The 111,125-nt window shown below is 63.0% G+C and carries 108 protein-coding genes, 1 tRNA gene and 4 pseudogenes (1 of these 113 only partly in view); 54 read left to right on the top strand and 59 right to left on the bottom strand.

Features of this window, described 5'->3' with window-relative positions:
* Positions 1–56: 56 nt before the first annotated feature.
* Positions 57–132 (bottom strand) — tRNA-Ile (locus LHFGNBLO_RS17195).
* 133 nt (positions 133–265) lie between these two features.
* Between LHFGNBLO_RS17195 and LHFGNBLO_RS17190 the strand changes: the two genes are divergently transcribed.
* Complete coding sequence (locus LHFGNBLO_RS17190; RefSeq protein ID WP_258609267.1) at positions 266–976, top strand: SIMPL domain-containing protein; 711 nt, start codon at positions 266–268, stop codon at positions 974–976.
* Positions 977–1,133: 157 nt separating this feature from the next.
* Here LHFGNBLO_RS17190 and LHFGNBLO_RS17185 read toward each other — a convergent pair whose 3' ends face one another.
* Entirely contained in the window at positions 1,134–1,493 is a 360-nt protein-coding gene (locus LHFGNBLO_RS17185) for a hypothetical protein (RefSeq protein WP_258609265.1), read from the bottom strand.
* A gap of 241 nt (positions 1,494–1,734) precedes the next feature.
* On the bottom strand, positions 1,735–2,181 hold the full coding sequence (locus LHFGNBLO_RS17180) for a YcgN family cysteine cluster protein (protein ID WP_258609771.1): 447 nt from the start codon (positions 2,179–2,181) through the stop codon (positions 1,735–1,737).
* Positions 2,182–2,386: 205 nt separating this feature from the next.
* On the opposite strand from LHFGNBLO_RS17180, the gene LHFGNBLO_RS17175 reads away from it, so the two are divergent.
* Both LHFGNBLO_RS17175 and LHFGNBLO_RS17170 read left to right on the top strand, forming a co-directional pair.
* The gene (locus LHFGNBLO_RS17175; protein ID WP_258609263.1) at positions 2,387–4,468 is read left to right on the top strand and encodes an OmpA family protein; all 2,082 of its coding nucleotides are present in this window, start codon (positions 2,387–2,389) and stop codon (positions 4,466–4,468) included.
* A gap of 427 nt (positions 4,469–4,895) precedes the next feature.
* Positions 4,896–5,414 (top strand): TIGR00645 family protein, encoded by a 519-nt coding sequence (locus LHFGNBLO_RS17170; protein WP_258609261.1) that lies wholly within the window; start codon positions 4,896–4,898, stop codon positions 5,412–5,414.
* A 20-nt stretch (positions 5,415–5,434) separates the two neighbouring features.
* On the opposite strand, the gene LHFGNBLO_RS17165 is transcribed toward LHFGNBLO_RS17170, so the two are convergent.
* The 3 genes from LHFGNBLO_RS17165 to LHFGNBLO_RS17155 form a co-directional block, all read right to left on the bottom strand.
* Positions 5,435–6,301, bottom strand: a complete 867-nt coding sequence (locus LHFGNBLO_RS17165; protein ID WP_258609259.1) for an SDR family oxidoreductase — start codon at positions 6,299–6,301, stop codon at positions 5,435–5,437.
* A 119-nt stretch (positions 6,302–6,420) separates the two neighbouring features.
* Positions 6,421–7,086 carry a helix-turn-helix transcriptional regulator gene (locus LHFGNBLO_RS17160; RefSeq protein ID WP_258609258.1) on the bottom strand — a complete coding sequence of 222 codons (666 nt, stop codon included), beginning with the start codon at positions 7,084–7,086 and terminating at the stop codon, positions 6,421–6,423.
* A gap of 8 nt (positions 7,087–7,094) precedes the next feature.
* Entirely contained in the window at positions 7,095–7,967 is an 873-nt protein-coding gene (locus tag LHFGNBLO_RS17155; protein WP_258609256.1) for a S1C family serine protease, read from the bottom strand.
* A 170-nt stretch (positions 7,968–8,137) separates the two neighbouring features.
* Between LHFGNBLO_RS17155 and LHFGNBLO_RS17150 the strand changes: the two genes are divergently transcribed.
* A complete protein-coding gene (locus LHFGNBLO_RS17150) occupies positions 8,138–9,088 on the top strand; it encodes a S1C family serine protease (protein WP_258609254.1) in 951 nt (316 codons plus the stop codon).
* 9 nt (positions 9,089–9,097) lie between these two features.
* On the opposite strand, the gene LHFGNBLO_RS17145 is transcribed toward LHFGNBLO_RS17150, so the two are convergent.
* Positions 9,098–9,520, bottom strand: a complete 423-nt coding sequence (locus LHFGNBLO_RS17145) for a VOC family protein (RefSeq protein ID WP_258609252.1) — start codon at positions 9,518–9,520, stop codon at positions 9,098–9,100.
* Positions 9,521–9,586: 66 nt separating this feature from the next.
* Between LHFGNBLO_RS17145 and LHFGNBLO_RS17140 the strand changes: the two genes are divergently transcribed.
* Complete coding sequence (locus LHFGNBLO_RS17140; RefSeq protein ID WP_258609250.1) at positions 9,587–10,219, top strand: TetR/AcrR family transcriptional regulator; 633 nt, start codon at positions 9,587–9,589, stop codon at positions 10,217–10,219.
* Here the strand turns inward: LHFGNBLO_RS17140 and LHFGNBLO_RS17135 are convergent.
* Positions 10,155–11,108: a LysR family transcriptional regulator gene (locus tag LHFGNBLO_RS17135; RefSeq protein ID WP_258609248.1), complete on the bottom strand. Its 954-nt coding sequence runs from the start codon at positions 11,106–11,108 to the stop codon at positions 10,155–10,157. The two genes, LHFGNBLO_RS17140 and LHFGNBLO_RS17135, sit on opposite strands and share 65 nt — an antisense overlap.
* Positions 11,109–11,218: 110 nt before the next feature.
* On the opposite strand from LHFGNBLO_RS17135, the gene LHFGNBLO_RS17130 reads away from it, so the two are divergent.
* The gene (locus tag LHFGNBLO_RS17130) at positions 11,219–11,860 is read left to right on the top strand and encodes an FMN-dependent NADH-azoreductase (RefSeq protein ID WP_258609247.1); all 642 of its coding nucleotides are present in this window, start codon (positions 11,219–11,221) and stop codon (positions 11,858–11,860) included.
* A gap of 126 nt (positions 11,861–11,986) precedes the next feature.
* Here the strand turns inward: LHFGNBLO_RS17130 and LHFGNBLO_RS17125 are convergent, their stop codons facing one another.
* Both LHFGNBLO_RS17125 and LHFGNBLO_RS17120 read right to left on the bottom strand, forming a co-directional pair.
* The gene (locus LHFGNBLO_RS17125; RefSeq protein WP_258609245.1) at positions 11,987–12,280 is read right to left on the bottom strand and encodes an HlyU family transcriptional regulator; all 294 of its coding nucleotides are present in this window, start codon (positions 12,278–12,280) and stop codon (positions 11,987–11,989) included.
* 165 nt (positions 12,281–12,445) lie between these two features.
* A complete protein-coding gene (locus tag LHFGNBLO_RS17120) occupies positions 12,446–13,117 on the bottom strand; it encodes a PadR family transcriptional regulator (RefSeq protein WP_258609243.1) in 672 nt (223 codons plus the stop codon).
* Between the two features lie 274 nt (positions 13,118–13,391).
* Here LHFGNBLO_RS17120 and LHFGNBLO_RS17115 point away from each other — a divergent pair, with 274 nt between their 5' ends.
* Positions 13,392–13,649, top strand: a complete 258-nt coding sequence (locus LHFGNBLO_RS17115) for a DUF2798 domain-containing protein (protein ID WP_258609241.1) — start codon at positions 13,392–13,394, stop codon at positions 13,647–13,649.
* Between the two features lie 63 nt (positions 13,650–13,712).
* Here the strand turns inward: LHFGNBLO_RS17115 and LHFGNBLO_RS17110 are convergent, their stop codons facing one another.
* From LHFGNBLO_RS17110 to LHFGNBLO_RS17090, 5 genes are all read right to left on the bottom strand, one after another.
* On the bottom strand, positions 13,713–14,093 hold the full coding sequence (locus LHFGNBLO_RS17110) for a thiol-disulfide oxidoreductase DCC family protein (protein ID WP_258609239.1): 381 nt from the start codon (positions 14,091–14,093) through the stop codon (positions 13,713–13,715).
* Between the two features lie 74 nt (positions 14,094–14,167).
* Entirely contained in the window at positions 14,168–14,461 is a 294-nt protein-coding gene (locus LHFGNBLO_RS17105) for a GYD domain-containing protein (RefSeq protein ID WP_258609237.1), read from the bottom strand.
* 196 nt (positions 14,462–14,657) lie between these two features.
* Positions 14,658–16,679 carry an RNA polymerase sigma factor RpoD gene (gene rpoD, locus LHFGNBLO_RS17100; RefSeq protein WP_258609235.1) on the bottom strand — a complete coding sequence of 674 codons (2,022 nt, stop codon included), beginning with the start codon at positions 16,677–16,679 and terminating at the stop codon, positions 14,658–14,660.
* Between the two features lie 377 nt (positions 16,680–17,056).
* Positions 17,057–19,006 (bottom strand): DNA primase, encoded by a 1,950-nt coding sequence (gene dnaG, locus LHFGNBLO_RS17095; protein WP_258609234.1) that lies wholly within the window; start codon positions 19,004–19,006, stop codon positions 17,057–17,059.
* A 143-nt stretch (positions 19,007–19,149) separates the two neighbouring features.
* Positions 19,150–19,518: an RcnB family protein gene (locus LHFGNBLO_RS17090; RefSeq protein WP_258609233.1), complete on the bottom strand. Its 369-nt coding sequence runs from the start codon at positions 19,516–19,518 to the stop codon at positions 19,150–19,152.
* Between the two features lie 384 nt (positions 19,519–19,902).
* Between LHFGNBLO_RS17090 and LHFGNBLO_RS17085 the strand changes: the two genes are divergently transcribed.
* Together LHFGNBLO_RS17085 and LHFGNBLO_RS17080 are read left to right on the top strand one after the other, a co-directional pair.
* Entirely contained in the window at positions 19,903–21,567 is a 1,665-nt protein-coding gene (locus tag LHFGNBLO_RS17085) for a Na/Pi cotransporter family protein (protein ID WP_258609231.1), read from the top strand.
* A 106-nt stretch (positions 21,568–21,673) separates the two neighbouring features.
* A complete protein-coding gene (locus LHFGNBLO_RS17080; protein ID WP_258609228.1) occupies positions 21,674–22,855 on the top strand; it encodes an MFS transporter in 1,182 nt (393 codons plus the stop codon).
* 87 nt (positions 22,856–22,942) lie between these two features.
* Here LHFGNBLO_RS17080 and LHFGNBLO_RS17075 read toward each other — a convergent pair whose 3' ends face one another.
* Both LHFGNBLO_RS17075 and LHFGNBLO_RS17070 read right to left on the bottom strand, forming a co-directional pair.
* Positions 22,943–23,695, bottom strand: a complete 753-nt coding sequence (locus LHFGNBLO_RS17075; RefSeq protein WP_258609226.1) for a DNA helicase — start codon at positions 23,693–23,695, stop codon at positions 22,943–22,945.
* Between the two features lie 198 nt (positions 23,696–23,893).
* The gene (locus LHFGNBLO_RS17070; RefSeq protein ID WP_258609223.1) at positions 23,894–24,343 is read right to left on the bottom strand and encodes a GatB/YqeY domain-containing protein; all 450 of its coding nucleotides are present in this window, start codon (positions 24,341–24,343) and stop codon (positions 23,894–23,896) included.
* Between the two features lie 262 nt (positions 24,344–24,605).
* On the opposite strand from LHFGNBLO_RS17070, the gene carA reads away from it, so the two are divergent.
* Positions 24,606–25,823, top strand: a complete 1,218-nt coding sequence (carA, locus tag LHFGNBLO_RS17065) for a glutamine-hydrolyzing carbamoyl-phosphate synthase small subunit (protein ID WP_258609221.1) — start codon at positions 24,606–24,608, stop codon at positions 25,821–25,823.
* A gap of 2 nt (positions 25,824–25,825) precedes the next feature.
* Here the strand turns inward: carA and LHFGNBLO_RS17060 are convergent, their stop codons facing one another.
* The 3 genes from LHFGNBLO_RS17060 to LHFGNBLO_RS17050 all read right to left on the bottom strand — a co-directional run bounded on the left by LHFGNBLO_RS17060 (position 25,826) and on the right by LHFGNBLO_RS17050 (position 29,073).
* The gene (locus LHFGNBLO_RS17060; protein ID WP_258609219.1) at positions 25,826–26,746 is read right to left on the bottom strand and encodes an aldo/keto reductase; all 921 of its coding nucleotides are present in this window, start codon (positions 26,744–26,746) and stop codon (positions 25,826–25,828) included.
* Entirely contained in the window at positions 26,743–28,038 is a 1,296-nt protein-coding gene (locus tag LHFGNBLO_RS17055; protein WP_258609769.1) for a TCR/Tet family MFS transporter, read from the bottom strand. The genes LHFGNBLO_RS17060 and LHFGNBLO_RS17055 overlap by 4 nt, the downstream gene beginning before the upstream one ends.
* 114 nt (positions 28,039–28,152) lie before the next feature.
* A complete protein-coding gene (locus LHFGNBLO_RS17050; protein WP_258609218.1) occupies positions 28,153–29,073 on the bottom strand; it encodes a neutral zinc metallopeptidase in 921 nt (306 codons plus the stop codon).
* Positions 29,074–29,275: 202 nt separating this feature from the next.
* On the opposite strand from LHFGNBLO_RS17050, the gene LHFGNBLO_RS17045 reads away from it, so the two are divergent.
* Positions 29,276–31,345, top strand: a complete 2,070-nt coding sequence (locus LHFGNBLO_RS17045) for a hypothetical protein (protein ID WP_258609217.1) — start codon at positions 29,276–29,278, stop codon at positions 31,343–31,345.
* Positions 31,346–31,366: 21 nt separating this feature from the next.
* On the opposite strand, the gene LHFGNBLO_RS17040 is transcribed toward LHFGNBLO_RS17045, so the two are convergent.
* Both LHFGNBLO_RS17040 and mntR read right to left on the bottom strand, forming a co-directional pair.
* Positions 31,367–31,555 (bottom strand): hypothetical protein, encoded by a 189-nt coding sequence (locus LHFGNBLO_RS17040; RefSeq protein WP_258609216.1) that lies wholly within the window; start codon positions 31,553–31,555, stop codon positions 31,367–31,369.
* A 104-nt stretch (positions 31,556–31,659) separates the two neighbouring features.
* A complete protein-coding gene (mntR, locus tag LHFGNBLO_RS17035) occupies positions 31,660–32,115 on the bottom strand; it encodes a manganese-binding transcriptional regulator MntR (RefSeq protein ID WP_258609214.1) in 456 nt (151 codons plus the stop codon).
* A gap of 244 nt (positions 32,116–32,359) precedes the next feature.
* Here mntR and LHFGNBLO_RS17030 point away from each other — a divergent pair, with 244 nt between their 5' ends.
* From LHFGNBLO_RS17030 to LHFGNBLO_RS17020, 3 genes are all read left to right on the top strand, one after another.
* Complete coding sequence (locus LHFGNBLO_RS17030; RefSeq protein WP_258609213.1) at positions 32,360–33,727, top strand: Nramp family divalent metal transporter; 1,368 nt, start codon at positions 32,360–32,362, stop codon at positions 33,725–33,727.
* 58 nt (positions 33,728–33,785) lie between these two features.
* Positions 33,786–34,625, top strand: a complete 840-nt coding sequence (locus LHFGNBLO_RS17025; protein ID WP_258609212.1) for a protein-L-isoaspartate O-methyltransferase family protein — start codon at positions 33,786–33,788, stop codon at positions 34,623–34,625.
* 143 nt (positions 34,626–34,768) lie between these two features.
* Positions 34,769–35,419, top strand: coding sequence for a dihydrofolate reductase family protein (locus LHFGNBLO_RS17020; RefSeq protein ID WP_258609211.1), 651 nt, complete (start codon positions 34,769–34,771; stop codon positions 35,417–35,419).
* Between the two features lie 179 nt (positions 35,420–35,598).
* On the opposite strand, the gene LHFGNBLO_RS17015 is transcribed toward LHFGNBLO_RS17020, so the two are convergent.
* A complete protein-coding gene (locus tag LHFGNBLO_RS17015; RefSeq protein WP_258609767.1) occupies positions 35,599–36,468 on the bottom strand; it encodes a LysR substrate-binding domain-containing protein in 870 nt (289 codons plus the stop codon).
* 96 nt (positions 36,469–36,564) lie between these two features.
* Here LHFGNBLO_RS17015 and LHFGNBLO_RS17010 point away from each other — a divergent pair, with 96 nt between their 5' ends.
* Positions 36,565–37,164 carry a LysE family translocator gene (locus LHFGNBLO_RS17010; protein WP_258609210.1) on the top strand — a complete coding sequence of 200 codons (600 nt, stop codon included), beginning with the start codon at positions 36,565–36,567 and terminating at the stop codon, positions 37,162–37,164.
* Positions 37,165–37,179: 15 nt separating this feature from the next.
* On the opposite strand, the gene LHFGNBLO_RS17005 is transcribed toward LHFGNBLO_RS17010, so the two are convergent.
* Positions 37,180–37,974: an SDR family NAD(P)-dependent oxidoreductase gene (locus LHFGNBLO_RS17005; RefSeq protein ID WP_258609209.1), complete on the bottom strand. Its 795-nt coding sequence runs from the start codon at positions 37,972–37,974 to the stop codon at positions 37,180–37,182.
* A gap of 217 nt (positions 37,975–38,191) precedes the next feature.
* Between LHFGNBLO_RS17005 and LHFGNBLO_RS17000 the strand changes: the two genes are divergently transcribed.
* Entirely contained in the window at positions 38,192–38,647 is a 456-nt protein-coding gene (locus LHFGNBLO_RS17000; RefSeq protein ID WP_258609208.1) for a MarR family winged helix-turn-helix transcriptional regulator, read from the top strand.
* 26 nt (positions 38,648–38,673) lie between these two features.
* On the opposite strand, the gene LHFGNBLO_RS16995 is transcribed toward LHFGNBLO_RS17000, so the two are convergent.
* Positions 38,674–39,852 carry an MFS transporter gene (locus tag LHFGNBLO_RS16995; protein ID WP_258609207.1) on the bottom strand — a complete coding sequence of 393 codons (1,179 nt, stop codon included), beginning with the start codon at positions 39,850–39,852 and terminating at the stop codon, positions 38,674–38,676.
* Positions 39,853–40,045: 193 nt separating this feature from the next.
* Here LHFGNBLO_RS16995 and LHFGNBLO_RS16990 point away from each other — a divergent pair, with 193 nt between their 5' ends.
* The 4 genes from LHFGNBLO_RS16990 to carB all read left to right on the top strand — a co-directional run bounded on the left by LHFGNBLO_RS16990 (position 40,046) and on the right by carB (position 46,036).
* Complete coding sequence (locus LHFGNBLO_RS16990; protein ID WP_258609206.1) at positions 40,046–40,402, top strand: ArsR/SmtB family transcription factor; 357 nt, start codon at positions 40,046–40,048, stop codon at positions 40,400–40,402.
* Positions 40,403–40,483: 81 nt separating this feature from the next.
* A complete protein-coding gene (locus LHFGNBLO_RS16985; RefSeq protein ID WP_258609205.1) occupies positions 40,484–41,242 on the top strand; it encodes a metallophosphoesterase family protein in 759 nt (252 codons plus the stop codon).
* Between the two features lie 159 nt (positions 41,243–41,401).
* Complete coding sequence (locus LHFGNBLO_RS16980; RefSeq protein WP_319944228.1) at positions 41,402–42,241, top strand: SH3 domain-containing protein; 840 nt, start codon at positions 41,402–41,404, stop codon at positions 42,239–42,241.
* A 291-nt stretch (positions 42,242–42,532) separates the two neighbouring features.
* Positions 42,533–46,036 (top strand): carbamoyl-phosphate synthase large subunit, encoded by a 3,504-nt coding sequence (gene carB, locus LHFGNBLO_RS16975; RefSeq protein ID WP_258609204.1) that lies wholly within the window; start codon positions 42,533–42,535, stop codon positions 46,034–46,036.
* Positions 46,037–46,121: 85 nt separating this feature from the next.
* Here carB and LHFGNBLO_RS16970 read toward each other — a convergent pair whose 3' ends face one another.
* Positions 46,122–46,385 carry a hypothetical protein gene (locus LHFGNBLO_RS16970; protein WP_258609201.1) on the bottom strand — a complete coding sequence of 88 codons (264 nt, stop codon included), beginning with the start codon at positions 46,383–46,385 and terminating at the stop codon, positions 46,122–46,124.
* Positions 46,386–46,545: 160 nt separating this feature from the next.
* Between LHFGNBLO_RS16970 and LHFGNBLO_RS16965 the strand changes: the two genes are divergently transcribed.
* Entirely contained in the window at positions 46,546–47,328 is a 783-nt protein-coding gene (locus LHFGNBLO_RS16965; RefSeq protein ID WP_258609200.1) for a hypothetical protein, read from the top strand.
* A gap of 18 nt (positions 47,329–47,346) precedes the next feature.
* Here the strand turns inward: LHFGNBLO_RS16965 and LHFGNBLO_RS16960 are convergent, their stop codons facing one another.
* From LHFGNBLO_RS16960 to LHFGNBLO_RS16950, 3 genes are all read right to left on the bottom strand, one after another.
* Positions 47,347–47,739, bottom strand: a complete 393-nt coding sequence (locus tag LHFGNBLO_RS16960; RefSeq protein WP_258609198.1) for a RidA family protein — start codon at positions 47,737–47,739, stop codon at positions 47,347–47,349.
* A gap of 242 nt (positions 47,740–47,981) precedes the next feature.
* Positions 47,982–48,449: a DUF6644 family protein gene (locus tag LHFGNBLO_RS16955; RefSeq protein WP_258609196.1), complete on the bottom strand. Its 468-nt coding sequence runs from the start codon at positions 48,447–48,449 to the stop codon at positions 47,982–47,984.
* Positions 48,450–48,839, bottom strand: a complete 390-nt coding sequence (locus LHFGNBLO_RS16950; RefSeq protein WP_258609194.1) for a DUF6152 family protein — start codon at positions 48,837–48,839, stop codon at positions 48,450–48,452.
* 205 nt (positions 48,840–49,044) lie between these two features.
* Between LHFGNBLO_RS16950 and LHFGNBLO_RS16945 the strand changes: the two genes are divergently transcribed.
* The gene (locus LHFGNBLO_RS16945) at positions 49,045–49,365 is read left to right on the top strand and encodes a DUF1476 domain-containing protein (RefSeq protein ID WP_258609192.1); all 321 of its coding nucleotides are present in this window, start codon (positions 49,045–49,047) and stop codon (positions 49,363–49,365) included.
* Positions 49,366–49,372: 7 nt separating this feature from the next.
* Here the strand turns inward: LHFGNBLO_RS16945 and LHFGNBLO_RS16940 are convergent, their stop codons facing one another.
* Positions 49,373–49,837 (bottom strand): cupin domain-containing protein, encoded by a 465-nt coding sequence (locus LHFGNBLO_RS16940; protein WP_258609190.1) that lies wholly within the window; start codon positions 49,835–49,837, stop codon positions 49,373–49,375.
* Between the two features lie 164 nt (positions 49,838–50,001).
* Between LHFGNBLO_RS16940 and LHFGNBLO_RS16935 the strand changes: the two genes are divergently transcribed.
* Positions 50,002–50,346, top strand: coding sequence for a hypothetical protein (locus LHFGNBLO_RS16935; protein ID WP_258609188.1), 345 nt, complete (start codon positions 50,002–50,004; stop codon positions 50,344–50,346).
* A gap of 275 nt (positions 50,347–50,621) precedes the next feature.
* Here the strand turns inward: LHFGNBLO_RS16935 and LHFGNBLO_RS16930 are convergent, their stop codons facing one another.
* The gene (locus tag LHFGNBLO_RS16930) at positions 50,622–51,110 is read right to left on the bottom strand and encodes a GNAT family N-acetyltransferase (protein ID WP_258609764.1); all 489 of its coding nucleotides are present in this window, start codon (positions 51,108–51,110) and stop codon (positions 50,622–50,624) included.
* A complete protein-coding gene (locus tag LHFGNBLO_RS16925) occupies positions 51,103–51,990 on the bottom strand; it encodes a transglycosylase SLT domain-containing protein (protein ID WP_413774692.1) in 888 nt (295 codons plus the stop codon). Before LHFGNBLO_RS16925 ends, LHFGNBLO_RS16930 begins: the two co-directional genes overlap by 8 nt.
* 183 nt (positions 51,991–52,173) lie before the next feature.
* Here LHFGNBLO_RS16925 and LHFGNBLO_RS16920 point away from each other — a divergent pair, with 183 nt between their 5' ends.
* Positions 52,174–52,743: a methylated-DNA--[protein]-cysteine S-methyltransferase gene (locus LHFGNBLO_RS16920; RefSeq protein WP_258609185.1), complete on the top strand. Its 570-nt coding sequence runs from the start codon at positions 52,174–52,176 to the stop codon at positions 52,741–52,743.
* Between the two features lie 10 nt (positions 52,744–52,753).
* Here the strand turns inward: LHFGNBLO_RS16920 and LHFGNBLO_RS16915 are convergent, their stop codons facing one another.
* Together LHFGNBLO_RS16915 and LHFGNBLO_RS16910 are read right to left on the bottom strand one after the other, a co-directional pair.
* The gene (locus tag LHFGNBLO_RS16915; RefSeq protein ID WP_258609183.1) at positions 52,754–53,080 is read right to left on the bottom strand and encodes a hypothetical protein; all 327 of its coding nucleotides are present in this window, start codon (positions 53,078–53,080) and stop codon (positions 52,754–52,756) included.
* Positions 53,081–53,163: 83 nt separating this feature from the next.
* Complete coding sequence (locus LHFGNBLO_RS16910; RefSeq protein WP_258609181.1) at positions 53,164–53,403, bottom strand: hypothetical protein; 240 nt, start codon at positions 53,401–53,403, stop codon at positions 53,164–53,166.
* A gap of 52 nt (positions 53,404–53,455) precedes the next feature.
* On the opposite strand from LHFGNBLO_RS16910, the gene LHFGNBLO_RS16905 reads away from it, so the two are divergent.
* From LHFGNBLO_RS16905 to LHFGNBLO_RS16895, 3 genes are all read left to right on the top strand, one after another.
* Positions 53,456–53,668, top strand: coding sequence for a cold-shock protein (locus LHFGNBLO_RS16905; protein WP_112396569.1), 213 nt, complete (start codon positions 53,456–53,458; stop codon positions 53,666–53,668).
* Between the two features lie 275 nt (positions 53,669–53,943).
* Positions 53,944–54,144, top strand: coding sequence for a hypothetical protein (locus LHFGNBLO_RS16900; RefSeq protein WP_258609178.1), 201 nt, complete (start codon positions 53,944–53,946; stop codon positions 54,142–54,144).
* Complete coding sequence (locus tag LHFGNBLO_RS16895) at positions 54,141–54,395, top strand: type II toxin-antitoxin system RelE family toxin (RefSeq protein ID WP_258609176.1); 255 nt, start codon at positions 54,141–54,143, stop codon at positions 54,393–54,395. The genes LHFGNBLO_RS16900 and LHFGNBLO_RS16895 overlap by 4 nt, the downstream gene beginning before the upstream one ends.
* 127 nt (positions 54,396–54,522) lie before the next feature.
* On the opposite strand, the gene LHFGNBLO_RS16890 is transcribed toward LHFGNBLO_RS16895, so the two are convergent.
* From LHFGNBLO_RS16890 to LHFGNBLO_RS16880, 3 genes are all read right to left on the bottom strand, one after another.
* Complete coding sequence (locus LHFGNBLO_RS16890) at positions 54,523–55,134, bottom strand: glutathione S-transferase family protein (protein ID WP_258609174.1); 612 nt, start codon at positions 55,132–55,134, stop codon at positions 54,523–54,525.
* A gap of 106 nt (positions 55,135–55,240) precedes the next feature.
* Positions 55,241–56,101 (bottom strand): EAL domain-containing protein, encoded by an 861-nt coding sequence (locus LHFGNBLO_RS16885; protein ID WP_258609172.1) that lies wholly within the window; start codon positions 56,099–56,101, stop codon positions 55,241–55,243.
* The gene (locus LHFGNBLO_RS16880) at positions 56,098–57,003 is read right to left on the bottom strand and encodes an EAL domain-containing protein (RefSeq protein WP_258609170.1); all 906 of its coding nucleotides are present in this window, start codon (positions 57,001–57,003) and stop codon (positions 56,098–56,100) included. The genes LHFGNBLO_RS16885 and LHFGNBLO_RS16880 overlap by 4 nt, the downstream gene beginning before the upstream one ends.
* A 196-nt stretch (positions 57,004–57,199) precedes the next feature.
* On the opposite strand from LHFGNBLO_RS16880, the gene LHFGNBLO_RS16875 reads away from it, so the two are divergent.
* On the top strand, positions 57,200–58,402 hold the full coding sequence (locus tag LHFGNBLO_RS16875) for a pyridoxal phosphate-dependent aminotransferase (RefSeq protein WP_258609762.1): 1,203 nt from the start codon (positions 57,200–57,202) through the stop codon (positions 58,400–58,402).
* Between the two features lie 76 nt (positions 58,403–58,478).
* Here the strand turns inward: LHFGNBLO_RS16875 and LHFGNBLO_RS16870 are convergent, their stop codons facing one another.
* Both LHFGNBLO_RS16870 and LHFGNBLO_RS16865 read right to left on the bottom strand, forming a co-directional pair.
* The gene (locus LHFGNBLO_RS16870) at positions 58,479–58,874 is read right to left on the bottom strand and encodes a cupin domain-containing protein (protein ID WP_258609164.1); all 396 of its coding nucleotides are present in this window, start codon (positions 58,872–58,874) and stop codon (positions 58,479–58,481) included.
* A 110-nt stretch (positions 58,875–58,984) separates the two neighbouring features.
* Complete coding sequence (locus LHFGNBLO_RS16865) at positions 58,985–59,536, bottom strand: methyltransferase family protein (protein ID WP_258609163.1); 552 nt, start codon at positions 59,534–59,536, stop codon at positions 58,985–58,987.
* A 138-nt stretch (positions 59,537–59,674) separates the two neighbouring features.
* Here LHFGNBLO_RS16865 and LHFGNBLO_RS16860 point away from each other — a divergent pair, with 138 nt between their 5' ends.
* From LHFGNBLO_RS16860 to LHFGNBLO_RS16850, 3 genes are all read left to right on the top strand, one after another.
* Positions 59,675–60,532, top strand: coding sequence for an alpha/beta fold hydrolase (locus tag LHFGNBLO_RS16860; RefSeq protein ID WP_258609162.1), 858 nt, complete (start codon positions 59,675–59,677; stop codon positions 60,530–60,532).
* Between the two features lie 164 nt (positions 60,533–60,696).
* On the top strand, positions 60,697–62,748 hold the full coding sequence (locus LHFGNBLO_RS16855) for an elongation factor G (protein WP_258609161.1): 2,052 nt from the start codon (positions 60,697–60,699) through the stop codon (positions 62,746–62,748).
* Positions 62,749–63,568: 820 nt separating this feature from the next.
* Positions 63,569–64,066, top strand: coding sequence for a methyltransferase family protein (locus LHFGNBLO_RS16850; protein WP_258609160.1), 498 nt, complete (start codon positions 63,569–63,571; stop codon positions 64,064–64,066).
* A 103-nt stretch (positions 64,067–64,169) separates the two neighbouring features.
* Here LHFGNBLO_RS16850 and LHFGNBLO_RS16845 read toward each other — a convergent pair whose 3' ends face one another.
* Positions 64,170–65,066, bottom strand: a complete 897-nt coding sequence (locus LHFGNBLO_RS16845; RefSeq protein ID WP_258609158.1) for a LysR family transcriptional regulator — start codon at positions 65,064–65,066, stop codon at positions 64,170–64,172.
* A gap of 77 nt (positions 65,067–65,143) precedes the next feature.
* Entirely contained in the window at positions 65,144–66,118 is a 975-nt protein-coding gene (gene trxB, locus LHFGNBLO_RS16840) for a thioredoxin-disulfide reductase (RefSeq protein ID WP_258609155.1), read from the bottom strand.
* 252 nt (positions 66,119–66,370) lie between these two features.
* Here trxB and LHFGNBLO_RS16835 point away from each other — a divergent pair, with 252 nt between their 5' ends.
* Positions 66,371–66,847 carry an Lrp/AsnC family transcriptional regulator gene (locus tag LHFGNBLO_RS16835; RefSeq protein WP_258609153.1) on the top strand — a complete coding sequence of 159 codons (477 nt, stop codon included), beginning with the start codon at positions 66,371–66,373 and terminating at the stop codon, positions 66,845–66,847.
* Between the two features lie 177 nt (positions 66,848–67,024).
* On the opposite strand, the gene LHFGNBLO_RS16830 is transcribed toward LHFGNBLO_RS16835, so the two are convergent.
* Complete coding sequence (locus LHFGNBLO_RS16830; protein ID WP_258609151.1) at positions 67,025–67,765, bottom strand: SDR family oxidoreductase; 741 nt, start codon at positions 67,763–67,765, stop codon at positions 67,025–67,027.
* A gap of 98 nt (positions 67,766–67,863) precedes the next feature.
* On the opposite strand from LHFGNBLO_RS16830, the pseudogene LHFGNBLO_RS33660 reads away from it, so the two are divergent.
* Positions 67,864–68,767: pseudogene (locus LHFGNBLO_RS33660) on the top strand (AraC family transcriptional regulator).
* A gap of 50 nt (positions 68,768–68,817) precedes the next feature.
* Here the strand turns inward: LHFGNBLO_RS33660 and LHFGNBLO_RS16820 are convergent.
* The 4 genes from LHFGNBLO_RS16820 to LHFGNBLO_RS16805 all read right to left on the bottom strand — a co-directional run bounded on the left by LHFGNBLO_RS16820 (position 68,818) and on the right by LHFGNBLO_RS16805 (position 72,304).
* On the bottom strand, positions 68,818–69,480 hold the full coding sequence (locus LHFGNBLO_RS16820) for a D-glycero-alpha-D-manno-heptose-1,7-bisphosphate 7-phosphatase (protein ID WP_258609149.1): 663 nt from the start codon (positions 69,478–69,480) through the stop codon (positions 68,818–68,820).
* A complete protein-coding gene (locus tag LHFGNBLO_RS16815) occupies positions 69,473–70,045 on the bottom strand; it encodes an SIS domain-containing protein (RefSeq protein ID WP_258609146.1) in 573 nt (190 codons plus the stop codon). Before LHFGNBLO_RS16815 ends, LHFGNBLO_RS16820 begins: the two co-directional genes overlap by 8 nt.
* Before the next feature lie 7 nt (positions 70,046–70,052).
* Positions 70,053–71,546: a D-glycero-beta-D-manno-heptose-7-phosphate kinase gene (rfaE1, locus tag LHFGNBLO_RS16810; RefSeq protein ID WP_258609144.1), complete on the bottom strand. Its 1,494-nt coding sequence runs from the start codon at positions 71,544–71,546 to the stop codon at positions 70,053–70,055.
* 125 nt (positions 71,547–71,671) lie between these two features.
* Positions 71,672–72,304 carry a LysE family translocator gene (locus LHFGNBLO_RS16805; RefSeq protein ID WP_258609143.1) on the bottom strand — a complete coding sequence of 211 codons (633 nt, stop codon included), beginning with the start codon at positions 72,302–72,304 and terminating at the stop codon, positions 71,672–71,674.
* 160 nt (positions 72,305–72,464) lie between these two features.
* Here LHFGNBLO_RS16805 and rfaD point away from each other — a divergent pair, with 160 nt between their 5' ends.
* The 3 genes from rfaD to waaC are packed head-to-tail and all read left to right on the top strand — an operon-like array spanning position 72,465 to position 75,375.
* The gene (gene rfaD, locus LHFGNBLO_RS16800) at positions 72,465–73,415 is read left to right on the top strand and encodes an ADP-glyceromanno-heptose 6-epimerase (protein WP_258609141.1); all 951 of its coding nucleotides are present in this window, start codon (positions 72,465–72,467) and stop codon (positions 73,413–73,415) included.
* Positions 73,388–74,395, top strand: coding sequence for a lipopolysaccharide heptosyltransferase II (gene waaF / locus LHFGNBLO_RS16795; protein ID WP_258609139.1), 1,008 nt, complete (start codon positions 73,388–73,390; stop codon positions 74,393–74,395). The genes rfaD and waaF overlap by 28 nt, the downstream gene beginning before the upstream one ends.
* A complete protein-coding gene (waaC, locus tag LHFGNBLO_RS16790; protein ID WP_258609137.1) occupies positions 74,392–75,375 on the top strand; it encodes a lipopolysaccharide heptosyltransferase I in 984 nt (327 codons plus the stop codon). Before waaF ends, waaC begins: the two co-directional genes overlap by 4 nt.
* A gap of 256 nt (positions 75,376–75,631) precedes the next feature.
* Here waaC and greA read toward each other — a convergent pair whose 3' ends face one another.
* Both greA and LHFGNBLO_RS16780 read right to left on the bottom strand, forming a co-directional pair.
* A complete protein-coding gene (gene greA, locus LHFGNBLO_RS16785; protein WP_258609130.1) occupies positions 75,632–76,105 on the bottom strand; it encodes a transcription elongation factor GreA in 474 nt (157 codons plus the stop codon).
* Positions 76,106–76,389: 284 nt separating this feature from the next.
* On the bottom strand, positions 76,390–76,923 hold the full coding sequence (locus LHFGNBLO_RS16780; RefSeq protein WP_258609129.1) for a tetratricopeptide repeat protein: 534 nt from the start codon (positions 76,921–76,923) through the stop codon (positions 76,390–76,392).
* Between the two features lie 271 nt (positions 76,924–77,194).
* Here LHFGNBLO_RS16780 and LHFGNBLO_RS16775 point away from each other — a divergent pair, with 271 nt between their 5' ends.
* From LHFGNBLO_RS16775 to LHFGNBLO_RS16755, 5 genes are all read left to right on the top strand, one after another.
* A complete protein-coding gene (locus LHFGNBLO_RS16775; protein ID WP_258609128.1) occupies positions 77,195–77,620 on the top strand; it encodes a DUF3775 domain-containing protein in 426 nt (141 codons plus the stop codon).
* Positions 77,621–77,695: 75 nt separating this feature from the next.
* Positions 77,696–78,673 (top strand): extensin family protein, encoded by a 978-nt coding sequence (locus LHFGNBLO_RS16770; RefSeq protein ID WP_258609127.1) that lies wholly within the window; start codon positions 77,696–77,698, stop codon positions 78,671–78,673.
* A gap of 145 nt (positions 78,674–78,818) precedes the next feature.
* The gene (locus tag LHFGNBLO_RS16765; protein ID WP_258609126.1) at positions 78,819–79,619 is read left to right on the top strand and encodes an extensin family protein; all 801 of its coding nucleotides are present in this window, start codon (positions 78,819–78,821) and stop codon (positions 79,617–79,619) included.
* A 68-nt stretch (positions 79,620–79,687) separates the two neighbouring features.
* Positions 79,688–80,395 carry an LssY C-terminal domain-containing protein gene (locus LHFGNBLO_RS16760; protein WP_258609125.1) on the top strand — a complete coding sequence of 236 codons (708 nt, stop codon included), beginning with the start codon at positions 79,688–79,690 and terminating at the stop codon, positions 80,393–80,395.
* 67 nt (positions 80,396–80,462) lie between these two features.
* Complete coding sequence (locus LHFGNBLO_RS16755) at positions 80,463–81,773, top strand: hemolysin family protein (RefSeq protein WP_258609123.1); 1,311 nt, start codon at positions 80,463–80,465, stop codon at positions 81,771–81,773.
* A gap of 159 nt (positions 81,774–81,932) precedes the next feature.
* Here LHFGNBLO_RS16755 and LHFGNBLO_RS16750 read toward each other — a convergent pair whose 3' ends face one another.
* The 4 genes from LHFGNBLO_RS16750 to LHFGNBLO_RS16735 form a co-directional block, all read right to left on the bottom strand.
* Positions 81,933–82,604 carry a VOC family protein gene (locus tag LHFGNBLO_RS16750; RefSeq protein ID WP_258609121.1) on the bottom strand — a complete coding sequence of 224 codons (672 nt, stop codon included), beginning with the start codon at positions 82,602–82,604 and terminating at the stop codon, positions 81,933–81,935.
* A 107-nt stretch (positions 82,605–82,711) separates the two neighbouring features.
* Positions 82,712–83,998 (bottom strand): epoxide hydrolase family protein, encoded by a 1,287-nt coding sequence (locus LHFGNBLO_RS16745; protein ID WP_258609120.1) that lies wholly within the window; start codon positions 83,996–83,998, stop codon positions 82,712–82,714.
* 126 nt (positions 83,999–84,124) lie between these two features.
* Positions 84,125–87,004 (bottom strand): ATP-binding protein, encoded by a 2,880-nt coding sequence (locus tag LHFGNBLO_RS16740; protein ID WP_258609117.1) that lies wholly within the window; start codon positions 87,002–87,004, stop codon positions 84,125–84,127.
* 370 nt (positions 87,005–87,374) lie between these two features.
* Positions 87,375–88,355 carry a quinone oxidoreductase family protein gene (locus LHFGNBLO_RS16735; protein ID WP_258609115.1) on the bottom strand — a complete coding sequence of 327 codons (981 nt, stop codon included), beginning with the start codon at positions 88,353–88,355 and terminating at the stop codon, positions 87,375–87,377.
* Between the two features lie 92 nt (positions 88,356–88,447).
* On the opposite strand from LHFGNBLO_RS16735, the gene LHFGNBLO_RS16730 reads away from it, so the two are divergent.
* Complete coding sequence (locus LHFGNBLO_RS16730) at positions 88,448–88,846, top strand: winged helix-turn-helix transcriptional regulator (protein ID WP_258609114.1); 399 nt, start codon at positions 88,448–88,450, stop codon at positions 88,844–88,846.
* 56 nt (positions 88,847–88,902) lie between these two features.
* Here the strand turns inward: LHFGNBLO_RS16730 and LHFGNBLO_RS16725 are convergent.
* A pseudogene (locus tag LHFGNBLO_RS16725) lies at positions 88,903–89,509 on the bottom strand (NADPH-dependent FMN reductase).
* A gap of 90 nt (positions 89,510–89,599) precedes the next feature.
* Here LHFGNBLO_RS16725 and LHFGNBLO_RS16720 point away from each other — a divergent pair.
* The gene (locus LHFGNBLO_RS16720; RefSeq protein ID WP_258609113.1) at positions 89,600–89,968 is read left to right on the top strand and encodes a winged helix-turn-helix transcriptional regulator; all 369 of its coding nucleotides are present in this window, start codon (positions 89,600–89,602) and stop codon (positions 89,966–89,968) included.
* 67 nt (positions 89,969–90,035) lie between these two features.
* Here LHFGNBLO_RS16720 and LHFGNBLO_RS16715 read toward each other — a convergent pair whose 3' ends face one another.
* Positions 90,036–90,332 carry a hypothetical protein gene (locus LHFGNBLO_RS16715; RefSeq protein ID WP_258609112.1) on the bottom strand — a complete coding sequence of 99 codons (297 nt, stop codon included), beginning with the start codon at positions 90,330–90,332 and terminating at the stop codon, positions 90,036–90,038.
* 141 nt (positions 90,333–90,473) lie between these two features.
* A complete protein-coding gene (locus tag LHFGNBLO_RS16710) occupies positions 90,474–90,869 on the bottom strand; it encodes an acyl-CoA thioesterase (RefSeq protein ID WP_258609111.1) in 396 nt (131 codons plus the stop codon).
* A 211-nt stretch (positions 90,870–91,080) separates the two neighbouring features.
* Here LHFGNBLO_RS16710 and LHFGNBLO_RS16705 point away from each other — a divergent pair.
* The 3 genes and pseudogenes from LHFGNBLO_RS16705 (at position 91,081) to LHFGNBLO_RS16695 (ending at position 94,826) form a co-directional block, all read left to right on the top strand.
* Positions 91,081–92,698 (top strand): annotated as a pseudogene (locus tag LHFGNBLO_RS16705) (GMC family oxidoreductase).
* Complete coding sequence (locus tag LHFGNBLO_RS16700) at positions 92,695–93,906, top strand: mandelate racemase/muconate lactonizing enzyme family protein (RefSeq protein WP_258609110.1); 1,212 nt, start codon at positions 92,695–92,697, stop codon at positions 93,904–93,906. The pseudogene LHFGNBLO_RS16705 and the gene LHFGNBLO_RS16700 overlap by 4 nt, the downstream one beginning before the upstream one ends.
* The gene (locus tag LHFGNBLO_RS16695; protein WP_258609109.1) at positions 93,903–94,826 is read left to right on the top strand and encodes an NAD(P)-dependent oxidoreductase; all 924 of its coding nucleotides are present in this window, start codon (positions 93,903–93,905) and stop codon (positions 94,824–94,826) included. The genes LHFGNBLO_RS16700 and LHFGNBLO_RS16695 overlap by 4 nt, the downstream gene beginning before the upstream one ends.
* A gap of 92 nt (positions 94,827–94,918) precedes the next feature.
* Here the strand turns inward: LHFGNBLO_RS16695 and LHFGNBLO_RS16690 are convergent, their stop codons facing one another.
* Positions 94,919–95,857, bottom strand: coding sequence for a diacylglycerol/lipid kinase family protein (locus LHFGNBLO_RS16690; RefSeq protein WP_258609107.1), 939 nt, complete (start codon positions 95,855–95,857; stop codon positions 94,919–94,921).
* 763 nt (positions 95,858–96,620) lie between these two features.
* On the opposite strand from LHFGNBLO_RS16690, the gene LHFGNBLO_RS16685 reads away from it, so the two are divergent.
* A complete protein-coding gene (locus LHFGNBLO_RS16685) occupies positions 96,621–97,751 on the top strand; it encodes a hypothetical protein (RefSeq protein WP_258609105.1) in 1,131 nt (376 codons plus the stop codon).
* 127 nt (positions 97,752–97,878) lie between these two features.
* Positions 97,879–98,391, top strand: a complete 513-nt coding sequence (locus LHFGNBLO_RS16680; protein WP_258609103.1) for a hypothetical protein — start codon at positions 97,879–97,881, stop codon at positions 98,389–98,391.
* A 116-nt stretch (positions 98,392–98,507) separates the two neighbouring features.
* On the opposite strand, the gene LHFGNBLO_RS16675 is transcribed toward LHFGNBLO_RS16680, so the two are convergent.
* A complete protein-coding gene (locus tag LHFGNBLO_RS16675) occupies positions 98,508–98,750 on the bottom strand; it encodes a DUF1344 domain-containing protein (RefSeq protein WP_258609101.1) in 243 nt (80 codons plus the stop codon).
* Between the two features lie 482 nt (positions 98,751–99,232).
* Between LHFGNBLO_RS16675 and LHFGNBLO_RS16670 the strand changes: the two genes are divergently transcribed.
* A complete protein-coding gene (locus LHFGNBLO_RS16670; protein ID WP_258609099.1) occupies positions 99,233–99,727 on the top strand; it encodes a YegJ family protein in 495 nt (164 codons plus the stop codon).
* Between the two features lie 11 nt (positions 99,728–99,738).
* Here the strand turns inward: LHFGNBLO_RS16670 and LHFGNBLO_RS16665 are convergent, their stop codons facing one another.
* Both LHFGNBLO_RS16665 and LHFGNBLO_RS16660 read right to left on the bottom strand, forming a co-directional pair.
* A complete protein-coding gene (locus LHFGNBLO_RS16665) occupies positions 99,739–100,710 on the bottom strand; it encodes a hypothetical protein (protein WP_258609760.1) in 972 nt (323 codons plus the stop codon).
* Positions 100,711–100,785: 75 nt separating this feature from the next.
* Positions 100,786–101,841, bottom strand: a complete 1,056-nt coding sequence (locus LHFGNBLO_RS16660; protein ID WP_258609097.1) for a CapA family protein — start codon at positions 101,839–101,841, stop codon at positions 100,786–100,788.
* A 184-nt stretch (positions 101,842–102,025) separates the two neighbouring features.
* Between LHFGNBLO_RS16660 and LHFGNBLO_RS16655 the strand changes: the two genes are divergently transcribed.
* The 5 genes and pseudogenes from LHFGNBLO_RS16655 to LHFGNBLO_RS16635 all read left to right on the top strand — a co-directional run.
* Positions 102,026–104,605, top strand: coding sequence for a caspase family protein (locus LHFGNBLO_RS16655; protein ID WP_258609095.1), 2,580 nt, complete (start codon positions 102,026–102,028; stop codon positions 104,603–104,605).
* An 87-nt stretch (positions 104,606–104,692) separates the two neighbouring features.
* A complete protein-coding gene (locus LHFGNBLO_RS16650; protein ID WP_258609094.1) occupies positions 104,693–105,946 on the top strand; it encodes a hypothetical protein in 1,254 nt (417 codons plus the stop codon).
* 118 nt (positions 105,947–106,064) lie between these two features.
* Entirely contained in the window at positions 106,065–109,157 is a 3,093-nt protein-coding gene (gene uvrB, locus LHFGNBLO_RS16645; protein WP_258609093.1) for an excinuclease ABC subunit UvrB, read from the top strand.
* Positions 109,158–109,450: 293 nt separating this feature from the next.
* A complete protein-coding gene (locus LHFGNBLO_RS16640) occupies positions 109,451–110,980 on the top strand; it encodes an ABC-F family ATP-binding cassette domain-containing protein (protein ID WP_258609092.1) in 1,530 nt (509 codons plus the stop codon).
* Between the two features lie 143 nt (positions 110,981–111,123).
* Positions 111,124–111,125: pseudogene (locus tag LHFGNBLO_RS16635) on the top strand (type II toxin-antitoxin system RelE/ParE family toxin); it runs 279 nt beyond the window's last position.

Below are 111,125 nucleotides of genomic sequence, written 5' to 3'. Positions count from 1 at the left end.
ATGGGCCCAAAACGTTTTGGGCCAAGGTCACTTTTTAGTAATAAAATCAATGGTCATGGTGGGCCCGGAGGGACTCGAACCCCCAACCAAGCGGTTATGAGCCGCCGGCTCTAACCATTGAGCTACAGGCCCCACGCGGCTGGATTAGTGTTTTTCCCCGAGCGGCACAAGGCTTTCCCGAAGGGCTGGAAAGCGATCGCCCAAATCAGCCCATATTCGCGCCCTAGTTGGCAGGTGCGACCGGATCGCAGCCAAGGAGATTTTCATGACCAGACATCTTTTGCCCCTCGCACTTGCCGCCGCAATCGCTTTTCCAGCGATGGCCGGTGCTGCCGATTCGCCGCCCTCGCCTCGCATCGTCGTTTCCGGCGAAGGCGAAGCGACAATGGCGCCGGATCTGGCGCTGCTGTCGCTCAGCGTCATGCGCGAGGCCAAGACCGCGCGCGCCGCGCTCGATGCCAACAACGACGCCATGGCCGCCGTGATCGCGGCGATGAAATCGGCCGGCATCAAGGAACGCGATCTGCAGACCGCCGGCATCCAGATCAACCCGCGCTACGTCTACACCAACAAGCCGGACGGCAGCCAGGAGGCCGAGCTCGTTGCCTATCAGGTGACCAACACGCTTTCGGTGCGCATCCGTGACATCGACAAGACCGGCGACATCCTCGACAAGGCGGTGTCGCTTGGCGTCAACCAGGGCGGCGGCATCTCCTTCACCAATGAGGATCCGGCGGCCGCCGTCACCGAAGCCCGCAAGAAGGCGGTCGCAAACGCCGTCGCCAAGGCCAAGACGCTGGCCGAAGCGGCCGGTGTCAGCATCGGGCGCGTGCTCGAAATCACCGACCAGAACATCGCTCCGCCACCAATGCCGATCAACGCCAAGGCCTTCGACGCGGCCGGTGCGGCGGTTCCGGTGCAGGCTGGCGAGAATTCCTATGCGGTGCAGGTCACCGTCACCTTCGAGCTGAAGTGACCGCTGCCTGAAACATCATTTGTGAGACAAATGAAAAACCCCGGAGGATCGATCCTCCGGGGTTTTGTTTGAGCCGCGCATTCCATCAGTGTGGAGGAGCTCATACTACTCCAGACTGACCTTCGGAGAAGGTCATGTCTCCAAGCTGATCTTCGCTTTAGCGGGAGAGGGTCGGGCAACCGCGCTGATTGGCAAACACGACAATCACACGGTCGCCGTACTGGCGGCCCGCGACCTTCACGGTACGGCGGTTGACGTCGACGATGCGGACGCGGTGCAGGCCCATGCGCTCGGCCTTGCCGAGGGCACGCTCGGGCGAGCACCGGCGCCAGCCGCGGTCGTCACGGCGATGGTCGCGACGGTAGCCGTCATCGTCTCCGCTATAGACGCCGACGCGGGGTTCGTTGTTGTTGCCAAAGCCGAGATAGATGCTGTCGGCATGGGCGGCGGGGATGGCGGCAAACGTGCCGAGGGCGATAAGACCCGAAAGGGCTGCCGTCTTGATGGTGTTGAACATTGCTTCTCTCCTTGTTGGGGGCTCTCACCCGGTGGAAACGATGGGGCGAGAATGCACTTCCGTATCTGAACTCATTACGAACTGGTCGTTCATTTGCGGTTCATGTGGCAACAAGAGGGAGATTTCGGCAGTTTCTCCTTCTGCGACCGTTCCGAACCCCTCAATGTCGAAACGCACGGTCGCGCAGTCGGTTCCGGACCTTGTAGCTCTCAAGGCTCGTCGTCGAGCATGTGCTCCAATCTCAAGGCTCGTCGTCGAGCATGTGCTCCAAATAGTCGTCCGGTGCGGCAAGGTCGGTCTCGTTGGCGCTAACCCGACCCCGAATCGAGATGCCGGCCTCGTGGACGGTCTCGGCACTTCCCGAAACCAGCCTGTGCCACCAGTAGAGATCGCGGCCTTCGGCAACCAGCCGATAGGCGCAGGTCTGGGGCAACCAGCTGATGGTGCGCACATTCTGCGGCGTCAGCCCGACGCAGTCCGGAACGCGCGCCAGCCGGTTGGCATAGTCGGAGCAGCGGCAGCTTTCGGCGTCGAACAGCTGGCAGCCGACACTTGTCCAGTAGATCTCGCCGGTGTCCTCGTCCTCGAGTTTCGACAGACAGCATTTACCGCAGCCGTCGCAGAGCGATTCCCACTCGGCTGGGGTCATCGCCTCGAGCGTCTTGGTTTTCCAGAAAGGCGTGTCCATCGTGCCGATGATGTGGCCCCCGCCCGCGCCAAGGTCAAGCATGGCGATGGCCGCAAATGCGGGCGCGCACCATACGAAAAACATGAAGTCGCCTTCAAAACGCCGGTCAATCGCCCTTCGTTGCCGGTAATGTCTGCAAACCGGAACCAATCCGGATGATGGAAGTTTGGGCAGGGATGGGACCCCACAAGGAGAACTTTTTGAGATGAAACGCCAACCACGGATTCTGGCAGGCACAGCACTTGGCCTGTTGATGGCATCCGCGCCGTTGGGCGCGTACCCGCTGCAGGGCAGTGCCGCATTCGGCCCCTTGCAACACACCACAGCGCCGCTGATCCCAGCGCAAGCAGCCTGCGCCGAAGGCGAATCGGCTGAGGCCTGCGCACAAAAACAGCAGCTGGAGCCGGCGCAGAAGCCCGAACCGGAACAGCAGGCCGCGCCGGCGCAGGGCGAGCAGGAACAGCAGCCGCGCAAGAAGAAGCGCGATCAACAGCAGCAGACCGAACAGGCTCCTGCCGAACAGGCCGCGCCTGCCGCCGAACAGCCTGCCGAGCAGGCCGCACCGGCAAACGAGGAGCAGCCGATCAAGCCGCGCAAGAAGAAGCGCGACCAGCAACAGCAGATCGAGGCTGCGCCTGCCGAGCAGCCGGTCGAGCAGGCCGCTCCGGCAAACGAGGAGCAGCCGGTCAAGCCGCGCAAGAAGAAGCGCGACCAGCAACAGCAGATCGAGGCTGCGCCTGCCGAGCAGCCGGCCGAGCAGGCCGCTCCGGCAACCGAAGAGCAACCGGTCAAGCCGCGCAAGAAGCGCAAGCAGGACCAGCAAATTGAAGCGGCCCCAGCCGAACAGGCGCCGACCACAAAGGAAGCGCCTGCCGGAGAGCCTGTTCCGCAGGCCGAGCCCCTTCAGGGCGAGCAGCAGGCGGCGCCTGCCCAGGGCGAACAGCCTCAGGACAAGAAAAAGCGCGGCAAGAAGCCTGTCATCGAACAGCCGGTGACCGGAGAGCAGCCGGCCACCACCGGAGAACAGCCATCGACGGCCGAACAGCCCGCCAATGGCCAGCAGCCCGTGACCGGCGAACAGCCGGCCCAGGGTGAAAATGCGGCCCAGGGCGAAGCCCCGGCCGACGAGAACGCAGCGCCTATCCTCGACAGCCAGAAGGATGTCCTGCGCAAGCGCAAGGGCAAGAACGGCCAGCAGGGAGGCGAGAATGCGAATGGCGAACAGGCCAACCAGCCCGCCGAGCCGAATGGCGAGCAGGCGCAGGCACCAAAGCCGGCTCCGGTCGACCAGGGACCGCCGCCCACCGACGACAAATCGGCCCAGCAGGAGATCCAGCCTGAAAAGCTCGTTCCGGTGACGGAGGAAAAGGGCAAGCGCGTCGAGCGTGCACCCGATGAGAACGTCCGCGACCGTCGGCGTCCCAAGGGCGCCGACGTGCTCAAGGAAATCGGCGATCGGGTCATCATCCAGTTCAACAACCAGACCATCGTCGAAAGCAATGATGGCCCGCGCATGAACCGCGGCGCCAAGGATGTCTACTACGAGGATCTGCCGCGCGGCCGTATCCGCGAAACCGTGGTGCGCGAAAACGGCAACCAGATCGTCACCATCCGCAACCGCAACGGCGACGTCATCCAGCGTTCGCGTATCACGCCGGACGGCCGCGAATATGTGCTGAGCTATGTCGACGAGCGACGCTATGAGGACGTTGACGACTGGCGCGATCCCGGCGACGACCTGCCGCCGATGCGGCTCGACATCGCGCGTCGGGACTACATTCTGGATTCGGAGGATGTGGAGGATCCGGACGACTACTACACCTTCCTCGAACAGCCGCCGGTGGAGAAAGTCCAGCGCCTCTATTCGATCGACGAGGTCAAGCGCTCGGCGCGCGTGCGCGATATCGCCCGCCGTGTCGACCTCGACACGCTGAACTTCGAATTCGGTTCGGCCTCGATCTCCGATACCGAGGTGCAGAAACTCGAGGGCGTCGCCGGCGCCATGGAGAAGCTGTTGGCGAAGAACCCGGCGGAAACCTTCCTGATCGAAGGTCATACCGACGCGGTCGGCAGGCCGGAGGCGAACCTTGCCCTGTCCGACCGCCGCGCCGAATCGGTCGCGGAGGCCTTGACCAGTGCCTTCGGCATCCCGCCGGAGAACCTGACGACGCAAGGCTATGGCGAGGAATATCTCAAGGTGGACACGACGGCGCCCAATCGCGAAAACCGCCGCGTCGGCATCCGCCGCATCACCTCGCTGGTGGCCCCGGTGGCCAGCGCCAACTGACCAAAAAGTGAACCGCGCGATTCGAAACGCTTATTGAATCGCGCGGTTGCTCACCCCAGATTTTACCAAGGGCGTTCCCTGCCCTGTCCCGACTCCAGCGGGACAAATGAGCCCCGCCGGTCCCTCCCGGTGGGGCTTTTTCCTCGCCTTCGATTGAGGAATGACACCTCGCGCCTCAACGAGTCTCAGGCCGGGGACTCCAGGTCCTTTTGCCGCTCGGGCCTTGCAAACAGCGGCGGTTTGCCCGAAATACGGCTCTTAATGCATATCGCGCAAAAAGCATGCCCTCGGGCGCGACCCCAGGGTGCTTTGCGATTTTTGGGAGAACGACATGCATTAAAGCAGCGCAGGTCGCCCAAAAATTGCCTGGCGGTTTTGGCAGACCGACATGCATCAAAACAAAATGAAATAAATCCGGAACCGCTTTATGAAACGCCTCGAACTCGCAATCGAATCGATCATTCTCGCCTCCCGCTGGCTGCTGGTCGTCTTCTATCTCGGGCTGGGCGTCGCGCTCGCCATCTATGCGCTGTCCTTTGGCAAGAAGCTCTATGAGTTCGTCATCATGGCGTTCACGCTCGGCGAGACCGACACCATCCTGAAGATGCTCAGCCTGATCGACGCGGCGCTGGTCGCCTCGCTGGTGGTGATGGTCATCATCTCCGGCTACGAAAACTTCGTCAGCCGTTTCGACGAGAATGACGGCGAGGTCCACTGGCTAGGCACGATCGATGTCGGCTCGCTGAAGGTCAAGGTCGCCTCGACCATCGTCGCCATCTCCTCCATCCACCTCCTGCAGGTTTTCCTGAACTCGGCGTCCTATACGACCGACCAGTTGATGTGGCTGACCATTATCCATCTGGCCTTCGTCGCCTCGGCGTTCATGCTCGCCTATATCGACAGGCTCATGGGCTTGGGCAAAGCCAAGAAGGCAGGGGAGGAGTGACGCTGGCAGCACCGCTCCCGCTAATAAATTCTCTTTATGTTCGTGCCTGAATTCACGAACACATCGTCCGGCACGAAAAAGTCGCCGGCCAGCGGCCCTGTCGCGCCCGGCGCATAGGCTGAGAAATCGCTGACGCCCTCGGCGCGCAGTACTTCCTCGTCGATATAGAAATTGCCGGTCGCCTCACGCGACGGCCGCATCAGGATCGCGTGCGCCGCATCGGCCATGATGTCGGGCGAACGGCTCATCGCCGCCACGCTCGCGCCACCCAGAAGATTGCGCACCGCCGCCGTGTCGACGGTCGAGATCGGCCACAGCGAATTGACCGCAATACCGTCCTTGGCGAACTCCGCGCTCATGCCCAGAGTGCACATCGACATGCCGAACTTGGCCATCGTGTAGGCGACGTGGTTCTTGAACCACTTGGCCTTCATGTCGAGCGGCGGCGCCAGATTCAAGATATGAGGATTTTGCGCCAACTTCAGGTGCGGAATGCACATTTTGGAAACCAGGAAGGTGCCGCGCGTGTTGATCTGGTGCATCAGATCGTAGCGCTTCATGTCGGTCTCCAGCGTGCCGGTGAGCTGGATGGCGCTGGCATTGTTGATGCAGATATCGATGCCGCCGAACTTCTCCACGGTTCTGGCGACTGCCTCGGCGACCTGCGCCTCCTCGCGGATATCGCACAGCACAGGCAGCGCCTTGCCGCCGGCCTGCTCGATCTCCTGCGCGGCCGTGTAGATCGTGCCCGGCAGCTTCGGATGCGGCTCGGAGGTCTTGGCCGCTATCGTCACATTGGCGCCGTCGCGCGCCGCGCGCAGCGCGATCGCCAGCCCGATGCCGCGCGACCCGCCGGAGATGAACAGCGTCTTTCCCTTGAGCGACATGATTTGCGCCTCCCTTGCAACATCACAGACGCGAACCTTTGCGCGGCAGGCAACCGTCGCGCAAGGCCCAACACCCCGGAGCCAGGTTACGCTGCGTCGGCTTTTGAAGACATATCCGGCTAGACCAGCACCAGGCCTTGCCGCATGGCGATGGCGATCGCGTCAGTGCGGTTGGCGGCACCCAGCTTGATCAGGATCGCAGCGACGTGGAACTTCGCCGTATGCACCGAGATGTTCAGCCGCCGCGCGATCACCTTGTTGGGCGCGCCCTCGGCCAGCAGCGCCAGCACTTCGCTCTCACGCGGCGAAAGCGACGGCCTCGTTGAAACGCCGTCGAGCCCCTCATCCTCAAACAGATCGCCACCACCGTCATGGAAGTCGTCATGCCCAATCGGAAAGGGCTCTCCATCGCCGGAAATCCGATAGCCCGCCGCCGCCAGCCGCACCGCAGCCGCAATCAGCAGATCGTCCGCTGCCGTTGGCAGCACGGCAAACACCGCACCAGCCGGCCGCTCGCGGCTTGCCCGCGAGGACAGCACCACGCGCGGTATTCGCGCGTCGATGGCACCGCCGCTCAGGGGGACATTTTCCAGCGCATGGCCATCGACGATGGCGACATCAGCCGCGTCGCTGCCGCCCGTCAGAACCGGCAGCAGATCGTCGTTCACGGCAAGCCCAGCCGACAAGCGCTCGGCGCGCACGGCATCGCCGAGCGCGATCAGCACTCTCAACCGTCGCCCCATGACCCCGCCACTCGCGATCCCGTCAGCTTCGCTGCCTGCCATCGACCCTCTCAGCTCAGCGGCTTTTCGCCGATGGTCAAGGCGACTTCGCGCGTCTCGCCACCACGCATCACACCCAGCGCCACCGAAGCGCCGGCGCTGTCCGGCCCGAGCCTGCGGATCAGCTCCCGCGGCCCATGCACGGCTTCGCCATTCCACGACACGATGATGTCGCCGAGCGAGAGGCCTGCGGCCTTGGCCGGGCCATTGTCGTCGAGGCTCATCACCATCGCGCCATGCGCGTCACCATCGCGGATCGGGTGCAGGCCGGCGCCGAGATAACCACGCGCGACATGGCCCTTCTCGCGCAGCGTCGCCACTGCCCGCTCGATGGTCTCGTAGGGCATGACCAGCGCCCGCCGGCGCGGCCCGAACAAGAGCATGCCGACCAGCGCGCCCTTGGCGTCGAGCACCGGACCGCCCTCGAAACTGCCGCCGGCACCGACGGAAAGATTGATGCGCCGGTCGATCGTGCCGCCACGCATCGAGCGCCAGGCCGGACCGACCTCACCCACCGTGCCGAACACGGCGAGCGCCGAGCCGTCACTGCTGCCGACCGCAACGGCCAGATGGCCCGGCCGCACTGCACCCGCCTTGGCCAGTGACGGCGCATCTGGCGCGCCCGCCGGCTTCAGCAGCGCGACACCGGTCGACGGATCGCGGCCGATAAGCTCGGCCTTCACGGTCTCGCCGGAAGCCAGCATCAGTTCGACCTCTTCACCGCTCTCGACCGCCTCCTCGGCGGTGACGAAATAGCCATCGCGCCAATGGAAGGCGCTTGCCGTGCGATGATGATGCGTGGGCAAACTCGCCGTCGCCGGTGCTGCAGCAGCCGCGATATCGGCGATGGCGTCGGAAAATGCGTTCAGGTTGAAATCGCTCATGATGGTTCTCCTGGGTTCATCCATGCCCCAGATATCGCTCGGCAGCGCGTCCGCTTGTACTCGCCTGACGGCTAGTTGCTGGTTTGACTGGCCATCTGGTCAGGTCGCGGCCGATCGGGCCGCTTCGCACATATAGTCATCGTTAAGCCCAATGACACGGAGCCCCGCCGATGGCCCTGCCCGCCCAGAAATTCCAATCCGACGACACCTTGCTCGATGCCTATTCGACGACGGTCGCCGATGCTGTCGACCGCATCGGTCCCGCCGTCTGCCGCATCGAGCGCATCGGCGGCGCCGGCGGCCATGGCTCGGGCTTCGTCATTGCGCCGGACGGGCTGGTGGTCACCAATTTTCACGTCGTTGGTGATGCGCGCACGGTGCGCGTCTCGATGCCGGACGGTGCCTCCAGCGAAGGCCGCGTGCTTGGTCGCGATCCGGACACCGACATCGCACTGGTGCGCGCCGATGGCAGCTTTGCCGATGTCGCACCCCTTGGCGATTCCAAGCGCCTGCGGCGCGGCCAGATCGCCATCGCCATCGGCAATCCGCTCGGCTTCGAATGGACGGTCACATCAGGCGTCGTCTCGGCGCTCGGCCGCTCGATGCGCGCCTCCACAGGCCGGCTGATCGACGATGTCATCCAGACTGACGCCGCACTTAACCCCGGCAATTCCGGTGGACCGCTGGTGTCTTCGGCGGGCGAGGTCATCGGCGTCAACACCGCCATGATCCACGGCGCGCAAGGCATCGCCTTCGCGGTTGCCTCCAACACCGCCAATTTCGTCATATCGGAGATCATCCGCTTCGGCCGCGTGCGCCGCGCCTTCATCGGCGTCTCCGCCGACACCGCCAACCTGCCGCGCCGCGCAGCTTTGCTGTCGCAAGTGTCGAGTAGCACGGCGGTGCGGCTGCGCAGTGTCGAGAAAAACGGCCCGGCAGCCAAGGCCGGCCTGAGGGAAGGTGACATCATCGCCGCCATCGACGGCCGCCCGGTCACCGGCGTCGACGATCTGGTGCGCATGCTCGATGCCGAGCGCATCGGCCGCGAGACGCTGTGCACCGTGGTGCGCCGCACCGGCGTCAGCCAGGTCGCGGTGACACCGGTGGCGAGGGCAAGCTGAGGCGTCCGCCTAAGCTGCGGTCCCTTCAACAAATTGCGCCTGAAACTCCGGGCTGGGCGGGATCGGCTTGATCACGTCGATCAGCACGCCATTGGGGTCTTTGGTGATGAAATGGCGCTGGCCGAAGGGTTCGTCGCGCAAGGAGCGCAGGATCGGCAGGCCGGCGGCTATCACCCGCTCATAGACGGCATCCGGATCCCGGACCTCAAAGTTGATCAGCAGGCCTGAAGTGCGGCCCCGCCCCTCCTCAGGGATCGTCTCGTGGTCGCCCTGGACGATGCCGAGATTGACGCGCTTGTCCTCAGCCGATTGCAGATGCACGTACCAGTCACTCTCAAACAGCGACTTGAAGCGAAAGTGCTCGATATAGAACGCCGCCGTGCCGGCAACATCGCCGGTCATGAGCACCGGATAATAGCTCGTCGTCTTCATCTTTCCTTCTCCCGTCAGATAACATACAGTCTGCATGTAAATTGAATTAACATACAGGCTGCATGTATGCAACAGGAATCCGCGCGCCGCTCCAACCGCGATCGCACCGAAGCGACGCGCGCCGACCTGATCGCCGCGGCACGAAAACTGTTCATTGAAAAACCCTATGCCGAGACTGGCACGCCCGAGATTGTCGCAGCTGCCGGTGTCACGCGCGGCGCGCTCTATCACCACTTTGCTGACAAGCAGGCGCTGTTTGCCGCAGTCGTCGAGCAGGAAGCGGCTGCCGTCGCCGCCGAAATCGAACGCGCCTCGCCACCCTCGCTATTTGCCCGCGACGCGCTGATTGCCGGCTCGGATGCCTATCTTGTCGCCATGCGCGTCCCCGGTCGCACGCGGCTCTTGCTGCTCGACGGACCGGCGGTGCTCGGCCGCGCCGCCATGGACGAAATCGACAATCGCCACGGCAATCGTTCCTTACATGAGGGCCTCGTCGCGGCGATGCGCGCGCAAACGATGACGAAGCTGCCGGCGGGGGTGCTGACCGCCCTGCTGGCGTCCGCTTTCGACCGAGCGGCACTTGCCATCGAGGCCGGCGCTTCAGCTGAAGACTATCGCGCCGTCCTCATGGCGCTTATCGATGGACTGTCTCCGACCACGGTTCCTCGTCAGGCACCCGGTCCGGCTCGAACTCGTTGAAGCAGCCGAGCTGGCGCTTGAACTGGTCGATCAGCCAGGCAGCCGCGGGCTTCGGGCTGCGGTCGGCGCGGTGCATGGCAAACAACGGCGAACGCACCTCGCTGTAGGGCTCCAGATCGAGTTCCACCAGCCGGCCGCTGGCCAGATCGTCGGCGACCAGCCATCGCGGCAGCCCGCCCCATCCCAGCCCCTCGCGCATCAGCGCATGCTTGGTGCGCACATCCGTCAGCCGCCAGGTGCGGTAGGCGAACACGCCGTAGTCGCGCCCACGCGTGCGCTCCGACAGATCGGAGACGACCAGCTGTGTGTGTTCGCGCACATCCTCCACCGACACCGGCTTTGGCAGAAGCGCCAAGGGATGATTTGGCGCCGCGACCGGCACCATCGAGGTGAAGCCGATGCGCAGAAGGTGCACATCGGCATCCCCCGGAATACCGCCGACACCGAGATCGGCTTGCCCCTCGACGACTTGGTCGACGATCAGTCCCAGCGAGCCGATATGCAGGCGCAGCGCCACGGTCGGGAACTGCGCCTCGAACGCCTTCAGCACCCGAACCAACACCGGTGACGGCAGCGCCATGTCGACCGACAGGACGACTTCGGCCTCCAGCCCTTGCCGGTGGCCGTCAACGCGCGAGCGGATGCGCTGCAGCACGCCGACCATGCGCCGTGCATCTTCAAGCGTCGCTCGGCCGACATCGGTCAGCTGCGGCTCGCGCGTGCCTTCGCGCTCGAACAGCTTCAGCCCAAGCTGCGCCTCGAGATTGGCGATGGCATAGCTGATCACCGATTGTGCGCGGTTGAGTTTGCGGCCGGCGGCCGAGAAACTGCCGGTGTCGGCAACGGCCACAAGGATCTGAAGCTGGTCGAGGGTCGGGTTCGGCTGCATCGTCTTATCCAGATAATAGATGGATACTATACAAAATATACCAGTTTTTCAAATGGGTCGATGGCCCCATATCTGGGTGGACAAATTCATTCCAGCCCTGGAGACCAGCCATGTCCATCCTTCTCGTCACGTCCAGCCCGCGCGGCAACGCCTCGCACTCGACCCGCATCGCCACCGAATTCGCCGAAAAGCTGCTTGCCGCCGATCCGTCGGCGACGCTTGTCGTGCGCGATCTCGTTGCCAACCCGCTGCCGCATATCGATCCCGACTATTCGACCGGCATCTACACGCCCGTCGAAGCCCGCACCCAGCGCCAGTCCGAGGTCGTCGGCGTTTCCGACACCGCGCTCGACGAACTGTTTGCCGCCGACACCATCATCCTGGCCACCGGCTTCATCAATTTCGGCATCTCGTCGACCCTGAAATCCTGGGTCGATCACGTCGCTCGCTCCGGCAAGACCTTTTCCTATGGCGAGAATGGCCCCAAGGGCCTCGTCACCGGCAAGAAGGTCTACATCGTCCTGGCCTCGGGCGGCATCTATTCCGAGGGTGCGGCCGTACAGATGGACCACGCCATTCCTTACCTGCGCGCCGTGCTTGGCTTCATCGGCATGACCGATGTCGATGTCATCCGCATTGAAGGCGTCGGCATGGGTCCTGACGCGGTGACCGCCGCTCTGGCCAAGGCGACCGCCAAGGTCGACGCCGTGGTGGCTGCGACCGCGAGCGCGCATGTCGCTGCGGCGGCATAAAAGGCCAGCTGTCACTCACCCGAATTGAAAAGGCAGGCGCCCGGCGCCTGCCTTTTTCTTGTCCATCCGCCAACGAAGTGTGCTGAGATTCAGGTCAGGCCGCCATCACCTGAATATCGACATACCCTACCCGAACATCTTCTCGCCTTGCTCATCGACCAGTTGGATGCCCTTCTTGATCGAAATGTCGACGGCATCGTCCAGCCCGGCAAAACGGTCGGCGCGGATGAACCTGTGTTCCTTCATCACGCCGCCGATTTCCTTCGAAACCACGCCGCAGGTCTGGTACTGTCCATCTGCCTTGTAGGGCGTGGCGCTGATCAAGAATCCCTTGTGCTCGATCTGCTTTGCCGGAGCAGCATTCTTTGGCTCGCCCGCGTCACCGCCGCCACCGCCGAAAAGACGTTTCAGAAAAGACATGGGAGCCCTCCAACGGCAATCATCCTGCATCACATAGGGTGATGCAGGATGATTTTCACTAGCGGTCCTTCGTCGAACGGGCAAGGGGCCCACCGGGTCGCTTGCTATGCATGTCGCCCAAAAGCGCGTAGCGGTTTTGGGCGACATGCATGAACAGAAACCTGGTCAGTTGCGCGACAGCGCTTCCAGGGCTTCGGCTGCCGCTTCCAGGATGCTGATCGCCTCGGCCTGCTTTTCGGCCGGCGCATCGACGATCTCGCCGAGGGCAGCGCGCAGCCGATGGCGCACGGCGCGGAATTCGTCGCGCGCGTCCGAACGGCCGCGGCCACGCCGTCCGCCCTCCTCGCTTTCGTCGTTCCAGCCGAACCAGTCGCGCGCCTTGGCCATTTTGCGGCCGAAGCGCTCGAGATGCTCGAGCACGCCGTCGATCATCTCGCGATTTTCGGTGAGATGCGCCTGCCCTGCCTCGGTGATCGAAAACACCTTCTTGTTGCCGTCGGCGGCAGAGGCGGCATAGCCGGCCTCTTCCAGGAAGGTCAGCGTCGGATAGACGACGCCCGGGCTTGGGCTGTAGATGCCGCTGGTGCGCTCTTCCAGCGCTTTGATGATGTCGTAGCCGTGGCGCGGCGCCTCGGCCAGCAGTGACAGCGTGATCAGCTTGAGATCGCCGTCGGCCAGCATGCGTCCGGCGCGGAACATGTCGCCCGGCCCGCCGCGCCCGCCACCCCTCATTCCGTGCCCGAATGTGCCCGAGCCACCACCACGACCGCCGAACTTGCCGGCCATGTGAATGAATGCGCGCAACGGGTGCTCGCCAAAATGATGATGTCTGTGCATCGCTTACTCCTTTGAGTTATGTCTTACGATATATCTTAATTAAGCGAGCGCTATGATCGAGTCAAGATATATCTTGCGATGTATCTGACTATGGCTCCAGCAGGATTGATTTCGCCAAGCGCGGCAGCTAAAAGGCGCCCGACGGTCGAAAGACCGCTCCGTAAGCGTCTGACGTCAAGCAACGCATCCAACCCGGTCTTTCCGGGCAGTTCGCCGAGAATTCGGCCAGCGGATGCCAAATGCGACGGACCGGACACTTCAGGGAAAATCCCAAATGACCACGACCAACAAACGCGGGAAACTGCCCGCGCGCTATGCCGCAATCGTCAGCCCGCTGGTGCTGTCGCTGCTGATGACCTTCATCGTCTCGTTCATCTCGACGCTGAAGAGCCTCGGCTTCCAGCCCGGCCTGCCGGCCATCTGGCTGACCGCCTGGGGTCTGTCCTGGCTGGTGGCCTTTCCGACGCTGCTGCTGGTTCTGCCGGTGGTGCGCCGTATCGTCGGCTGGCTGTGCGAACCTGCGACCAGATAAAGGTCCGCAAGAGGGCCCGGAGACACCTCCGGGCCTTCTCATCGACGTCTGCCCGAGCGCCGGCTACCAGCGACCCTTGCGCCGGTTCCAGGCATAGAGAAGATCGGCGAAGCGATCATAGGCAAGACGAGTCAGCGGCAGCGCGATGGGGTTGCCGAACAGTGACGCCAGCCAGCCCTCGCCCGGCGTCGCCCTCCAGACGGCAACCGCAACATCGGCGCCGATCAGAAGTTTGCCATCCGCGTCGGTTGCATGCAGCCGGCGGCGGATGTCCGCCAGCGAAACATTGTACCTAGCCAATGCCGCCGGCTCCCCATTGATGTCGCGAAACTCGATCCGCCCGGCCTTGATCGCATCGATCAGCCGCCGTTTCTGCCGGCTGATGCCGGCATCGCAAACCGGACAGCGCGTGTTGTACCAGACGGTCAGCAGGGATCCCGACATGGAGCGACTATCGGCGAGACGGCACGGCCCCGCAATATGACGCAGCGCCACACGAACCCGTGCCGCGCCAGGCGCTACCCGAGCGAAGTTATGATCTCGCGATAGGCAAATTCCGGAAACGCCTTTAGCGTCCGCGTCCTGATACTGCCGCCAGTCGCCAGCATCAGCGCAAAACGGGCAAGCACCGCATCATCTGGCGCCTCGACCACGGCCACCATGTCGCATTCCCCCATGGTCAGATAGAACGCCTTGAACGATCCGCCCATATCGGCCAGCTGTTTCTTGGCCGCATCGAGCCGCTTCGGCGAGTCGCGCAGGTTCTTGGCGCCTTGCTCCGTCCAGTTGATGAGCAGGATGTAAGTCGTCATGGCACACCTCCCTCCGGCGCCACGGTGCACGGCGGCTGGTCGAGACCTCCACCGGGGCGGGCATCCGGCTTGTCGCCCGGAAAACGCATCCGACACGGGAAGTATCCTCCCGGCCGGCACCATCTTCAAGAGCAGTGCGGAGAAACGAAAAAGGGCGCCCGTGGCGCCCTTTGAACTGCTTGAGCCCCTGCTTGCCTCAGCTATCCAGGAAGCTTCTCAACTTCCGGCTCCGGCTCGGGTGCTTGAGCTTGCGCAGCGCCTTGGCTTCGATCTGGCGGATACGCTCGCGGGTGACCGAGAACTGCTGGCCGACTTCTTCCAGCGTGTGGTCGGTGTTCATGCCGATGCCGAAGCGCATTCTGAGCACGCGCTCTTCGCGCGGCGTCAGCGAGGCCAGCACGCGCGTCGTCGTCTCGCGCAGATTGGCCTGGATCGCCGCGTCGATCGGCAGGATCGCCATCTTGTCTTCGATGAAGTCGCCGAGATGCGAATCCTCCTCGTCGCCGACCGGCGTTTCGAGCGAAATCGGCTCCTTGGCAATCTTCAGCACCTTGCGCACTTTTTCCAGCGGCATGGCGAGCTTTTCGGCCAGTTCCTCCGGCGTCGGCTCGCGGCCGATCTCGTGCAGCATCTGGCGCGAGGTGCGCACGATCTTGTTGATCGTCTCGATCATGTGCACCGGGATGCGGATGGTGCGTGCCTGATCGGCGATCGAACGGGTGATCGCCTGCCGGATCCACCATGTCGCATAGGTCGAGAACTTGTAACCGCGACGGTATTCGAATTTGTCGACCGCCTTCATCAGGCCGATATTGCCTTCCTGGATCAGGTCGAGGAACTGCAGGCCGCGATTGGTGTATTTCTTGGCGATGGAGATGACGAGGCGCAGATTGGCCTCGACCATTTCCTTCTTGGCGATCGCCGCTTCGCGTTCGCCCTTCTGGACCTGGTTGACGATCTTGCGGAATTCCAGGATCGAGATCGCCGTTTCGGTGGCGAGGTTCTGGATCTCGGCGCGCAGGTCGCGGATCGCGTCCTTCTCGTTCTTGGTGAATTCCTTCCAGCCGCGCGAGGTCAGATTGCCGATCGAGCGCGTCCAGTTCGGGTCGAGCTCCGAGCCCTGATATTCCTTCAGGAACTCCTCGCGGCGCACGCCGTAGCTTTCGGCCAGCCTGAGCAGCTTGCCCTCGTTCTGCACCAGCCGCTTGTTGATGTCGTAGAGCTGCTCGACCAGCGCCTCGATGCGCGCCGTGTTCAGCGACAGCGACTTCACCGCCTTGATCAGCTGGTCCTTCAGTTCCTTCAGCCGGCGGTCCTGGCTGGGCGACAGCGTGCCGGCGGCGGCCAGCCGGTTCTCGACCTGCTGGTCCTGCAGCTTGCGCAACTTCTTGTAGGTGTCGGCGATGAGATCGAGCGTCTCCATCACCTGCGGACGCAATTCGGCTTCCATCGCCGCCAGCGACAGGCTCGCTTCGTCCTCGTCTTCCTCGTCGTCGTCCACCAGCCCGCGCGTGTCGGCGCCGACATTGGTGATGTCTTCTTCCTCGTCGCGCGAACGGCGTGGCTTTTCCTCGACCTTGGCTTCCTCGATGCGCTCGACCACTGGTGCCTGCTTGGCTTCGGGCCCGGCATAGGTGGCTTCGAGATCGATGATCTCGCGCAGCAGGATCTTGGATTCGTTGAGCTCGTCGCGCCAGATGATGATCGCCTGGAAAGTCAGCGGGCTTTCGCACAGGCCCGCGATCATCGTCTCACGGCCAGCCTCGATGCGCTTGGCAATCGCGATTTCGCCCTCGCGCGACAGAAGCTCGACCGAGCCCATCTCGCGCAGATACATGCGAACCGGATCGTCGGTGCGGTCGGTCGGCTCTTTCTTGGTGGTGGTGGCGGCAACGGCCGTGCCGGTCTGCTCGGCCAGCTCGTTGGCGTCTTCCTCGGCGTCGGCGGCCGTATCGGTGGCTTCGGGCTCCTCGCCCTGCTCGTCGTCCTCGACCACGTTGATGCCCATGTCGGACAGCATCGCCATCGTGTCCTCGATCTGCTCGGAGGTCACTTCCTCCGAAGGCAGCACCGAATTCAGCTCGTCCATGGTGACATAGCCGCGCTTCTTGGCGGCTTTGATCATCTTCTTGACAGCATCATCGGAAAGGTCGAGCAGAGGCCCATCGGTGGCGCCTTCGCGTTCGGTTTCGACCTCTTCCTTTTCCTTTGTCGCCATAGTCTTTGTTTTCTCCTGGCGGCTCAGCATCGAAGCCGCGTACGCTGCCGGACCGGTCAAATCGGATGCGCTCGCACTAGAAACGCGCTTCACCGGGCCAGTAACTGCATCTCTCGTTAAGTCCAGATTAACCCTGATATCTGTGGCAGACCGACAGCCTGTCCAGTGACCAGTACCTCACATCGCTCATTGCCCGTCGACGCCGGGTGCGGGTTAACGTTTCGAATCGTCCTGATTCCGCCATTCTGCCGGAAGGTCAAGCGCCTCTCGCATGATTCGCATGAAAAAAGCGAATCAATTACCCGACTTAGCGCGCCGCGCGGCCAATTCGACGCGCAAGCACGTTCCTACATTTCACTCTTGCGCAAGCTTTCAACCTACACGCGCCCGGCTCTGCCCGAGGACACGCCAAACCCTTCGATCAACGCTTCTGTTGCCTGCACATCATTGAATTGCGCCTGAATCTCGACCAGATGCCGGAAATTTTCGTCCGAAGGGTCCGCATCGAGCGCCGCTTGCGCCTGTTTCAGCTCTCTATGTAAGGTGCGCGCGCTGCGCTGCAAGTGCAGCGCCTGGCTGAAGGCGTCGCGGGCATCGTCAAGTCCGGCGGTTTCCAGTGCCGGCCACTGCCGCGCCCGTTTGATCAACCCCACCGCGCGCTCCCAGATGTCGCCGCAGCTGGCGCGCTCGATCGTCGCGATCACCGCGTTGCGGTCGTTTGCCATGTCATGCGCCATGGCGTCGAGGATAGCAGCGTGCAGCCGCTTCAGATCGGTATTGGCCAGATCGAGAAACTCGACATGGGCGAAATTCTCGTCGATCAGCGCCGGATGGTTGACCAGCGCGACGATGATCGTCGCCTCGCGCACCGACATCATCTCGCCGCCGCGCTTGACCATGGCAGAGCGGCCGAGGCTTTCGGTGATCGCCGTACGGGCACCGGCGCCGCCGCCCCGCGCGAATTGTCCGCCCGGCGTCGGGGCCTTGCCTTGGAAACGCTCGCCGGGCCGCCCATCCTGACGCCCCTGGCGGGCGCCGCGCTGGGCGCCGAAGAAGCTCAGCACCCGCTCGCGCATCTCCTGTTGGTAATGATAGCGCAGGCTTTCGTCGCGGATGCGGCTGGTCAGCTCGCGCAGCGTCTTCTCCAGCTCCGCCCGCCGCTCCGGCGTGTCGAAGACGCCGCCTGATGTCTCGCGCATCCACAACAGATCTGCCAGCGGCCGAGCGTCAGCGAGCACGGCGCGAAATGCGTCCGGCCCGTCGGCCTTGACCAGATCGTCGGGGTCCTTGCCTTCGGGCAGCAAGGCGAAACGCACCGAACGGCCGGCCTGAACCACCGGCAGCGCCATGTCGGCGGCGCGCCACGCCGCCTTCAGCCCGGCCTGGTCGCCGTCGAAGCACAGCATCGGCTCGGCCGCCATCCGCCACAGAAGTTCAAGCTGGTTTTCTGTCAGCGCGGTGCCGAGTGGCGCCACCACATTCTCGAAGCCGGCCTGCGCCAGCGCGATCACGTCCATATAGCCTTCGACGGCGATAACCGTGCCGCCCTTGGCCAACGCCTTGCGGGCGCGGGCGAAATTATAAAGCACATTGCCCTTGTGGAAGAGCTCGGTGTCGGGCGAGTTCATGTATTTGGCCAGCGCATCAGGCGCCAGCGCACGGCCGCCAAAGGCGATGATCTTGCCGCGCGAATCCGGGATCGGGAACATGATGCGATCACGGAACCAGTCGTAGGAGACCGGAATGTCGTCGCCATGGCGCACCAGCCCGCAGGCCTCGATATCGGCCTTGCCGACGCCCTTGGCAGCAAGATGCTCCTTCAGTGCGTTGCGGCTGTCGGGCGCATAGCCGAGCCGGAACGATTGCTGCGTCGCCGGCGTCAGCCCGCGGTCGCGCAGATAGGCGCGGGCTTTCGCGCCTTCCGGTCCCTGCAATCGCTCCTGGAAGAAGGCAGTCGCCATTTCCATGACATCGGTCAGGCTGGCGCGTTCCTTTTCGCGCCGTTCTTCCTGGGCATCGCGAACCGGCATCGGCACGCCTGCCATGTCGGCGATCTTTTCGACCGCTTCGGGAAAGCTCATCCCGTCGAGCTCGGTCAGGAACTTGAAATGATCGCCAGAAACCGAGCAGCCGAAACAATGATAGCGGCCCTTCTTGTCCTCGCAGTGAAAGGACGGGCTCTTCTCGCCGTGGAACGGACAGCAAGCCCAGTAGTCGCCGCGCGGCGCGTTGGTCTTCTTCCTGTCCCATGCGACACGCTGACCGATCACCGAGGAAATCGGCACGCGGTCGCGAATCTCGTCGAGGAAGGCGGGCGGAAAGCGCATGGGAAACTCTTTGTCTCCCCCATATAATCACGCTTGCCGGGGCCGACGACCCCTAATACGGACCATACCCGGTTTCCACAGGGCAAAAAAAGAAGGCGGCCATTGCTGACCGCCTTCCTTTTATGGCCCGGAGTATCCCCGGATCAGTGCGCGGCGATTGCGCCAAAGATGACGCCAGAGAGGATGCTGACCAGCACATAGTCGTTACCGACGCGGATCCACTCCTGGCCGCGGCCGGGGCGATGCAGACCATAACGACCGTAGTCGCGGATCGGCTGGTGGCGCTTCCAGCTGGAATACTTCTGGCCGTTGCGCCAATGGCTGCGCTTCACGACCACCTTCTTCTTGACCACGCGCTTCCTCACGTCGACATGCTTGCCGGACTTCTGCCAGTCGACCTGGGTATAATTCGACTGCGGCGCGGACGGCGCATTCAGCGGCGCGGCCTGGCCCTGCAGGGACGTGGCAGCCAGCATCGAGAAGGCCATTGCAGAGAGAATAATGCGTTTCATGACGATACTCCTTGGTTGTCGATGCCCCAGGAATAGCGGCCAACGGATGAACTGAAACTGAACGCCAGCATTACAATTCTGTAATGATTTCCTATATTTATAACGGCTAATTCAACAATGCGGAGAAATCGGGCAAGCGTGCAAGGATCACCGACGCCAAGCCGCGCCCTGGCGCCAAAAGAACGCACAATCCCTAAGGCAAAATCCATTTCCGACACGTCCTGTCGCGTGCCAACAGCCGCACGAATTGGACAAAATTTATTATCCGGCTAAAAGTAATCGCGGTAATATCGGCTTCGCAATGTCCATGATTCGTGCCCTCCCTTGCCCCTCTGCCGCAACGACGCTCGCGCCGTTGGCGTCTGTCGGATTGCGCGGCCAGCCATGAGCGGCTCCGTCGTCCTGCTGCATCTTGCCGGCGCCGTCGCGCTGATGCTTTTTGCCACCCGCTTGGTCAAGACCGGTGTCGAGCGCGCCTATGGCGATGTGCTGCGCCACAAGCTGCGCGCCACCATGCGCAATCCGCTGATGGCGGTGCTCGCCGGCTGCGGCCTGTCGATTGCGCTGCAGAGTTCAACCGCCGTCACTCTGCTCGTCGGCTCCTTTGCCGGTGCTGGCATCGTCAGCGGCATATCGGGCCAGCTTGCCGTGCGCGGCGCCGAGATCGGCTCGGCACTGGTGGTCAAGCTGCTCACCTTCGACCTGTCGCTGCTGGTGCCGATCTGCCTGGTCGCCGGCACCGTCATGTTCATGGCCACCGAGCGGCGCGACTGGCGCCAGTTCGGCCGCATCCTAGTCGGCATCGGGCTGCTTCTGCTGTCACTGGAAATGATCGGCCAGGCATCGGAGCCGCTGCGCCAGAGCACGCTGATGCCGGTCATCGTCAATTATTTCTCCGGCGACCCGGTCACCGCCTATCTCCTGGCGGCGCTGGTCACCTGGCTGTTCCATTCCTCGATCGCCGCGGTGCTGCTGATGGTGACGCTGGCCGGCCGCGGTTTCATCCCACCCGAACTCGGCATCGTGCTGGTGCTCGGCGTCAATCTCGGTTCGTCGATCATCGCGCCGCTGCTCACCCGCAATGCCGAGCCCGGTGTGCGCGTCGTGCCGATCGGCAATCTGTTGATGCGCGGCATGGGTTCGCTGGTCATCCTGATCCTGTTCCTGTCGTTCAAGCCGCCGGTCGCTTTTCTCGGCACCACCGTGCCCGACCAGATCGTCAACGCCCATATCCTGTTCAATGTCCTGATCCTGCTCGCCGGGCTGCCATTGGCCGGCCTTGTCTACCGCGCCTCGGAGAAGATCGTGGCGCTGGGCACCAAGCCGGCGCCGGCCGAGGCGCTCGACGTCACCGAGTTGTCAGCGCTCAACGACAGTGCGCTGGACATGCCCAGCCAGGCGCTGGCCAACGCCACCCGCGAAGTGGTGCGGGTCTGCGAGACGGTCGAGATCATGCTGAAGCGCATCATCGAGCTTTATGAGAGCGCCGACGCCGACAAGATCAAGGCGCTGGCGGCACTTGACGACCGCGTCGACAGGAAGCACGCGGCGATAAAGCTCTATCTGGCCAAGGTCACCAAGAACCCGCTGAGCGAGGACGAGGCACTGCGCTGCCAGGAACTGATCGGCGCCTGCGTCAAGCTCGAACAGGTCGGCGACATCATCGTGCGCAACATGCTGGTGCATGTCAGGAAGAAGCTGGAGCGTGGGCTGGAATTCACGCCCGAGGGCTGGCGCGAACTTTCCGCCTTCCACGCTTCGGTGCTCGCCAATGCGCGGCTTGCCTTCAACGTTCTGGTCTCACGCGATCCCGAGACCGCCCGCCAGTTGGTGCTGGAAAAGGACCGGCTGCGCGACCGCGAGAAGGAAACCAGCGCCAGCCACTTCGTGCGGCTGCGCGACGGCACCGCCAAGAGCGTCGAGACCAGCTCTATCCATCTCGACACCATCCGCGACCTCAAGCAGATCAACTCGCTGCTCGCCTCGATGGCCTATCCCGTGCTCGAGGAACGCGGCTTGCTCACCGGCTCCCGGCTGAAGGCCAGTTGAGCTCAACCGCTGAAGAAAACCTAAACCGGCGTCGACAATTTCTGCATTGCCCGCAGCGCCCATCCATGGTTTGAGGCCCCCTCAGTCGAGGATCGCTTTGCGCGCCATGCTTCCCCTCATCGCCCTGTTCATCGCTGCCTTCGCCTTCGGCACCACCGAGTTCGTCATCGCTGGCGTGCTGCCGCAGGTCGCGAATGGTCTCGGCGTTTCCATCCCCACATCAGGCTATCTCATCTCCGGCTACGCCACCGGCATCGCCGTCGGCGGCCCGCTGCTGGCGCTCGCTACCAAGAAGCTTTCCCGCAAGACCTTGCTGCTTGGCCTTGCCGTCGCCTTCACCATTGGCCAGGCCGCCTGCGCGCTGGCGCCCGACTTCGCCTCCATGCTGCTGTTGCGCATTGCCGTCGCCGTGGCGCATGGCGCCTATTTCGGCGTCGCCATGGTGGTCGCGGTCGGCCTTGTCCCCGAGGACAAGCGTGGCATGGCGGTGGCGGTCATCCTGTCGGGCCTCACCGTCTCCAACGTCATCGGCGTTCCGGCCGGCACCGCGATCGGCAATCTCTGGGGCTGGCGCGCGACGTTCTGGGTGATGTGCGCGCTTGGCGTGGTGGCAACCGCTGCCATGCTTGCGCTGCTGCCACGCACGACGGGTTCGTCGAGCCCGTCCGTCAGCTTCGCCCGCGAGGTCCGCGTGCTGGCGCGTCAGCAGGTCTGGACCTCGCTGATCCTGATGCTGATGCTGATGATCGGCCAGTTCGGCCTCTTCACCTACATCACCCCCACGCTGCTGGAGGTCACCGGGCTCGACGAGGGCTTGGTGCCGTGGGTGCTGCTGCTCAATGGCGTCGGCGCCACGCTCGGCGTCTTCCTCGGCGGCAAGCTATCCGACTGGAAACTGATGCCGTCGCTCATCACCATGCTGGCCTTGCAGGCGGCAACGCTCGCTGTGATCTATGCCGTCAGCCCCTATCCCCTGCCGATGGTCGTGGCGATCGTCATCTGGGGCGGGCTCAACTTCGCCATCGGTACGCCGATCCAGACCCGCATCCTGGCCTGGACCGCGGACGCATCCAACCTCGCCTCGTCGTTGATCCCTTCCGGCTTCAATGTCGGCATCGCGCTGGCTGCCTCGCTCGGGGCGGCCATGCTGAATAGCGGCTATGGCTATCGAAGTCTGCCTGTGGTCGGCGCCATGGCCATGCTGGTCGCTGTGGCAGTCGCCCTTGCCTCTTACATTTCGGAGGAGCGCAGCAAGGCGACGCCACCGGTCCCGGCCGCCGCCGAGTAAGCGCCGGGAAGATGTCGGCTCTCACAATCTATGCGGTAGCGCAGGCTCTCGGCGCCGCCATAGGCGGCGCCCGAGGCCGATCCATGCTCAAGTGTGGATGTTTGCGGCGAAAGGCTTGTTCCGAACCGAACTCGCTGCCTGGAAACGCAATTCGCCCTGGTTCAGGAAACAAGTCTTGTTGAACAACGACAAATCCAGCGGGTTCGGCAACCGGACATCGCTGATATCGGGACAGGGCTTTTTCGCCGGATCATATGACCGGTCGATCTGGGAGATAAAGACGAAGATCAGTCCTCTGTCCCGCGCAAATGACTTCAGTGTGCGAACTTGAGTCATCAGGTCCGGGTTTTCCCGCTTCTGATCGAGTAGTTGCAGGTAGTCTATGACAACCAGCGTGCCGCGCGGCGCCGCTTCCAACGTCCGTACAATGTAGTTGGCACTGATGGCGTCGGAGTTGTCGAATTCGAACAGGCCGTCGAAATGTGCCGGCTCCACCCCGATGGCTCGAAACCGCTCCAGGACATCAATCTGCGTATACTCCAGCGTGAAGAAAACACCCCGGCAGCCGGACTTCATGGCTTCCACCGCGAGTTCGAGACTCAACAGTGTTTTGCCATGACCCGGCCGGGCGCCTACCAGAACCAGGTCGCCGGGCGTCAGCAGCGCGAACAATCTGCCGGCTGGGGTCGTGGCGCCCGCCCTGGCCAGAAGCAGGCCCCAATCGGCGAAGCCTTCAATGGCCGCAACGCGGTCGAGGGCCTGGTGAAGGGGGATGTTTTCCTTGCGCGATAAAAGTCTGGCTTGACGCTTCAGACTGTAGACAGGGGCGGACAGCCTCATCAAAAACCTCCTATTGCGAGCAGTTTTCGCAACCCCTCCTTATGCCTGGTGCTCGAACAGTCGGTTCGGTGATCGGATGGCCCCGCATGAATTATACTTTCCCGGTGGAGGGGGGAGGCGTGGGCGCGCCAGAATCAAATGGTACCCTAATCCTTGCGGATCGAAAATCACGCTCGTTCGGAAAAGCGAAAAAAACCTCTACTGCAGCAGAACCTTGACGATCCCGCTTGCCTTGCCGAAATCCATCTGGCCGGCGTATTTCTGCTTGAGCGCAGCGATCACCTTGCCCATGTCCTTCTGGCTGGCGGCACCGGTGGCAGCGATCGCCTCGCGCGCCGCAGCGGTCACCGCGGCCTCGTCCAACTGCGTCGGCAGGAAGTCACGGATGATGGCCATCTCGTCGCGCTCCTGCGCGGCAAGTTCCGGGCGCTTGCCGTCATCGAATGCCTTGGCCGACTCCTCGCGCTGCTTCACCATCTTGGCCAGGATCTGCAGGATCTCCTCGTCGCTGGCCGGCTCCTTGGCTGAACCGCGATTGAGGATGTCGCGGTCGTGGATGGCGGCCTGGATCAGCCGCAGCGTCGGCAACCGGCGCTTGTCCTGCGCCTTCATCGCGCTCTTCAGGGATTCGGCGATTTTGCCACGCATGATGCTTTCTCCTTCAAACGCGGCGGACAATAGCCCCGGCGAATGCGCAAGGCAAACCCCGGAGACGCCATCAAATCACTGATATTGTTCGACGAAATAAATCGATGCCGGTCGCTGGCCACATCATTGACCGTTCTGGCGCCTTCCCCTATGTACTCGGCCTTGCATAAGACAATGAATTGATGCGCGCAGGCTCGAGAAATCGCTGCCGCGCCGTTTGCTGCGCGGGACAGTCCGCACGCAGCTTTTTAGGAGTGCCGCCATGGCCGAGATGACCGCCGCCCCTACCTCCGCTTGGGCCACCGAAAAGCCGACCGCCCTGCTGGTCCTGGCCGACGGCACCGTCATCGAGGGTCGCGGCCTGGGCGCCACAGGCTCAGCCGTCGCCGAAGTCTGCTTCAACACCGCGCTCACCGGCTACCAGGAAATCCTCACCGACCCGTCCTATGCCGGCCAGATCGTCACCTTCACCTTCCCGCATATCGGCAACATCGGCACCAATGATGAGGACATTGAGGACCTCAATCCCGCCGCTCGCGCCGGCGCCGTCGGTGCCGTGTTCAAGGCCGATGTTACCAACCCGTCCAATTACCGGGCCGGAACCGGTCTCGACCAGTGGCTGAAGAAGCGCGGCGTCGCCGCACTTTCGGGCATCGACACCCGGGCGCTGACTGCGCTGATCCGCGAAAAGGGCATGCCCAACGCCGTCATCGCCCATGCGCCCGACGGCGTGTTCGATATTGACGATCTGAAGCGCCGCGCCGCCGCTTGGTCCGGCCTGATCGGGCTCGACCTTGCCAAGGAAGTCACCTCCGGCCAGTCTTCGGTCTGGCGCGAGACACAATGGGTGTGGAACGAGGGCTTTGGCGAACAGGCCGACCCGTCCATGCATGTCGTCGCCATCGACTATGGCGTCAAGCGCAACATCTTGCGCCTGCTTGCCGGGCTCGGCGCCAAGGTCACCGTGGTGCCGGCCAACACCGGTGCGGAAGAGATCCTCGCCATGCAGCCCGACGGCATCTTTCTCTCCAACGGCCCCGGCGACCCGGAGGCCACCGGCGACTATGCCGTTCCGGTCATCCAGGATCTGTTGAAGACCGACATTCCGGTGTTCGGCATCTGCCTCGGCCACCAGATGCTGGCGCTGGCGCTGGGCGGCAAGACCGCAAAGATGCATCAGGGCCACCACGGCGCCAACCACCCGGTCAAGGACCACACCACCGGCAAGGTCGAGATCGTCTCGATGAACCACGGCTTTGCCGTCGATGCCGACTCGCTGCCCGAGGGCGTCGAGGAAACCCACGTCTCACTGTTCGACGGCTCGAACTGCGGCATTGCGCTGACCGGCCGCCCGGTGTTCTCGGTTCAGCATCACCCCGAAGCCTCGCCCGGGCCGCAGGATTCACACTATCTGTTCCGCCGCTTCGTCAATCTGATCCGCGAGAAACGCGGCGAAGAATTGCTGGCCGAACGGGCCTGAGTTCAAGCCACCGGCCGGCCTTCGCTGGCTTCCAGGATCGCGAACCATTGCTGGCGGTCGAGCCCGATATCCAGCGCCTTGACCATGGCGGCCAATCGCTCCGGCTTCATCGTGCCCAGCACCGGCACCAGCCGCGCCGGATGGCGCAGCAGCCAGGCGATGGCGACAACCGCGAGATCGCCGGCGCCCGTTTCAGCCGCTACCGCCGCAAGGGCAGCACGCACCCGCGCCTCGCGTTCACCATTGCCGGTGAAAAGCGAACCGCCGCCCAGCGGCGACCAGATCATCGGCGCGTAGGCTAGCCGCTGCGCATGGTCGAGGCTGCCGTCAGTCAACGCCGTGGTTTTCAGCACCGACATCTCGATCTGGTTGGTGACCAACGGGAAAGGCAGCCGCGAAGCCAACAGGTCGAACTGCGACGGCGTGAAATTGGAAACGCCGACTGCCCGCACCTTGCCTGATTTGGCCAGGCCGGCCAGCGCCGCCGCCGTCTCGTCGGCATTCATCAGCGGGTCCGGCCTGTGCAGCAGCAACAGATCGAGATAGTCGGTGCCGAGACTGGTCAGCGATCGCTCCACCGACGCAACGACGTGGGCAGCACTGGTGTCATAATGCTTCAGCCTGTTGTCCGGACGATTTGCGGTCTGCAGCATGATGTCGCATTTGGAGATCAGCTCGATGCTGTCGCGCTTGCCCTTCCAGCGCGCCAGCCCGGCGCCGAAAGCTGCTTCCACCTCGTAGTTTCCGTAGATGTCGGCATGGTCGAAGCTGGTCAGCCCTAGATCGACCGCCGTGCCGATCAGCCGGGCGACGGCTTCGGCGTCAGGTCGCACCGGACCATCAAGCAGGCGCCAGGCGCCGAAGACGAGGCGCGAAAGCGACACCGCGCCTTTCGTCAGAACAATGCGCCTGCGGTCACTCATACCCGTGCTCCATCGTTCGCCGTAGCTGTGGTGACGTTCCTGGGCACTACCGGCTTCTCAACCTTGAGGATGAACGCTACCAGCGCCAGGGTCATGAAAACGCCACCAAGCACAAAGGGCGCGCCGCCGAACACCACTGGCGCGCTTGGCCCGGTGAACCAGGCGAATATGCCGGTGTAGAGCAGCGGCGTGATGATGCTGGTGATCGAAAACAGACTGGTCATCGCGCCCTGCAATTCGCCTTGCGCCGAAGGCGGCACCTTGGCGGCGGCAAGGCTGCGCAACGGCGGGTCGGCCAGCGCCTCAAGGCAGGTAACCACGATCACCGCATAGATCATCCAGCCCTTCCAGGCGGCGGCATAGCCAAAGGCGGCGAGCGCCGTGAACGCGAGCCCGATCGCCGCAGTACGCCATTCGCCGAGCCGCGGAATGACGCGCGGCAGCACAAAGCCCATCACCAGCGCGCCGCCCAGGCCGAACACGCCGAGCGAGAAACCGATCTGCTGTTCGCTCCAGCCATAGCGGTAGCTGCAGATGAACGACCACACCGCCGGATACATCATATGGCCAAGCGTCATCAGGAAGAACACCAGCCCGATCCAGCCGATGCCATGATAGTTGCGCATCTGCCTCAACGCGCCGAGCGGGTTGGCGCGCCGCCATTCGAACCGGCGCCGGTGATGCTGCTCGAGCGTTTCGGGCAGGAAGAACCAGCCGACGATGAAATTGATGAGCGCAAGCAGCGCCGCCCCCCAGAACGGCACGCGCGGCCCGAACGTCCCAAGCAGCCCGCCCAGCACCGGCCCGATGATAAAGCCGATGCCGAAGGCGATACCGAGCAGCCCAAAGTTCTTTGACCGGTTCTCGTCGGTGCTGACATCGGCGATGAAGGCGGAAGCCGTCGAATAGCTGGCACCGCTGATGCCGGCCAGCACCCGGCCGATGAACAGGATCGAATACGACCAGGCCACAGCGCAGATCAGATTGTCGATGGCGAAGGTCAGCACCGAAGCCAGCAGGATCGGCCGGCGCCCGAAGCGATCGCTGAGATTGCCCATCAACGGCGCAAACAGGAACTGCATGGCGGCATAGACGAAGAACAGCCAGCCGCCCTCGATCGCCGCCTCGCTGACGCTGACGCCGGTTAATTCCCTGAGGTAGGTCGGCAGCACCGGCATGATGATGCCGATGCCGGTGATGTCGAGCAGCAGCGTGGTGAAAACAAGCGCAAGGCCCCGCCTGGCGGTTTTGGCTTCGATCATGATGGCGTCGGCTCCTCGGAGGCTCGTTATAGGCGAGCCCACCTCTTGGAACAATGGAGGAACACGCCAAGCATTCTCATCCTGACATCAGTTGCCGTGATGAAAGGTCGGAAATGTGCCGGTCGTCAGGAAAGTCCCAACGCCTCAGATCGGGTTGTTGAACGTGTCACAATCCGAAAGCTTGCCGCTCTTGTAGCCGCGCGCCAGCCAGGTCTGCCGCTGCTGCGACGTGCCATGGTTGAAGCTTTCCGGCACGACATAGCCCTGCATCTTCTTCTGCAGCGTGTCGTCGCCGATCTTCTGGGCTGCGTTCAGTGCTTCCTCGATGTCACCCTGTTCCAGAATGCCTTTCTGGGCGGTGAAATGCGCCCAGACACCGGCGAAGCAATCAGCCTGAAGTTCGACCTGCATCGACATATGGTTGGCCTCGGCCTCGCCCATCTGCTGCCGCATCTGGTTGAACTTGGGCAGGATGCCGGTGAGGTTCTGCACGTGGTGGCCGATCTCATGCGCGATGACATAGGCCTGGGCGAAATCGCCCGACGCGCCGAACTGCTGATCGAGCTGCTGGAAGAAGGTGGTGTCGAGATAGACCTTGTGGTCGCCGGGACAATAGAACGGACCGGACGCCGCCGAGGCAAAGCCGCAGGCCGAGCGAATCTGGCCGCTGAACAGAACCAGCTTCGGGTCTTCATATTTCAAGCCTTCGGCCTGGAATATGCCTGTCCAGGTCTCCTCGGTTTCGGCCAGAACCGTCGAAACGAACTGCTTCATCTCGTCGGAAGCGGGCGCGCCGTCCTGCCCGCCGCTGTTGTCGGTGATCTGACCGCCGCCACCCGGCGTCACGCTGCCGTCATCGCCGCCGAGAATCTGCGACGGATCGAAGCCGAAATACCATCCGGCAAGGACAACCAGGATCACGATAAAGATGCTCGAACCGCCGCCGGCGCGTCCGCCGATCGGGATGCGGAACTGGCCGGGGCTGCCGCCGCCGAACCCACCGCCGCCACTGCCGCTGCGCTGGTCCTCGACATTCTCACTCTGACGGCGGCCCTTCCAGAGCATGGCAACTCCCCGTGATGCAAATTTCCGCTTGACCTGCCGATGTCATGGCCCGGTCCGACCCAACAAACAATTATCCCAATGGTTGCACCAAGTCACAGCATTTTTCGCGCGAGAAGTGCTGCCGGCATCGCAGCTTCGCCGCTCTGGCCGAGACGAAGCAAGGCCTGTACCATCTGACACGAGCAAAAAATGCGAGGGGCGCTTGCGGACGATCGGCCAATTCCTGCTGTTGCTGGCGGCATTGACTTGTCTCGGCACCGAGACGGCCCGCGCCGTCACGCTTGATTCCAGCGTTGCCGTCACCGAGCCCGAGACATTGCAGGCGCTCGAGCGTGGCGGCCTCTCGATCAGCCGCCTGCTCGGACCCGCACTCGGTCTCACCCGCGACGTCGACAATCGCGGCCTGTTTTCGGTGCCGGCGCTGGCCACGGTGCGCGACACCGTCAAGCAGCAGATCGCCGACGAGCCGAAAAACAGTCCCGATCCGTATGTCGCGGCCATGGCGAAGTCGAAGGACACCAGCCAGAAATTCAATCCGAAATACATCGATGATGACGGCTCCACGCTGGATCTGACCGGCGTCGTCAACCGCATGGATCGCGGCTATCTCGGCCACACCGAATGCGGCGAGATCAGGCTGATCTACCGCTTCCACTATTCGGTCGAGGAAAAGCCAGCCAAGGGAAAGGCAGGCCAGCGCATTTCCTCGCGCCTGCCGCTGACAATGAGTCTGGTGTTCAACGCCAAACCCACGCAGGCGCAGGCCCGCGCCTCGAAGGACTTGCCGCGCGCGACGGATGTGTCTTGCGCCGACGTCGCTAAACGCTGGCTTGCCGCGGGGCAGAAAGACCTTGAGCCCCAACAACTCGCAGCATGGCTACGCTCGGGCGAAGGCCCGCTGTCCGGCGCCATGCTGAACTCCTCGCAGATCATGCGGCTCGAGCTCAACATGCAGGTTCTGCGCCTCTCGGCCTCGAGCCGCCGCGATTTCGGCGGCCATGCCGAATATCTGCTCAAAATCTTCAAATGGGATCCGGCGACTGCCACCTTCCAGGAATCGAAGATGGAAAACCAGATCGACAGGAACACCGTGCTGGCCGACAGGCAAGCTTTCGCAAAATGGCTGCTCACCGACCGCAACATCTACGACCTGGACCGCGGCCGGCTGGTCATCGACGAGAAATTTGTGGCGACCAGCGCCGTCTCGGTGGCGCCGGGCGGCATGAGCCGGTCGCAGAACAACATCGCCTACGGGCTGCTCGACGACGATGCCGTCGACAAGGCGCTGAAGGACTATGTCGCCAGGGGCAACACGCTGAACAGCATGAAATCGGCGGCCGGGTTCAATCTGCGCCTCAACGAGATGAGCTGCACCGGCTGCCACCAGACGCACGGCATCGCCGGCTTCCACTACACCGGCGCCGACCCGGCAAGCGAGCCACGCCGCAATGCGGTCTTCGTGCCGGGTTCGGCGGTGTTCTTCGCCGACCTGCCGCGCCGCCGCGCCATCGTCGAGGAATTCGCCGCCGGCGGGCACCCGGATTTCTCGCGCGGCTTCGCCGCCCGCCCGGACGAGAAATATGCCCAGGCGCTCAAAGGCACCGATCTCTACAATGGCTGGGGCTCGATCTGCTATCGCGGCGACGATGCCAGTTTCAAGGACTGGAGCTGCAGCGAAGGCCTGCGCTGCGCCGGCGTGCACGAAAGCGCCATCCATCCGGGCTTCGGCACATGCGTCAGCGAAGCAGGAACCGCGGTCGGCGACCCCGTGGAGTTCGGCGAGATAAGGATGTCGAAATGGGGCGACGACAAATATTGCCGCCTCTCACCGGCGACTGCAAAGGCCTGCGGCATCGACCCGGCGCGGGACAAGAAACCGCCGGTAAAGCTGGCCGGCTATGGCGCCGCACGCCAGCGCTATGACAATCCCGAGCAGAAGACCGGCGGCTTTCCGGGTGGCATGCTGCGCAAGGCGAGCTGCGAAAAACTGCCTGACGAGGCAAGTTGCGGACGGCTTGCCAAGACCGGCTTCAACGACTGCATCGCCTCCGGCAAGGACCACAAATTCTGCACCAAGGAATTCACCAAGACCGCCGGCTTGCGCGCCTGCGACAAGACGCATCCCTGCCGTGAAGACTATATCTGCACCGCCGGCTACGAGGATTTGGTCGAGGCAAAGCCCGGCAAGGGCACCTGCATCCCGCCGTACTTCATCTTCCAGTTCCGCGTCGACGGCCATCCGCGCAGCTGGGTTCAGGATACCCAGGAATGAGAGGCCGGTTTGCCGCCCCGGTCAGCTCTTCTGCTTAGCGCCGGCGCTCTTGCCGTCCGAGCTTTTCGAGCGCTCCTCGAAGCGGGCAGCACCCTTTTTCAGCGGGTGGCCGGTTTCTGCTTCCGTCTTGCGCTCGTCCTTCGCCGCTGCTTGCCTCAATCCCTTTGCCGCCTGCTTGCCTTTCGCGGTCGGTGCCTGTTCAACGCCCATCATATCCTCCTAGGCCTCGCGCCAATCGCGCGGCGTGATATCAAACGCATCGGCGGTGCGGCGGTTCCGCTTGTCGGCTCCCGGAGAGGTGGCGAAACAGGAAATCAGCGTGTCGCGGTCATCGCCTTGCGAAAGGCGTCGAGCGTCTCGGCGCTGACATGATGCTCGATGCCCTCGGCATCGATGCGCGCCGTCTCGGCGCTGACGCCGAGCGAGCGCAGGAAAGCTTCCACGGTCTGGTGGCGAATGCGGCTTTCTTCCGCCACCTTGCGGCCGGTATCGGTCAGGAACACGCCACGATAAGGCTTTCTGGACACCAGCCCATCGGCGCACAGCCGCGTCAGCATCTTGGCCACGGTCGGTTGGGCGACGCCGAGCCGAGCCGCGATATCGACCTGGCGCGCTTCATTGCCATCCTCGATCAAGTCGGCGATGAGCTCGACATAGTCCTCGACCAGCGCACTGCGGCGCGCTTCACGCGTCTGCCGAAAGCCCTCCGAATGCACGTCGGCATCTGGCAGCGGCTTTTCTCGAGGAACCGGTCTGTTCTTCAGCGCCAATACGCGCTCCTCCCAAGGTTTTCGGCAGATTGAATCAACCCTTTGCATTCATAGCACGGGCTTTCATTATCCTGGCCGTTTATTTGTATTCCACGGCAGGCGCAACCGGCGCTACGGATCGTCCATTGCCATCCCGGCGGATATGCCATCAGAAAGCATAAACAATAAAACATAGCATATTGCATAATGTTGAGCCCTAACATAAATAGGTGACAGCATCGCCCCCTTCCAGCGGAAAGCCTCCATGTCAGACGCCGAAGCCACCGTAGAATCCCGGTCCACGTGGCGATTTGCCCGGCCGGAGGAGGACGACCAGCCCAGCTTGCGCGAAGTCAATTCCTCCATCGCGGTGCCGCAATCCGGGGTCTGGTTTCGCCGCCTGTTCGCCTTCATGGGCCCCGGCTACATGGTCTCGGTCGGCTATATGGATCCGGGCAACTGGGCGACCGATCTCGCCGGCGGCGCCCAGTTCGGCTACACGCTGCTGTTCATCATCTTGCTGTCGAACCTGATGGCGATCCTGCTGCAGGCGCTCGCCGCCAGGCTCGGCATCGCCACCGGCCGCGACCTCGCCCAGGCCTGCCGCGCCTATTACCCGCGGCCGGTCAATTTCATGCTGTGGATCGCCTGCGAACTGGCCATCATCGCTTGCGACCTGGCTGAGGTCATCGGCACGGCGATTGCACTGCAGCTGCTGTTCGGCATTCCACTGATCGGCGGCGCCATCATCACCGCGCTCGACGCCTTCCTGCTGCTTCTCCTCATGAACAAGGGCTTTCGCTTCCTCGAAGCCTTCGTCATCGCGCTCTTGATCATCATCTTCGGCTGCTTCGCCATCCAGATCTTTGCCGCCTCCCCTCCGGTTGGCTCGATCCTCCACGCCATGTTCGTGCCGTCGTCGGAAATCGTCACCAACCCGGCGATGCTCTACATCGCCATCGGCATCATCGGCGCCACGGTCATGCCGCACAATCTCTACCTGCACTCCTCGATCGTGCAGACCCGCGCCTATCCGCGCACCGAGAAGGGCAAGCGCGACGCCATCAAATGGGCAACCACCGACTCGACCATCGCCCTGATGCTGGCCCTGTTCATCAACGCCTCCATCCTGATCGTTTCGGCAGTGGCCTTCCATGGCACCGGCCATCAGGACGTCGCCGAGATCGGCCAGGCCTTCGAGCTGCTGTCGCCGCTGCTCGGCCTCGGCATCGCCTCCACCCTGTTTGCCGTGGCGCTGCTGGCGTCCGGGCTGAACTCGACGGTGACGGCGACGCTCGCCGGACAGATCGTCATGGAAGGTTTCCTGCGCCTGCGCATCCCGCAATGGGCGCGCCGCCTGCTGACGCGCGGCATCGCCATCGTTCCAGTGGTGATCGTCACCGCGCTTTATGGCGAGAAGGGTACCGGCCAGCTCCTCGTCTTCAGCCAGGTGATCCTGTCGATGCAGCTCCCTTTCGCGGTCATCCCGCTGGTGCAGTTCGTCTCCGACAAGAAGAAGATGGGCAATCTCGCCATCCCGCGCAGCGTCGCAGCACTCGCCTGGGTGGTCGCCGCCATCATCCTGGTGCTCAACTTCAAGCTTCTCTACGACACCGTCTTCGGCGTCGGCTGAGCAAGGCAGGCAGCCAAAACCGGCGCGACAAATCGACAGTCCGCGCTATCTTGATGCCATGACCAGGCTCACGGATGCGCGTCGTTTTTATGCGCGGCTGATGGCAGCCAATGCCGGCGCGGCCGACCCCCGTCTCGAAGCGGCTTTCGCCGCGGTGCCGCGCGAGGCCTTTCTCGGCCCCGGACCGTGGACGGTCATCGCCGGCAATGGCAGGGTCGAAACGCCGAGCGCCGACCCGATCCACATCTATCAGGATGTGCTGGTGGCGCTCGACGCCGACAAGGGCATCAACAATGGCGAGCCACTCCTGCACGCCATGTGGATCGGCAAGATCGCGCCTAAGCCCGGTGAGGCCGTCACCCATGTCGGCGCCGGAACCGGCTATTATACCGCCTTGCTGGCGCGGCTGGTGTCGCCCGGCGGCACTGTTGCCGCGTTCGAACTGGAGGTCGATCTTGCTGCCCGCGCGAAAAGGAATCTCGAAGCCTATGGCAATGTGACCGTCATCCACGGTGACGCGGTCACAGCCGGCCTGCCGCCATCCGATATCATCTATGTCAATGCCGGCGTCGCCGCACCGCCGGCTGGGTGGCTGAAGGCATTGAAGCCGAGCGGCCGCATGGTCTTCCCGTGGCGCCCTGCCGAGCGCGTCGGTTTGGCGGTGCTTGTGGCCCGTACCGAACAGGGTTTTGCCTGCGATCCATTCATGCGCTCGTGGTTCATCCCTTGCATCGGCGCCTCGGTGGCAAGCCCGGCGGCGAAAATCCCCGACCGCGGACAGGCAGCGCGCAGCCGCTCGATCTGGCTGACGGCAGACAAGGCGCCAGACCGCACCGCCACCGCCATTTTCGGCGAGGTCTGGTTCTCGTCGCGGAGTGTTGGCGGGCGGCCGCAATGAGATCGCCAAGGCCCCTGTGCTTGCCGCCAGCACTGGCCGGATCTCGGAAAATTTTCCGGCCGCTGTCGGACAGGCGTCCGCCCATCCGTCCTTTGGCCGAAATCCGGCCGCTATGGCGCGGATCATGAAAAGGGAGCAGTTCAATGCGAAAGATCATCGCCGCCACCTTCGTCAGCCTTGACGGCGTCATGCAGGCGCCGGGCGGTCCGGAAGAGGATCCGGTTGGCGGCTTCAAGTTCGGCGGCTGGACATTCCATTACTTTGACGAGGTGGCGGGCGTGGCAATGGATGAACTCTTCTCCAAACCCTTCGCCCTGCTGCTCGGCCGCAGAACCTACGACATCTTCGCCGCGTACTGGCCGTATCAGAAAGATCCGATCGCAGATGCCTTCAACCCTGCGACCAAATATGTGGCAACGCACCGGCCGGACAGCCTGACCTGGCAGAACACGCAATGGCTTGGGGACGATATCGTCGCGACGTTGCGTCGCCTCAAGCAGGAGGATGGACCTGATCTGCTCATCCAGGGTTCGAGCGAGCTGATCCAGACCTTGCTGGCCAACGGGCTGATCGACGAGATCCGGCTGATGATCTTCCCGCTGTTGCTGGGCAAGGGCAAGCGGCTGTTCGGCGATGGCGCGATGCCGGCCGCCTTCAAGCTTGTCAAGTCGCAGGCATCGACCACCGGCGTCATTATGGCGACTTATGAGCGCGGCGGCGAGGTAGAGGTCGGGTCGTTCGCCACGCAAGAGCCGTCCGCCGCCGAACTCGAGCGGCGCAAGACCTGGAAGTGAGTGGTTATTTCTCCCAGTCACTATACGGGAGAAATGCCCGGCAGGGCAATGAGGGGCAGCGCTGACCTCGCCAATTGGACGAAACGTCTGTGGATCTGAAAACGGATCGGTTCGTGCCGCCCCTCATCCGCCTGCCGGCACCTTCTCCCCGTATAGTGACGGGGAGAAGGGGCGCACCCTCAAGCCGCCACAGCCCTTCGCGCCAACCCATCCCGGATATACCGCGCAAATTCCTGCGCGGCCGGCCCGACGCCATGTTTCGGCAGATGCAAATTGATCGAGAAATTCGGCAAGGCCGGCAGCTCACCATCGGCAGCCAGAATGTCGAGGTCGGCAGGCACGGTCGACGCCAGCCAGGTGGTGACGGCCAGATCCGAGCGCACCGTTGCCATCGTTGCGTCGATGTTGCCGTTTTCGAACACGGTGCGCCATTCCAGCCCATGTTCGTTGAGCGCCGACAGCACCGCTGGGCGGAAAGCGCAGGTATCGGCGACCATCGAAACCGGCAACGGCCGCTTCAAACGGGCGACACCGCCCCTGGCGCCCACCCAGACAAGCCGGTCGATGGCGAGGCATTCGCCGGCGGACGCGCCGACCCGTTCCTCAATGACGGCAAGGTCTATGGTTCCAGCCGCCAGCGCGGCAGCAAGTTCCGGCGACGAGGCGCAGACAAGCGAAATCTCGACCTGCGGATAGGTTTCGGCATAGACCTTCAACACCGGCGCCAGCAAGGTGCCGACGAGGTCGTAGGGCACGCCGAGCCGCACCTCACCCGCAACCGCATTGCCCGCCATCTCGGTCCAGATCTCGTCATTGAGGCCAAGCAGGCGTTTGCCCTTGCCGACCAGCCGCTCGCCGGACCGGGTCAGCCTCAGCCCGCGGCGATCGCGCTCGAACAGGCTGCAGCCCAAAACCTCCTCCAGCCGCTTGATCTGCTGGCTGACGGCGCCTTGCGTCAGATGCAGGGCGTTTGCCGCCGCCGTCATGCTGGCCTTGTCGGCGACGGTGACGAAGGTCCGGATCAGGGCCGTGTCGAGATTGCGGATCATGTTAGGCATTATAATCTCTAATGCCAAACACCGCAAACATTGCATTTACTGATGTTTGACGGCGCCGCATGCTGGGTTCCAAATGCAGGTAACAGCATGTTTGAGGCCATCCTTCCCCTGGTCCTGTTTGCGCTCGTCTCGACCTCCACGCCCGGCATGGCCACGACCTTGTCGACGGCGTCGGGCGCGCAGTTCGGCTTTCGCCGCTCGGTCCCGCTGATGGCCGGCAGTGCCGCCGGGCTGGCCACGGTGGCAGCCGCAGGTGCTGCCGGGCTCGCCGGCCTGCTGGCGGCTGCCCCGTCCCTGCAGCTGGCGATGAAGGTGGCCGGATCGCTCTATCTGGTCTGGCTCGCCCTGAAGATCGGCCGCAGCGGCCCGCCCAATATGGACGTGACCATGGCTAGGCCGAACAGTTTTTTCGGCGGCGCCGGCCTGCAATGGATGAATCCCAAGGGCTGGGCGATGGGGCTGGGGGCAGCGGCATCGTTTGCGGCACTTGCCAACGGACCGCTGCAGCTCGCGCTGCTGCTCGGCACGGTGTTTGGTCTTGCTGCCGCTGTGTCGCTGTCGCTGTGGTGCGTGGCGGGCACGCTGCTCGCCCGGTTGCTTAGAACCGAGCGGCAGTGGCGGGTGCTCAACATCGTCCTTGGCCTGCTGCTCGCCGCCTCGATCATTCCGATGTGGCGGTCGGCTTAGGCGCCCGCACTGTAATCACGCCGCGTAGCGCGCGGCAGGCTTGCTGGCGTGCAGGCTGCCGAAGAAGCCCTGCCGCGCGCCAAGGAAAGCGTCCAGCTTGGCCACATCGGCAAGCCCCGGCACGGTGACGGCTTCGCCCCGGGCCAGGCCGACAAGCGCCGCATCGACCAGATCGTCGGCATCCATCACGATCTCCTGCGGCAGCTTGTCGATATCGCTTCCGGCAAGCTCCCAGAAATCGGTCCGGGTCGCCCCCGGCAGCACGACCTGCACCTTCACGTCGGTGCCGGCGACTTCGCGTTGCAAGGCTTCGGTGAAGTTGACGACGTAAGCTTTGGTGCCGCTGTAGATGCCGCCGAACGAGGTGTCGAAGGCCAGCACCGAGGCGATGTTGACGATGGCGCCGCGGTTGCGCGCAATCAGGCGAGGCAGCACTGCACGAGTCAGGCGGGTCAGCGCCACGACATTGACCTTGATCATACGCTCGGCCAAATCGGCATCAGCGGTAGCCACCACTGGCGCGCCGCCAAGGCCGGCATTGTTGACCAGCAGCGTCACGCTATCGTCGGTGGCGATCGCCTGTTCGACCCGGCGGACGTCGTTGTCGTCGGCGAGATCGGCGCTGATCACGCTGACCTTGCGGCTGTACGCGTAGCGCAGCTTCTCTGCCAGCTCTTCGAGCCGGTCGGCGCGCCGCGCCACCAGCACTAGGTCATAGCCCTGGCCGGCGAGCCGGTCCGCATAGATGGCGCCGATGCCCGACGAGGCGCCGGTGACGACCGCCGTGCCCTTGTTGTTCTGACCACTCATTGTCCTGTTCCTTCTGTTTCGTGTTCCGGTTTTCGACTAGGGCCACCGGCTGGGCGAACAACCGCCATCGCCTTCGTCAAAGTCGCCTGATTTCATTTAGTGGTATATACCACTATTAGTGAAATAGGCATATACCACTATCTTGTCAATCATCGGCGCGAGGATTATTTCTGGGCAGACGGGGCGACCATCGTGTCGCCATCGACAAGGAACAACAATGTCCCAAGCCACCCTGCCCGGCCTGACGCTCTGCAACAACGCCATGTTGCGTCGTGCGACGCGCAAGCTCGGCCAGTTCTATGATGACGTGCTGGCCCCCTCGGGCCTCAAGGCCACGCAGCAGGGCCTGCTCTACCAGATCCATATTGGCGACGAACCGGCGATGGGCGCCATTGCGACTGCCCTGGTCATGGACCTGTCGGCGCTCGGCCACACGCTCAAGCCGCTGATCCGCGACGGCTATGTCGAGACCTTTGCCGACAAGGCTGACCGCCGCATCAAGCGCGTGCGGCTGACGCCGCAGGGCCTGGTCAAGCTCGATGAAGTCATGAAGTTGTGGCGCGTTGCCCAGCAGCGCTTTGAGGACATTGTCGGCAAGGAGCAGGCGGAAAGCCTGCGCACGGCGCTCGATGGGATCGCCGCTCTGGATTTTGATGTGCCGCCGGCCGCCTGAGGCGGCCGACGACTTGCGGGAAGATTTTACTCCGCCGGCATCGCCACGGGCCGCGCCGCCCAGCGCCCGGCCAGCACGACGCCGAGTCCAACCAGCGGGAACACCGCAGCCACCAGGCCGAGATCGGCCGGCGCGCCGTAGCGCAGTATGGCACCGCCGACCACCGCGCCGAGCGCCACGCCGAGATAGAGCGCCGAGGCGTTGAGCGACAGCACGATGGGGGCGGCATCGGGCGCCAGCCTGATGATGCGGCTGGCCTGCGCCGGCGGGAACGCCCAGCCGACGATGCCCCACGGCACCATCATCGCCATCAGCGCCGGTCCGGCGAGGTGGTGCGGCAGGAAGGTCGGGATGACCGAGAGCATGACCAGCATGGCCGCGCTCAGCGCCAGTGACCAGCCGACGGTGCGCGTCGCGCCGAAACGGTCGGCGGCCTGGCCGCCGGCGATGTTGCCGATGACGGCGCCGACACCGAAGGCGAGCAGCATGCCGGGCAGCGCGATCGGGCTCAGCCCGCCGCCCTCGATGGCCAGCGGCGCGACATAGGAAAAGACCGTGAAGGCGCCGATCAACGCCAACGTCGTCGTCAGCAGGATCGGCATCACGCCGGGACGCAGCGCTGCGGCAAGCCGCTGCCTGAGCGGCAGCCTGGTGCCGACGATGCCGCGCGGCAGCCGGTACCACAGGATCGCGCCGGCCAGCGCGCCGAGCCCGGCTATGGCGAAGAACGTGCCGCGCCAGCCGGCGACGGTGGCGACAAGCGCGCCGAGCGGCGCGCCTAGGGCAACAGCCACAGTCGTGCCGCCGACGACGACGGCAATGGCGCGCGCCCGGTGATGGCTATCGACCAACGCCACGGCCGTTCCTTGCGCCGTTGCCGCAAACAGCCCCGACGACAGCGCCATGACAATACGCGCGATCAAGAGCAGTTCGAAGGACGAGCTGAGCGCCGCCGCCAGATTGCCCAGCACGAAGAACACCAGCGTCCACAGGATGACGCGGCGCCGGTCCCACTCGCCGGTCAGCGTCGCCAGGATCGGCGTGCCGACCGCATAGGCGAGCGCAAAGGCGGTGATCAGCGTGCCCGCGAGCGGAATGGCGATGCCGGCATCGGCGGCGATATCGGGCAGCAGGCTGGAAATGACGAAGCCTTCGGTCGAGATCGTGAACGATCCGAGCGCAAGCCAGAAGAGGCGCTTGTCCATAGCGATGTCCTTAGTTCAAAAGTTATTGAACAATTGGACATAGCAGGGCATGATGTCAATGAAGCCAGCGGAAAATAGCTGAACCTTCCTGACAGCCCTATGTCAGCACGGATCACAAACCGGAGAAACTGTGCGCACGCGGCTAAGGAGGAGATGCGTTGAAATCAGTCCCGATTGTGCTTAATTCACAGGCATGACCTTGCCCCACCCCAATACCGACCAGATCAGCCTGCCGATCGTGCTTGCCGTGCTCGGCGACCCGACGCGGCTGGCCATCGTGCGCTATCTCGCCAGCAAGGAAGGCGTGCCGCTAAATTGCAGCCAGTTCCTCGATCTCGGCTCGAAGACCAATCTGAGCTATCACCTGGCCAAATTGCGTGAGGCCGGCGTCACCCGCGCCGAGGTGGTCGGCACCAGCCGGCTGATCACGCTGCGCCGTGACGATCTCGACCGCCGCTTTCCCGGTCTGCTCGACAGTGTCATCGCCGCTGCCGGCGAGGATACGGCACTCCCCGCGGTCGGCGCCCAGGACATCGAAATCTCCGCCTGAGCGCGAACACCGAAGCGGTGTTCGGTAGAACCCCGGTTGCCATACTGCTATGCGGGAGGCTTCAACCAACCGGAGCTTCGCATGCGCATCGCCGTCCTCGCCGATATCCATGGCAACGTCCTGGCTCTCGAGGCCGTACTGCAAGATCTCCAGCAGCGCGGCGGCGCCGACCTCACCGTCAATCTCGGCGACAGCGTCTCCGGCCCGCTCTGGCCGCGCGAGACTTTCGAGCGGCTGGAAGCGCTCAACCTGCCGACGGTGCGCGGCAACCATGACCGCCGCGTCGCCCGCGATCCGGCTGACGACACCATGTGGGCGTCCGACCGCTACGCGCAGGAGCGATTGACGGCGGCGCAACGCGAGACGCTGTTCGCCCAGCCGCTGACGCTGCAGGTCGCGCCCGGCGTGATCGCCTTCCATGCCCGGCCCGACCATGACGAGAAATATCTGGCGGATGCCATAACCGACGGCCAGCTGGTGCGCGCGCCGCTGGCCGCGATAAGACGACGGCTGAAGGGCCTCGACCCTGCCTGCCGCATCGTGCTGTGCGGCCACAGCCACCGCAGCGAGCTGATCCGCATCCCCGGCGGCCCGGTGATCTTCAACCCGGGCAGCGTTGGCTGCCCAGCCTATGACGATTCGACCCCGCCGGCGCATGTCTCGGAGCAAGGCACCCCGCATGCGCGCTACGGTATTGTCGGACTGGATGTGCCGGGCCAGCCCGACCGTTTCGAGATCTTCGCCGTCGACTACGACCACGAGGCGGCGGCAAGACAGGCCGCAGAGGCCGGCAGGCCGGAATGGGCGCACGCGCTGCGCACCGGGTTCATCTCAGGCTGAACGCGGAACGCGTTCATGTCCCCAGGCTGAACGCGCAACGCCCCCAGCCGCGGCAAACCAGCGATGCCCCTCGCCGCGAGCCGACCGCATTTTCGGGGTTACATGGCTCCATGTCGTCGCTTATAAAACCGGCGTGATTTGCGGTGGCGTTTTTGAGTCTTGGCAGCATTTTCAGCAACGCAGGCGATCGCCAACGGCCAGATGATGAGGCGCACACTTTCGCTCCGGACGATTCTCCTCGCGCTGATTGCCGCTCCATTTTTGCTGGCGGCACTGCCGGCAAGGGCCGAGGAGTCGCCAGAACCTGTCGTCTCCTTTGTCAGCGGCCTCGCGCCTGACGACCTCCTCAATGTCCGCGCCACACCGTCGGCGATGGGCAGGACCGAGGCGCGCCTGCCGGTCGGCTCACCCCTCAAGAACTTCGGCTGCGCCGACGTCAACGGCAATCCGTGGTGCAAGGTCGAAGAGGTCGACAACCCGCAAGTGCGCGGATGGGCTCCGGCCCGGTACCTCAACCCCGCCAGCGCGGTGGTGCTGACGGATACGGACATGGCATTTTCCGCAACCTCGCCAGCCGCAGCGCCAATGCCAGATCTGGCGGCGCGCCTGGGCGGCGGGGATGAGACGGCCGATCCCGACGCGCCGAAATCCGCCGACGCAATCGGCAGGACCGCCATGGAGGACGCCTATACCTTGGCGTTCGCGGCGTATGAAACTGCGTCGACCGCACCCGGCGCCAGCGCGGTTCCCTGTGCCCGCTATGTCGGCCAGCCGATGACCAACTGCTGGGCAAGCGTCGTGCACACCGGCGGCGACAGTGCAGTGACCGTGACCTGGCCCGACGGCGGCACCCGTATCATCAGCTTCCACGCCGGCCTGCCGTCCGCTTCGGACGCACCCGACGAGTTCCGCTTCACCCGCGAGGGCAGCCTGAACATGATTCGTATCGGCGCCTCCGAGCGCTTCGAGATCACCGACGCAGTGGCGTTGGGGGATTAGTTGGTAGGGGAGTAAGGGAGTAGGGCAATAGGGCAGTATGTTTCAACAGAGCGCTTGAACCTCTGCCCTACTGCCCTACTGCCCTACTGCCCTACTGCCCTACTGCCCTACTGCCCTACTGCCCTACTGCCCTACTGCCCTACTGCCCTACTGCCCTCATTTTCGGGGTTACATCAGGCAAACTCTTCCCTATAAGGCCCTCCTAGCCTGATACCAGAATCGCGAGCACAACCGGCCGGGTCTTCCCGTCCCGGCTTTTCGTGCAAGCCGCCCGCCGAACGGACCCTCGATATGCCAAGACGCACTGACATCAAGTCGATCCTGATCATCGGGGCCGGCCCCATTGTCATCGGTCAGGCCTGCGAGTTCGACTATTCCGGCACCCAGGCCTGCAAGGCGCTGAAGGAAGAGGGCTTCCGCGTCATCCTGGTCAATTCCAATCCGGCCACCATCATGACCGACCCGGAACTGGCCGACGCCACCTATATCGAACCGATCACCCCGGAAGTGGTGGCCAAGATCATCGCCAAGGAGCGTCCCGACGCGTTGCTGCCGACCATGGGCGGCCAGACCGCGCTCAACACCGCACTGTCGCTGCGCCGCATGGGCGTGCTCGACCGCTACAATGTCGAGATGATCGGCGCCGACGCCACGGCCATCGACAAGGCCGAGGACCGCGCGCTGTTTCGCGAGGCGATGAAGAAGATCGGCCTGGAAACGCCGAAGTCGATGCTGGCCAACGCCACCGACGTCAAGAACGCCGACCGCAAGACGCACGAGGCCGAGCGCGCCGCCGTCAAGGCCGAGAAGCCCGACAATCTCGACGCAGCACTCGACGCCTTGGAAACCCGCTGGAACCTCGGCGAAGGCGACCGCAAGCAGCGCTACATCAGCCATGGCATGGCGATCGCCGCCCAGGCGCTCGACCATGTCGGCCTGCCCGCCATCATCCGCCCGTCCTTCACCATGGGCGGCACCGGCGGCGGCATCGCCTACAACCGCGCCGAATTCTACGAGATCGTCCAGTCCGGTCTCGACGCCTCGCCGACCACCGAAGTGCTGATCGAGGAAAGCGTGCTCGGCTGGAAGGAGTACGAGATGGAGGTTGTCCGCGACAAGGCCGACAACTGCATCATCGTCTGCTCGATCGAGAACATCGACCCCATGGGCGTGCACACCGGCGACTCGATCACCGTCGCCCCGGCGCTGACGCTGACCGACAAAGAATACCAGATGATGCGCAACGCCTCGATCGCGGTGCTGCGTGAGATCGGCGTCGAGACCGGTGGCTCCAACGTGCAGTTCGCCGTCAACCCGGCCGATGGCCGCCTGGTGGTCATCGAGATGAACCCGCGCGTCTCGCGCAGTTCCGCCTTGGCCTCCAAGGCGACCGGTTTCCCCATCGCCAAGATCGCCGCCAAGCTCGCCGTCGGCTACACGCTGGACGAGCTGGAGAACGACATCACCGGCGGCGCCACGCCCGCCTCCTTCGAGCCGAGCATCGATTACGTCGTCACCAAAATCCCGCGCTTTGCCTTCGAGAAATTCCCCGGCGCCGAGCCGGTGCTGACGACGTCGATGAAGTCGGTCGGCGAGGTCATGGCCATCGGCCGCACCTTTCAGGAATCGCTGCAGAAGGCGCTGCGTGGACTGGAGACCGGCCTCACCGGCCTCGACGAGATCGAGATCCCCGGCCTCGGCCACGGTGCCGCACCCGCCAACCATGCCGACGATCGCAACGCCATTCGTGCCGCACTGGGCACGCCGACACCCGACCGGCTGCGCATGGTGGCGCAGGCCATCCGCATGGGCACCTCGCTCGAAGATGTGCACGCCATGTGCAAGATCGACCCGTGGTTCCTCGAACAGATCGCCGGCATCCTGGACATGGAAGCCCGCATCCGCGAGCACGGCATCCCCGGCGATGCCGTCAATCTGCGCATGCTGAAGGCGATGGGCTTCTCCGATGCCCGCCTCGCCTCGCTGACGAAGACCGACGTCGAAGTGATTCAGAAGATTCGCGAAAAGCTCGACGTTCATCCAGTTTATAAGCGCATCGACACCTGCGCCGCCGAGTTCGCCTCGCCCACCGCCTACATGTACTCGACCTACGAAGTGCCCTTCGCCGGCGCGCTGGCCAATGAAGCGCAGGTGTCGTCGCGGAAAAAAGTCGTCATCCTCGGCGGCGGTCCGAACCGTATCGGCCAGGGCATCGAGTTCGACTATTGCTGCTGCCACGCGGCCTTCGCACTGCGCGACGCCGGCTTCGAGGCGATCATGGTCAACTGCAATCCTGAGACCGTGTCGACCGACTACGACACGTCAGACCGGCTCTACTTCGAGCCGCTGACGGCGGAGGATGTGCTGGAGATCCTGCGCGCCGAACAGGCCTCGGGCGAACTGGTCGGCGTCATTGTCCAGTTCGGCGGCCAGACGCCGCTGAAGCTCGCCGACGCGCTGGAGAAGGCCGGCATCCCGATCCTCGGCACCTCGCCCGACATGATCGATCTGGCCGAGGACCGCGACCGCTTCCAGAAGCTGCTGCACAAGCTCGGCCTGACCCAGCCGAAGAACGGCATCGCCTATTCGGTCGAGCAGGCCCGCCTCGTCGCCGGCGAGCTCGGCTTCCCGCTGGTGGTGCGCCCGTCCTATGTGCTGGGTGGCCGCGCCATGCAGATCATCCATGACGAGGGCATGCTGCAATCCTATTTGCTCGACACCGTGCCCGGCCTGGTGCCGGAGGACATCAAGCAGAAATACCCCAACGACAAGACCGGCCAGATCAACACGCTGCTGGGCAAGAACCCGCTCCTGTTCGACACCTATCTCTCGGGCGCCATCGAGGTCGATGTCGATTGCCTCTGCGACGGCACGTCGACCTTCGTCTCCGGCATATTGGAGCACATCGAGGAGGCAGGCATCCATTCGGGCGACAGTGCCTGCTCGCTGCCGGTGCACTCGCTGCCCTCGGAGCTCGTCGACGAGCTGGAGCGCCAGACGGCCGCTCTTGCCCGCGCGCTCAATGTCGGCGGGCTGATGAACGTGCAATATGCGATCAAGGACGGCACCGTCTATGTGCTCGAGGTCAACCCGCGTGCGTCACGCACCGTGCCCTTCGTCGCCAAGACCATCGGCCGGCCCATCGCCAAGATCGCTGCCCGCATCATGGCCGGCGAGAAACTGGAAGACGCCTTCGCCCATTACGGCGCCATGCCCGACCCGCGCAATCCCGGCCACATCGCGGTCAAGGAAGCGGTGTTCCCCTTCGCCCGTTTCCCCGGCGTCGACATATTGCTCGGACCGGAAATGCGCTCGACCGGCGAGGTCATGGGTCTCGACCGCGATTTTGCGCTCGCCTTCGCCAAGAGCCAGCTCGGCGCCGGCGTCGACCTGCCGCGTTCCGGCACGCTGTTCGTCTCGGTGCGCGACGAGGACAAGAAGGGCATATTGCCGGCGGTCAAACGCCTCGCCGGCCAGGGTTTCAAGGTGATGGCCACGTCAGGCACTGCACGCTTCCTCGCCGAAAACGGCGTCGTCGCCGAGAAGATCAACAAGGTGCTGGAAGGCCGCCCGCATATCGAGGACGCCATCCGCAATCGCCAGGTGCAGATCGTCTTCAACACGACTGATGGCCAGAAGGCGGTGTCGGACTCAAAGTCGCTGCGCCGCGCCACGCTGATGCAGAAGGTGCCGTACTACACGACGCTGTCGGGTGCGGCTGCGGTGGCGGAGGCGATTGCGGCGCTGAGGGCGGGGAGCCTCGAGGTAAGGCCGCTGCAGGAGTATTTTGCTTAGGCGACTAGCTCGCTTCTGGGAGAAGATGCCGGCAGGCAGATGAGGGGCAGCGCTACTCATTTGCTTAACTACTGACAAGCATGCCTTAGATACTTGGTAGTTTCAACATACCTTGCTTCCACAGGATGCGAAGCCGGTTTCGAATATTCATTGCGACTTGCCCCACATTCAAGTGGCCGTATTCGGAACGTGTGTCCGTCAGTCCGTTGAGACGTGCAATCTCATGAAGCGCCTCTATGTTCACAACGCCGTCAGGTCGTTTGTAGTGGGGACCAATAATCCCTTCCCATTCGTGATTCTCAGGCCGCTTTGACCATGCTTCGCGTTGATCACTTGTAATGTCCATCATTTGCCCTATCCATCGGCTCTGAATTGAACTTAGCGCGAAGTGAGCGGCGGCAGAAGCGTACCATCGATCTTGGCGCTGTTGCGCCCCCAAGCGGCGGCGTTGAACGTGCTGGCCCGGCCCGTGACTACCCAAGGATATAGAATCCGGGCATTGTTCCCAAATGGGCTATTTGGGGAAGTGTTTTCACCGCGCCTTTGCGGGTTCCGTACTTTTTACCGACAAAGTTTCAATTGTTGGTGGCGTTCTCGCTCCGGCGATATTCTTTGCGCGTGGCGAAGCAATGGATGCCGCGTATCAAGGTTATCTCGCATGGACGATTCTAACGGTCGTTGGCGGTGGTATTGCACTTCGGTTGGTGACCGCGCCGTATTTTATTTGGAGGGATGACCAAAGGGAAATTTCTAAGCTTCGCGAGGAAATAGCGGATACCTCACGCAAGAGGCGTCAATTCTTCGAAGAGACTTTCCTCCAGGATCGAGCCGACCTAGCCCGCCAGCTGACCCATTATGCCATGGTCAATGCGCCGATGGACGCGTTCTCCGATTTCGATGCGGACGCGCATCTGAATGAAGTTACACGCAAGGCGGTCATACAATTGGGGGATCCAAACTTCCGTATTTATTGGGACACCTTCTGCCTCGCGTTTCGGAATCTAGTGCGGGGAGCAAAGTTCGCTAAGGATAATGTAGATCGCCTCACAGACGAGCATATGCGGCTTTTACGCGACCGCTTCGATTATGATTTCAGTGCGATGAAAGCAGGCTCAACAGCCTTGATATTCATCCTAACCGAAAATCACGATCACAATAAAGTATATGTAGAAGCTCTTGAGAGATTGAACACCAGATACCCACATGTCCGATTTGACGACGTAACGGCCAGTTTATGGACACTGTCTGAGCCCCAATCGCTTCCAGGCACTGAAGAAAAAAAGCCGCTGTAAACATCGCCAGCGAACCCCTCAAGCCACCGCCACACATTCAATCTCGATATCAAACTCCATCGGCCAAGACGCCACCGGGACAAAACTGCGCGCCGGCGGGTTGGTCGAAAAATACTTCGCATAGACCCGATTGATGGCGTTGTAGAAGCCGGAATTGACGGCGTAGATGCGCACCATCACCACGTTTTCCAGCGAGGTATCAGCCGCTTCCAGGCAGTGTTTCAGCGCCTTCAGCGATGCCTCGGTCTGCGTTTCGATGTCGCCGCGCACCATCTCGCCGGTCACCATGTCGACCGGCGGCGTCGCCGAGATGAACACGAAGCCGTTGGCCCTGACCGCTGTCGAGCACGGCAGGCCGAGCGCCCGCACCTTGGCCGACATGACAGGCACTTCGATGACTTCCTTCTTCATGGCAAAATCCTCCTTTGTTGGTCAGGCTGGCGCCAAGCCCCCTCACCCAGCCTCCGCTTCGCTCGGCTGACCTCTCCCCGAGGGGAGAGGAGCCTGTCAGCGCCGGCGCCAACCTCTTCTCCCCAGCGGGGAGAAGGTGGCCGCGAAGCGGCCGGATGAGGGGGTTTCGTGCGACAACCCTGTGATCTGGAGGGTAGCTTATCTGCCGGCCTTGGGAAGGCCAGTGCCGGCGCCCAGATTTGCTAGAGGAAACCGATGAAGCGTCCGGCGAAAAGCACGGAAGTCCAAAGCATCAGCGAGAGCACCGCCAGAATGGCGACGGCCCCGCCGGCCGGCTCGTCACCGCCCCTTGCGCGGCTTAGGCGCATGAAGGCGAGGAGGTTGATGCCGGCAAGCAGGATGAGTGCCATCTTGACGAGGAAAATCGGCATCGCCGCATACTCGTTCGCCTTGACTGAAAACAGCAGCAAGCCGGTGACAAGCGCACAGGCGAACGCGCCCAATGCCGTGCGGCGCAGCAGCACGACGAACGCCGCGTATGGCAGCGAGCGGAAGGCGCCGCAGATCCTGAGGTCCATGAGCATGACGCTGGTCAGCAGCGCGCCGATCGACATGATGTGAAGCGCGTTGACGATGGGATAGGCAATGAAGGAGGCCTTCAGCCACCGCGCCAACGCAAGCTGCTCGATGCCGGCGAGGAACTCGGCCATCTACGCCGGCGGCACGCGGTCGGGATAGACATCATACGTCTTGCCGCCGACGATGATGCGGACTGCTTTCATGCGCTTTTCGGTCGCGTCGACCGAGCGGTTGCCGATCGCGGTCACCTCGTCGCCGACTTTGGCAACCTCCTCGGTGAAGCCGGCGGCAATCGTGCGGGATGGCGGCGCCATCTCCACCCGCCAGGCCTCTCCCTCGGCGTCGACATCCAGCGTGGCGTGCGGATTGCCGATATAGATGGCGGTGATCGTGCCTCTGAGCTCGAAAAACCCGTCCTGCGTCCACGACCAGCCGTGATGGGCATAGGCTGCGCTGCCGGCGGCAAGGATCACTGCCGCTGTCAGCGCGGCGCTCCGAATGTCCTTGAAAGGTGACTGCATTGCTCGTCTCCTCCGTTCATCCAGCAGACGTCAGAGAGTAGGTCACGGCGCGGCAACGTCAAATCACATCGCCATAGGAGCCGATCCGGCCTTGCTAATGACATGCATGCGCGCCACTCTCGCCTCTCCTGGCCGCTCTTCCCCCAGACAACGGATGAAGGTCCAGCGGATGAAGGTCGCACTCACAATCTGAACGAGGCAAACCATGAGCAGCATGAGAGACCGTCAGGAAGGCTTCGAAAAGAAGTTTGCCATGGACGAGGAAACGAAATTCAGGGCCATGGCGCGCCGCAACAAGCTGCTCGGCCTGTGGGCCGCCGAAAAGCTCGGCAAATCCGGTGCCGACGCCGACGCCTATGCGAAAGAGGTGGTGCATTCAGACTTCGAAGAGGCTGGCGACGACGATGTGTTCCGCAAGGTACGCGCCGATTTCGACGCGGCTGGCGTCGCCCAGTCGGATGTTCAGATTCGCCAGGCCATGAACGAGCTGCTGGCAACCGCGGTCGAGCAGATCAGAACGAGCTGAGCACCGCTCAGCTCTGATCTGGATACAGCGAGCCGTCCTTGTGCACGAACCTTCCGTCGGCGTTCGAACTCATCATGTCGATATCGGAGCAGGTGGTGAGGTCGTGCGGGTTGCGCGAGCCCACCTCCAGATAGACGGCCATCCCCTGGGATTTGTTGATCAGGTGATGGCCATTGCCGGTGTTCTTCGCGAATGTCGCGAAGTCGCCCGCGCGCAGCACCGTCTCGCCGCCGTCTTCGACGAGCGTCACTTCGCCTTCGAGCACATAGACGAACTCGTCCTCGTGGCTGTGCCAGTGGCGCTGGCTGGACCACCCGGCCGGCGGCAAGGTCATCAGATTGACGCCGAAATCGCTGAGGCCCCCGGCATCGCCCAAGCGCCACCGCGTACGGGTGGCACAGGGTTGATCGAAGGGCGGTGGATAGGGCGAGCCCTTGCGCGCGGGAACGGCTGACATATCGATCTTGGGCATGGACTTCTCCCTCGTTTCGTCCGGCATTCTAGCCGACAACCGGCCGTCGCCGGGAGTGGTTCCGATATTCCGTCACGGCGCCACAGTGCGGCGCCGCGGAACCGGTGTCGCTTTCCCGGCATTCTCCGCGCAGGCTTAATCTTGTGCAATCGGGAGAAAACAAAATGCGCGAAGCCGACAATGACGAGATCGACCTGCGCTGCCCGCAGATCGTTGCCGACAATGCTGCCAAGGGCCTCAGACTGCGCAAAGAGTTCGGCCGTGGCGGCACCGAAATCGGCGTGGCACGGGCGACCGAGCTGAAGAACCGGGAAAGGCTTTCACCCTCCACCATCCGCCGCATGGTCAGCTACTTCGCCCGCCACGAGGTCGACAAGAAGGGAAAAAACTACGGCAATGAGGACAACCCATCGGCCGGTTACATCGCCTGGCTGTTGTGGGGCGGCGATGAAGGCCGCGGCTGGGCGCTCGATCTCAAGCAGAAGATCGGCAACGCGCCGGACATCTGAGCGGCCGGCGTCAAACAGGAGTTTCGGGCTGAGGAGAAAAAGTCGCTTCTTGCCGGAGCACGGGAACAGGCAGGTCCCAAACCCCGCCTGGGACCCGCCTGGGAGTGGCTGACACATGCCGGCGCAGCCCCCTCCGATATCTTGCCTTTCGCCAATCCCCAGTTGGCCGAGCGGCGTGATATAGGAATTAGCATTTGCCAGCAGCGGCCTATGTGAAGCAGTTCACGAATCGAACGTTTTCTTCCCAGCGAGGCTTCGCTGCGGCAGAAACTGCCCTACCCTTCCCAGGCAACCGGCGTCATGCCGAGACGCTCGTAGAGCCGGACGGCGGCGGCGTTCTCGACCGTGTTGGTCTTCAGGTCGACATGCGCGGAACCACGCGCGCGAAAGACAGCGAAGGTGTGCCACATCAGCGCTTCGGCGATGCCCTGGCCGCGCGCCTCCGGATGGACGGCAAGATCCTTGACGAAGGCCCTCGTCCAGCACAGCGCCGCCGCTGCCAGCAGCCCCTTGCGGTCGATGACCAGGAAACACAAAGCCGGGTCGAATTCGGCGTCATTGGCAATGCGCGGCCACCATTCGTCGAACGGCCCGTCGGAGCCGTCGTCGAACACGGTGGTCAGCAGCGTGTGGAAAGCGAGCGCATCGGTAGTCTCGAAGCCGCGCATGACAAAGCCTTCGGGCCAGCGCGGCGGGACAAGAGTGTCGTCGAGGATCTTGCGCAGCCGGATGTCGTTTGGCCCCGGCGGACGTGGCTCAGGCATCGGGTTGCAGGCGGCGGCGCGTGCTGCGGTCGCGGCCAAGGCCGGTTTCTTCCAGCAGGCCCTTGCGCTTGGCGTCGTAGTAATAGCCGCTCTGGTAGAGCTGGTCGGCGCGCTTGGCATTGCCGCCAGACACCAGCCAGGCGCCGCGCAGATATTTCACCGCGTATTTCAGATTGGTCTCGGCGTCGAACAGGCCGCTTGCCGGTCCCAGATAGCCCATGCCGCGCGCGGTCGCATGCTTGATCTGCATCAGCCCCCAATGGCCGCGATTGTAGGCTTTCGGGTTGAAGGTGCTCTCGCGGTTGACGACATGGCGCACCAGATCCACCGGCACCTGATAGAGCGCGGCATATTTGTCGATCAGCCGCTCGATCTCGCCGCGCGGTCCTGTCGAGTATTCCTGAGTGGGGCTGGTCGAAAGCAAGGCCGACGGGTTTTGTGGCACGACATAGGCGGCCTGCTGAACGCCGGGCATGACGACTGTCTTGCCGCCTGGAACGGCAGCTGCCTGGCCGGTAACCGGCATGGCGACTGCGGCCGTCGCATAGACGGGTGCAGCACTTGCCGTCATCGCCGACGGCGCCGTGGCGGCCAAAGGCGTCGGGCCGGCAAAGGCGGCGGGCTGGGCTGGCACCTCGGTAGGGTCGACAGCCGTCTGGACAGGCAGCGCCGCCGTCTGCACCGGCGCGATACCGGACGATTCCGGCAGGACCGAAACCGTATCTGGCAGCGCCAGCGTAAAGCCGGCATCGGTTCCTGCCGCAGCAGAGGTTTGGGTGAAGCCGGGCGCCGGCACCGTCTGCGAGGTCGAGGTGCAGCCGCTGAGGGCGGCGGCACCAAGTATCACGCCGATGGCGGGAAAGATGAATTTTGCTGGCAAGCCGCGCACGGGTCCGGTTTGTCTGGGTTGTTAAGAAGTCCTTACACCAGCGATTCCCATCGGGCAATCCACGCCTGTCGTGGACTTCCAGTGGTTTTCGGGTGGTGAGACCGGCCGAAAAATGCGATATGTCGTTCTCGATATGTACCGGATTCCATCCGTTTTCACGGAAAGGAGCACATCATGGAAACCATCGCCACCACCGGCCATGCGGTGTTCGAAACCGCGCTTGGCTTCATGGGCATCGCCTGGAGCGAGGCCGGCCTCAACCGGCTCTGCCTGCCGCAGCACAATCGCGACGCGGTGGAGCGCCGGCTGCTGCGCCATGCCGGCATTGCCGAGCAGGCCGCGATTTCAGAGCCGCAGTGGGTTGTCGATCTGATCGCCTCGATCAAGGCCTATGCCGCCGGCGAAGACATCGATTTCTCCGGCGTGCCGGTCGATCTGGCCGGCGTCGACGATTTCCGCCTCGCCATATATGACGCCGCGCGCAAGCTCAGCTATGGCGAAACCACCACCTATGGCGAACTGGCCAAGCGTGCCGGCCATGCCGGCCTGCCTCGCGAAACCGGCGCGGCGCTGGGCGCCAATCCGGTGCCGCTGGTTATCCCTTGCCACCGCATCCTTGCCGCCGGCGGCAAGATCGGCGGCTTTTCCGCGCCGGGCGGCTCGGCCACCAAGGAAAAGATGCTGGCCATGGAAGGCGTGCGCGTCGGCCCGCCGCCGCCGGCACAAGTGTCGTTCGGGTTCTGAAATTTCGGTTTCAGTCCTGCAGGATGCGCCGGCGGAAATGCCGGTCGAACTCCGGCCGCTTGCAGATGTAGACCGGGCAAGATTTCGTATCGGCGCTCGGCACATAGGCACGCTTCCTGACCTCACCCAAGTTGCAGAATTGCTGGCTCTGCACATAGCGGTCGTAGAGCGGCAGCCCCGGCACGCGCGTCGACTGGTAGCGCAGGATGACCGCGCCTTGCCTGGCAATCGTCGCCTGCACCCTGTCGCAGCTCATGCGTGTCGGGTCGTAGCGCGAGATCGCCTGCGCCTCGGCGGCCACCAGCGTAAGGCAAGCGGCAAGCAGAATGGTTTTCATGGTTCTCTCCCCAAAACCGGACGCCCAGAAGGCGGTACGATCTTCCCGCCGCGCATGATCTTCAGCAAGGATCATGTGCACAATCAAAGCCATAGCGCACAGTGAGCGCCAAAAAAACGCGTGACGCTGTAGGCCTGATTTTGCAACGCTTTCACGCGATTGGGGCGGTCGTGGGGCAGCGCCGCAGCCACGCCTTTTCCCGCGCCATCTTGTTTTTGGTGCAAAACCAGACTATATGCGTCCCATTGATATTTCGGCCGATCGATCCGGGCCTCGCGATCTTCGCGTTTGCTGACGTCTATCTCCAAAATCTCGATGCACACCGGCTGGACTTCGGTTCGGTCAAACTAAAGCAAATGTGAAGGACTATTCTAAATGGCAACTGGTACGGTCAAGTGGTTTAACTCCACCAAGGGCTTCGGCTTCATCCAGCCTGACAATGGCGGCGCGGACGTTTTCGTCCACATCTCCGCTGTCGAGCGCGCTGGGCTGTCGACCCTGGTCGAAGGCCAGAAGATCAACTTCGAGATCGAGCAGGACCGCCGCACTGGCAAGTCGTCCGCTGGATCTCTGAGCAAGGCGGCCTGATTTTGCGAATGGCGCGCGCTGGGCGGTAGCTCGGGGCGCGCGGCAAGTCACGGATGTACTGACGGTCGCGCGCGAAGCGCACCGGAGCGGAAGAACCCCGAAAAGCTGGATCAGCAGATAGCTGCCGGCCCGGATCAAACGCTCCCGATCAGGCTACCGGAATGGGAAGGCGGGATTAGTCCCGCCTTTTTATTTGTCTGCATTTCAGATGCAGCTGGCCCGGGCTTGTAGTCCCACTTGTGGTACTTTTAGCCCAGTTATGGTACTATTTGCCGATGACCAAGCTCGAACAAATCGAAAAATCCGTCGCTGACCTGAGCCCCGAGGAACTGAAGGCGTTTGCCGCCTGGTTCGAGGCGCTTCAGGCTGATATGTGGGACCGGCAGATCGAGGCCGACGCGAAAGCGGGCAGGCTGGATAAACTTGCCGAACAGGCGTTGGCCGATCATCGCGCGGGCCGGACCCGACCTCTGTGAATCACTTTGCCACTCCCTCTTTCTGGGAGGCCTACGGCAAACTACCCTCATCAATCAGGACAAAGGCGAACAACCGTTTCGCCAAGCTTCGCGCTGACCCGTTTCACCCGTCGCTGCATTTCAAACAAGTCGGACGTTATTGGTCGGCGCGAGTTGACCAGAACTACCGCGCCATGGCTGTCCGTGACCGCGACGACATGGTTTGGTTCTGGATCGGCACTCACTCGGAATATGACCGCCTTCTAAAATAGCAGAGTATCTCGGCCAAGCAGGCCATTTCACGCCACCGGCCGAAGGCCGCAAGACCGACCGGGTGTCGCGCCTTTTGGCGCGCCCCGTCCGGAGCAGCCGCGAAGCGGCGACAGCGTGAGGACCGAATCAAGGCAGCCATTCGATCGGCACATGTCCCGGGTCCGCCTCGACCCGTTTCAGCCAGGCGGTGACCGCCGGATAGGCGTCAAGCTGGAAGCCGCCCATCTGCGCCGTATGCGTATAGGCATAGAGTGCGATGTCGGCGATGCTCAGCGCATCGCCGGCGAAGAACGCATGCTCGGCCAGATTCTTGTTCATCACCCCGAGCGCCTTGTTGCCGCGCTCCAGCGTTACCGCCAGCCGCTCCGGCGTCGCATCCGCGGCTCTTTCCGGGAAGGTCAGCAACGCCTTGCGCACCGCAATATAGGGCTCGTGGCTGTACTGCTCGAAAAACAGCCACTGATAAGCCAGCGCCCGCTCGTATCTGTCGGTTGGCAGGAAGCGTGTGCCTTCGGCGAGATAGAGCAGGATGGCGTTGGATTCGGCGAGCCGCCGGCCATCGTCGAGTTCCAGCAGCGGCACCATGGCATTGGGGTTCTTGGCGACATAGTCGGCCTTGCGCGTCTCGCCGGTATGCGAACTCACCTCGACATTGGTGAAGGCGAGGCCGAGCTTGGCCATCAACAGGCGCGGCTTGTAGCAATTGCCACTGTCGATCATCCCGTAAAGTATGGTCACTTGCGCTCCCCTCACTGGTATGGCGATGGCTCTTGAGGCCCGGATAGGCCCAAGGCTCTATCCCGGCAGCGGCAATGTCATCCAGTGATTTGTTTTGGCGCAACCATCAGCGGCGCTGATGCAACGGGACGACCTTGTTGTCCATGCCCAGCAGCACGTCGATGGCCAGCGGCTCTTCATTGAAGATCGTGCCGGCCAGCGCCGGCCTGGCGAGATGGAATCCTTGCAACAGGTCGACGCCACCGTCCAGCGCGACGCGAAGGTGCACGGATTGCTCGATCCCCTCGACCAGCACCTTGGCGCCGCGATCGTGCAGCATCGATACGAGCGGACGAAAGAACCGTTCGGCAGCGGCATGGCGGCAGAATTCCGCAAACCAGGCGCCATCGATCTTGACGATGTCGGGAGCCAGAAGGGCCATCCGTTCTTCCGTCGAGTGGCCGGTGCCGAAATCGTCGATGGCGATGCGAATGCCGTCGCGCCGCATCTCGCGGACCAGGCCGACGAGAACCTTGTCGTCGGCCGCCTGCTCGGTGATCTCGCAGACCAGCATGGCCGGGTACAGGCCGAGCTCGCCGAGATGCCGGGTCATCAGCCGGATTTCGGCCAGCGCGCGGCCGAGATGGTCGTTGATCAGCGGGTTGTAGTTGAAGAACAGGTCGAGCCCGTCGACGCCGATGTTGCGGAAATTCCTCAGGTGCAGCATCCGGCACATGGTTTCGACAAACAGGCGATCCGATGCCGGAACGCCGTCGAAGAACACCGGCGGCGCAACCGGCCTCGAGGCGCGCTGCGGCTCGACCAGACCTTCGACCGCGACAGCTTTCAAGAACCGGCCGCGCGGCGCGAAGATCGGCTGATAGGCGCTCTTAAGCCGGAATTCGCCATAGACGCCGTATTCGATGCCGACCTCATCGGCAAAGATCACCTCATCGACATTGCGACGCCTGTCATGCCGACCGGTCATCGCGTCGTCCTGCGCCCGAACGCCTTCACCGGTCGTCCCGAAGGTGTCGTCGCGCTCAGGCTGGCAGGCGCCTTGCTTGCATCGGCCTCTTCTGCCGGCGGCTGCGTGTCCTTGCCGGAGGCGCGAAAACTGGTCGGCGCCAGTTCGGGTCGCGCCAGCACGAAGCCCTGCACCATCGAGGCTCCCGATTTTTCCGCCAGTTCAAGCTGCCAGCTTTCCTCGATGCCCTCGAATACGGTGCGGATGCCTTGCTGTTCGAAACTCGCCACCATGGCGGTCAACAGGGCAAAACCCGCGCCGGACTCCATCAGTTGGGTGATCCAGTGTGCATCGAACTTGACGATGTCGGGCGTGAGTTCCTTGATGCGGTTGATGTCGGACTCGTCGGCGCCGTAGTCGTCGACAGCGATGCGAAAACCATTGGCCTTGAGCGCTTCGACGAAACTGTAGAGGGCTTCCTGTGACGCCGACTTCTGCTCGGTCACCTCGCAGACGACCCGACGCGGATCGATATCAGCCTCCTGCAGCACCAGCCGCATGTCGCGCAGTGCATTGTCGGCGATGACCCGATCGGTGAACACCGACGGATCGAAATTGATGAAGATGGATGCCTCTTCCGGCAGGCAGGCGCCAGCGTTGAGAAGATGCAATGTCCGCGTCAGTGCCTCGATATGCAGGCGGTCGCCCGCCGGACAGGTGTTGAAAAAGCTCATCGGCGACTGCGGCTCGCCGTCGCGAAACGGCCGGATAAGCCCCTCGAACGCAACGATCGACAGCTTGCCCTCCTTGAAGGCGAAGATCGGCTGGAAGGCGCTCTGCAGCGTATAGATGCCCCAGACAGCGGTGAAGGTGCCGTCATTCTGGCGGATGATGTGGTGGGCAAGCCCGATGCTGAGCGACACGGTTCCCTCCGCAAGATCGGCGGAATTGGTCTGCGATCCTGCCACGCAAGGGTCTACCCCTCGTTAATGAATTTATTGTTGCCGAGGATTTGAGGTCTGGCTCAGCCGACAATGCTTGCGCTTGGCCGGATGATGCGACATGAGAGGCGCCGCAGCCGCTCTTGGCCGCACCCATCCTCTCTGGAGACATCTGGTCATGGCCTTTCTTGCCGACGCCCTTTCCCGCGTAAAGCCGTCCGCGACCATCGCGGTGACGCAGAAAGCGCGCGAGTTGAAAAACGCCGGCCGTGACATTATCGGGCTAGGTGCCGGCGAGCCGGATTTCGACACGCCCGACAACATCAAGAATGCCGCGATCGAGGCCATCCGGCGCGGCGAGACGAAGTATCCGCCGGTTTCCGGCATCGTGCCGTTGCGCGAGGCGATCGCCAAGAAATTCAAGCGCGAGAACAATCTCGACTACCGGCCGGAGCAGACCATTGTCGGCACCGGCGGCAAGCAGATCCTATTCAACGCCTTCATGGCGACGCTGAACCCCGGCGATGAGGTGATCATCCCGCGCCCCTATTGGGTCAGCTATCCCGAAATGGTGGCGATCTGCGGCGGCACCTCGGCCTTTGCCGACACCTCCATCGACAATGGCTTCAAGCTGACGGCGGCAGCATTGGAAAAGGCAATCACGCCGCGCACCAAATGGCTGTTGATGAACTCGCCGTCCAATCCGTCGGGCGCCGCGTACACGGAAAGCGAGCTCAGGGCGCTGGCCGATGTGCTGTTGAAGCATCCTCATGTCTGGGTACTGACCGATGACATGTACGAGCACCTGATATATGGCGACTTCGTCTTCAAGACCATCGCCGAGGTCGAGCCGAAGCTCTACGAGCGCACGCTGACCATGAACGGCGTGTCGAAGGCCTATGCCATGACCGGCTGGCGCATCGGCTATGCGGCCGGTCCCCTGGCGCTGATCAAGGCGATGGACATGATCCAGGGCCAGCAGACCTCCGGCGCCTGCACCATCGCGCAGTGGGCGTCGGTTGAGGCACTGAACGGCCCGCAGGATTTCATCGCCAAAAACAAGGCCATCTTCCAGGGCCGCCGCGACCTCGTCGTGTCGATGCTCAACCAGGCGCGCGGTATCACCTGTCCGTCGCCCGAAGGCGCCTTCTACGTCTATCCATCTTGCGCGCAACTGATCGGCAAGAAGACGAAAGCCGGCACGCTGATCGACACCGACGAGACCTTCTGCTCGGAACTGCTCGAGGCCGAGGGCGTCGCGGTCGTGTTCGGTTCGGCCTTCGGCCTCGGGCCGAACTTCCGCATCTCCTACGCCACTTCGGAGGCTTTGCTCGAAGAGGCCTGCACGCGCATCCAGCGTTTCACCGCCTCGCTGACCTGATCGCGCACATCGCCGCAAATGAAAACCCGGCCGCGCGGCCGGGTTTTTCGTATCGGCTCAACCAGAAGCTTTGTGGCTAGACGCCATACTGCTCGTCGGTAACCTTCTCCAGCCAGTCGGCGTGGGAGCCTTCGAGCGCTTCCTGCATGGCCATATGCGTCATCGCCGTTTTCGGTCCGCCGCCATGCCAGTGCTTTTCGCCGGGCGCAAAGGAGATGACGTCGCCGGCCTTGATCTCCTGGATCGGCCCGCCCCATGTCTGCGCGCGGCCGGCGCCCGAAGCGACAAAGAGCGTCTGGCCAAGCGGGTGCGTGTGCCAGTGGGTACGCGCGCCGGGTTCGAAACTGACCATGGTGGCGCGCAGCCGCGCCGGCGCTTCCTTCTCGATGATCGGCGTTTGCAGCACGCGGCCGGTGAAATAGGCTTCCGGCGCAACGATGCTCGGCACGCTGCCGCAGGCAATGATCTTCATCGTCTCATCCTCAAACTGGTGGCGAACTGATCGGCAACAAGAACTCGCCCCGTCTTCTCACTTAAGAAGCGGCCGGCAGTCTCGTCCGATATCGATAGTGGCGCAACCGGTTACCACCCCAGCCGCGGCCAGAACAGGCCGGCTCGTCTGCGGTAGGCCTCATAGGCCCCGGCCAGCCCGGTGCGCGAAAATTTCTTCTCTTCATCCAGCGCGGCGATGACGTAGATCGCGACTATCCCGGCAACCGGCACCACCGCCCAGATCGACCAGGTCGCGATGCCCCATCCGATCCAGAAGATGATGTAGGATGTGTAGAATGGATGTCGGATGTAGCCGTAGGGACCGTCGGTCAGCAGACTGTCGGGATTGTCGGATGCGAATGCGAAGCGCAGCCGCGCCTTTCGCGACGTGGAAATCGCCCACCAGAACAGCGCCGAGCTTGCCAATTCGATGGCGAGCCCAGCTATCTTCGCTGCCGCCGGCTGCGATTCGATCCACAATATCGCAAGAAAGAACAGTGCCGTGGCGATCACGGCCGCCGAAATCATCATGGCGCCTGAAGACATGGTCGATGACTGGAAATGAGCCCGCATCGACCAGACATATTGCCCGAGCGTAGCGATGCTGCTGATCGAGACGAGAAGATCAAGTCCGCGGTCCATTACGAAAATTCCGAGTTGGCTGCCATGGATTCGGTCATCATACCCACGCGAAATCCTTTCTTAACCACAAGCCTAAAGAAGATATAGACCTCAGAATGCAATGTTGGCCTTCAGCGCAATCTGAAGGTCTAATCCAGCATGAGCGTCTCCGACCGCACGATCCGCACGCCGCAGGCCGATTTGCGCCTCAGCCAGTCGTCAGGACGGGGCATGCCCATCGTCATGATCCATGGCTCGGGCAGTTCGCGCGCCGTGTTTGCCCGCCAGTTCGACAGCCCACTCGCCGATGCCCATCGGCTGATCGCCTTCGATCTTCCCGGGCACGGTGACTCCTCCGATGCCCGCGACCCGGCAACCGCCTACACGATTTCCGGCCTTGCGCAAACGACAGCCCGGCTTCTCGATGCCCTGGGCATTGACCGCGCCATCATCTTCGGCTGGTCGCTCGGCGGCCATGTGGCGATCGAGCTTGCCAGCTTCCATCATGCGGTCAGGGGCCTGATGTTGACCGGAACACCGCCGGTTTCGAGGGGACCACTCGGCATGCTGCGCGGCTTTCACGCCAACTGGGACATGCTGCTCGCCTCCAAGAAGGTTTACTCCGAACGCGACATCGAGCGCTTTGAGGCGCTTTGCTTCGGCGACACCGCCAGTCCGTCTTTCCGCGAAGCCATAAGGCGCACCGACGGCAGGCTGCGCGCAGGTGTGGCGCGCAGCATGTTTGCCGGCAAGGGCGCCGACCAGAAACAGGTGGTCGAGCACGCCCCGTTCCCGGTCGCGGTGATCAATGGAGAGCATGACCCGCTGGTGCGCCTGAGCTACTTCGAAACGGTGGCCTACGGCTCGCTGTGGGAACATTGCCATGTCATCCCCGGTGCCGGCCATGCGCCTTTCTGGGAACACCCGGAACTGTTCAATCCGCTGCTCTCGCGCTTTGCCGAGACAGTGGTGATGCAGAGCGCAACCAAGACGGCGCGGCGAAGCCAGGCCGGCTGAATCGCCTGCTGCGTTCTGCAGCACGTTAGCCTTCAAATCCCTTGCCCTGCCGGCTAACCCGTGGGACGATGTCGCTGGGCAGGTGGCGATTGAAAAAACCCCGCCCGCGACGGCCGAACAGGCCGGCCGCCGCTCCCAGGGAAACGCCTGAGTGGAGGTCAGTCATGGGTACTCGCGCCGGAGGACGACGCACGGGACCGAAATGCATTGCCATAGTCGGTCCCTTCGCAAGCGGTAAGACGACACTTCTCGAAGCTATACTTGCCCGTACGGGCGCTGTTCCCCGCCAGAACCCCGTTTCATCGGGAAACACCGTTTCCGATCATTCCCCCGAGGCGCGCGCCCATGCCATGAGCGTCGAGGCGACCTTTGCCACCACAGAATTCATGGGCGAGCAGTTCACCTTCGTCGATTGTCCCGGCTCCATCGAATTCTCCTTCGAGGCCGAGCCGGTGCTGGCCGCCTGCGACATCGCCGTGGTCGTCGCCGAAGCCGACGAGAAGAAGATCCCTGCCCTGCAGCTGATCATGCGCAAGCTCGACGATCTCGGCGTGCCGCGCATCCTGTTCCTGAACAAGGTCGACAAGGCGATATCGGGCGTGCGCGACACGCTGAAGATGCTGCAGCCGACAAGCTCGACGCCTTTGCTGCTGCGCCAGATTCCGCTGCGCAAGGAGGGCGTCGTTGTCGGCTCGATCGATCTCGCGCTGGAGCGCGCCTACATCTATCGCGAATATGCCGAAAGCGAGGTCGCCCAGATTCCGGGCGACGAGAAGGCGCGCGAGCTCGAAGCGCGCTTCTCGATGCTTGAGACGCTCGCCGACCATGACGACCAATTGATGGAGCAGTTGCTGGAGGAGATCGAGCCGCCCAAGGACGCAATCTTCGACGATCTCGCCGCCGACCTGCGCGCCGGCATAGTGACGCCGGTGCTGATCGGAACCGCCGAAAAAGGCAATGGTGTGCTGCGCCTGCTGAAGACACTCCGCCATGACGCGCCCGATATCGAGGCGACCCGCAAACGCCTCGGCGCACCTGACGGCAATGCGGCCGTGGTCCAGGTGATGAAGACCATTCACACCGCCCATGGCGGCAAGTTGTCGGTGTCGCGCATCCTGTCCGGCCAGATTGCCGACGCTTCCGAACTCGCTCTCTCGACTGGCGAGACGGCAAAAGTCTCCGGCATCTACAGAATGCTCGGCAAGGACCAGTCCAAGCTGACATCGGCCAAGGCCGGCGATACGGTCGCTCTCGGCAAGCTGGACGAGGTCAAGACCGGCCAGACGCTCAGCTCGGCCAAGGGCGGCATCAAGCCGCTGGTCGCCCTGGCGCCGCCGCAGCCGGTCTTCGCCTTCGCGCTACGCCCGAAGGAACGCAAGGACGAGGTCAAGATGTCGGCGGCCATCCAGCGCCTTGCCGAGGAAGATCCGTCTCTCAGCCTGCGCCACAATCAGGATTCCGCCGAAACCGTACTGTCGGGGCATGGCGAGATGCATCTGCGGGTCGTGCGCGAGCGGCTGGAAGGCAAGAACCAGATCCCGGTCGAAGGCCACACCCCGGCCGTCCCTTACCGTGAGACGATCCGCAAGACAGTCCAGCAGCGCGGCCGCCACAAGAAGCAGTCGGGCGGCCATGGCCAGTTCGGTGACGTCGTGATCGAGATCAAGCCGCTGCCGCGCGGCTCCGGTTTCCAGTTCAGCGACACGATCACCGGCGGCGTCGTGCCGAAAACCTATATCCAGTCGGTCGAGACCGGCGTGCGCGACTATCTGAAATCCGGCCCACTTGGCTTTCCGGTGGTCGATGTCGCCGTCAACCTCTCCGACGGCTCCTACCATGCCGTCGATTCGTCGGACATGGCCTTCCAGATGGCGGCGAAGCTGGCGATGAAAGAGGGCATGGCCGCCTGCTTGCCGGTGCTGCTCGAACCGGTGATGAAGGTCGAGATTGTCACGCCGTCCGACGCCACCTCGAAGATCATTGCCCTTATCCCACAGCGGCGCGGCCAGATCCTCGGCTACGACGCGCGGCCCGACTGGCCGGGATGGGATGTCGTCGAGGCAACCATGCCGCAGGCGGAGATCGGTGATCTGATCATCGAATTGCGCTCGGCCACCGCAGGCGTTGCCAGCTATCGCTGCGCATTCGATCACATGGCTGAACTCACCGGCCGCTTGGCCGACGAAGCGATGAACGCCAACGGCAAGGCTGCCTGAGCCATCAGAGCATGATCCCGAAAAAGTGGAATCCGGTTTTCGGAGAAGATCATGCTCAAACACTGAGATAGAGCCCATCCCGAAAGGCTCTTGCGGTGGCGGCTTCGTTCCGCCGCCTGCCCTGATACGAAAAACGGCGTCCGGATGATCCGGACGCCGTTTTTGCGGACCGTTTTCGTGGGAGGTAAAACGGCAGGTCCGCCGCATGGTTTCCGCCGTGTTGGCTGGCGGAAGGAATTGGTTCGGACGCGGTAGCCGCCTGAGCCCGGATCGTCCGAGTGATGCCCCCATCTCCCGGACGGACCACACCGCGTCCTATGCTCTGCTTATTCCATAGCGCGCGTCTGCGACATGTTACCTGAGGTTACATGTCACTGTTACGCGGCAATGTTGATCAATTTTCCGTCAGTACGGACAGGCCCAGAAAACAAAAAAGCCGGATCAACGAAGATCCGGCTGAGTTTGATTGGAAGTGCCTGTTAAGGCTAACCTCCAGAGGGGAACACTCGCGGGCGCTAATGGGAGGAGAACGCGCCCAGGAGATGATCTATATATGTGCTCATCATGCCCAAGAAACAAGCATCTATTTTGCAACACACGCATGCAAAAAGACGCAGGCTGTGGTCTAACCCATTCCCAAGCTCGATAGGACCAGAAAAATCGATGAAATGGCGTGCGCTTCGAGGCTAAAGCCATTGCCGAACCGCGAAGCAGAACTGATTCTGTTCGGAAATTCCGAAAACGCGAATGACGCGGAATCGGGCAGAGCGCGTTTATTTTTATGGCACCCGGTCGCGGCTCTGGGGCCAGGGAGATCTCGATGCGGACACCTCAGGCGATCGCCGGCAGTGCGCTCTTCTTCATCGCAGCTCCTGGCGTCGTCGCCGGTGTGGTGCCCTGGCTGTTGACGGACCGCTACCGTTTGCCACTGTCGAGCGGGCCTGGCTTCGTCCTGGTCGGCTGGATTCTTGTCGTCACCGCCGCAGCTCTGCTGCTTCATGCCTTCGCCCGTTTTGCCCTCGAAGGGATGGGTACCCCCGCCCCGGTGGCGCCGACCCAAAGACTGGTCGTCGGCGGCATCTACCGCCATGTTCGCAACCCGATGTATGTGGCGGTGCTGTCGATCATTCTCGGCCAGGCGGTGCTGTTCTCGAGCTGGGCTGTCGTCCTCTACGCCGCCATCGCCGCCACAGCGATGGTCTCATTCGTGAAGCTCTATGAGGAGCCAACGCTAGCCCGTCGCTATGGCGCCGAATACGAGGCCTACCGCCGCGCCGTGCCCGGCTGGCTGCCTCGGTTGACGCCGTGGCGGGGTTGAAAAACGAGATTTCAGAACGACCAGCTTCGGGCCTTGGTACGTGAGTACCGGAAGCGGAGGAAGTCGTCGTTCGCAGCCCGGCCTCACCTGAATATCGGCACGCCTAGAACGACCAGCTGCGCGCCTTGGCAATGATGAAATCGCGGAAGACGTGCAGCTTCGCCTGGTTCTTCATCGCGTCCGGATAAGCGAAGTACGTGTCGAAGGACGGCACTTCGGTCTCCGGCAGCAACTGCACCAGCCCGGACTCCTTGCTGATCACATAGTCGGGCAGCATGGCGATGCCGGCGCCGCCCTGCACGGCGCGCTTGATCGACAATATGTCGTTGATCTGCAGCGTCGGCACCCTTTGCCCGCCTTCGAAGTCGCCGACCGTCTCCAGCCAGTTCAACTCCGACAGATGCGCCGGCACCGGCACGCCAAAGGTGACGATGCGATGGTTTTTCAGCTCGGCGACAGAGGCCGGCTTGCCGTGTTTGCCGACATAGGCCGGCGAGGCATAGAGGTGGAAATGCACGGTGAACAGGCGGCGCTGGATAAGGTCGGGTTGCTGGGGTTGGCGCAGCCTGATCGCGCAATCCGCCTGGCGCATGGTGAGGTCGAGTTCCTCATTGGCCAGGATCAGCTGCAGGCTGATCTCGGGATAGAGTTCGATGAATTCCTGCACCCGCTCGGTCAGCCAGCCGGCGCCCAGGCCCACTGTTGTCGTCACCCTGAGCACGCCGGAAGGACGGTCCTTGGCCTCGGTCAGCCGCGACTTGATCGTCTCCAGCTTCATCAGCACGTCATGCGCCGTACGGAACAGCATCTCACCCTGCTCGGTCAGCACCAGACCGCGGGCGTGGCGGTTGAACAGCGGCACACCGACGTCATGTTCAAGCGCGCTGACCTGCCGCGAGATCGCTGATTGCGACAGATGCAGCGTCTCGGCGGCATGGGTGAACGACCCAGCTTCCGCCGCTGCGTGAAACACGCGTAGCTTGTCCCAGTCCAACGCCATGATTCCCCTCGTTCTGTTTTTGGCGTCTGAATGAAAAATCAGGCTTTTGAGCGGCTTGTCTCGCCGCTTTGATAAACTTATTCCGCCGCTTCGCGATGAACCTCAATGCCGGCCAGATATTTTTCCGCCTCGAGTGCAGCCATGCAGCCGAGCCCCGCCGCCGTCACCGCCTGGCGGTAGATGTCATCGGTCACGTCGCCGGCGGCGAACACGCCCGGCACGTCCGTGCGGGTCGAATCCGGGGCCGTCCACAGATAGCCGTTCGGCTTCTGCTTCAGCTTGCCGGCGAAGAGTTCGACCGCCGGCGCATGGCCGATCGCCACGAACACGCCGTCGACCTTCAGATGCGTCTCCTCGCCGGTCACCGCGTTGCGCAGCTTCAGCCCTTCCACCGAAGGCGGCAGGGGCGTCTTGCCGGGACGGCCGGTGATCTCGTCGACGATCGTGTCCCAGATGACGCGGACATTGTCCTTCTTGAACAGCCGTTCGCGCAGGATACGCTCGGCGCGGAAGTCGTTGCGCCGGTGAATGACCGTCACGCTCTTGGCCAGGTTGGAGAGGTAGAGTGCCTCCTCCACCGCCGAGTTGCCTCCGCCGATCACCGCGACATCCTTGCCGCGATAGAAGAAGCCGTCGCAAGTGGCGCAGGCCGACACCCCGAAGCCCATGAAGGTCTGCTCGGTTGGGATGCCCAGCCATTTCGCCTGCGCGCCGGTGGCGATGATCAGCGCATCGGCGGTGTAGGTGGTGCCGGAATCGCCCTTGGCGCGGAACGGCCGCACATTGAGATCGACCTCGGTGATGATGTCGTTGATGATATCGGTGCCGACATGCTCGGCCTGCTTGAGCATCTGTTCCATCAGCCACGGACCCTGGATCGGATCGGCGAAGCCCGGATAGTTTTCGACATCGGTGGTGATCATCAACTGGCCGCCCTGCTGCAGACCGGCGACCAGCATCGGCTTCAGCATGGCGCGGGCAGCGTAGACCGCCGCCGTATAGCCGGCGGGGCCGGAACCAATGATAAGAACAGGCGCGTGCTTGGTGGTCATCTAAAGCCTCTGCGGAGAGCAGCCAGCGATTGTGGCATGGAAATCTCGTCGATATCGCGCGTAATGTAGGTGCTGCCCGCGACGCCAGCAAGGCAAGTTGGCATTCGTCCCCGGAAAGCTTCGGCGCGCGGGACAATCAGGAGTTGTTTCACGGTGCGACGATCCGAAAATCCCGGTCGGAGGGATGGAATGGACAGCAACATCATTTAATAACAAAATCACGAAAGATTCTTTCGCGCACGAAAGCCGACCATGCCGCTCAAAGCCGATCTCGACGCCATCGATTGGAAGATCCTGCGCGAGCTTCAGGGCGACGGACGCATGACAAACGTCGAACTGTCGAGCCGCGTCGGCATTTCGGCGCCGCCATGCCTGCGCCGCGTCAGGCGGCTGGAGGAAACCGGCATTATCAGCGGCTATCGCGCTCTGCTCAATGCACCGGCGCTGGGCATGGACGTCGTCGCCTTCTGCCTCATCGGCCTGCATCACCAGGCCGACGCGGAACTCAAGACCTTCGCCGAGCGCACGCGCGGCTGGCCGATCGTGCGCGACGCCTGGATGGTGTCGGGCGAATCCGACTTTTTGCTGCATTGCGTGGCGAGCGACCTCGGCACCTTCCAGACCTTCGTCATCGAGGAGCTGGCCTCGGCGCCGAATGTCGACACGGTGCGGACGGCACTGACCATCCGCCGGGTCAAGGATGAGGGTCTGGTGGCGTTTCAGGTCTGATCTGAACCATTCCCATTGGCCAGCCTCCGACAATGACAGAAGCCCGGCCGCGAAAAAACAGCCGGCAACAACGGGATAGCAGCGTCCGTTGAATCTGCGTGCATAGTCAGTGCACGAGGCAAAACCCAATCATGCCGAACGCCAGCTTTGACCCGTTGCGGATATTGGCGAGGCGCCCTATCCGCGAACCAGCGCCACGGCGTCCGGACCGGCCGGGAATCGCAACTGCCCGGACTCATCGTTCGCTGCTCGCCATACAGCCTCCGCCACGTCAGCCTCGGTGGTCACCAACGCCGGCTGCGCGAATGCAGTGAGTATCGGCTGCGCGAATGGAGCGTACGGTTCCGGAATGACGTCCTCAAGACGCAAATCCGTGTTTCGGCTGAAGCGCGTCGTGGGGCCGTAGCCGGGCTCGACCAGCTTGACGCGAACGTTGAAGGCGCGCAGCTCATGCTCGAGCGATCCGGTGAACCCCTCGATCGCCATCTTGCTGGCCGTGTAGACCGAAGCAAGCGGCATAGGCGTCAGCGTTGCGCTTGAGGTGACGTTCACGATTACCCCCGACGTGCGCTCCCGGAACTGAGGCACGACGGCCTGGGTCATTGCGATCACGCCGAACGTGTTGGTCTCGAACACCTGTCGCGTCTTGGACATCGGCGTGGCTTCGAGCGCGCCAATCACGCCGATCCCCGCATTGTTGACCAGCGCGTCGATGGGACCGGCGGCATCGAGGGCCGCCGCGATGCTTTGTGCGCTAGTGACATCCAGTGCCAGCACCCTCAAGCGATCATGGTTCGGCAGAATATCCGGCTGTGGCGTCCGCATCGTCGCGATGACGTTCCATCCCTTGGCCAGGAAATGGCGCGCGGTTTCCAGGCCGTAGCCCGACGAGCAGCCCGTGATCAGTACAGTTTTCATAGCGTTGTCCTTTAGATTGCAATGACGCGACTTTTAGGCGAAGGCTTCCGGACCATCTACGATTGAACGTCCATATTTCATTTGCTAAAGTCCGAAAAATGATCGACCCGCTCTCCGAAGTCATCGCGCTGCTACGGCCGCGCACCGTGTTCGCCAAGGGCATCAGCGGCGCCGGCGCCTGGGGCGTTCGCTACACTGAGTTCGGTGAGCCCAGTTTCTGCACGGTGCTGGAAGGCAGCTGTCGGCTGCATGTCGACGGTCAGGAGCCCATCACGATTGAGGCTGGCGACTTCGTGCTCTTGCCGGCCACGCCCGGCTTCGTCATGTCGGGCTTCGAGCCGGTGAAGCCGGTAGTCATCGACCCCAGGGCGCCGCCGGCGCCGGTCGACGAGATCCGTCATGGAACGCCTGACGGTGATCCAGACGTCCGGCTGCTCGGCGGCTACTTCGTCTTCGACTCGCCCGACGCGGACCTGCTGGTATCATTGTTGCCGGCGCTCGTGCACATGCGCGGCGCCAAGCGGCTGTCGACGCTGACGCGACTCGTGAGCGAGGAAGCCCGCGAACACAGACCGGGCCGCGATCTCGTGCTCTCGCGGCTTAGTCGAAGTGCTGCTGATTGAAGCGCTGCGGTCCCTGCAGGGCGATGACACGCAACCAGGCCTCCTGCGCGGCCTGGCGGATACGCGCATATCGGCCGCGATACGGCGGATACATGGCGACCCCGCCCGATCCTGGACGGTAGCCGAACTGGCGCGGGAAGCGGCGCTGTCCCGCTCGGCTTTCTTTGACCGCTTTATGCGTATCGTAGGCGTGCCGCCGATGGAGTATCTACTTTCCTGGCGAATGGCCGTTGCAAAGGACTTGCTACGTCGCCGCGACGTGACGCTTTCCGAGGTCGCCGAGCGGGTCGGGTACAGTTCGGCGAGCACCTTCAGCACAGCGTTCAGCCGACATGTGGGTCGAGCACCAGGTGGTTACGCACGAGCGCTTGACAGCTAGGGGCGGCTGAATGTCAGCAACCCACCCGTTCCGGCCATAGCGAAAGCCAACTAATTGAGATGTGACTGCAGCGCTTCGATCGCCGCCAGCAATCGTTTCTGGTCGTCACGGTCGCGCAAGGGCAGAATCTCGAACCCGGCCTGACTGGTCGCCTCGCCGTCGACCAACCAGCCACGCGCCAGGCCGGCACGCTGCCCGGCTACCATGTCCGCCGACTTGTCGCCGACGATCAGGGAACGCTCCAGATCGAGCCCGAGACGCGTCGCTGCCTCGAGCAGCATGCCGGGATTGGGCTTGCGCATCGGGTGGTCGGGGATGGCGAGCGGCCCGGTACCCGCCTCGTGATAGGCACAGGCGACGACCATATCGACGAACACGTTCCCGTCGCGCAGCAGGTCGAGCACTCGGCCGTTGACGGCGGCGAACTCGTCCCAGCCTAAATAGCCGCGCGCGATACCGGACTGGTTGGTGACCACGACGACCGGAATCTTGCCCCGGTTGGCGGCCTCGATCACCGGAACGATGTCGTCACGCAGGACGATGTCGGCTGGATCGCTGGGATAGTCGGTATCGACATTAATGGTGCCGTCGCGGTCGAGGAACAGCGCCGGTGTGCCCTCGGCAAAAACCCTGTCACCTATCCGCTCGACCCATAGTCCCGGCTCTTCGAGCGGATACGGGCTTGGCTTCACGGGTAGCGTCACGTCAGCCATGGCTCAGGCGCGCTTCAACCACCTCGCACAGATGGTGATAGAGGCACAGATGGCCCTGCTGGATGATCGGCGTCGAGGTCGAGGGCACGTTGAGCAGGATATCGGACAATGGCTTCAGCTTGCCGCCGGTGTCGCCAGTCAGGCTAATCACCGTCATGCCCATCATGCGCGCCTGTTCGGCAGCGGCGAGGATGCTTGGCGAATTGCCGCTGGTCGAGATGGCAAGCAGCACAGCGCCCGCCGAGCCATGCGCCTCGACCTGGCGCGAAAACACCGTGTCGAAGCCGTAATCATTGCCCCAGGCGGTCAGCACCGCCGCATTGGCCGGCAACGCGATGACGTTGTAGGCTTTGCGCTCCCTCAGGAAGCGTCCGACCAGTTCGCCGGCGATGTGGATCGCGTCGCTCGCCGAACCGCCATTGCCGGCGATCAACAACGCCTTCCCTTGAGAAAGTGCTGCGACGACCGCCGTCACCGCCCGCTCCATCTCATCGGTGAGGTCGCGTTCCACCATCGCCGAAATCGCGGCCGCCGAGCGGACCAGATAGTCGTTCAGATCAGACATGAATTCCTCAGTTCGTATTGCTGCCGGCGCGCAGCTTGCCGATGGTGCCGGTCGTACTTTTGCCGGCTACGAGATCGACGAGCACCACGCGCCCACCCGCCTTCTGCACCACATCGGCGCCGACCACCGTGTCGACGGTGTAATCGGCGCCTTTGACCAATATGTCGGGCAGCAAGGCCTCGATCAGCGCCAGCGGCGTGTCCTCGTCGAAGACGACGACAGCGTCGACCGAGGCAAGTGCTGCCAGTACGCAGGCTCGGTCATGCTGATCGTTGACCGGGCGCCCCGGCCCCTTCAGCCGGCGCACCGAGGCATCGCTGTTGAGACCCAGAATCAGCCGGTCACACTGGCTGCGCGCGGCGTGCAAAAGGCTGACATGGCCGGCATGAAGGATGTCGAAGCAGCCATTGGTGAAACCGACGCGCAAGCCCTCGTCCTTCCATGCCGCCACCATCCGGGCGGCGGCGGCGGCATCGAGAATCGCATCCTTGTGGGCAACCGGTCCGTGTGAGCGAAACAGCGCGCCGGTCAGTTCTTCGACGGTAAGCCGCGCGGTGCCGCGCTTGCCCACCACCACGCCGCCCGCTGCATTGGCGATGGAGGCCGCCATGACGCGGTCGGCGCCCGCGGCAAGCGCCAGCGCAAACGTCGCGATCACCGTGTCACCGGCACCCGATACGTCGAACACTTCCCGCGCCTGCGTGGCGATGTGCCGGGCATCGCCCGGACCGACGACGCTCATGCCTTTTTCGCTGCGCGTGGCGACGACGAAATCGAAACCGTGGGCTGAGATCAAGTCTCGCGCCGCCGCCACGATCTCGTCGTCGGCAAACACCGCGCGGCCGACGGCCTCACCGAGTTCCTTGCGGTTGGGCGTGATCGCGGTCGCCCCGGCATAGCGCGCATAGTCGCTGCCCTTCGGATCGACCAGCACGGGCTTTCCCGCCTCGCGGCAGATCGAGATCAGCTCGCCGGCGACGCCGTCGAGCAATATGCCCTTGCCGTAGTCGGACAGGATGACGATGTCGGCTTGCGGGAGCGCTTCGCGGAAATGCCGGATCAGCGTCGCCCGCTCCGCATCGCCCAGCGGCTTGATTTCCTCCTCGTCGAAGCGCAGCACCTGCTGGTTGAGCGCGCTGAAGCGGCTTTTCGACGAGGTCATGCGATCGCCGTCCCGCGCCAGGCCTCCGGTGTCGACGCCGAACTCCCCAAGCATGCGCATCACATTCTTGCCCGCCTGGTCGTTGCCGATCACCGAGACCGTTATGGCGGACGCACCGAGCGAGACGATGTTGGCCACGACATTGCCGGCGCCGCCCATCGCCGATGTTTCGCCACGCCCGTGCAGCACCGGAATGGGCGCTTCCGGCGAGATCCGCTCGATGACGCCGTTGACGAACCGGTCGAGGATGAAGTCACCGACCACCAGCACGGTGGCGCTGCCAAACCGCGCGATGGCGCGGTGCAAGGGTTCGGGAGAAGGCGGATTGTGCTTGATCATGTCATCTGCAACGCGCGGGAAAAGCCGATCTCAACGCTCTTGGAAACGTTCATCAAAACAATGAACCGGAATGGCCGGTCGTCGTGGCGAAGCCGATATACCGCAATTTGGCGCAGCGCAACGGATCAGCTCTTCTGCAGGGCGACATGGACGCCCAGCCCGACGAGCACCGCGCCACCGGCCCGCTGCATCAGCCGCTGCGCGTGACTTGAGCGCCGCAACCTGCCGATCACGGCACCAGCCAGGAACACGCACATGATATCTGCCGATGAGAACATCAGATTGACGATGGTTCCAAGCACGACGAACTGCAGCCAGACCGGAAATGCCGCCGACACATCGATGAACTGCGGCAGGAACGCCATGAAGAAGATCGCCGTCTTGGGATTGAGCACTTCGACGGTGATGCTTTCGAGAAAGGCGCGGCGGGCGGATTTCGGCTCGATACCCGGCAAAACCGCGTCGCCCTGCGCCCTGGCGCGGAACAGCGAGACGCCCAACCAGATCAGGTAGAGCGCACCGACTAGCTTGACCGCCATGTAGAGCGTCGGCACGGCGTGGAAAAGCACCGACAATCCCGTAGCGGCCGCAATGACATGCACATAGCCGCCAAGATGAATGCCCAACGCCGCCGTCAGGCCGGACCAGCGGCCGCGCGCCATGGTTTGCGCCGCAGCATAGAGCATGGCCGGACCGGGGATATAGGCAAAGATCGCCGTGGTGGCGAAAAAGGCGATAAGCAGTTCGGTCGACGGCATTGTCTTGTCCCTCACGATCCGGCGGACGGCACGAACTGACTGAAGCGGGAGCTTTGCGGCCTCACTGTGACGCCGCCACCCCGCTCGTGCCTGCTTTATCGACAGCCCCGCCTGCCTCCCTTATAAGGGCCGGAATCGGCAAGGCAAACCAGAGGCTTTCATGATCATCGTCACGGGCGGCGCCGGCATGATCGGCTCCAACATCGTCGCCGCGCTTAACGCCGAAGGCCATAGCGACATCCTCGTCGTCGACGACCTCACAGACGGCCACAAGATTGCCAATCTCGCCGACCTCCATATATCGGATTATCTCGACAAGGACGATTTCCTGGCGCGCCTCGAAAGTGGCGCGCTTGGCCGCATCGAGGCGGTGTTCCACCAGGGCGCCTGTTCGACCACCACAGAGTGGAACGGCAAGTTCATGATGGACGTGAACTACGCCTATTCGAAGCGGCTGCTGCATGCTTGCCTCGCACTGCGCGTGCCCTTCCTCTACGCCTCCTCGGCTTCGGTCTATGGTGGCGGCGCCGAGTTTCGCGAGGAGCCGGAATGCGAGCGGCCGCTCAACGTCTATGCCTATTCCAAGAAACTGTTCGACGACTATGTCCGCCGCACCGTCTTCGATACCGAACATTCGCAGGTGGCGGGCCTGCGCTACTTCAACGTCTACGGGCCACGCGAGGCGCACAAGGGCGCGATGGCCTCAGTCGCCTTCCATCTGTTCAACCAGGTCGAGCAGGGACAAAATCCGAAGCTGTTCGGCGCCTATGACGGGTTCGGACCCGGCGAACAGAGCCGCGACTTCATCCATGTCGGCGATGTCGCCGATGTCAATCTGTGGCTGTGGAAGCGGGGCTCGAGCGGCATCTTCAATTGCGGCACCGGCCGCGCCCAGCCGTTCCGCGCGATTGCCGAAACGGTGATCGACACGCTTGGCAAAGGCGAGATCGAATTCATCGAATTCCCCGACCACCTCAAGGGCAGCTACCAGAGCTTTACGCAAGCTGATATGTCCCGCTTGCGCACGGCCGGCTACAATGGCCAATTCCGGACCGTCGAAACCGGCGTCAGAGACTATGTCGAATGGCTGAAAGCCCAACGATCCTCGTGATCGGCCCACGCTGGGTGGGCGACATGGTCATGGCCCAGTGCCTGTTCTCGGCGCTGAAAGAGCTGTATCCGAACGCCGCGATCGATGTGCTGGCGCCGGCTTGGGCCGCACCGCTGGTCAAGCGCATGCCCGAGATCCGCCAGCAGATCGACTTTCCGCTGAAGCCCGGCGCGCTCGAGTTCCGCATCCGCAGGCGCTTCGGCCGCCTGCTGCGCGGCCGCTACGACATGGCCTATGTCCTGCCGGGAAGCTGGAAATCGGCGCTGATCCCGTTCTTTGCCCGCATTCCGCGCCGCGTCGGCAATTTGCGCGAAATGCGCTATGGCCTGCTGACCGACATCGTCCCCCTGCCCGATGCTGTCAAACGGCGCACCGCGCAAGCCTATTTCGGCCTTGCCCGGGGAGGCACATTCCGAGCCCCGAGGCTCACCGTCGATGCCGGCAATCAGGCGGCACTTCTCGGCCGGTTTGGGCTGGGACCTCAAAAATTTGTCGCATTGATGCCCGGCGCCGAGTTCGGTCCGGCCAAACGCTGGCCGAGCGAAAGCTATGCCGGCCTTGCCAGCGACTTCATGGCGAAGGGATTCAAGGTGGCGCTGTTCGGCTCGAAGAACGACGCCGATGTGACGGCGGAAATCGCCAGGCTTGCGCCGGGAGTGGTCGATCTGGCCGGCAAGACGCGGCTCGAGGACGCCATCGACCTGATATCAGCGGCGAGGCTGGCGGTGTCGAACGACAGTGGCCTGATGCATGTCGCCGCCGCGGTCGGCACGCCCGTCGTTGCCGTCTACGGCTCGACCTCGCCGCAAAATACGCCGCCGCTTGCCGAACACCGCGAACTGGTCTGGCTCGGCCTGTCCTGCTCGCCCTGCCATAAGAAGATCTGTCCGCTCGGCCATCTCAACTGCCTGAAGACGCTCGAAGTCGCACAGGTCGCGGCAGCGGCGGACCGGTTGCTGGAAATTCCGGCCGCTGCATGAAGGTGCTCATCGTCAAGACATCCTCGATGGGCGACGTCATCCACACATTTCCGGCGCTCGAGGACGCGCGCCGCAACCGCCCGGATATTTCGTTCGACTGGTGTGTGGAAGAGGCCTTTGCCAGCATCGTCGCCTTGCACCCGGCAATCGGAACCATCCATACCGTTGCGATCCGACGTTGGCGCAAGCGACTGCTCGACCCCGGTACATGGCACGAGGCAATGGGCTTGCGCCGTGCCCTGCGGGCATGCCGCTACGATTTCGTCATCGATGCGCAAGGCTTGCTGAAGTCGGCACTGGTGGCAAAGCAGGCCGCTGCCCCGATCGCCGGCTTTGACCGGTCGAGCGCCCGCGAACCCTCGGCGACCTTGTTCTACGACCGCCGCTACGCCATACCGCGCGACCTTCACGCCATCGAGCGAACGAGACGGCTGTTCGGGCTGGCGCTCGGATACACACCCGATTTTTCGGTGCTGGAGTCCGGGATTGAGCCGCCGGCCGGCAGTCTGACCGGCATCGGCGGAAAAACCGCCCTCCTGCTGCACGGCACCAGCCGCGAGGACAAGAAATGGCCGGTCGAAGACTGGATCGAAACCGCTCGCCTTCTGGTGGACAAAGGGATAGCGCCGGTCACCACTTGGTCCAACGACAGGGAAAAAGCGGTCGCCGAAGCCATAGTAAAGGCAGTTCCACAGACCGTGCTGGTGCCGAAATTGCCACTGGCCGAGATCGCCGCGATCATCGGCGGCTCGACACTGGTCATTGGCGCCGACACCGGCCTGACCCATCTGGCAAGCGCCTTTGGCCTGCCCACCGTCGCGGTGTTCCTAGCGACCGAGCCGGGCCTCACCGGCCCGCGCGGACCGTTCGCATCGACGCTGCTGGCCGTGCCCGGCGGCCGCATCGCGCCGGCTGAGGTGATGGCAGAGGCCGGGAGACTGCTGGAACGACAGGCGCTTGGTCAGGTCGGCAAGGATTGATTTTATTCAATCAATCCAATTGGAAAGATCAGCGCGCCCCTCATCCGCCTGCCGGCACCTTCTCCCGTAAACGGGGAGAAGCCCGCTGGCCGCAGCCTCGGCATTCTTTCTGCAGCGCTTGTGATTGGCGAAATCTTCGGCGTACCGTCCTTCTCCCCGTCACTATACGGGGAGAAGTGCCCGGAGGGCGATGAGGGGCGGCGCAAGCCTTAGTTCGAAAGCCCGGATCAGCGAGAAGCAGCCCCCTTCGGATTCGCTAAATAAACTGCACCTGGACGATCTCATACCCCCGCGCGCCGCCTGGCGCGTTGACCTCGATGGCGTCGCCGACTTCCTTGCCGATCAGCGCCCGCGCGATCGGCGAGGAAATCGAAATGCGACCCGATTTCACGTCCGCTTCCTGATCGCCAACGATCTGGTAGGTCTTCTTCTCTTCCGTGTCCTCGTCGACCAGCACCACCGTAGCGCCGAACTTCACCTTGTCGCCGCTGAGCTTGGCGACATCGATCACCTCGGCCCGCGCGATGAAATCCTCAAGCTCGTTGACGCGGCCCTCGTTGAGGCTCTGCGCCTCTTTCGCCGCGTGGTACTCGGCGTTTTCGGAAAGGTCGCCATGCGAGCGCGCTTCGGATATCGCCTCGATGATGCGCGGCCGCTCTTGCTGCTGACGCCAGCGCAGTTCTTCCTTCAACGACGCAAAACCCCCGCCTGTCATCGGGACCTTGTTCATGATGCCTGACCTTTCCTGCCGCCACCCCCGCGTTTCGGGGATAGCCTTGTCGATGGGTACAAAAAGAAAACGGTCCGGCAGCCTCGGGCTAGCGGAACCATTTCAATGAAATTTCCCTGAATATAGCAATCTTTGCGGGTTTTTCACGCCAAAAAATCGGTTTTGAAAAAATCACCCCGCTGCCTTCGCAAATGCCGTTGCGGCAGATACGACCCGTAGGGTGAGCGGCAACAAAAAACCGGCTGCGATCGCTCGCAGCCGGCTGGAGAAGCTTTGGGGTCGAATCAGCTTCGCATGAAATGGTCGATCTGTTGCGACAGCATGCCGTATTCGCGCGAACCCTTGCCGGTGCGCTTCTCAATCTCCTTGAGCTGCTCCTGCGCGCCGGCGAGGTCGCCGATCTGCAGATGCGCTTCGCCGAGATACTCGCGCACCAGCGTGTAATTAGGATCGATGCGCAGCGCTTCCTCGTAGTAGCCGAGGCCGACGGTGACACGGCCGGAATGGCGGTGCGAATAACCGAGATAGTTGAGGATGCGTGGGTCCTGCTTGTTGGCGGCAAGGCTGAGCACGGCGATCGCCTCGTCATAGCGCCCGGCCATGGCGAGGTCGTGGCCCGCTTCATAGATGTTGTCGTCGTCCAGCATGCCGTACTTGGGCGCAACACACTTCTTCAGCTTCTTGTCCCAGACCTCGCCCTTCTTGCACTGCGTCCCGCCACCGCCACCGCCACCGCCTTCACCGGCCGAAAACACCGGAACCGCAAACAGCGGCAGGGCGGCAACCGCCAGGACCTGAATCAGCAATCGTCTGCGCATCGAAGCCTCCTTGAGTTTGACAATGCAACACTAACGCAAGGCGAGGCTCGTTTCATCCCGGAAAAGTAGCGAACGCTAAAACCAACGACCCCGGCGCGCCCGCCGCCGGCTCCCTATGACCGGTGGAGGCCGACATCCGGCAGGCTCCGCTCCGCCGGGATTCCGCCAATCTGCCGGGATTCCGCCAAGGTGAGGACGGCAAAGCGAACGTGACGTGACGAGCGCTTTAAATCCGCTATCATCCGGGAAACGGAGCAGGCGGAGAAGGCCAGTGCAGCGGCGCCTTGAAAGGGAATGGGAGCTTTCCATCGGCCCCGACACTGTGCGCCTGTTCATTCTCAAGGCGAAGGCGCTGAGCGCCGCCGTCAACGAAGATTATGCCGATGGCGCGGAGCACGAGATCGAGCTCGACGGTGAGGCGCACGACAATCACCACCATGACGGTCTCGCCGAGGAAAGTTCGGAAAACCTCACCGAGGAAGAACTGCGCGAACTTATCAACGACCTCAATGTCGATGAGGCGGCCGAATTGATCGCGCTGGCCTGGGTCGGTCGCGGCGACTACGACGCCTCGGAATGGAAGGATGCGGTCACAGCCGCGCGCGAACGTACCAACAAACGCACGGCGAAGTATCTGCTCGGCATGCCGCTCTTGGCCGACTGGCTGGAGGAAGGGCTGGAAGCGATCGGCGCGTAACGCTGCGGTCACCGATCGTGATCGGCTTGAACCTTCGTCTCAGGCAACTTCCACAGGTTCTTTTCGTTGAGGGTCATGGCGGCGGTTATGTTTCCCCGAATGTGTGGGCTGGGTTTGGTGTTGGCGGCGGGGTCGCTGCTGGCGGCTTCGGCTTGGGCAAAAGCCCCGAAACTGCCTGAAACCGTGCCTGTCCCGGAGCTCAACCAATCGCAATCAGAGCAAAAAGCAGCACCTGCCGACGTGCCGGTTCCCGAAGCACGCCCGGCCGATGCGCCAAAGCCCGACCAATCTGAACCCGACAAGCTGAACCAGCAGAAATCCAATCAGCACAAGCAAGTCCGCCCGGAATCTCCGGCAATGGCTCCAAAGCCTGGCGAAAAGCCAACGGAAGCGAAACCCGAGCCGGAGCCGCCCGTTATCGCCCCGCAGCCGCCGGAGAAGCCGGCTGAGGCGAAAGACAACAAAATGCTTCCCGACCCCCGCTCAGCCTCTGTCCCCGCGAAAGAAATGCCGGAGGAGGAACTTGCCTGCCGCAGGCGGCTGAAGTCGATGGGCGTCGACTTCGAGGAGCGCAAGGCCGAGCACAATGCGGAGATCGGTTGCTCGATCCCCTACCCGATCATGCTGAAAAATCTTGGCAAGTCGGTCGCTATCGGTCCCGGCACGGAGCTGAACTGCCAGATGGCCGAAGCGGCCGCACGTTTCACGACCGATGTCATCCAGCCGGCAGCCAAGGCCGAGTTTGGTGCGGACCTGAAGTCCATCAGCCAGGCATCTGCCTTTGTCTGCCGGCCTCGCAACGGCACCAGGAAACTGTCGGAACACGCCTTCGGCAACGCGCTCGACATCGCCAGCTTCACGCTTTCGGACGGTAGAAAGGTCGAGATCAGCCCGACGCCGCCGGAAAAGGATGCGAAATTTCTGAACACCGTGCGCAAGGCGGCATGCGGACCGTTCAAGACCGTGCTAGGCCCCGGCAGCGATGCCGATCATGCGCTGCATTTCCACCTCGACCTCGAACCGCGCCGCAACGGCGGCACTTTCTGCCAGTGAGACGATCGGCACTGAAGTTGTCGTCGCAATTTGGCCTCAGGCGTGAACGCCGCCGCTGATTTTTCCTTTACTCTTGAGGGCTAAGCTCTGTGCCATCAGGACCATGATCCCTAACGGGATCAGCTCGGGGACAGGGACTCTGCCGATGGCCGGGATACTTCGCGCTGCGCTCGTCGCCGCGCGGCAATCGAGACGCGCGCACATCGTCGCTGGCGGGCTCGCCATCGCGGCGATGTCGGCCTGCACCACCGGCAGCGTGCTGTCGCTGGAACCCGCTGTCGATGTCGGCGCCCAGACCGCTGCCGTTCCGCAATACAGCGGTATGCAGACTTTGGTGCCCTCCAACCCGTACATGACCGCCGCCTATCCGCGCATGGACGACCCGATGGCGCCGACCGAACAGATGCCGGCCAGCGAGATCGACTGCCGCCAGGAGTTGAAGCGCCTCGGCGTCGTCTACACCGACCTTGCGCCGATCCATGAAGGCCAGTGTGGCATCGACTATCCGGTCAAGATCTCAGCCATCGGCAGCATCCAGATGAAGCCTGCCGCGACACTGACATGCGACATGGCCGCCACCTTCGCCGGCTGGACGAAGAACGAACTCGTTCCCTCCGCCCGCTGGCGCTATTTTTCCGGGGTCAAGACCATCCACCAGGGCTCGAGCTATTCCTGCCGCAGGATTGCCGGCGAAGGTGTGCTGTCCGAGCACGGCAAGGGCAATGCGCTCGACGTCATGAGCATCGAGCTCAACAATGGCGACGACATCGACGTGCGCAAGCCCGGCCTGTTTGCCTTCCGCACGCGCGGCTTCCTCAACACTGTGCGCGCCGACGGTTGCCAGTATTTCACCACCGTGCTCGGCCCCGGTTATAACTACGACCACCGCAACCACTTCCATTTCGACATCAAGAACCGCAAGAGCGGTTATCGCGCCTGCCGCTGATCCCGATACCTCTGCCCAAAGCCGGCAACGCCGACTAAGCTGTTGGCCACAAGCTTGGGTGATCTCTGGTGAGCCGACGAAGCCTGCGACGACGCGCAACGACATGGCTGGTGGCGTTCTGCGCCGGCTATCTGGCGATGGCCTATCTGGCCGCGCCGGAATTCTGGACGTTTCGCGATCGCGGCTTCCGCACGCAACGCTTCGAGATGGTGACCCATACGCCACAAGGCATTCCCGGTGACCCGATCAACATCGGCCTTGTCGGCACCAAAAAGGAACTGGTCCACGCCTTCGCTGTGGCCGGATGGGATACCGCCGACGCGGTGACGCTAAAAACCGCGATCGAGATCGGCGAAAGCGTCCTGTTCGATCGCCCCTACCCTGACGCGCCGGTCAGCCGGCTGCTGTTCGAAGGCCGGGCGCAGGACCTGGCCTTTGAAAAGCCGGTCGGCGACAGCGCCGACCAGCGTCACCACGTACGCTTCTGGCAGACCGAGGCTGCCGGCGATGATGGCCGCCCGCTCTGGCTTGGCTCGGCCAGTTTCGATCGCGGCGTCGGCCTCAGCCACGACACCGGCGCGATCACCCATCATATCGGCCCCGACATCGACGCCGAACGCGATTTTCTGATCCGCGACCTCACCGATGCCGGCATGCTGATCTCGACCAGCGACATTCCTGGCATCGGCGCGACGAAGACCGGGCGCAATGGCGGCGGCGACCCCTATTTCACAGACGGCAAGGCCGTGGTCGGTGTGTTGCGGCAGCTGCCTTAGCCACGATCGTCGGCGAAGATTGATCGCAGGCTTTTCGAAGACCGCGCGGCAATGCTATTGACCCCTCATGCTTTACGTTGAAATCGCCATCGTGGTCGTCCTCATCTGTGTGAACGGCCTTCTGTCGATGTCCGAACTCGCCATTGTCTCGTCGCGACCCGCCCGCTTGAAAGCAATGATCGACCGCGACATCAAGGGCGCCGGCCGCGCTTTGGCGCTTGGCTCCAATCCGGGAAAATTCCTGTCGTCGGTACAGATCGGCATAACCCTGGTCGGCGTTCTGTCGGGCGCCTTTTCCGGCGCCACGCTCGGCGAGCGGCTGTCGGTGTTCCTGGAATCGACCGGCATTCGCGAAAGCATCGCCGATCCGCTCGGCGTCGGCATTGTCGTTGCCCTCATCACCTATTTCTCGCTCATCGTCGGCGAACTGGTGCCCAAACAGATCGCGCTGCGCGATCCCGAACGGGTCGCCGCCAGGGTCGCTCCGGCGATGACCATACTTGCCACGGTCTCGGCGCCGCTGGTCTTCCTGCTCGACTTTTCCGGCCGCGCCATCCTGTGGCTGCTTGGCCAGCGCGGCGAAAGCGGGGAGAAGGTCACCGATGAGGAGATCAAGATGCTGGTCGCCGAGGCCGAGCACCACGGCACCATCGAATCCGACGAGCGGCGCATGATTGCCGGTGTCATGCGGCTCGGCGACCGCGCCGTGCGCGCGGTGATGACGCCGCGCACCGAGGTCGACTGGATCAACCTGCAGTCCGACGAAGCGTCGATCCGCAGGCTTCTGATGGACACCCAGCATTCGCGCCTGCCGGCCGGCGATGGCGGTGTCGACGCCATGATCGGCGTTGTCCAGACCCGCGACGTGCTGGCCGCGATGCTTGGCGGCCGCGCGCTCGACCCGCGCCGGCATGTGCGCGCCGCTCCCATCGTCCATGACCAGGCCGACGCGCTGGACGTCCTGTCGAAGCTCAAGGAATCCGATGTTCCCATGGCGCTGGTCCATGACGAGTACGGCCACTTCGAAGGCATCGTCACCCCGGCTGACATTCTGGAGGCCATCACCGGCGTCTTTCGCGCGGATATCGACGCCGGTGACGAGGAAAACGCCGTCAAGCGCGAGGACGGTTCATGGCTGCTTGCCGGCTACATGCAGGCCGACGAAATGGCGGACGTTCTCGGCATCGACCTGCCGGAAAACCGCGACTACGAAACCGTTGCCGGTTACGTGCTCTCGCACATGCACCATTTGCCGGCGACCGGCGAATGCGTCGACGCGCAAGGCTGGCGCTTCGAGGTGGTCGACCTCGACGGCCGCCGCATCGACAAGCTCATCGCCACGCGCCTGCCCGGCGGCCACCGCGAAGTGGTGCGGTGACAATCAACGCGATGGGTTGACTGTTCGTTCGAGTGTCGGTTCCCGACCGATAGGCCACCTTCCTGAGGAGCTGACCCAACAGCGGCTTTGCGCCTCGTGGCCGTTGGCGACGGTGAGAGCCACGCCGCTCCTTTGGTTCAAACCGACCGATAGCCCGCTCTATTGAGGCAGCTCCTTGCCTGCGTGTTCCGCCGCCATGTGCTGCGCGTACCAGTCCGGCCAATTCTCATCATGCTGGCCGCCTGTCCGCTTCTCGTGTTCGCCATGGGCCACGGACGCACGCCGGAGCGCAGCCGCGAGCTCGGCCGACGAGCCAAATGTGGTTTCGCCGGTCTCGACGCGGCCGGGCGCTCGCGCAGTGACCTCCTGCAACATCCAGATATTTCCGGCCGGATCGCTGAAGGATGCCCACGACAAGTAGCTGCTCCGTTCGGGGTGCGGACCGCTGACACGGCCTTCACTACCGGCATAGTGGAACACTTCGCTAACGTCGACCCCGAGACCGGCGAGCTCGGCGCGCGCTACCTCGATGTCCGACACGACGAGCTCGCCACAGCTTTTGAGCACATCGACTTCGAGCCGGGCATAGGGCTCCGTCGTGGTCCTTGAGCCGAAGACTACCGAACACGGGGAGCCCGGAGGCGTGAACTGGATGACACGAAATCCGTCACCTGTGAGGTCGGCGTCCAGTCGCCAACCCAAGCCGCTATAGAAGTGCTTGGCACGGTCGACGTCCGAAACGGGAATGACCGCGACTTCGAGCCTTATGTCTACGCCCCGCGCTGCGGGTGTCGCGATTGCAGTTTCGTTGCGTTGTGGAATTCTGTTCATGTCAATTTCCTCCGATTTTGGTGGCTTGTGAGTTCACATGTGGCGGACCGGGGCGTGTGCCCGGTCCGTCTTGGAAGAAGAGCGGAGCGGCAGGCGCCCCGTTCATCTCATATCGATTGCCGAAGCGACCGGAACGCGGCGCGAAGCTCTTCGGTAAAGAGCTTCGGCTGTTCCCAGGCAGCAAAATGACCGCCCTTGTCGAGCTTGTTGTAGTGGATGAGCCTGGGATACGCCCGTTCCGCCCAACTCCGCGGCGTCTGGTAGAGTTCGTCGGGGAAGACGCTTACGGCAACCGGAACGGAGATGCCCTTGGGACTGAAAAACGCGAGCTTGTTCTCCCAATAGAGGCGACCTGACGAAACCCCTGTGTTGGTGAGCCAGAACAGGGTGACATTGTCGAGGACATCGTCCGGCGTGAGGCCTTCAGTCTGCCCATCGAACGAACGCGCGATCATCTGCAGACTGGCCATGTCGTGGTCGAGCAGGAAGGTGGCGAGGCCGATGGGCGAGTCCGCAAACCCGGTCAGTGTTTGTGGGCGCGTTGCCATCCAGAGGGCGTAGTAAACATGCTTGTAGAAGAAAACGAGCTGTTCGTACGTGCTTCTCTCCTCATCCGACAGACCCGACGGTGCCGGCGCACCGGCGAAAGATGCCTGGTCGATCTCTGCAGGAATTGCGCCGGGCATGTTGGTGTGAATGCCAAGCAGTTCCGGCGGCGCCTGAACGCCAATCTGCTCCGTGACGGTAGCACCCCAGTCGCCACCCTGCGCCACAAAGTGCTTGTAGCCAATGCGCCGCATCAGCGTGGTCCATGCCCGCGCGATCCGTTCGGGACCCCAGCCGGTCGTCTGCGGTTTGCCGGAAAATCCATACCCCGGCATCGACGGGATCACGATATCGAAGGCATCCGCTGCGCTGCCGCCATGCGCGGTGGGATTGGTCAGCGGCTCGATGATCTTCAGCTGCTCGATGATTGAACCCGGCCATCCGTGCGTGACGATGAGCGGCATTGCGTTTTCATGCACCGAACGGACGTGAATGAAATGAATGTCCAGTCCGTCAATCTCGGTGATGAAGTGCGGATAGGCATTCATCCTCGCTTCCGCCTTCCGCCAGTCGTATTTGGTCTGCCAGTAACGCAGAAGCTGCTGAACCGTCTTGAGCGGTACGCCCTGCGAATAATCGGTGACGGTTTCCTTGTCGGGTAATCGGGTCTGCGCCAGGCGTCGGCGCAGGTCGGCCAGATCGTCCTCTGAGGCACTGAACGTGAAGGGGCGAATTGAGTCGGCCCCGGTTGCCGCGTGTAGCGCAGAGGGAAGCGCGCTGATGGCCCCCGCTGCAACTGCGGTGGCAAGAAGTTCGCGCCGCGTGGGCGACATTGATGCTGATGACATGAGATCCTCCTCTATTTTTCTATTTGTTCGGATGCGGTCACGCAGATCGAATGGCCGCGGAAGAATGTTCGCTCGAACGGGAGGGAATTGCGCGTTATGCGTTGTTAAGAGTCGTTAGCGGGCGCGTCAGCGCGATGCATTTGCGGATGTGCCGTTCAATTCGGCTAGCAGATCGCTCGCTGTTCTAACATCCACGGTTTGCACGCCTTCGCCGAACCGCTGAAGGAGCCTGCCGAGCAAATCCCTGGCACGGTCTGCCTGACCTTGCTGCTGCCACATCCTGGCCAGCGGTACGGCTGCCTTCAACTCCCACGCCGTCGCCGATTGCTTGCCGGCCCAGTAGATCGCTTGAAGCAGCGAGTCCTCAGCCGCACTTACATCGGGCGGAGAATATGCCAGGCGAATTTCGGCCCACACACGCAGCAAATCCGGACGATCGTACGTCTCGCCGGCTTGGTCCGCCAAGGCAATAGCCCGGTCGATTGTTGTTGTAGCCTCATCAAGCTGGCCGCTTCGCATCATGCCTTCGGCAAGCGCTCGGAAGAATGCCGTTGCAAGGATATTGAACCGTTCAGCGCTAAGCGTCGCGACAGCGCTACGGAGCAATTGCGCGCCCTCGGCCGGCTCGCCTTGCAAGATCATCAATTCGCCCTTCAAAGCAAGTCCCATGGCATGATAAGGGGCCAGGGAATACTTCGTTGCATAAGCTAGAACACGTTCGATCCATTGAGCCGCGCGTTCAAAGTCGCCGCTCCAGAGGTAGACCGGCACAGTGTAAACGAGCGACATGCAGACTGCGACCGGATGCTCGCGTTTGGTTGCCTCTTCGACGGCTTGATCCGCTATTCTGAGTGCTCTTTCCGGCATCCCTCGCAACCACAAGGCCCGCGCTAGTGCTATTAGCGCTCGTACCCTGTGGTCATAGCCGAAGAAGTCAACCTGAACGCTGCCCGCTTCCGCTTCCAACTCCAGTCCACGCTCACTGTGTCGCTGCGACGCCGCCTGGTTTCCTACAAGGTGATGCGATACGCCGAGCATCCACTCGACCACAATGATCCCTGACTTCTCCCCCAGCTCTGCCGCAACGAGCACGCTCCGCTCGGCGCAGGCGAGGGCGCCGCGAAAGTCTCCGACGCGCGTGAGAAAGATGTTCAACCCGGCCAGCAGATGCAACTTGTACTGGCCGTCCCGCAGCGTCTCCGCCAATCCAATGCCCCGCTCGATCGCCCGTCGCACACCGTCGCTGTTGCCACGTGTGAACATTGATGAGATCGCCAGTGCTGCTTGAAGCGCCAGTTCGCGCTCCGTACCACGATCCGCTTCTGCTAACGCGGACAAACTCCGCTCGCACCACTGCTCGCACTCCCCCAGAAGCGAAAAGCCCAGGAACAAAGGTGCGGCTCCAGCGGCGAGTTGGACACCATTCTGGGCCTCGCCGACCTCGGAAAAACTCCACTCAAGTGCCGCTCGGATATTGCCCATGTGCGGCTCATAAGCGGACACGTCGCGGATTCCGAACGCGGTTGCTCTTGTCGAGTCGGGCTTGAAGCGATCGGCATAGTGATGCGCATGTCGCCTCGACAGCACCGCGCCATCGCCGGTTTCGGCAAGCTTGGCTGCCGCATACACTCGACTGGTATCGAGGAGCCGGTGGTAGGTTGATCCCGCCAACTCGGACATCCTGATAAGCGACTTGTTGACCAGGCTCTCAACGGCGTCTGCCACCGCTGGCGCATCGGCCTCATCGTCCGACGCGATTGCTATGGCATCGTTGAGCGCGAAAGGGCCGACGAATACAGACAACCGGCGCAAGATCGTCTGTTCGTACGGGGAGAGCAGGTTGTAGCTCCAGTCGAACATTGCCTGAAGCGTTTGATGACGCGGAATAGCGCTTCGCCGGCCGTGCCATAGAAGCTTGAAGCGATCATCAAGCAGTTCGACGGTTCCGCGAATTCCGTAGGTACCCACGCGGCCGGCAGCGAGTTCGATTGCCAGTGCTATCCCGTCAAGCCGGCGGCATATTGCCGCCAGGATCGGCGCGTCGGTATCGCTGAGTTCGGCACCAAGGCCGCCCGCGACGGCGCGTTCCATGAACAGCTGCACAGCGGGCGCGGCAAGTGCCTGAGCAGCGGTCAACCCACTTTCTTCGGACGGCCCTTCAAGGGGCGTCAGCAGATACACATTTTCACCCTCGACACGCAAAGCCTCGCGGCTGGTTGTTAGCAGGTGCACAAGAGGGATCTCGGCAAAGAGGCGCTCTGCTAGCGCGGCGACGGCATCGATCACATGCTCGCAGCTATCGAGGACGAGAAGAATCGGCTTGTCGACCAGAAAGGCAACCAGAGCAGACACCGGATCCTGCGTTGCCTGACCGCTCAAACCCAACGTTGAAGTCACAGCGCCGGCGACGAGAGATGCATCTCCCAGCGCGCCGAGGTCGAGAAAATAGATCTGATCGGAAAACTCGTTACGCAAGGAGTGAGCTATCGCAACCGCGACGGTCGTCTTGCCCATACCTCCCGGCCCGACCACATTGACGAACCGCCGCTCGGTAAGCAGAGAGCATAAGGCCGCAACTGTTTCTTCGCGCCCGATCATCCTTTCAAGCCGCGGCGGCAGCCTTTTGGGCCGACCGGCTCCGCCGCTGGGCGGAGTGGGGATCATGCGAGCGGAGATCCGCACCGGCGCTACGAAACTGTAACCACGTCCGGCCACATTGGCGATATATCGGTTGCCATCTTTCCCGTCACCCAAAGCCTTGCGAAGATTGAAGAGGTGTACCCGGAGACTTCCCTCCTCAACGATCACGTCGGGCCAAACACGCCTGAGCAGCTCTTTGCTACTCAGGACTTCCCCGGCGTGCTCCACCAGCACGATGAGGATATCCAACGCCCGCCCGCCAATCCCGAGCGGCTCCCCGCCTCTTGCGAGCAATCTCTCAGAAACGCTCAGGCGAAAAGGGCCGAAAGACGCAATCACGTCATGAGAAACGTCCTGATCGAGCATGGTGTATTCCGGTAGCTCGTGGCGGCCCTAGGGGCCGCGCTCAATGCGGGGAAAACATCTGCCTGCGAGACGGGCGCCGACCCTCCACGGGTTTATGGCGCGCCTGAGCATATACGACATGCGCATTCCGGTCCAATCCGGCGAATTTCAACCAGACCAGCCACGTAGGCTGCCACTGCATCCGATGCTCATTTCGGGGTCATATCACGACATCGACCCTTGGAGGTCGAACGTCCGCTATCGTTCTTCACTGCAGCGCAAGCGGACCTACTGCTCCCGGTCGTTCAATCCACTGAGCGTATGGCTGCTTCTGGCGAAAAGCGGACACGTTCGACTATCAGCCTATGGGCAATCTAATCGACCACGACAATCAAGGTATCAGCACGACCTTGCCGGTCGAACGGCGCTCGTCCACCAAACGGTGCGCCTCACTGGCCTGATCGAGCGGAAAGCGGCTGCCTTTGGTCACAACGACCTCGCCGCCGGCGGCCAGTTGGAAAAGCTCCTCAAGGCTGGCTCTCAGCACATCCGGAGACAGCAATGGCAGCAGCGCGAACCCTGTCAGCGACTGGTTCCGGCCAATCATCGCTTCGACGTTCGCCGCGTCGAGCCCGTATCGGCCAAGTGCGGCAAAGACCAGCTCTCCGCCAGGCGCCAGAGCGTTGAGCGCCGCCGTCGTCATCGCGCCGCCGACAGTGTCGTAGACGATGTCGACGCCCTCGCCGCCGACCGCTGCCCGCACACGCTCGGGCCAGTCCGGCTGGCTGTAGTCGACCGCGGCATCAACGCCGAGCGACAGGGTCAGATCGAGCTTGGCGGCGCTGCCGGCGGCCGCGATCACGATGCTGGCACCCTGGCGCCTGGCAAGTTGGACAAGCAAGGACCCGACACCGCCGGCAGCAGCACTGACCAGCATCGACTTGCCGATGGGCGGGCTCTGCCGCAGCAGGTGAAACGCCGTCAGCCCTTGCACCATCAAGGCTGTCGCATCTTCAAAGGAAAGCGCGTCCGGCAGTGGCACGGCAAGGCTGGCGTCGATCGTCACATAGTCGGCATATCCGCCATAGGGCCGCCCTGAGGCAAACAACGGCGCAGCGACGCGCTGCCCCAGCAGCTGTGCGTCGACGCCTGGTCCAAACGCCTCCACGATCCCAGTAGCTTCGACGCCGAGGATCATGGGCAGTTGCGGCGTGACCGCATAGCGGTCGCCGCGCATCAGCACTTCGAAGAAATTCACGCCAGCCGCGTGGACGCGGATCAGAACCTCGCCGGCCTGCGGCTCCGGCTTCGGCATCTCGACAACGTCCAGAACGTCAGGACCGCCGAAACGGTTCAATTGAATGGCTCGCATGGCAACCTCGCTATGGCATCGGCTGCTGCTTGCCACTATTTGCGTTGCCTCGACTACACACTCATTTGTCCCCTGCTGACCAGGAGGTGACCATGGCCAAGCTGACCAAGAGACTGCCGATGCTGCCGGCAGAACGTGCCCTGAAAGTGATCTCGGGTCGTTGGAAAGCGGTCATCCTCTACCACCTGTTCGATGGCCCGCGGCGGCTGTCGGCGCTGAAAGCGGTTGTACCCGACATCACCCAGAAAGTGCTGATCCAGCAGCTGCGTGAGATGGAAGAACATGGCCTCGTTAGCCGCGAAATCTTTGCCGAAGTCCCCTCGCGCGTCGAATATTCGGCGACGCTCCTCGGCCTCAGCCTCGAGCCGATCCTGCTGGCGCTTTGTCAGTGGGGCCAGCACCACGCGGATGAGTTGAACGAGATGGACCGCCTTGCCGACTGCATCATCAGGCCACGGCAGGCTAGGCACACGCACGCCTCACCCAACTGAAAAGGGCGGCGCAAGCGCCGCCCCATATCCTTGGGAGGATAATTCGATCCGACGGCTCAGGCCGCCTTGACTTCCTCGGCGACGGCGTCGGCCTGACGCGCTGCCTTGAGCACTCTGGCCCACCACGCAATGTCGTTGACCAGAGCGGTCGCCGCCTGGTTCAGGTGTTCGAGTTCATCGAGCTTCTTTTCGCCCTGCCTGACCGCAAGGAAATCGCCCCAGGCAATGTGGACCGCCGACTTGACCGGCGCCATCTGCAACTCGACGGCATGCAGTCTGAGCTGCTCGACGGCACGCGCGCCACCGACGCTGCCATAGCCGACGAAGCCTGCCGGCTTCTTGTTCCATTCGTTGGCCGCGTAGTCGATCGCGTTCTTCAGCACGGCCGTCGGGCCATGGTTGTATTCGGCGGCGGTGAAGATGAAACCGTCGAACTCGGCGACCTTCTTCTGCCAGCGCTTTGCCACTTCATTCTGCGACGGCGCCCAGGCGGAGGATGCAACCTCGTCGAAGAACGGCAACGGGAAGTCGCGCAGATCGACCACTTCCACGTCGATATCGGCGTGCGATTTGGCGATCTTGGCGATCCACTGGGTTGTGCACATCGGCGAAACGTGCGGCGCGGGTCGAACCGACGACGATGGCAATTTTGGGTTTGGACATAAGGGGCTCTCCTAGCGGGAAATACTGGTATCGTTTAGATACCTGAGCTATATGAGATACTGCCAACGTGAGGCGCAAGGAGGCACTTTTTTGTTACTGAGGCACCCACACCGCACCGAAGACTGTCGCGCCATCTCGGAAATCCTGCAGCGCGTCGGCGACAAATGGACCGTCCTAGTCGTCGGCAAGCTGGGTGAAGGACCGTTGCGGTTCAACGAATTGCGCAGCGCAGTCGGCGGCATTTCGCAGAAGATGCTGACCACCACTTTGCGCGGGTTGGAGCGCGATGGCTTCGTCACCCGAACCGTGTTTCCGACCATCCCGCCGCGCGTCGATTATGAGTTGACCGAGCTCGGCCACGAGCTTCTGGTGCCGGTGGGTGCGCTCGGCGATTGGGCGCGCAAGAACACCGAACGCGTCAAGGCGGCGCGGGTGAAATTCGACGGAATGCACGCCTGAAACCCTTGCAACTCAAGGGTTTGCGCACGGCACGTTGCGTAGACGTATTCTACGGCTGCAGCTGAATTCAGACCCGCAGACGGCTTTCAGTCCGCTTCGATTTCGGATTCCGATCGACCACCTTGCCGCCGGTGGTGCAGGTCGCCCCGCTACCGCCATTGCCCACAGTCCTCGCACTGGTGTCGCACGTCGTCGCGACGCAGATTTCGCACTTGGTCGCTTGCCGCTTGAGGGTGTGGCTCTCGGAGGCGCAACTGGTCTCGGCCTCGTCTTGTTTGACCTCGGTATAGGCGGTTGCCGCCAACAGGCAGAACAAGGCTGCAAGCGCGCCTGCCAATGCGCCGTTCAGCAATCGTTGACGCATTGTCTTCCCCCGAGTCCGCACGGACACGGTCACGGAAATTTGCGAATATGAAAGGCATCACACGGCATCGCTGTTCGCATCCCCCGCGGGAGGCTGACAGCGACGGTGCTGTTTGGTTTTAAGCTGACGACATCCAGCCGATCAGCTCTCGGCCGGAACCGCTTTCGGCTTGCCGTCACTGTCCAGCGCCACCATGATAAAATCGGCGTGGGTGACCTTCTCCATCAGATCGGAGAGGTAGCGTTGTGCCCAGGCCTCGACCTTGAGCGTCATCGACGTGCGTCCGACGCGTTCGACATGCGTATAGATGCACAGCGTGTCACCGATCTTCATCGGCTTGGCGAACGACATTTCCTTCACCGCTGCTGTCACCACGCGGCCCTTGGCGCGCTCGGCGGCACGGATGCCGCAGGCCAGATCCATCTGCGCCATCACCCAGCCGCCGAAAATATCACCGGCCGCGTTGGCGTCCGAAGGCATGGCCAACGTCCGCAGCGTCAGATCGCCGATTGGCCGTCCCTCTGCATACTGCACCATGCGCCATCCCCTCGAGATCGATTGTCCTGATCCCGTATCGTCATGGCACCGACGCGTCAACGCGATCGCCATGTCGGAAATCCCAACAAAGGCGAAAAGGACGCCGTCGTATCAGTCGCTTTTTTCACAAGCCATGCCGGATGGCGCGGCGACGCGGGGCTGCGCCCAAGCCTAGGGTGGAGGCCGAATTCCGGAGCCGCCCGCGTCCATCATGCAAACTTATGATTTCATCGTCGTCGGCTCCGGCTCGGCTGGCTCGGTTCTGGCGGAAAAACTGTCGGCCTCTGGTCGTTTCTCGGTCCTAGTGCTGGAAGCCGGCGGCACCGACCGCCGTTTCTACGTGCAGATGCCGCTCGGCTACGGCAAGACCTTCTTCGATCCGGCGGTCAACTGGAACTACAAGACCGAACCGGACCCGGGCCTCGCCGGCAATGTCGACCATTGGCCGCGCGGCAAGCTGCTTGGCGGTTCGAGCTCGATCAACGCTATGGTCTGGATCCGGGGCGCACGCGAGGATTTCGACGCCTGGCGTGACGCTGGCAATCCGGGCTGGGGCTTCGACGATCTCTTGCCCGCCTTCAAGGCGCTCGAGGACAATCAGGCTGGCGCGGATAGATGGCGCGGCGTCGGCGGTCCACTGCATGTCACCGACTGTTCGGACGCCGTCCATCCGCTGACCAAGCGCTATCTCGCCGCAGGCCAGCAGGCCGGCCTACCGCTCAACCCGGATTTCAACGGTGCGGCCCAGGAAGGCGTCGGCATCTACCAGATCACCACCAGGAACGGCCGTCGCATGTCGGCGGCACGCGCCTTCCTGCGCCCGGCCATGAAACGCAATAACGTCCATGTCGAGATGAATGCGCTGGCGACCAGGATCCTGTTCAAGGGCAAGCGCGCCGTCGGCGTCGAGTATTTGCAAAATGGCGAGAAGAAGACTGCCCGAGCAGGCCGCGAAGTCATCCTGGCGGGCGGCTCGGTCAACTCGCCCCAGCTTCTCCAGCTTTCCGGCATCGGCCCCTCGGCGCTACTTGGCAGTCTCGGCATTGCCGTCACCCACGCCAATGAGAATGTCGGGGTCAAACCTGCAAGATCATGTCGGCATCAACTACACCTTCAAGGGGAGGCTGCCGACGCTTAACCAGGTCCTGCGCCCCTGGTGGGGCAAGCTTCTGGTCGGCATGCAATACATCCTCATGCGTTCCGGCCCGCTGTCGCTGTCGATGAACAATGCCGGCGGCTTCTTTCGCACCGATCCGACTGCCGCGCGGCCCAATATGCAACTCTATTTCCAGGCGTTTTCGACCGTCATCCCAAAGAGCGGCGAACGCCCGATCCTGACACCCGACCCGTGGCCGGGCTTTTCGATCGGCCTGTCGAACTGTCGTCCATCGAGCCGTGGCGAGATCATGATCCGCTCGAAGGATCCACGTGATTATCCGAGGATCACGGCCAATGCCTATTCGACCGACGCTGATGTCGCCGAGATGCTGGCGGCAGTGAAGTTCGTCCGCAAGATCGCTTCGATGCCGGCGATGGCCGAGATCATCGAGGAAGAGGTTTTGCCAGGCCCCTCGATCACCTCCGACGCCGATTTGATTCAGGATTTCAGGAAGCGCTCGGGCACAGTCTACCATCCGGTCTCGACCTGCCGCATGGGGCCGGACCCGGCGCACGCCGTCGTCGACCCGCGCTTGAAGGTGCATGGTGTTGAGTCCTTACGCGTCATCGACGCCTCGATCTTTCCGGATAATATCACCGGCAACACCAACGCCGCCTCGATCATGACCGGATGGAAGGGTGCCGACCTGGTTCTGGAGGATCAAAAATGAAGATCACCGACGTAAAAACCTGGGTTGTCGGCAATCCGCCGCCCGGCATCGGCGGCAAGTATTTCATCTTCGTCAAGCTCACCACCGATGGCGGCGTGGTCGGCTATGGCGAAGCCTACAACGCCACCTTCTCCGCCCATGTCACCGCTCGCATGGTCGAGGACATGGCCGAACGTTATCTCGTCGGCCGCGATCCACACGACATCGAGAACTTCTTCCGCCGCGCCTATTCGTCCGGCTTCAGCCAGCGCCCGGATGTTTCCGGAATGGGCTGTTTTTCCGCGCTCGAAATGGCCTGCTGGGACATCATCGGCAAGGAGGCCAACAAACCGGTCTACAAACTGCTCGGCGGCCAGGTGCACGAGACGCTGCGCTCCTACACCTACCTCTACCCGCACACCGGCAGCGTCCACTCCGAGGATGCGCACGGCAAGAACGTCTACAACGACCCCGACCTGGCGGCCGCCTGCGCGCTCGAATATGTCGAGCAAGGCTTCACCGCGGTCAAGCTCGACCCGGCCGGCCCCTACACCGCCTTCGACGGCCACCAGCCGCGCCTCGTCGACATCGACCTCTCCACGCGCATGGTCAAGGCGATCCGCGAGGCGGTCGGCACCAGGGCCGATATCCTGTTCGGCACCCACGGCCAGTTCACCGCCTCGGGCGCGCTGCGCATGGCGCGCGCCATCGAGCCCTACGATCCCCTGTGGTTCGAGGAACCGGTGCCGCCGGATATGCCGGAAGTGATGGCCCAGGTAGCCCGCGCCACCTCGATCCCGATCGCCACCGGCGAACGACTGACGACCAAGTTCGAATTCGCCCGCGTCATCGAGAACCGCGCCGCGACCATTTTGCAGCCCGATCTCGGCCGCTCCGGTGGTATTCTCGAAACCAAGAAGATCGCCGCCATGGCCGAGGCCTATCACATCCAGGTCGCACCGCATTGCTATTGCGGGCCGATCGTCGGCGCGGCCAACATCCAACTGGCGGTGACACTGCCGAATTTCCTTATCCTCGAATCCTTGAAGCAGTGGGACGGCTTCCACGAAAAGCTCTTGAAGAAGAAGATCGAGTGGCAGGACGGCAACGTCATTCCGTCGAAAGAGCCCGGCCTCGGCGTCGAACTGAACGAGGCTGTCTGCGAGGCGCACCCTTATACCGGCAAGGAATTACACCTGCAGATGATGCAGACACCGTTGATGCCGTGAGCGCGCGGGAAAACTACGCCTTCATCGGTCTTGGCCATCTCGGCGGCCACCTCGCCGCCAGCCTGATCCGCAACGGCTTTGCCGTCACCGTCTTCGACCGCGATCCGGCCGCCGTCGAGCGTCTGATGGCGCTCGGCGCAATCGCCGCCAAAAGTCCCGCCGAGGCTGCTGCACACGCCGGCAACGCAATCACTTGCCTGCCCTCGCCAAAGATCAGCGAAGCCGTTCTGGCCGGCCCCGACGGATTGCTCGAAGGCTTGCCGAAAGGCGGCACCTGGATCGAGATGTCGACCAACGGCCGCGACGAGATCCTGCGGCTGGCAGCCCTCGCCTCGGCAAGAGGCATCGAAACACTCGAATGTCCGGTCACCGGTGGCGTGCATCTGGCGGCGGTCAGCAAGATCACCGCGCTGGTCGGCGGCGATGCCGCGCTCTATGCCCGCCATCGCGCGGCAATCGAAGCGATGTGCGCCAGGTCTTTCCTGATGGGTCCGATCGGCTCGGCGGCGGTGATAAAGGTCATCACCAACATGCTGGCCTTCATCCACCTCGTCGCCGCCGGCGAAGCGCTGATGCTGGCCAAACAGGGCGGACTGGATCTTGCCCAGTCCTACCACGCCATCGTTGCCTCATCCGGCAACAGCTTTGTCCATGAGACCGAAAGCCAGCTCATTCTGAACGGCTCCTACGACATCGGCTTCACCATGGACCTGGCCCTAAAAGACCTCGGCTTCGCGCTCGGCATGGGGGAAAAGTTCGGCGTGCCGCTCGATCTGGCGTCGCGCGTTAACGCCATCTTCGAACAGGGCAAGGCCGCCTATGGCGGCGACGCCTGGTCGACCCAGATCGTCAAACTGCTCGAGGATGCGGTCGGCACCGACCTGCGCGCGGAAGGCTTCCCAGCAAAGCTGGAAATCTGAGGTGGCTAAGTTTTACAAGCGATTTCAGTAGATTGAGCGGTTCATCGGAATCATGCCCGCAACCACCTGAATCAGTTCCTCAACGACTTGAATCAACATCTCAGCGTCAGCGCGCCGGACAGGATTTCGAAGGTTGCGGGTATGCGCCCCGGCGACTCGCCGTCTATGTCGACCAGCGCGCCGTTCTTTTCCACATCGCCCAGCGGTTCGACCACCACTTTCTTGCCGCGCAGGATGGTGATCGCCGGATGGTTGCGGTGCCGCCCGCCATAGAGCAGCCTGAGGTCCCAGATCAATTTCAGCTTGCCCGCCGCGCGCAGAATGACGATGTCGAATTGACCGTCGTCCAGTTCGGCGTCAGGCGCGATCATCATGCCGCCACCGAAGAATTTGCCATTGGCCACCGCCACCAGTGCCATGCGCGCCTCGACCGGGGCGCCGTCATCGACGGTGATCCTGACATCCTGGAACCGATAGCGGACGAACTCCACCACGGTGCGCCAGAAGAACAGCGCCTTGGCCGATACCTTGCCCTTGCGCTTGTCGGCGTTGACCGCGCGGTCGGTGGCGCCGGACAAGCCCAGGCTGGCGATGTTGATGAAATGGCGGCTGGCCAGCGCGCCATGATCGTCGATGTAGCAGATGCGCCCGGCATCGACCTTCCGGGCCTTGGCTCCGGCAATCCGCTTCAGCATCGCGTCGACCTCGCGCGGCAGGCCGAGCCCGCGGGCGAAGTCGATGCCGGTGCCGCAAGGCAGCAGGCCAAGCTCTGTCGTCCGGCCGCTCTCCATTGACGCCTGCAGCAGCCCGTCGGCCACTTCGCTGGCCGTGCCGTCGCCGCCCGCGGCGATCACCAGATCGAAGCCGCTGGCAGCGAGGTCGAGCGCCAGCCTTTCGGCATCGCCCTCGGCCTGCGTCTCGCGCAGCTCGAAATCGCCAAAGTGCTTTTTCAGCGAAGCAGCGACCTCCGGCCAATGCCGCTTGAGCCTGCCGCCACCGGCAATAGGATTGAGCACCACCCCGACCTTCAAGCAACCTCCCCCAAGGACACGAGGAACGCCGCGGCCCCAAAGTCCTTTGCCGGCATTGAAGCCCGCGTCGCTCTGCGGAGCAAGCGCCGAATGGGGCTCACCAGAAATGGCAGGGTCGCCTGGCAGTCGGGTGCGAACGGAAAATCGCTTCGCTGCCGAACACAGTCCCCGATAACCCCGCTATCCACAGGCCCACGCCCATATCGCAAACCGCTTCCCCGGCGTACGTTGAACCCATCTCAGGCGGCTACCGATCGCCACGCCGAAAGGCAAAGCGAAAAGGCGGATTTCCTGGGGCCCGTACGGCCCTGAGCGAGAGCAGGCTTGCCTGTTCGAGGGACGGATGCCGAGACCTACGGGGCCGCGGAAAGCGTGCGAACGCCAACGGCGGACCGATGCTGCCATGAAGGACGGCAAAAACCTTCGATGGTGCGCTGGGCGAAGCTCGCAAGGGTGGAGGTCGGCGTGGTCCGGAACGGGCACTGCCCTCGGGTGGTGGCTGGCAGGACCGTCAAAATCAAGGCCGGCATGGCGCGACGTCTTTACGGAAGTTGCTGCCGCGACCGTGTCCTGATCTGACAGGGAGGCGCTGGGAGAAATCCCGGCGCCGACTGTCTTTTGGCCATTCCCACAATTCCAACGGTCTTTCTGGCTGGGACTGCAACTGTCGCCAAAAATCAGCTAACGTTCAACGTCACTTGAAGGGGGACACTTCATGACGCTGCTCCAGAAGCTTGCCCTTGCTGCCACGGCCTGACCGGCCATGGTCCTGTTCCGCTGGCTCAAGCGCATCATCAAGACGATCCTCTGGCTGGTCGTCATTGTCATCCTCGTCCCGATCACCGGGTTGGCCTATGGCTTGCTGACCACGCCATCCCTGGACACCGCGCCGCTGCCGGGCATCGCCGACAGCGCCCCGCCGAAGGCGCTGGCCGACAAGGTCCGTGCCGAAATCCCGGGATACCAGCGACCGGAGAAATCGACCTATCTCACCTATCCCGAATGGGCGATCGTCTATGCCGCGCGCGACTATGCCGGCTTCGTCGACCAGAACCAGCCGAGCGGCTTCCCCCACTGGTCGTATATCGGCCGCTTCTGGCAGGACTATGCGATGGTCATCCGCGCCAGTTCCAACAACCAGTACAATTTCGCCGACCATCAGATGCTGGTCTTCATCGGCACCAGCAATACGGTCGAGCACGCCCTGCAATGGGCCTATGAGAACACGGTCGGCCGCGTCACCGAGGCGATCGCCGGCAAACGCACCGCCGCCGACATCTATCAGGCCAAGGTGGCGGGCGAATACGCAGGCTTTCTCGACCAGGCGCTGTGGTATCAATTCCCCTATGCCGAAAAGCGCGCCGGCCTGTTTGCCGTGCAGCCGATGCCGGGCGACAGCGCGGTGCGCACCAGCGAGCGCAAGCTCGCCTTCGGCCTCGTCGACACGATCAAGCAGGGATATGCCGATCTGAGCACGTCAGCACTCGCCGCCACCTCCGATCCGACCTTCCTCGACATCCATGTCTGGGCCAAGGGCTCGGTCGGCGAAGCGACGCGAAACGAACCCGACACCTTGCTCGAGCGTGATTTCGGCACTGAGGGCACCGTCTTCGTCACCAGGCGCAACCAGGTGTTCACCGCGATGATCCCGCGCCTCATCGACAAGGGCATCTCCTTCGTCGAGATCGGCGGCAATGACGAGATCATGGTCACCGTGCTGTCCGGCGACGAGGTCGCCGTGCCGGAAGGCGCCCGTGCTTTGTTCAGCTACCCGCTTCCGGCCGAACCGGCCATGCGCCGCACCGGGCTGACCGTCGCCGTGCGCAAGCTGCACACCGTGGTGCCGGCACTGATCAAGGCAGGCGCGAGGCTCGAACACGTCTACGACTACTGAGGCCTTTCGGCCACAAGCAGCCTCCGTGAAGCGTTCCATCTCGCTCGCCATGCTCATTCCACAATAACGGCCAAATGCCGCCTTGTTCCGCGGCGATTGATGATGAGGAATTTGAAGGGACAAGACTGTGATCAAGACCGCCCTTGTCGCCATGACCATCGTCGGCTGCGACTGCGACGCCAAGCTTTGCGAATATATTGGCGAGACACCGGCCAAGTGGTCGACCATCGCCGACTGCGAAGCGGCGATGAAAAGCCAGATGTTGCACGAGCGCAATTTCAACTACCCGCTGGTCTCCGGCATCTGCCGCACGACGCCATCGTCCTCATCGCAGCTGGCCCTGACGGCATCGCGACCTGAATTGACGACGACCAGCCAAGCCGCGACAGACCTGCTCCCTCCCGAATTGAGCCATCGGCCCAGCGCTGCCGTCGGATCGCGGGCGACGGCGACGGAAACGGAGGCCGCCCGGCCCGTCGCCTATGAAGCGGCGGTCGATGGCGGACGCGCGGTGCTCTATCGCAGCAAGGCCGGTTACGCCGTGGTCAAGACCGACCTCGGCCGTGCCGCGTCTGCGACGGTCGGCATAGCGAAGCGGTCGGCGAACTGGCTGGCAGGGTTTGTCCCGAACGGATTGTGAGCGGCCCTCAGGAATAGCGCGGCTGCGGCATCAAAGCGGCCGGTCCCGTCGGGGACCGGCCGCTACTGCAAGATTGGTCATGGAAGGGTTTCTGGCAGCAACCTGCTGCCGAGGGCCTATGAAGCCTTTTCGATCGACGTGACCATGCCGGTCTTGTCGTCGACTGTCACCGCCACCTTGGTGCCGACCTTCAGTTGCTCGACCGCGGCTTCCGCCGGCAGCTGGTAGATCTTGCCGTCGTCGAGCGTGATCGACTTGGTTGTCGGGTCGACCGCCTGAATGGTGCCTTGAACGGTCGCAGCATAGGCGGTGCCAAGGAAGGCGAGCATGGCGGCGGTGGTTACAAGGATTTTCTTCATCGGTTAGTACTCCGTTTCAGTTTGCCGGGGCCGCTGCCTCGTGGAAGCGACAGCCACCGAACAGCCCCAAACTGGTACGGAAGGCGGCCCTTCGCAAATCACGTTGAGTGAATTTTACAAACAGAATCAGCTACTTAATTCTGACACATTGCTTGAGAACCCAACTTATCCGACCAATCGGCCGGTCGTGTGTGACAACGCTTTTCCCATGAAAAGAGTCGGTTAGGCGCCCGCCGGAACCGGCTTGTGACCACCACGCACCTGCCGCATTTCGTGGCCCGGCGACATCACGAAACGGGTCGGAAAACATCGTCACGGACACGTCTTGTTTCCTGGGTTCGGTCAACCCCTTGTCTTCGCCAACCGCCTCCTGTTCGTGGTGGCGATCCCTCTGCATGAAGACGCTGCGCCTCGGTTGAAAATCCAGGCTTGATGCACGAGGATGTCGACATTTCCGAAGAGGGGTCGAGGGCCGCCGTTTCATGAAGAATGCAATCCGCACCATGCTGTCCCTGATGTTGGCGTTTGCTCCAATATCGGCCGAGGCGCAAAGCTCCGATCAGGGTGACGACAAGATCGTCAGCGTGGCCAGGGACGATCCGGATATGGCGGCAGCGATCGAACAGGCACGCGCCAGCCTTGATGATTTCCTGACTTTGTGGGAGGCTCCGCCAGCCGGAACAACCGACTACAAATTGAAGGTCGAGGTCAAGGATGGGGACGCCTCGGAGCATTTCTGGATCATCCCTTTCCATCGGACCGCAAGCGGTTTTTCGGGAACATTGGCGAATGAGCCGCAGGCCGTCCACAACGTCGTGGCCGGCCAGGAGCTCGAATTCACTCGCGATGATATTTCCGACTGGGGCTACACCAAAAACAGCCGCCAGGTCGGCAGCTTCACCGTCTGTGTACTGTTCAAGACAATGGCGAAGGAAGAAGCCGATTACTATCGCCAGAACTATGGCTTCGACTGCTGACGCGGGTCAGCCTAGCTGACCTCATCATCCTTCGCGCCGATCTTGCGCACCAGTGCTGCCGTCGCCAGCATCGCGCCCATGTCGGCGATCATCGGCGCGACATGCGTGTTGTAGTCGAGCGGCACGGAGATATCCGGCAGCTCGAAGAAGTTCTTCGTCTGCGGCAACAGCAGAAAGCCGTCGCTGCCATTGAGCGCGATTCGCGCCGGATCATCAGGCCATGTTTCGCTGAGCCATTTCAGCGCCTGCGCCAGCCTGCCGCTGACCAGCGGCCGTGCCGCTTGCACATTGTCGGAGCGGAACTCATAGGCAGCATCGAGCGCGGCGTCGCCGCTGGACAGTTCTTCCATCTTGCTGGCAAACAAGCCGCGGAAGAACCCGACGACCACATTGGCCCGGCGCGTCGCCACCAGTATCCCAGGGAACGGCGCGATGGTCTCGAAGGCGACGATGACGCCGTTGAAGGTCGTCTTTGTGCTCTTGCCCGACCCTTCCCGGAGATTTGCCTCGTATAGCTCGAATAGAAACCCTTCGTAACGGCCCGATACGATGTCGTCGAAGGTCTGCCGGTTGAACGACCCGACCGTCTCGCGCGGCAGCCGGTCGAAGGAATTCGGCGTCACATCGTGCTGGTAGCGCATATCTCCGATGAAGCCGAAGATGATCGGCAGCAGCGTTTCGCGGAACGATTGCTGGAGCGCGCGCGCCGGCTTCGTTGCCAGGAAATAGAGCAGGATTGCCGCCACGAAGCCGCCGACATAGAGGAACACATGCGGCGTGGAGAACCACTGCTCGTTGGGGTCGGCGACCTTGTTGAAGAGCCAGGCCGTCAGCGCCACGAAGACCAGCACCAGGCCGATGTAGAGCGGCACCCGCCAGCGGACCTGACGGTAGGCCGACGCTCGCCCGGCCTCATAGGTCTCGATGTTATTCCTGATGCCGGCGATCACCGCCTCGCTCGGCATGAAATCCGCCGTTTCCATCGTCACCCCCGCCGACACTTGCCTATCCCAGGCATGATAGCTGCTTTTGCGGGAAAGTCGCCAGCCGGGTAGATTTCACACAGCCGTGGATTGCCCGTCAAAGATCGCTTTCAGTCGACCCTCGACCTTGCCGCGCAATCGCCCCTCCAGCGCCTCGACCCCAACCAGCCGCTCATGGTCGCCGGCACGCAGCCGCATGAAGGCATGCAACTGGTAGGCGGCAATGGCGCCACGCATGCCGAGGTCAGCGCTGACGTCGACGGCGAGAATGGAACCGATACGGCCGGGCCATGGCTGGCGGGCAAGAGCCGTGCCAAGGAAATCGCCCAGCCCGTAGGCGACGAGCGTCTTGCCGATCCACTGCACAGGCTGCACGACATGGGCGTGGTGGCCGGCGATCAGTCCGACGCCGTGCCCGGCCAGATGCCTGGCCAGCGCCCGTGTTTCGCCACGCGGAAAATGCCGGAACTCCCAGTCCCAATGCGGCACGGCACAGAGGAGATCCGCACCCTTGGCAGCATCGCGCGGCCAGCGCTCCGGGTCGCCTTGCATCGACACACGATCCGCAAACGAAGCCTCATCGGCATTGCGCCACAGCGTGAAGGCGGCGAAGCCTATTGTCAGCGGGCCGACCGGAACCTTCACGATCGGCCCCGTCGTCGTGGTGCCGATGGTACGGATGCCAAGCCGTTTCAGCGCCACGACCGTCCCCTCGAAACCCGCGACGCCTTGGTCGAGCACATGGTTGTTGGCCAGCGACAGCACGAGTTTTTCACGCGAAATCCCGGCAGCCGCCAGCGCCTCGGCGAGAAACCGCTCGGTCATGGCATGGTGCGTGCCAAGTCGCGTGCCAAGCACCGCGCTGGGCCGTTCCACGACAGGGCTCTCGCAATTGCCGATCACCAGATCGGCGGAACCGAGCAGCGCCACAATCGCCGGATCGCATTGCGGCGCGCTGCGATTGGCCACCGCGGAGATGTCGCCGACGAAGGCAAGCCGCACCATCCGCGCCGGCGGCGGATCGATCAAGGTTGCGGCAACCGGTGCGAAGCCGCTGATGTCGCCGGCAAGCGACGGCTTCAGGAAGCGCGGCAGCCACGACAATTTATAGGAAAGCGGATAGTTCGACACGCGATGCCTGCACAGGAATGGAAGGCCACGGTAGACGATGCGCTTGTCAGCGCGAAGCGCTTCGATTGTAAATCGTCGGCGACCTCGCATGCTCCGCCGCAACAGTTTCACCGTACCGCCGCGCTTGCGCCATTGAGCCGACAAGGTCCGCGCATTAGCATGTGCCGGGTTTGGATCACGGGCGATGATGGTCGGGCGACATCAGGGATGCGCATTTGCGGCACTGCTGCTGGCGGTTCTCGCTGTCGTTCTTGCCTGCGCATCCGCCGCCGCAGCGCAGAACGCCAAGCCGATGCGCGGCGTGGCCCTGGTCATCGGCGAGTCCCGCTACGAACACCTGACGGCCTTGCCCAACCCCGCCAACGACGCCCGCGCCGTCGACCACCTGCTTGGCGAACTCGGTTTCGATGTCACCTCCGTCACCGACGGCGACAAGGCCAAGCTCGACCGCAGCCCGCAACGCTTCGTCGAGGATGCGGAAGGCGCCGACGTCGCGCTGCTCTACTATTCCGGTCATGGCATCGAGGCAGGCGGCGAGAATTATCTGGTGCCGGTCAGCGCCGACCCGTCCTCGCTTGCCGACGCCGGCAACAACCTCGTTCCGTTGTCGGGCCTGCTTGCCGAGCTTAAGGCCAGGGTTCCCGTCGCCATTGTGCTGCTCGATGCCTGCCGCACCAATCCGTTCCCGGCAGGCGCCACCATAGCTACAGCCTCGGGCCCGACGCCGGTCGCTGCCGCCGGCCTCGATCTGACGCGGGGTGCCGCCCCTCTCGCCGATGCCGCCGACGCGCCGCAGAGCCTGGGCGAAGTAATCGGCTTCGCCGCTGAACCAGGTCGCGCCGCGCTCGATGGCGATGCGGGAGGCAACAGCCCCTATGCCGCCGCCCTGCTGAAACATCTCGCCGCCGGCGGCTTTGCCTTTGGCGACGTGATGACGATGGTCACCGAAGAGGTCTATGTGCAGACGGGCGGCCGCCAACGGCCATGGACCAATGCCAGCCTGCGCCGGCTGCTCTATTTCGGCCTGTCGCCGGAAGCGCCCATCGGCGACGAGGCCTCGATCCGCGGCGAGCGGCGCAAGCTGCTGCTCACCATCGCCACGACACCCGCCGACACGCGCTCCATGGTCGAGCAGGTCGCTGCCTACAATGGCGTGCCGCTGGGTGCGCTTTACGGTATGCTCAGCGTGCTGGAGGTCGATACGTCAGGCGGGCAGAAGGACCTGCAAGGCCAGCTCTTTTCCGGCGCCCAGCGACTGAAGAGCATCCTTGCCGAGCGTGATGTGCAGGCCAGACGGGACCCCGAACTGATCCGGCTTTCCGGCCTGGCCGACCAGGCCGAAACCGAGGGCACCATCGCGCTCGCCCTGAAATTCCGCACCCGAGCCAGCCTGCGCGCCGAAGACATTGGCAAAGCAATCGATGAGGCGGAAGCCAATGTGAGGGCAAGGCGCCTGGAATTGGCCGAAACCTTCGTCGACCACGCCAAGACCGCGCTGCTCAATTTCGACTATAGGGTGGCGGCCGAGCGCTATGGCGACGCCTTCGTGCAGGCCGAGCGCTGGGACCCTGACAACGCCTTTCTCTACAAGGTCTACCAAGCCGACGCGCTGACCGATCTTGGAAAATTCCGCGGAGACAACGCCGCCCTGCAGGAAGCACTCGGCGTCTACCAGCAAGCCAAGCTTTTGCCCGGCGTACGGACCTGGGGTGGCCCGGCCGGCGTCACGGTCAATGAAGGCATCGCATTGATGACGCTTGCCGACCGAGAAAACGGTACCAAATGGCTCGAGCAATCCATTCGTCTCTATGAGGACGCGCTGAAATCCTTTTCCCGCAAGCGCAGTCCCGAAGCATGGGCAACGGTCCAGCTCAATCTCGGCAATGCCTATGATTTGATGGGGCAGCGCGGCGGCGGTGGCGCCTACGCCAGGAAGGGGCTCGCAGCTTTCCGACAGGCGGAAAAAGTCTATACCAAGAAATTCGACCCAAGCGTCTGGGCTGGAATTCAGAACAACATCGGCAATGCCTTGGTCGCGATTGGCCTGACCGGAGACGGTAAGCGAAATTTCAGTCAGGCTGCCAAGGCATTCCAGAACGCGCTGACCGTCTGGACGCGCGAAACGGTGCCGGTGAATTGGGCGATGGCGCAATCGAATCTGGGCGTTGCGCTCCGCAATCTCGGCGATCTGGAAGATGGCACCAAGAACCTGGAAGCCGCCGTGGTAGCGTTCCACGCCGCGATCGAAGTGCGCACCCGCGAAACGCAGCCGATGGACTGGGCCAGCAGCCAGAACAATCTCGGTGGCGCGTTGCAGTCGCTCGGTCTGCGCGAAGAGGGGTTCGAGCGCTACCAGCAATCCCTGGAGGCTTTGAAGAACGCGCAACTGGAGATCACGCGCGAGCGTGATCCGGTCAACTGGTCTTCGATCACCTACAATATCGGACGCAGCTACAAGCTTTTGGCCGAGCGCGAGGACAGCGTTCCGCTGTTCCAGCAAGGGTTGCAGGCGATCGAACTTGCGCTGACGGAGCTCAACCGCGAAACCTCGCCGGTGCTTTGGGGCCGCGCCAATTCGGTGCGCGGCGAAATCCTGTTTGCCATCGGCAGCCGCACTCATGACAAAGCCAAGCTTGTCATGGCGAGAGACGCCTATGTGACCGCCCGCGAGATTTTTCGCGAGCAGAAATTTACCACCAGCTTCGAGACGTTCTACACAGACCAGTTGAAACTGATCGACGGGGAACTGGCCAAGGCACCTTGATCGCCGTGGCCACTGACGCGCAGAGCAAACAACAGGCCTGCCGCGCAAATGCATGTATGGTCGGCGTAGAACACGGAGGATCAAGAGATGCGACTTTCAACCCTGCTGGCATCCGCCTTTGTTATCCTCCTGCCGATTTCTTCCGCGGGCGCCGCAGCGCCCGAGACGGTCGCCGCCCTGTTCCAGGCGAAAACCGTGGCAGAGCGAGACACCGCTCTGGCGACGCTCGAAGCCGCAGCACCCAGCGACCCGGCATCGGCCTACGCCGCCGGCGCCGGTGAATTCTTCACCGCGCTGGAGATCCTGGCAGGCGGCCTGCATCGTCACGGCTTTGAGAGCCCGCAATCCTTCATGCTGCCGCTGATGCGACTTCCCGTTCCGGACAATCCCAATCCCCAGCCGCTGACCTACGAGGAGTTTCGCGCCATTCTGGTCGCCTTCCGCGACCGGCTGCAGAAATCTGCCGCCACGCTGGGTTCGGTGCCCGCCGGTGCCGATATCGGCATGGAGATCGACCTCACCCGTGTCGGCATCGATCTCAACGAGGACGACACCATAGCACCGGACGAAAGTGCGGCCGCGATCATGGCATCCCTGTCACGCGGCGGCGGCGCACCGGACGGGACTGCCCCCGCTCTCACCTTCCGCTTCGACCGCGCCGACGGTTACTGGCTGCAGGGCTATGCCGAATTCCTGATGGCGCAGGCGGATTTCTGGCTGGCGCATGATTTCAGGAGCATGTTCGACGGTTCGTTCCATATGCTGTTCCCGCGTGCCAAGCTGCCGCTGCAGGACACGCTCGTTCCGCCGGACGGTGGCATGAGCGGCAGCATCCTCTCCTCGGAATGGCGCATTGCCGATTTCATCTCGCTGATCCATCTGGTCAACTGGCCGGTGGTCGAGCCGGAACGCCGGCAAGCGGCACGCAGCCATTTGCTGGAAATGATCCGGCTGTCGCGCGAGGACTGGAAGGCGATCCGCGCAGAGACCGACAACGAACGCGAATGGCTGCCCGGCCCGCAGCAGAAAGGCGCCAACCCGCTCACCGGTCTCGAAGTCGGCGAGGAGCAGGTCCAGGCCTGGCTCGCCGCGCTAACCATGGCCGAGGATCTGCTCGAGGGCCGCACCTTGCTGCCGCATTTCCGCATCGCCGACAAAGGCATCAACATGAAGCGCTTCTTCGATGAGCCAAAGCCCTTCGACCTGGTACTGTCGATTACCGGTCCGGCCATCGCCCCCTATCTCGAGGGCGGAAAGATCCTGACCGGTGGCGAGTTCGACCAGATCCAGCGCCAGTTCGGTGGCGCAGGGTTTCTGACTTTCGCGCTGTGGTTCAACTGAAGGAGCGCGGTTGATGCGACATTGCTCCTGACACCCTTGTGTCAGCAGCATGGTTTCGGCCTGCGCCCGTCGCCACTCCGCTCTTTCCATTTTGGCTGACTCTGCCCATATTCGGGACATGGCCAAACTCCCCGACAAAAAGACGCCGCCGCCGGCGGGTGACGATCGCGCTTCGCCGCCCAAGCCGCGCAGCCCGCTGACCGATTTCCTCGACGCATCGGAACCGTTGCACAAGGGCGGCTTTGCCGAAGCGCCGCAGGCCGAATTTTCAGGTGCGCCACTAACCGGCTCGATCGCGGACTGGGCCGAGCAGATCGAACAGGAGGCCGAGAAGGAAGGGCGCCAAGTCGTTTCCGACAAGGACGGCGGCAAATCGCCGAAGACGGCGAAAAAGATCCCCGAGCGTTCCGCCGCCGCCGGCCGCACCGCTCGCGGCACCTCGATGGGCGGCGCGGCTTCGGCCAGGGAGCGAACCGCCGCCGGCCTCAATCCGGTCGCCGGCCTCGACATTTCGCTGGAAGATGCCGAGACCATGGCGTCGGGCGGTGTCACCGCCACGGTCGCCGCTTTGTCGGCGCTGATCGAATCCGGCAATCCCTTGCACAAGGACGGCGTGCTGTGGACGCCGCACCGCCCTGCCCGCCCGGAAAAATCAGAAGGCGGCATCGCCATCAAAATGGTGTCGGATTTCGAGCCGGCCGGCGACCAGCCGACGGCGATCAGGGATTTGGTCGAGGGCGTCAACGACAATGACCGCACCCAGGTGCTGCTCGGCGTCACCGGCTCGGGCAAGACCTTCACCATGGCCAAGGTGATCGAGGAGACGCAGCGCCCTGCCCTGATCCTGGCGCCCAACAAGACGCTGGCCGCGCAGCTCTACTCCGAGTTCAAGAAATTCTTCCCGGAAAACGCCGTCGAGTATTTCGTCTCCTACTACGATTATTACCAGCCGGAAGCCTACGTCCCGCGCACCGACACCTTCATCGAGAAAGAATCCTCGATCAACGAGCAGATCGACCGCATGCGCCATTCGGCGACGCGCTCGCTGCTCGAGCGCGACGACGTCATCATCGTCGCCTCGGTGTCCTGCATTTACGGTATCGGCTCGGTCGAGACCTACACCGCGATGACGTTCCAGATGCAGATCGGCGACCGCCTCGACCAGCGCTCGCTGCTCGCCGACCTCGTCGCCCAGCAATACAAGCGGCAGGACATCAATTTCGTCCGCGGCTCGTTTCGCGTGCGCGGCGACACGATCGAAATCTTTCCGGCCCACCTCGAAGACCGCGCCTGGCGCATCTCGATGTTCGGCGACGAGATCGAGGCGATCACCGAGTTCGACCCGCTGACCGGCCAGAAAACCGGCGAGTTGAAAAGCGTCAAGATCTACGCCAATTCGCACTATGTGACGCCGCGTCCGACCTTGAATCAAGCCATCAAGTCGATCAAGGAAGAACTCAAGCACCGCCTGCAAGAGCTTGAAAAGGCTGGCCGACTGCTCGAGGCGCAGCGGTTGGAGCAGCGCTGCCGGTTCGATCTGGAGATGCTGGAAGCCACCGGCTCCTGCGCCGGCATCGAGAACTATTCGCGCTATCTCACCGGTCGCCAGCCGGGCGATCCGCCGCCGACGCTGTTCGAATACATTCCCGACAATGCGCTGGTCTTCGTCGACGAGAGCCACGTCACCATTCCGCAGATCGGTGGTATGTATCGCGGCGACTTTCGCCGCAAGGCAACGCTGGCCGAGTATGGTTTCCGTCTGCCATCCTGCATGGACAACCGGCCGCTGCGCTTCGAGGAATGGGACGCCATGCGCCCGCTCTCCATTGCCGTTTCGGCCACCCCCAGCGCCTGGGAGATGGAACAGGCCGGCGGCGTCTTTGCCGAGCAGGTCATTCGCCCGACGGGCCTGATCGACCCGCCGGTCGAGGTGCGTCCAGCCAAGACCCAGGTCGACGATGTCGTCGGCGAAATCCGCGACACCACCAAGGCCGGCTACCGCACGCTGGTCACCGTGCTGACCAAACGCATGGCGGAGGATTTGACCGAGTACCTGCACGAGCAAGGCATTCGCGTCCGTTACATGCACTCCGACATCGACACGCTGGAGCGCATCGAGATCCTGCGCGACCTGCGCCTCGGCGCCTTCGACGTGCTGGTCGGTATCAACCTTTTGCGCGAAGGTCTCGACATTCCTGAATGCGGTTTCGTCGCCATTCTCGACGCCGACAAGGAAGGTTTCCTGCGCTCGGAAACCTCGCTGATCCAGACCATCGGCCGCGCCGCCAGAAACGTCGACGGCAAGGTTATCCTCTATGCCGACCAGATCACCGGCTCGATGGAGCGGGCGATGGCCGAAACCGGCCGCCGCCGCGAAAAGCAGATGGAGTGGAACGAGGCCAACGGCATCACGCCGGAATCGGTCAAATCGCGCATCTCCGATATTCTGGATTCGGTCTACGAGAAGGACCATGTCCGCGCCGACATCTCGCAGTTCACCGACAGCGCCGGCGCCATGATGGGCAACAACCTCAAGGCCCATCTCGACGCGATGGAGAAACAGATGCGCGACGACGCCGCCAATCTCGACTTCGAGAAGGCAGCCCGCATCCGCGACGAGATCAAGCGGCTGCGCGAAATGGAACTGTCGATCTCGGAAGACCCGCTGGCCAAATACGCCGACATGGAAAGCCCGGTTTCGGGCCGCGAGAAGGGCAAGCACAATAAGGGCGTGGCCAAACATCGTACATCAGAGGAACAAGAACGTTTCCGCAAGCTCGATGAGGCGCGTGCCGCCGAAGAGGCGGCCAAGGCAGCCCGGTCCAACCTCTTCCACAAGCCGGCGCTCGACGAAATGGGCACCGATGGTGCGGTACCGGTGAAGAAGCCGCTATTCGCCAAACCTTCGCTCGATGCCATGGGGCCGGGCACCGACATGCCGACTCCGGCAGGTGCCGTATCGCGTTCGCTGTTCAAGAAACAGTCGGCGCAGGAGGCGCACGGCTCCGATTTCGGTATTCCCGGCGACACCACCAAGCCGCTGTTCAAGAAGAACTCGCTCGACGAAATGACCGTGCGGCGAACCGAGACGCCGATCGAAGGCGACAAGCCGGTCAAGCGCGAACGTGCCGGCATCGGCTCTTATGAAGACCCGGCCGATGCCCGCCGCGAAAAGCGCCGGCCCGGCAAGACGGGCAGGCCGGGAAAGTAGACTAACGCGGCACTTGCCATCCGCCCTGCCCTTGGTGTAGCCAGTTCACACACTCAAACGTCTTTGAAAGGAGGGCTCACGTGTTTACGTTTATTCGTCACCATCGTCAGCGTGGCCCGATTTCTGCCCTGCGAGCTTGCTTGCAGGGCTGACCAGAGACGGTCCGGGTTCTTCCCGCTTCGATTTTTTGGTCTGCCCTTCGTGGTGCTGCAATGCCGAGCCTGATGGCCAGCCTGCGCACCGTCAAAGTGCATTGATCCGGAATACACTCCGGACAGACCAGAGAAATCAACATGGCCCTGATCAGCCTCAAGACCCTCGGTATCACCATGAGTGCGCCGCTCTTTTCCAACCTCGATCTCACCATCGGCACCGGCGACCGGCTTGGCATCGTCGCCGCCAACGGCCGCGGCAAATCCACTCTGCTCAGATGCCTGACCGGCGAATTCGAGCCGACCTCCGGCGACATCACCCGCACCCGCGGTCTGCGCGTCGGTCATGTCGAGCAAGCCGTTCCGGCAGCGCTTGGCGAACGCAGCTTCCGTGAGGTGGTGGCCGACGCCTTGCCGACCGAGCAGGCCGAAAGCGAGCAATGGCGCGTCGACGTGGTGCTGGATTCGCTCGACGTGCCTGAATCGATGCGCGAGCGGCCGATGCGAGCGCTGAGCGGCGGCTGGCAAAGGCTGGCGCTGATCGCCCGCGTCTGGGTCACCGATCCGGATGTGCTGCTGCTCGACGAACCTACCAACCATCTCGACCTTGCCAAGATCAGCCAGCTCGAAACCTGGCTGAACGCGCTGCCGCGCGAAGTGCCGGTGGTGATCGCCAGCCACGACCGCGCCTTTCTCGACGCCACCACCAACCGGACGCTATTCCTGCGCCCGGAGCAATCGCCGGTGTTCTCTCTGCCCTATTCGCGGGCAAGACAGGCACTGGACGAGGTCGACGCTTCGACCGAGCGCAAGTTCCAGCGCGACATGAAAGTGGCGCAGCAATTGCGCCGCCAAGCCGCCAAGCTCAACAACATCGGCATCAATTCGGGCAGCGATCTTTTGGTGGTCAAGACCAAGCAGCTCAACCAGCGGGCGGAGCGCCTGGAAGACGCCGCGGCACCGGCGCACCGCGAGAAATCGGCTGGCGCGATAAAGCTCGCCAATCGCGGCACCCACGCCAAGGTGCTGATCACGCTCGACGACGCAGCAGTCGAAACCCCTGATGGCACGCTGCTGTTCAGGACCGGCAAGCGCCACATCTGCCAGGGCGACCGCATCGTTCTGCTCGGCCGCAACGGTGTCGGCAAGACAAGGCTGATCGGCTTGATCCGGAATGCCATCGTCGAACCGCAAACGACGGCGCAAGGCGTGAAGGTGACGCCGTCGACGGTGCTCGGCTACAGCGATCAGGCGCTGTCGGGCATCAGCGGCGACGACACGCCGCTGGCGATGCTCTCGCGCAAATTCGATGTCGGCGAGCAGCGGGCTCGCTCGCTGCTCGCTGGCGCCGGTGTGGTCATCGAGATGCAGGAGAAAAAGATCGGCGTGCTGTCCGGCGGGCAGAAGGCGCGGCTGATGATGCTGGCGCTCAGGCTTGCCAACCCCAACTTCTATTTGCTCGACGAGCCGACCAACCATCTCGACATTGATGGCCAGGAGGCGCTCGAAGCGGAACTGTTGGCGCATCAGGCCAGCTGCCTGCTCGCCTCGCACGACCGTTCCTTCATCAGGACGATCGGCAACCGCTTCTGGCTGATCGAAAAGCAGCGGTTGACCGAGGTCGAGAATCCCGAGGATTTCTTCCGCTCCGTGGCCGAAGCGGGCGGTTGAAGGTTCGGCATCGGGACGAGATATCGTGCCGATATGAAATGCCGGTCGGTCAACGACCGATCGGAATTCGTATCACTATATGAGACGTTTCTCTTGACTTCCGTGACGTATCATGCAACGATACGTCCTTCTGGGTAGAGCAGAT

This window comes from Mesorhizobium sp. AR10 (assembly GCF_024746795.1).
In the GTDB taxonomy this organism is placed as follows: domain Bacteria; phylum Pseudomonadota; class Alphaproteobacteria; order Rhizobiales; family Rhizobiaceae; genus Mesorhizobium.
Note: the sequence above shows the minus strand (reverse complement) of the source record. Positions and strands in the feature narration are given on the sequence as shown.

Bases quoted from the DNA above. Each gene is read 5' to 3' on its own strand.
- rpoD (WP_258609235.1), bottom strand. From the start codon at position 16,679: ATGGCGACAAAGGAAAAGGAAGAGGTCGAAACCGAACGCGAAGGCGCC.
- LHFGNBLO_RS16640 (WP_258609092.1), top strand. From the start codon at position 109,451: ATGGCCCTGATCAGCCTCAAGACCCTCGGTATCACCATGAGTGCGCCG.
- LHFGNBLO_RS16935 (WP_258609188.1), top strand. From the start codon at position 50,002: ATGCGCGAAGCCGACAATGACGAGATCGACCTGCGCTGCCCGCAGATC.
- LHFGNBLO_RS16865 (WP_258609163.1), bottom strand. From the start codon at position 59,536: ATGGACCGCGGACTTGATCTTCTCGTCTCGATCAGCAGCATCGCTACG.
- LHFGNBLO_RS17070 (WP_258609223.1), bottom strand. From the start codon at position 24,343: ATGCGTGGCAAAATCGCCGAATCCCTGAAGAGCGCGATGAAGGCGCAG.
- LHFGNBLO_RS16835 (WP_258609153.1), top strand. From the start codon at position 66,371: ATGCCGCTCAAAGCCGATCTCGACGCCATCGATTGGAAGATCCTGCGC.
- LHFGNBLO_RS16750 (WP_258609121.1), bottom strand. From the start codon at position 82,604: ATGAACAGAATTCCACAACGCAACGAAACTGCAATCGCGACACCCGCA.
- rfaD (WP_258609141.1), top strand. From the start codon at position 72,465: ATGATCATCGTCACGGGCGGCGCCGGCATGATCGGCTCCAACATCGTC.
- LHFGNBLO_RS16905 (WP_112396569.1), top strand. From the start codon at position 53,456: ATGGCAACTGGTACGGTCAAGTGGTTTAACTCCACCAAGGGCTTCGGC.
- LHFGNBLO_RS16730 (WP_258609114.1), top strand. From the start codon at position 88,448: ATGGCCAAGCTGACCAAGAGACTGCCGATGCTGCCGGCAGAACGTGCC.
- LHFGNBLO_RS17190 (WP_258609267.1), top strand. From the start codon at position 266: ATGACCAGACATCTTTTGCCCCTCGCACTTGCCGCCGCAATCGCTTTT.
- LHFGNBLO_RS16710 (WP_258609111.1), bottom strand. From the start codon at position 90,869: ATGGTGCAGTATGCAGAGGGACGGCCAATCGGCGATCTGACGCTGCGG.
- LHFGNBLO_RS17160 (WP_258609258.1), bottom strand. From the start codon at position 7,086: ATGGCAGGCAGCGAAGCTGACGGGATCGCGAGTGGCGGGGTCATGGGG.
- LHFGNBLO_RS16700 (WP_258609110.1), top strand. From the start codon at position 92,695: ATGAAGATCACCGACGTAAAAACCTGGGTTGTCGGCAATCCGCCGCCC.
- LHFGNBLO_RS16870 (WP_258609164.1), bottom strand. From the start codon at position 58,874: ATGAAGATCATTGCCTGCGGCAGCGTGCCGAGCATCGTTGCGCCGGAA.
- greA (WP_258609130.1), bottom strand. From the start codon at position 76,105: ATGAACAAGGTCCCGATGACAGGCGGGGGTTTTGCGTCGTTGAAGGAA.
- LHFGNBLO_RS17080 (WP_258609228.1), top strand. From the start codon at position 21,674: ATGCTTCCCCTCATCGCCCTGTTCATCGCTGCCTTCGCCTTCGGCACC.
- LHFGNBLO_RS16830 (WP_258609151.1), bottom strand. From the start codon at position 67,765: ATGAAAACTGTACTGATCACGGGCTGCTCGTCGGGCTACGGCCTGGAA.
- LHFGNBLO_RS16675 (WP_258609101.1), bottom strand. From the start codon at position 98,750: ATGAAGAAAATCCTTGTAACCACCGCCGCCATGCTCGCCTTCCTTGGC.
- LHFGNBLO_RS16820 (WP_258609149.1), bottom strand. From the start codon at position 69,480: ATGGCTGACGTGACGCTACCCGTGAAGCCAAGCCCGTATCCGCTCGAA.
- LHFGNBLO_RS17170 (WP_258609261.1), top strand. From the start codon at position 4,896: ATGAAACGCCTCGAACTCGCAATCGAATCGATCATTCTCGCCTCCCGC.
- LHFGNBLO_RS17120 (WP_258609243.1), bottom strand. From the start codon at position 13,117: ATGCACAGACATCATCATTTTGGCGAGCACCCGTTGCGCGCATTCATT.
- LHFGNBLO_RS16955 (WP_258609196.1), bottom strand. From the start codon at position 48,449: ATGGCCGAGTTCCTCGCCGGCATCGAGCAGCTTGCGTTGGCGCGGTGG.
- LHFGNBLO_RS17175 (WP_258609263.1), top strand. From the start codon at position 2,387: ATGAAACGCCAACCACGGATTCTGGCAGGCACAGCACTTGGCCTGTTG.
- uvrB (WP_258609093.1), top strand. From the start codon at position 106,065: ATGGCCAAACTCCCCGACAAAAAGACGCCGCCGCCGGCGGGTGACGAT.
- LHFGNBLO_RS16930 (WP_258609764.1), bottom strand. From the start codon at position 51,110: ATGCCTGAGCCACGTCCGCCGGGGCCAAACGACATCCGGCTGCGCAAG.
- LHFGNBLO_RS17025 (WP_258609212.1), top strand. From the start codon at position 33,786: ATGACCAGGCTCACGGATGCGCGTCGTTTTTATGCGCGGCTGATGGCA.
- LHFGNBLO_RS17150 (WP_258609254.1), top strand. From the start codon at position 8,138: ATGGCCCTGCCCGCCCAGAAATTCCAATCCGACGACACCTTGCTCGAT.
- LHFGNBLO_RS16915 (WP_258609183.1), bottom strand. From the start codon at position 53,080: ATGAAAACCATTCTGCTTGCCGCTTGCCTTACGCTGGTGGCCGCCGAG.
- LHFGNBLO_RS16845 (WP_258609158.1), bottom strand. From the start codon at position 65,066: ATGGCGTTGGACTGGGACAAGCTACGCGTGTTTCACGCAGCGGCGGAA.
- LHFGNBLO_RS16755 (WP_258609123.1), top strand. From the start codon at position 80,463: ATGCTTTACGTTGAAATCGCCATCGTGGTCGTCCTCATCTGTGTGAAC.
- LHFGNBLO_RS16780 (WP_258609129.1), bottom strand. From the start codon at position 76,923: ATGCGCAGACGATTGCTGATTCAGGTCCTGGCGGTTGCCGCCCTGCCG.
- waaF (WP_258609139.1), top strand. From the start codon at position 73,388: ATGGCTGAAAGCCCAACGATCCTCGTGATCGGCCCACGCTGGGTGGGC.
- LHFGNBLO_RS16815 (WP_258609146.1), bottom strand. From the start codon at position 70,045: ATGTCTGATCTGAACGACTATCTGGTCCGCTCGGCGGCCGCGATTTCG.
- trxB (WP_258609155.1), bottom strand. From the start codon at position 66,118: ATGACCACCAAGCACGCGCCTGTTCTTATCATTGGTTCCGGCCCCGCC.
- LHFGNBLO_RS16900 (WP_258609178.1), top strand. From the start codon at position 53,944: ATGACCAAGCTCGAACAAATCGAAAAATCCGTCGCTGACCTGAGCCCC.
- carA (WP_258609221.1), top strand. From the start codon at position 24,606: ATGGCCGAGATGACCGCCGCCCCTACCTCCGCTTGGGCCACCGAAAAG.
- LHFGNBLO_RS16735 (WP_258609115.1), bottom strand. From the start codon at position 88,355: ATGCGAGCCATTCAATTGAACCGTTTCGGCGGTCCTGACGTTCTGGAC.
- LHFGNBLO_RS17180 (WP_258609771.1), bottom strand. From the start codon at position 2,181: ATGGACACGCCTTTCTGGAAAACCAAGACGCTCGAGGCGATGACCCCA.
- LHFGNBLO_RS16950 (WP_258609194.1), bottom strand. From the start codon at position 48,839: ATGCAGTCACCTTTCAAGGACATTCGGAGCGCCGCGCTGACAGCGGCA.
- LHFGNBLO_RS16885 (WP_258609172.1), bottom strand. From the start codon at position 56,101: ATGACCGGTCGGCATGACAGGCGTCGCAATGTCGATGAGGTGATCTTT.
- LHFGNBLO_RS16860 (WP_258609162.1), top strand. From the start codon at position 59,675: ATGAGCGTCTCCGACCGCACGATCCGCACGCCGCAGGCCGATTTGCGC.
- LHFGNBLO_RS17130 (WP_258609247.1), top strand. From the start codon at position 11,219: ATGTCCATCCTTCTCGTCACGTCCAGCCCGCGCGGCAACGCCTCGCAC.
- LHFGNBLO_RS16875 (WP_258609762.1), top strand. From the start codon at position 57,200: ATGGCCTTTCTTGCCGACGCCCTTTCCCGCGTAAAGCCGTCCGCGACC.
- LHFGNBLO_RS17115 (WP_258609241.1), top strand. From the start codon at position 13,392: ATGACCACGACCAACAAACGCGGGAAACTGCCCGCGCGCTATGCCGCA.
- LHFGNBLO_RS16740 (WP_258609117.1), bottom strand. From the start codon at position 87,004: ATGCTCGATCAGGACGTTTCTCATGACGTGATTGCGTCTTTCGGCCCT.
- carB (WP_258609204.1), top strand. From the start codon at position 42,533: ATGCCAAGACGCACTGACATCAAGTCGATCCTGATCATCGGGGCCGGC.
- LHFGNBLO_RS17040 (WP_258609216.1), bottom strand. From the start codon at position 31,555: ATGGGCGTTGAACAGGCACCGACCGCGAAAGGCAAGCAGGCGGCAAAG.
- LHFGNBLO_RS17030 (WP_258609213.1), top strand. From the start codon at position 32,360: ATGTCAGACGCCGAAGCCACCGTAGAATCCCGGTCCACGTGGCGATTT.
- LHFGNBLO_RS16685 (WP_258609105.1), top strand. From the start codon at position 96,621: ATGGTCCTGTTCCGCTGGCTCAAGCGCATCATCAAGACGATCCTCTGG.
- LHFGNBLO_RS16945 (WP_258609192.1), top strand. From the start codon at position 49,045: ATGAGCAGCATGAGAGACCGTCAGGAAGGCTTCGAAAAGAAGTTTGCC.
- LHFGNBLO_RS17185 (WP_258609265.1), bottom strand. From the start codon at position 1,493: ATGTTCAACACCATCAAGACGGCAGCCCTTTCGGGTCTTATCGCCCTC.
- rfaE1 (WP_258609144.1), bottom strand. From the start codon at position 71,546: ATGATCAAGCACAATCCGCCTTCTCCCGAACCCTTGCACCGCGCCATC.
- waaC (WP_258609137.1), top strand. From the start codon at position 74,392: ATGAAGGTGCTCATCGTCAAGACATCCTCGATGGGCGACGTCATCCAC.
- LHFGNBLO_RS17060 (WP_258609219.1), bottom strand. From the start codon at position 26,746: ATGAGTGACCGCAGGCGCATTGTTCTGACGAAAGGCGCGGTGTCGCTT.
- LHFGNBLO_RS16805 (WP_258609143.1), bottom strand. From the start codon at position 72,304: ATGCCGTCGACCGAACTGCTTATCGCCTTTTTCGCCACCACGGCGATC.
- dnaG (WP_258609234.1), bottom strand. From the start codon at position 19,006: ATGCGCTTTCCGCCCGCCTTCCTCGACGAGATTCGCGACCGCGTGCCG.
- LHFGNBLO_RS17050 (WP_258609218.1), bottom strand. From the start codon at position 29,073: ATGCTCTGGAAGGGCCGCCGTCAGAGTGAGAATGTCGAGGACCAGCGC.
- LHFGNBLO_RS16850 (WP_258609160.1), top strand. From the start codon at position 63,569: ATGCGGACACCTCAGGCGATCGCCGGCAGTGCGCTCTTCTTCATCGCA.
- LHFGNBLO_RS16665 (WP_258609760.1), bottom strand. From the start codon at position 100,710: ATGGAAACGGCGGATTTCATGCCGAGCGAGGCGGTGATCGCCGGCATC.
- LHFGNBLO_RS16940 (WP_258609190.1), bottom strand. From the start codon at position 49,837: ATGCCCAAGATCGATATGTCAGCCGTTCCCGCGCGCAAGGGCTCGCCC.
- LHFGNBLO_RS17165 (WP_258609259.1), bottom strand. From the start codon at position 6,301: ATGTCGCTCAAGGGAAAGACGCTGTTCATCTCCGGCGGGTCGCGCGGC.
- LHFGNBLO_RS17090 (WP_258609233.1), bottom strand. From the start codon at position 19,518: ATGAAACGCATTATTCTCTCTGCAATGGCCTTCTCGATGCTGGCTGCC.
- LHFGNBLO_RS16990 (WP_258609206.1), top strand. From the start codon at position 40,046: ATGACCTTGCCCCACCCCAATACCGACCAGATCAGCCTGCCGATCGTG.
- LHFGNBLO_RS16670 (WP_258609099.1), top strand. From the start codon at position 99,233: ATGAAGAATGCAATCCGCACCATGCTGTCCCTGATGTTGGCGTTTGCT.
- LHFGNBLO_RS17020 (WP_258609211.1), top strand. From the start codon at position 34,769: ATGCGAAAGATCATCGCCGCCACCTTCGTCAGCCTTGACGGCGTCATG.
- LHFGNBLO_RS17155 (WP_258609256.1), bottom strand. From the start codon at position 7,967: ATGAGCGATTTCAACCTGAACGCATTTTCCGACGCCATCGCCGATATC.
- LHFGNBLO_RS17005 (WP_258609209.1), bottom strand. From the start codon at position 37,974: ATGAGTGGTCAGAACAACAAGGGCACGGCGGTCGTCACCGGCGCCTCG.
- LHFGNBLO_RS16960 (WP_258609198.1), bottom strand. From the start codon at position 47,739: ATGAAGAAGGAAGTCATCGAAGTGCCTGTCATGTCGGCCAAGGTGCGG.
- LHFGNBLO_RS17140 (WP_258609250.1), top strand. From the start codon at position 9,587: ATGCAACAGGAATCCGCGCGCCGCTCCAACCGCGATCGCACCGAAGCG.
- LHFGNBLO_RS16985 (WP_258609205.1), top strand. From the start codon at position 40,484: ATGCGCATCGCCGTCCTCGCCGATATCCATGGCAACGTCCTGGCTCTC.
- LHFGNBLO_RS16920 (WP_258609185.1), top strand. From the start codon at position 52,174: ATGGAAACCATCGCCACCACCGGCCATGCGGTGTTCGAAACCGCGCTT.
- LHFGNBLO_RS17135 (WP_258609248.1), bottom strand. From the start codon at position 11,108: ATGCAGCCGAACCCGACCCTCGACCAGCTTCAGATCCTTGTGGCCGTT.
- LHFGNBLO_RS16970 (WP_258609201.1), bottom strand. From the start codon at position 46,385: ATGATGGACATTACAAGTGATCAACGCGAAGCATGGTCAAAGCGGCCT.
- LHFGNBLO_RS16765 (WP_258609126.1), top strand. From the start codon at position 78,819: ATGGCCGGGATACTTCGCGCTGCGCTCGTCGCCGCGCGGCAATCGAGA.
- LHFGNBLO_RS16650 (WP_258609094.1), top strand. From the start codon at position 104,693: ATGCGACTTTCAACCCTGCTGGCATCCGCCTTTGTTATCCTCCTGCCG.
- LHFGNBLO_RS17010 (WP_258609210.1), top strand. From the start codon at position 36,565: ATGTTTGAGGCCATCCTTCCCCTGGTCCTGTTTGCGCTCGTCTCGACC.
- LHFGNBLO_RS17015 (WP_258609767.1), bottom strand. From the start codon at position 36,468: ATGATCCGCAATCTCGACACGGCCCTGATCCGGACCTTCGTCACCGTC.
- LHFGNBLO_RS16770 (WP_258609127.1), top strand. From the start codon at position 77,696: ATGGCGGCGGTTATGTTTCCCCGAATGTGTGGGCTGGGTTTGGTGTTG.
- LHFGNBLO_RS16995 (WP_258609207.1), bottom strand. From the start codon at position 39,852: ATGGACAAGCGCCTCTTCTGGCTTGCGCTCGGATCGTTCACGATCTCG.
- LHFGNBLO_RS16715 (WP_258609112.1), bottom strand. From the start codon at position 90,332: ATGCGTCAACGATTGCTGAACGGCGCATTGGCAGGCGCGCTTGCAGCC.
- LHFGNBLO_RS17105 (WP_258609237.1), bottom strand. From the start codon at position 14,461: ATGACGACTTACATCCTGCTCATCAACTGGACGGAGCAAGGCGCCAAG.
- LHFGNBLO_RS17075 (WP_258609226.1), bottom strand. From the start codon at position 23,695: ATGAGGCTGTCCGCCCCTGTCTACAGTCTGAAGCGTCAAGCCAGACTT.
- LHFGNBLO_RS17085 (WP_258609231.1), top strand. From the start codon at position 19,903: ATGAGCGGCTCCGTCGTCCTGCTGCATCTTGCCGGCGCCGTCGCGCTG.
- LHFGNBLO_RS16745 (WP_258609120.1), bottom strand. From the start codon at position 83,998: ATGTCATCAGCATCAATGTCGCCCACGCGGCGCGAACTTCTTGCCACC.
- LHFGNBLO_RS17110 (WP_258609239.1), bottom strand. From the start codon at position 14,093: ATGTCGGGATCCCTGCTGACCGTCTGGTACAACACGCGCTGTCCGGTT.
- LHFGNBLO_RS16655 (WP_258609095.1), top strand. From the start codon at position 102,026: ATGATGGTCGGGCGACATCAGGGATGCGCATTTGCGGCACTGCTGCTG.
- LHFGNBLO_RS16965 (WP_258609200.1), top strand. From the start codon at position 46,546: ATGGGCTATTTGGGGAAGTGTTTTCACCGCGCCTTTGCGGGTTCCGTA.
- LHFGNBLO_RS17000 (WP_258609208.1), top strand. From the start codon at position 38,192: ATGTCCCAAGCCACCCTGCCCGGCCTGACGCTCTGCAACAACGCCATG.
- LHFGNBLO_RS17125 (WP_258609245.1), bottom strand. From the start codon at position 12,280: ATGTCTTTTCTGAAACGTCTTTTCGGCGGTGGCGGCGGTGACGCGGGC.
- LHFGNBLO_RS16855 (WP_258609161.1), top strand. From the start codon at position 60,697: ATGGGTACTCGCGCCGGAGGACGACGCACGGGACCGAAATGCATTGCC.
- LHFGNBLO_RS17145 (WP_258609252.1), bottom strand. From the start codon at position 9,520: ATGAAGACGACGAGCTATTATCCGGTGCTCATGACCGGCGATGTTGCC.